This window comes from Bradyrhizobium sp. LMTR 3 (assembly GCF_001693485.1).
GTDB lineage: Bacteria > Pseudomonadota > Alphaproteobacteria > Rhizobiales > Xanthobacteraceae > Bradyrhizobium.
This window is the reverse complement of the sequence record NZ_MAXC01000009.1, coordinates 1-113,721: the sequence shown is the minus strand read 5'-3', so window position 1 is coordinate 113,721 and position 113,721 is coordinate 1. Positions and strand designations below refer to the sequence as shown.

The window sequence follows — 113,721 nt, the reverse complement described above, 5'->3', positions numbered from 1 at the left end:
ACCATCAAGCTCCGGCTGTTGGTCGCGTCGGTGGACAAGGCCAAGGCGATGGGGATCGACTGGTGGGAGCACGATCCGGCGCTTTCCCAGCCGCGGCCGCGGCAGCTCGCGGCCGAGAACGCGCGGTTGCGGAAGCAGATCAGGGCGCTGGAAACCGCCACTCTGGAGACACGGCGATGAGCACGGCGAGCTATACTTACGCGGTCGCGCGTCCGTTCAATCCAACCCAGGCGGCCGGTCTCGTCGGCGTCGACGGCGCCGCGATCCACCTGGTCCGCCACCAAGACCTGGTCGCCGTGGTCAGTCCGCTTGCACCTGCCGACGCCGACGAGACTGCGCTGCGAGCCAGGCTGGAGACGCTGGCGGAGCTGGAGGTGATCGCACGCGCGCACCACAGGGTCGTGGCGGCGGTTGCCGCGTGCACACCAACGTTGCCGTTCCGCCTCGCGACCGTTCACCGCACCGACGACCGCGTTGCTCAGTTGCTACGCCGGGAGTACCGGCGCTTCCGCGAGACACTGGATCGGCTCGCGGGCCGCGTGGAGGTGGGGGTGAAGATCTACGTGCAGCACGCGGGCGCATATGCCGGCGCCATGGCCGCGGCTGAGAAAACCGGCGGGTCCGGATCGGCGCGCGCGGGCAGGGACTACCTGCGCAACCGCCGCGAGCAGCGCGATCGGCGCCAGCACGCGTGGCGGCGCGCAACCACTGCGGCCGAGGAGATGGACGCCGTTCTCGCCGAGCTTGCCGTCGATCGCCGCCAACACCGAACGCAGAGCGCCGAGCTGTCCGCTGCTCCAGGCGAAAATGTATTCAACGCAGCCTACCTGGTGGATGCCGGGCGCGCCGAAGAACTCACCGCCCGTGCACAGCGGCTGGGCGCCGAAAACCCGCACGTGACGCTCGAGATCACGGGCCCCTGGCCGCCCTATTCGTTCGCCGGCAGCGAGGAGGGCACGTGAGCCCCGCCGCGTTCCCGGCTCGAGAGGTCGCACTAGTCGACCTGCTCGACCGGCTTCTGGCGGGTGGCATCGTGCTGGCCGGAGACATCACGCTGGCGATCGCCGACATCGACATGGTGCAGATCTCGCTTCGCGCTCTGATCACGTCGCTCGACCGGACCACGCGATCTGGCGCAGCGGAGCGAGACCAGTGAGCGCCGGCGTCGCTGGACATGAGCCGGAGCCGCGCCAGCGCATTTCGATGGCGCCTGACACGGTCGAACGAGATCTGGCCCGCCTGGTGCTCACCGTCGTGGAGTTGCTGCGTCAGCTCGTGGAGCGACAGGCGCTTCGTCGTGTCGACGAGGGCGGCTTGACCGCAGCGGAGGAGGAGCGCGTCGGCATGACGCTGATGCTTCTAGACAACCGCATATCGCGCCTGCGGCAGCACTTCGGGCTCGCCGCCGAGGACCTGAATATCGACCTGGGACCTCTCGGTCCGCTGCTTCCGCGTTGAGTTCCCTAAGTCTAACGTCGAGCACATCTGCTGCAAATTCCTAGACCTGAAGTGCACAGGGCGCCGTGAATCCAGGCAGGCTCAAGATCCAGATCGAACTAGCCTGTAATTCGCATAAGGTATATTATGGAATATAAATATCTAGAATTAGATCAAATATTTAGGCGGATATGCTGGCAAATCTAGTCAGCTCTGGCGTCGAAACGGCTCGCCTTTGTCGGCCATGACAGTCCTGATCTGCTGCGTCCCGGCCATTCCTATTGCCGACACTTGCTGACGCTGCAATAAGCGCGCGCGGTGATCGCTGATGATCCCGTGGACCGCAGGTTCGTGTCTCGGACCTCAAGAACAATAACTCTCAAGGGAGAACTGGAATGAGCTTTTCACGACGCACGCTTCTCAAGGCATCCGCTGCGTCAGCGGTTTTGGGCGGCATCGGCGCACCGTTGGTGGCGCGAGCCCAGAGCGCGGAATTCACCTACAAATACGCCAATAATCTTCCGGACGGCCATCCGATGAACGCTCGTGCCAAAGAAATGGCGGCAGCGATCAAGGCCGAGACCAAGGGCCGGTTCGACCTGCAGATTTTCCCGAACAACCAGCTCGGTTCCGATACCGACATGCTGAGCCAGATCAGGTCCGGCGGCGTGGAATTTTTCACGCTCTCGGGGCTGATTCTGGCGACGCTGGTGCCGGCGGCGTCGATCAGCGGGATCGGTTTCGCATTCCCGGATTACGACACGGTCTGGAAGGCCATGGACGGGGGCCTGGGTGCCTATATCCGCGGCGAGATCACCAAGGCCAATCTCGTGGTGATGGATAAGATCTGGGACAACGGCTTCCGCCAGACCACATCCTCGACCAAGCCCATTAGCGGCCCGGAGGACCTCAAGGGCTTCAAGATCCGGGTGCCGGTGTCGCCGCTCTGGACTTCAATGTTCAAGGCGTTCGATGCAGCGCCCGCCTCGATCAATTTCAGCGAGGTTTACTCGGCGCTGCAGACCAAGATCGTCGAGGGCCAGGAAAATCCGCTGGCGATCATCTCGACCGCCAAACTGTACGAAGTGCAGAAGTTCTGTTCGCTGACGAATCATATGTGGGACGGCTTCTGGTTCCTGGCGAACCGCCGCGCCTGGGAAAAGCTGCCTGAGGATGTCAGGACGATCGTCGCCAAGAATATCAATGCGGCGGCCACCAAGGAGCGCGAGGACGTCGCCAAGCTGAATGCCGGGCTGCAGCAGGAACTGGCGGGCAAGGGCCTCACGTTCAACCAGCCCAACGTGACACCGTTCCGCGACAAGCTGCGCTCCGCCGGCTTCTACGCGGAATGGAAAGGTAAATACGGCGACCAGGCCTGGGAGCTGCTCGAGAAATCCGTGGGTAAGCTGTCGTAACTGCATAGCGTTTTCGAGCGAAAAAGAAGCGGGCGGCCGTCGTGGCTCATGCCGAACTGAGTGAAGTGGTTGGCGGTGAGGTGGCTCAGCCCCCTCGCCGCCGTTCGTTGCTGGCTTCCATCGAGCAGGCCCTGGGAATGTTGGTCGAGCTTCCCGCAGCGCTGCTGGTCGTTGCCGAAATCGTCATCCTGTTTGCCGGCGTGGTGGCGCGCTACGCGCTGCACCGGCCGCTGATCTGGTCTGACGAACTGGCCTCAATCCTGTTCCTGTGGCTCGCCATGCTTGGCGCCGCGGTTGCGTTTCGGCGTGCCGAACACATGCGGATGACGGCGGTCGTCGCCAACGCGAAGCCCGCGATGCGCGCCTATCTCGATCTGGTGGCGACAGCAGCCGCCCTGGCGTTTCTCATCCTGATCGCCTGGCCGGCTTATGAATACGCCTACGAGGAAAGCTACATCACCACGCCTGCATTGCAGATCCTCAATAGTTGGCGTGCCGCGGCGCTGCCGGTCGGCATTGCCCTGATGGCGCTGTTTGCTTTGCTGCGGCTGGCCCGCGTCGGCAACGTTCGCACGGTGTTGGGCGCGGTCCTGTCGGTCGCACTCGTCATCGGAATATTCTGGCTGCTCAGGGGCTCGCTCAAGCCGCTCGGTAACCTCAATCTGATCATCTTCTTTGTCGGGGTGGCCGGCTTCTCCGTGTTTGCCGGCGTACCGATCGCGTTCGGCTTTGGCTTGGCGACCTATGGTTATCTAGCGCTGACCACGGGCACGCCGCTGATGGTGCTGGTCGGGCGCATGGACGAGGGCATGAGCCACCTCATCCTCTTGTCGGTGCCGCTGTTCGTGTTCCTGGGCCTGCTGATCGAGATGACCGGCATGGCGCGCGCCATGGTGGCGTTCCTCGCAAGCTTGCTCGGCCATGTCCGCGGTGGGCTGCATTACGTGCTGGTCGGCGCGATGTATCTGGTATCGGGTATCTCGGGCTCCAAGGCCGCCGATATGGCCGCCGTGGCGCCGGTGCTGTTTCCCGAGATGAAGGCGCGCGGCGCCAAGCCGGGCGATCTGGTCGCCCTCCTCTCAGCCACGGGCGCGCAGACCGAGACCATTCCGCCGAGCCTCGTGCTGATCACCATCGGCTCGGTGACCGGCGTCTCGATCGCGGCGCTGTTCACCGGCGGCCTTCTGCCGGGCCTCGTGCTGGCAATCACGCTGTCGGCGCTGGTATGGTGGCGTTACCGGAAGGAGGATCTGCGGCACGTCACGCGGGCGAGCGTCACCGAGATTGTCCGCGCGTTTGCCATCGCCCTGCCCGCGATCGCGCTGCCGTTCGTGATCCGCTACGCCGTGGTCGAGGGCATCGCGACCGCGACCGAGGTTTCCACCATCGGCATCGTCTATGCTTTTGTCGTCGGCTACCTGATTTACGGCCTCTTGATCTACCGCAACTTCGACTGGCGGCGGATCGTGCCAATGTTGGTCGAGACCGCGTGCCTGTCGGGCGCGATCTTGCTGATCATCGGCTGCGCCACCGGCATGGCCTGGGGCCTCACGCAGTCCGGCTTTTCGCGGACGCTGGCGGCCGCCATGACCGGCCTGCCCGGTGGCTCGTCGACGTTCATCGCCGTCTCGATCGTGGCCTTCGTGATCCTGGGCAGCGTGCTCGAGGGGATTCCGGCGATCGTGCTGTTTGGGCCGTTATTGTTTCCGATCGCCCGCGCCGTCGGCGTCCACGAGGTCCATTACGCGATGATCGTTATTCTCGCGATGGGTATCGGGCTATTCGCGCCGCCCTTCGGAGTGGGCTATTATGCGGCCTGCGCCATCGGGCGCGTCGACCCGGCCGAGGGTATCCGGCCGATCTGGGGTTACCTGTTGGCGCTGATGGTCGGCCTGATTATCGTGGCGATCTTCCCGTGGATTTCCATCGGGTTCTTGTAAGGTCAAACTTTTGTAGATGGGACACAGCCAATGAGCGCAGCCCAGAACCAGTATTCGATCGGATTGGACAAGACGCCGGCGAATTACGTACCGCTGACGCCGCTGAGTTTCCTCGCCCGCAGCGCCGCCGTTTATCCCGATAGCATCAGCACGGTCTATGAAGGCCGCAGCTTTACCTGGGCCGAGACCCATGAACGCTGCCGACGCTTTGCGTCCTGGCTCGGCGCGCGGGGTATTGGCGTCGGCGACACGGTCGCGGCGATGTTGCCCAACGTTCCCGCGATGAATGAGGTGCATTTCGCCGTGCCGATGGGGGGTGCGGTGCTGAACGCACTGAACATCCGGCTCGACGCGCCCTCGATTGCCTTCCAGCTCGACCATGGCGGCGCAAAAATCATCCTGGTCGATCCTGAATTTGCCGACGTGATTGCGGAAGCGCTGACGCTGATGAAGGGACCAAAACCCTTCGTCGTCGATGTCGATGACGCCTCGTTTGCAGGCGGCAAGCGGATTGGTGAGATCGAGTATGAGGCGGCGGTCGCGGCGGGCGATCCGGCCTTCGTCGCAAGGCTTCCCGGCGATGAATGGGACGCGATTGCGCTGAGCTACACCTCGGGCACAACGGGCAACCCGAAAGGCGTCGTTACTCATCACCGCGGCGCTTATCTCAATGCTGTCAGCAATATTCTGGCCGGCAATCTCGGCCAGCATCCGGTCTATCTCTGGACCCTGCCGATGTTCCACTGCAACGGCTGGTGTTTTCCGTGGACGGTCGCTGCCGCCGCCGGCATCAATGTCTGCCTGCGCAAGGTCGATCCGGCAAAAATCTTCGAACTGATCGCGAAGCACGGCGTCACCCACATGTGCGGTGCGCCGATCGTCTACAACACGCTGATCAACGCGCCCGGTGCGCCGAAGGGTGATAAAGCTCGCCTCGTGGTCGGATTGATCGCGGGCGCAGCACCTCCGGTCGCCGTGCTCGAGGGCGCCGAGAGCATCGGCATCAAGCTGACGCATGTCTACGGGCTGACCGAAGTCTACGGCCCTGCCTCCGTCTGCGCCGAGCAGCCGGGCTGGGACGAACTGCCGGCCGACCAGCGGGCACAGCTCAAGCGCCGGCAGGGCGTGCCCTACCCGCTAGAGGAAGCCGTCACCGTGCTCGACCCGCAGACCATGCAGGAGGTGCCGCGCGATGGCGAAACCATCGGCGAGGTCATGTTCCGCGGCAATATCGTGATGAAGGGCTATCTCAAGAACGAGAAGGCGACGCAGGAAGCCTTCGCCGGCGGCTGGTTTCACACCGGTGACCTCGGCGTGCTCGACGAGCATGGCTACGTTATCATTAAGGACCGCTCCAAGGACATCATCATCTCCGGTGGCGAGAACATCTCCTCCGTCGAGGTCGAGGACGTCCTCTACAAGCACCCTGCCGTGCTGTTCGCGGCCGTCGTAGCGAAACCCGACCCCAAATGGGGCGAGGTACCCTGCGCTTTCGTCGAGTTGAAGGAAGGCGCCAAGGCGACGGAAGCCGAGATCATCGCCTTCTGCCGCAGCCACATGTCGGGCTTCAAGACGCCCAAGGCAGTGTTGTTCGGCCCGATCCCGAAGACATCCACCGGCAAGATCCAGAAATTCATGCTGCGCAACCAGGTGGAATCGGCAAAGGCGATATCGGCGTAGATTCGTAGGGTGGGCAAAGCGAAGCGTGCCCACCATGCTTGGAAGTTCGGCAGACGATGGTGGGCACGGCGCCGCGCGCCTTTGCCCACCCTACGATCGTTCCACCGGCGGGTAATATTGCGGCGCCTCAGTGCGTTCGAACATGCTGTAGTCGCGCATGACCTCGAAAATACGGAAGTACTCGGTTGTCCGATCGGCGAACAGTCTAGCGCCGAATTCGATGCCGGCTTGATCATTTGGCAGATCGATCAAGTGCGCGAAACGCCCCTCACGATAGACGCTTGCGAAAACGTCACGGCGCCATCCGGTCTCTGCCGAAAGCGTGGCGTTCTTCGATTCCGCCGCCAGCACATAAGTCGGCTTGCGCCTTGCGGGATCGTTGTAAGGCGTGCGCCGCTCGGGTTGCCAGATCGGCTGGCCGGGCTTTGCTTCGTGGATCACCTGGGCGACCCGGATGCGATAGTCCGAAAAGACCTTCTCGCGGCCGATTGTCTGGACATCGTGATGATGAGCATGGGCCCGCCACGCCGTCAGGGCCCCCTCGTCCTGCCATATCTGATACGACAGCAGCAGGTTCTCCCGTGTCAAACTCCTGAAACGATCGATGAAGAGGCAGCCGCCCATCGCCTCAAGCTCGGGCTTCAGCGAGGCCGCAAGATCGAGATATTGATCTCGGTGCCCGGGCCTTGTCTGGACTTCAAAGAACAGGCCAATCATCGACGTCCCTCCGCGTCCGGCGCGCAGACTTGCCGCAGCAGACTCAGCCTGCGCTGTTCAGCGTCAGCCGCAAGCCATCATAGGCCGGGATCACGCCCGGCGGCAGGCTCTGGCGCAATACCTCGTAGTCGAGGTCGGAATGCATATTGGTGATGACAGCCTGCTTCGGCTTGAAGCGCTCGATCCAGGACAGCGCGTCGTTGACGCTGAAATGGCTGGGATGCCCGGCGTAGCGCAGCCCGTCGACGATCCAGAGATCGAGGTTTCGCAACGCAGGCCAGCTCTCCTCGGGAATGTCGTGGAGATCGGGGGTGTAGGCGGCAGCCCCGATGCGGAATCCGAGCGCGGGGATCTTGCCGTGCTGAACCAGGAACGCAGAGAGTTTCAGCGGGCCGCCCCTCCCCTCGGTGGTGTGGCTCTCGCCGGCTTCGATGGAATGACGCGTCAGTATCGGCGGATAATCGCTGCCCTCAGGCGCGATGAAGCAGTACGAAAACCGCGCCATCATGTCTTTGGCGGTCGACTGATTGAAGTAGACGGGAATGCGGCGGCGCTGGTGCAGCACGACCGATCGGAGATCGTCGATGCCATGGGTCTGGTCGGCGTGCTCATGCGTCAGGAACACCGCGTCGATGTGGTCGACCTCCGCATCGATCAGTTGCTCGCGCAGATCGGGCGAAGTGTCGATTACGATCCGCGTCGTGCCGTGGGCGCCCGTGCGCTCGACCAGCAGGGAGCAACGGCGGCGGCGGTTCTTGGGATTGTTGGGATCGCAGGCGCCCCAGCCGAGCGCCGGGCGCGGCACGCCGGCGGAAGAACCACAGCCGAGGATCGTCAGCGTCAGCATCATGCCGCAACCTTCGGCGCCGGCACCTTGGAGAACAGGCGGAAGAAGTTTTCGGTCGTCTGCCGCGAAATCTCTTCCAGCGAGACGCCGCGCGTTTCCGCCAGCACCTTGGCGACTTCGACCACGTAAGACGGCTCGTTGCGTTTGCCGCGAAACTTGCCGGGCGCCAGATAGGGCGAGTCGGTTTCGACCATAATGCGGTCGGCCGGGAGTTCGGCGGCGAGCTCGCGCAAGGCTTCCGACTTCTTGAATGTCAAAATGCCGGTGAACGAGATCGACAGGCCCAGACCAATTGCCTTCATCGCCAGCTCGCGTCCGCCGGTGTAGCAATGGAGGACGGCTTTAAAAGGTCCCCTTGCCATTTCGTCTTCGAGAATGCGGCCGCAGTCCTCGTCGGCTTCGCGGGTGTGAATGACCAGCGGCAGGCCCGTGGCGCGCGCGGCCGCGATATGTGCGCGAAAGCCGCGCTCCTGCGCTTCGCGGGAGCCGTGCTCATAAAAATAATCAAGCCCCGCTTCCCCCAACGCCACGATCTTCGGATGCGTCGTCAGCTCGATCAGCTCACTGGCCGGAATGCCGTCTTCCTCATCGGCCTGATGCGGATGGGTGCCGACCGAGCAATAGACGTTGGGGAACCGCTCGGCGATCGCGAGCAGTCCGCCGAGCCGCTTCACCCGGGTCGAAATCGTGACGATACGACCGATCCCCGCGGCCTCGGCGCGCGCGACGATGGCGTCGAGGTCCTCGGCAAAATCCGGGAAGTCGAGATGGCAGTGGCTGTCGACGAGCATGGCTTGCAAACGGCTCAACCCACCTTTGGTTCGACATAGCGCGGAAATACGCCGACCGGCGGCGGCAGCGTCGTTCCCGGCTTAATCCGCGTGGCAAGCGCCGCGAAATCGCGCGCTTGTTTCTCGTTGGGAATGCCGAGGCTGTCCAGCAACTTGGCCGACGCATCCGGCATCACCGGCTGCGTCAGAATGGCGACCTGCCGCACCACCTCCGCCGTCACGTACAGCACGGTTTTCTGTCTGTCAGGATCGGTCTTGGCCAGCGCCCAGGGTGCCTCGCCCGCGAAATAGCGGTTGGCCTCCGCCACCACGGCCCACACCGTGTTCAGCCATTGATGTATCTGTTGCGTCGCCATCGCGGTGCGCGAGATTTCCAGCATGGCGTCGGCCTGCGCCAGGATCGCCTTGTCGTTATCGGTGAACTCGCAGGGCTCCGGCAGCACGCCACCAAGCTGCTTTGCGATCATCGACAGCGAGCGTTGCGCCAGATTGCCGAGATCGTTGGCGAGGTCGGCGTTGATGCGCGCGACGATGGCTTCGTGGTTGTAGTTGCCGTCCTGTCCGAACGGCACTTCTCGCAGGAAGAAATAGCGCATCTGGTCGACGCCATACTGATCGGCCAGGTTGAAGGGATCGACGACGTTGCCGACCGACTTTGACATCTTCTCGCCCCTGCTGAACAGGAAGCCGTGCGCGTAAACCCGCTTCTGCACGGGAATGCCGGCCGACATCAGGAACGCCGGCCAGTACACCGCGTGGAAGCGAATAATGTCCTTGCCGATGACGTGGACGTCCGCCGGCCAGTAGCGCCAATTCGGATCGCTCTCGTCGGGAAAGCCGACGCCGGTGATGTAGTTGGTCAGCGCATCGACCCAGACATACATCACATGCTGGGGATCGTTCGGCACCTTGACGCCCCAGTCGAACGTCGTGCGCGAAATCGACAGATCCTTCAGACCGCTCCTTACGAAACTGACGACCTCGTTGCGGCGTGAATCCGGGCCGATGAAATCCGGCTGGCTTTCGTAGAGCTGTAGCAAGCGGTCCTGATAGGCGGATAGCTTGAAGAAGTAGCTCTTCTCCTCGACCCACTCGACCGGCGAGCCCTGCGGGCCACGGCGCACATTGTCCTCGCCGAGGACGGTTTCCTCCTCGGCGTAATAGGCTTCGTCGCGCACCGAATACCAGCCGGAATAGGTGTCGATATAGATATCGCCATTCTGCTGCATCCGGTCCCAGACCACCTGAACCGAGCGATGATGGTCAGGCTCCGTGGTGCGGATGAAGCGGTCGAACGAGACGTTGAGGCGCTCGTCCATCTCCTTGAACCGGCCGGCATTGCGCGCGGCCAGCTCAGCGACGCCCATTCCTTCGGCTTCAGCGGTTTGCACCATCTTGAGGCCGTGCTCGTCGGTGCCGGTAAGGAAAAAGACGTCCTTGCCATTGAGCCGCTGAAACCGCGCGAGCGCATCGGTCGCAATCGCCTCATAGGCGTGGCCGATATGCGGAATACCGTTCGGATAGGCGATCGCGGTCGTGATGAAGTAGGTGTCGCGTTCGGCGGCCGCTGCCGGCCTGGCGACGGGAGCCGGCTTTGCGCGCGGCGCGGCGGGCTTCGGAATTTCTGCGACCGGCACCGCTTGAACGGCAGGGCTCGCTTCCTGCGGCGTTACCGCGCGCTTCTTCGACGGAGTTTTCGTAACGGATTTCTTCGCCGATCTTTTAACGGCTTTCTTGGCAGCTTTTTTGGTCGACTTCTTCGCCGCTTTCTTCGAAGCCTTCTTTGCGGCCTTTTTCGAAGCCTTGCCGCCCTTCTTCACGACGCGCTTGCTCTTCGTCGCACTTTTCCTGGCTGCACGCTTTTTCGCCGCCTTCTTGCTGGCGCGGGCGGGCAGCGCTTTACGAGCCTTCTTCGTCTTGCGCTTTCTTGAAGCTTTTTTTCCAGCCTTCGCCACCACGAATTCCTTTAGTTCAACACAACGATTGTCGAGATTATTGTCAGGCGGGTTGTTACCGCGTCGCGTCCGCGAGCATCCCGAACACCGAGAAAACCAGCGGTTTTCGCTCCAGATTGTACGCTTCGGTGTCGCGCGCGGCGCGGATGATCTTTTCCCATACCTCCGCCAGCCGTGCAAGGCGGGGCAGATTTGCATTGGCATCGCCAGTGCGCAGCTTTTCGCCGATCCAGCGATCGATGCCGTCGATGAAGGCAGCTAGCGCAACCCGGTCGCTGGTGCCCAGCGCATCGCCAAGTGCATGCAGCTCGCGCGGATCGACCTGCGGCAGCGTCGCCAGCAGCGCCGCGGTTCGCTGCTGCAGCTTCAACGCGTCACCGCCGAGCAGCGTCAGTGCGCGGGACACGCTCCCCTCCGAGGCATCGGCAGCTTCCGATAACGCGGCATCATTGGGTGCGATGTCGGCGGCTCGCGCCGCCGCGCGTACGACGTCGCCGGTCGCAAGCGGCCGCAGCGGCAGCTTGCGGCAGCGGGACAGGATCGTGGGCAGAGCCCGCGCCGGCGAATGGCTGACGAGCAGAAACAGCGATCGGTGCGGCGGCTCCTCGAGAATCTTGAGCAGCGCGTTGGCGGCGTTTGGATTGAGCTCGTCGACGGTGTCGACAATACATACGCGCCAACCGTCGATCGCCGCGGTCGAGCCGAAAAACGAAATCGTCTCCCGCGTCTCATCCACGGTGATGACCGTCCGCATCACGCCGCGATCGTTGAGGCCGCGCTCCAGGACCAACAGGCCACCATGGGCGCCGGCGGTGATCTGACGCGCGACCGGATCGTGAGGGTCGAGCGCCAGCGTCTCGGCGCGCTGCACCGAAGGCAGTAATGGATTGGGATTGGCAAGCACGAAGCGGGCCATGCGGTAGGCCAGCGTCGCCTTGCCGATTCCGTGCGGGCCGCCGATCAGCCAGGCATGCGGAATGCGCCCACTGCGATAGGCATTCAGCAAGGCCGTCTCCGCCTCGCGGTGACCGAACAGATCGGCCGTTTCGCGGGGATGTTTGACCGCCGTCTCCTGCTCGACCTTGCGCGCGCTCATGCCGTCCCCGCCGGGCTCGGGACAGCGAACACATGGTCGCGCAGCGCCGTCCAGACGCGGGCAGCAACCGTGTCGGCATCGGCGTTGGCGTCGATCAGCACGCAGCGCTGCGGGTCTTCGGCGGCGATTTGCCTGTAGGCGTTGCGCAGGTCCTGATGGAATTGCAGGTCTTCCGACTCGAACCGGTCAGGTACGCCGCTGCCGCGGCGAGCGGCCGCGCGCTGCAAACCAACTTCAACCGGGATGTCCAGAATGATGGTGAGGTCCGGCTTCAGATCACCGATGGTGACACGCTGCATGGCGTTGAGCACGAGCGGAGAGACCTGTCCCAGGCTGCCCTGGTAGGCGCGCGTCGAATCCGAGAAGCGGTCGCACAGCACCCATGTTCCCTGGCTAAGCGCGGGCTGGATGACGGTGCGAACGTGATCGTCGCGGGCTGCCGCAAACAGCAACGTCTCGGCGTCCGGTCCGAGCAGCTTGCCCATTCCCGACAGCACGAGATGCCGCATGATTTCAGCGCCCGGCGAGCCGCCCGGCTCGCGGGTGACGATGGTACGCAGCTTTGCCGCGGCAAGACGCTCGGCGAGTTTCTTGATCTGCGTGGACTTGCCCGAGCCCTCGCCGCCTTCAAACGTAATGAACTTCCCGCGTCCGGAAGGCCGCTGCAGCGTTGCCTGGGTCATGCTCAGAGCTTCTCTGCGCTCGCGCGGAATACGCCGATGACGAGCTCGCTGACCCCGTCGATTGCGCGACGCACGGTCGAACCGGTTCCGATCGCTTCAGCGGCATAGACCGGCGCCTCCACGGCGACATTGGTGCCGCGCCACACCTTGACGACGCCGACCGGCTGGCCGGTTTGGATCGGCGCCTGGACCGGGCCCTTGTAAACGATCCGCGCGATCAGTTTCTCACTGCCGTTCTTCGGCACCATCACCTTGATCGGCTCGGGGCTGGCAAGCTTCACCGAGCGGCTTTCGCCGCCAAACACCTTGGCGTAGCCGACCTGCTGGTTGGCCGCAAACAGCGTGCGCGTCTCGAAGTTACGAAAGCCCCATTCCAGCATCTTCTTGGCCTCTGAGGCACGATCGTCGGGATCATCCAGTCCGTTGATCGCGACAATCAGCCTCGTGTCGTTCTGCACGGCGGAGCCGACCATGCCGTAGCCGCCCTCCTTGGTGTAGCCGGTCTTCAGCCCGTCGGCGCCATTTAGCGAGTTCAGCAGCGGATTGCGGTTCTGCTGCCGGATCTTGTTCCAGGTGAATTCTCTCTCTCCGAACAATTTGTACATGTCGGGATAGGTCAGGATCAGGTGGCGGGCGAGTTTGGCCAGTTCGCGAACCGTCATCTTGTTCGCAGGGTCCGGCAGCCCGCTGGAGTTTCCGAAGGTCGATTTCGTCAGGCCGAGTTCGCGCGCCCGTTTGGTCATGAAGTCGGCGGCAAAAATTCGCTCGTTGCCGGCCATGCCTTCGGCAAGCGCCATGCAGGAATCGTTGCCGCTCTGGATGATCGCGCCCTTCAGCAGGTCGTCCACCGATACCTTGCTGTTGAGAATGGCAAACATGGTCGAGCCGCCGGCCGGCGCGCCGCCCTTGCGCCAGGCGTTCTCGCTGATCCGATATTCGTCTGTCGGTTTGACCTTGCCCTGCTTGATGGCATCGAACACCACCTCGACCGTCATCAGCTTCATCATGCTGGACGGCGCCCGCAACTCGTCGGCGTTCTTCTCGAACAGCACGCTGCCGCTGGACGCCTCGACCAGGATCGCGGTCGGCGCATCGCCGTCAAAGCCGCCATCATCCTTCTTCGGTGCGCCCTGCACGCTATTGTTGGCGGCATACACGATGCCGCCCCAGCCGACCGCGAGCGCGAAGACGGCGGCCATCACGCCGCGCCACGGGATGATGGCCGCCGTGTCGGATTTGCGGGAAACGGAAGTCTCTGCTGCCATCGGCGATGTCCTGAATCTGTGCGTTCTAACAGTTGGAAGTATCGCAAACAACACAGGTTTTTGGACTTGTGGCCGTGTCGATCTGATTGCGGCGCCGAACGAAGGAACGTATCGTTGCGATGCTGCAATTTCCGGACAAGATACGAAAAACAGGGCGGAAACGCGATGCCAACCTCACGCACTATTTCCGTCAACGGGCTCGACTTCTTTGTTGTCGAAAAGGGCCAGGGGCCGCTGGTGCTGCTCTGCCACGGCTGGCCCGAATTATCCTACTCCTGGCGGCACCAGATCGGAGCCATCGCGGAAGCCGGATTCCATGTCGTAGCCCCCGACATGCGCGGATTCGGCCGGACCAGCGCGCCCGCGGACGTCGGCGCCTACACCATCTTCCACAATGTCGGCGACATGGTTGCGCTGGTGGCGGCACTTGGCGAAAAGCAGGCCGTCATTGTCGGCCATGACTGGGGCGCGCCGGTCGCCTGGCACGCGGCGATGTTCCGGCCCGATATCTTTACCAAGGTGGCGGGCCTCAGTGTTCCGCCCCCCTCTCGCGGACGCGGCCTGCCGCTGGAGACCTTGCGAAACAACGGCATCACCAATTTCTACTGGCAGTATTTTCAGGCGCCGGGCGTGGCAGAGGCCGAATTCGAGCGCGATGTCGCAGCGACGATGCGAATCGTGCTGGCCGGACGCGGGTTCTCTGATCCGGCCGCCCACCAATTTGTTCAGGAGGGCAAGGGGTTTCTCGCTGGCGCCGATCCGAATCGGCCATTACCGAGCTGGCTGACCGAGGCCGACCTCGCCTATTTCGCGGCCGTCTATCAGGAGTCCGGCTTTCGCGGCGGGCTGAATTGGTATCGCAATATCGACCGCAATTGGGAACTGACCGCACCCTGGCAGGGCGCGCAAATCCACCAGCCGTCGCTGTTCATCGCGGGATCGAAGGATGGCGTCATCACCGGGCTGATCGGCGCCAAGCTGGTCAACGAGATGGAGCGGGTGCTGCCGAACTTGCGGAAAAAACTCATACTCGACGGGGCCGGTCACTGGATTCAGCAGGAGCGGCCTGATGAGGTCAACGCCGCCCTGATCGCCTTCCTGAAGGAGTAGCTATGTTCGACCCGTTTTCTTGACGCGAACCGGGCGCCGTCCACGGATCAAGTCCGAGGGCATGCTTCGCTTGAAAGCGCTATCTAGTACAGCCCTCGCCCGCTGAGGACTTCGCTCGGACCACGTGGATCGACCGGCAGGTAAGCCTGGCGTGGTGCCACATAGCTGGCCTCGTTCTCGTAGGACACGGCGCGCGGATTTTCCGTGGCGCGGCCACGCGTGCGGCTGGAAGCCGACATTTCCGAGGTCGCGTTGATCGAGGCATGGTCCGCCGAGGTATTGCCGAGGCTATAGGGCCGTCCCTCCGGCATCGGCACCTCACCCCGGATTCGGCCAGCGGACGATGGCATCTCGGGAACAAACGGACGGGCCGAAGCGACCCGGACTGTGGCCGGGGATGGCGCGGGCTCGCCGGTCCGCAGCGTCGCCAGGAGCTGGCGGTCGTCGGAACCCTCAAGCGGGGCCCGGCCGACATATTCAACCCGCACCCGAGCGACGCCATTTGCTTTGAAATCAAGCAGTTCGGCGGCCTTGTTCGAGACGTCGATGAGGCGGTTGCCATGGTACGGGCCGCGGTCGTTGACGCGCACGATCAGCGACTTGCCGTTCCGGACATTGGTGACGCGGGCGTAGCTCGGGATCGGCAGGGTCGGATGGGCCGCCGTCAGCGAGGTCATATCGAAAACCTCGCCATTGGCGGTCAGCCGGCCGTGGAAATCGTCGCCATACCAGGAAGCCATTCCTTCGGCGCGATAGTTCGGGTCCTCTTCTGGCACGTAGACCCGGCCCGCGACGGTGTAGGGCTTGCCGATACGGTAAGTTCCCCCGCCCTTCGGCACGGGCTCTCCGAACGCCACCACGCGAGGGCTCGAGGAGACGCCATATTTGGGATCGATCCGCCTGGCGAATTTGTCCGACGAGGCGCAATTGGCAACGACAAGGCATGTTGCCATGGCAACAGTACCGCGAACTGCCAGAGCGATTGTTGTTGGCCGTCGAATCCCCATCACCCCAGGTACCATTTCTAGCGGCCGTCGAAGCGTTGCGGCCTTACCCCACGATGCGGCCCACCTCCGCATCACATGGTGAAGATATCGCAACCGGAACACGGCGGAAATGGGGTCTGGTCCCGCGTGGTGAATGAATGGTTGCTTCGCGCGTCCGTCGAACTACGGCGCAGCGCCTCGATTCACACTGTATGCGTCCTTCGTCATAGCCTTCCTGTGCCGCTTTCAGACAATCTGTTGCATCAAATCATCACTCACGACCGATATGCGATTCTGGCCCGTGAATCTTTTTGACTGTGCAACGATGCAGTCGTTTTGTGCGTTGCAGGGGCGCAAAGGATTTGTGCGATGATCGAGACAGTAACAGCGTTGATGGGCCTGGTGAGCGCAGGCATTTTCCTTGCTCATGCGTTCGAAGGCTATCGTTCCAGAGCGTGAGTTTTGAAGGCCGGCGGCGGTAGCCGCCCGGGCTCTTCAGAGAGAAATGGCTCGGTAGTTCCGATCGGGGATTCGGAAAAGGTTCAGTAAGTTCGGGCGAGCATCTGGTGTGGTAGGTATTTGATGCGCAACCACGACATTGTCTCCAACGGATTTCTTGCGCTGACGACTGCCAGCTTCGTGCTGCTGTGCTCCAGCCTGCTGGCCATTGTGTTCGGTTAAGCAGTACACGAACCAATTGCGGCAACGGTGCCGGGACGATGCGATCCCGGCAAGAATTGGCAAGCGGCTGTATTGCGGCTGATGCCGCCATCCCGCCCATGATTTCCTGGCGCGTGTGAAGTGCTCCATACAACGTGGGATGACTGTTGGTCTTGCCGAACGGGACGGCAAGCGCTTCGTCGCCCTTCCCGGCTTGGGCGTCGCCAAATCCAAATTTCTTCTCTTGTGTTTTCACCGTCGCATCGGCTAAGCGCTTGATCGTAAAGGCAAGGAAGGGTGGCCGAGTGGTTTAAGGCACCGGTCTTGAAAACCGGCGTGCCTGCAAGGGTACCGTGGGTTCGAATCCCACCCCTTCCGCCAATTTGGCGTTTGTCCGGCCCGGAGACATGGGTAACGGAACGTACCTAAGACATGGGTGACAACCTCGTGCCGAACGGGTTGTCGAGGGGCTGCAAGGTTTTCTGCTCCAGGTCGAAGTATCCCAAATCATGAAGCTGGCGAGCCAAATGCCCTCGTCGACCTCCTTGATGCCCAGTCTCTGACCTGCCAGCACGGTGGAGATGTTGATCCTTTTTCGGTGCAAGCAGAGGCGGCCGCAGGCGGTGACGAGCACGTCGCGATCGTGGAACGGATAAGACAGTTCGGGCAATCCGTCGTAGCGGCGTGGCACTTCATGTCGAGCGCCTCGTGCGGCCGTTCAGTGTTGAACTCACCCACGAAGGCATCGAAGCGATCCTGCTGCTGCAGGCTGTTGAAGCCCGGCGGCCGTGTTGCTTCTTTTTTGAGGGTGAGGTGCATGCGCTCGTGGCGGCCGTTCTGCTGCGGATGACCCGGCTTGATGCGTTCGATGGCGATGCCGAGCCGAAGCCACCAGACCGACAGCTTTGACAAATTGAACAGGGCATTGGGACTGGCAAAGGGCACGCCGTTGTCGGAGCGAATGGCCAAGGGCAAGCCGTGCTCGCAGAACAGCCGCTCAAAGGCGATGCAGGCCGTGTCCTCGCGGGTCGAACCGAGGGCTTCGCAGAGAAGCAGATAGCGGGACGCATGGTCTGTCACGGTCAGCGGGTAACAATACCGGCCATTGCCGAGCTTGAACTCGCTTTTGAAGTCGGCACACCACAGATCATTGGGCGCCACGCCCTTGGAGAGAGGCGTGCCGCGCGCGGTGGCGCGGCCCGCCGGCGCGCTTGACCAAGGCCGGCGTCGCCGCCGGCCCTCAGGGCTCGCCGAGTTGGCTCCCCAGCGAGGTGGGTTCGGGTTCGCGCCCGGATACACCTTCGGAGCTTGCCCCATCGTTGCCTGCCCGGCAACGGCAAGCCGTCATGTACAACTGTGGATCGCGGGCCAAGAACAAGCTACCCGTCGTGTCCTGGTCCTTGCGCTTTGAGGAGCCTATCCCTGTGTCGGGCGGCCGGCAGCTCGTCACGCTTCGAGACGCGATCAGGCACTTCAGCAAGACCGTCCCGACGACGGTCTGGATATATGTCGATACCAGCAAGGAAGTCGGCGACGTTGATCACCTCAAGGTCTTTGCGAGCCAAGATGTTGCCGAAGCCCGGTTTAAGGAGAACGATCCTGAGGGCGTGGCGTTCGAGTATGAGGTCCTCGAATGAAAGGGCCGCCACTGGGGCGGCCTTAGCTCTAGATAGGGGGCCTCAGCCCGGGGGATGAAAGCCACTCGTTGATGTGATTTGCTGTATCCATCAGACGCGCCCGGCGCATGAGGTCATCACGTTCTCGACCTGGCGGCAGCTTGTTCGCTCGTTCCTCTAGATCTTTCGCGACTTGCAAGACCCGCTCTTCAAGAGCGGGACGATTCGCGCGCTCTTCCTCCGAAAACCGATTCCTGCGTTTGATGGGGGTCGATTGGCCCATTCTGGTTCCTCCCGTTGATGGAGGGGTAACGACCGGGACCGATCTTTGATCCTAATCCACCCGGGTACTGGCCGAAATAGGCCACTGGAACTCTCAAATTGAGCCACCCGGAACAAACCCTGGTCGGGAAAATTAGGCAATGATTAGGAGGGACTTTACGGCCCCAGTGTGCACATCCCCCGAAGCATGGGGGCCGTTTCTTGCTGACTGCGCGCGCCTCTATCTATTGCCCGGGGCGCGCATTCAACGGCCCCAGTGTTTCCTCCCCGACGCGCTGGGGCCGTTCTTTGACACCTGCAGCAAGGCCCGAGAGCGGCATCAATGCAGCCCGAACACGACGTGTCGATCCCCGACCAGCGCAAGCACGGCGAAGGTGCCATTGACGTGCCTGAGGTACGCGAGGCTATCAAACGTATTATGAAGGGCGGAGAGGCTGCCTTCAGCCTGCGGAGAGAGAAGTATAGTTTCTACAACTAGCGACCGGCTCGCCGGTCGCATGGAGTCGTGCAGGTCCAAAAGAAGCAGCGTCTGCAATAGCGAATAGAGTCGCTTCTTGCTGGAAAGTCCCCGTGACTTCAGTGAGTTCTGGCCAGCGTTCAAGTTTCCATTTGGAGGGCTATAGCGTAAAGGTAGTTCTCCATTCCGTCGCTCTCCGCCCGCCAAAATATTATCCGACGGACTGATTTTGCTTGATCTTAAAATTCGCAGTCGAAGGCGCCGGCTCCTCCGAAACCGGCTCGTCATCGGCGATCGCGCGCCAGCCTGCCCCTTCGAGGTCGTCGTACTGGCCATTCTTGAGCGACCAGAGGAAACCCATCAGGCCGATGGCGCCGAGCGTGAGTGCCAGCGGCACGAGGAATACCAAAACTTCCATCAGCAAAACTCCCTGGCGCCGCGATGCGCGCGCAGCGCATTCAAGATCACCAGCAGCGACGAACCCGACATGGCGGCGGCAGCGACCAGCGGCGTGGCGAGGCCTGCGATTGCGAGCGGTACGGCAAACAGGTTGTAGCCTGCTGCCAGCCAAAGATTCTGCCGCATCAACCGCAGCGCTTTCCGCGCGAAGCCGATGGCCGCGACGACCGGTGCAAGGCGATCGCCGAGGAACACCAGATCGGCGGTCGACTGGCTCAGATGGGTCGCGCTGACCGGCGACATCGAGACGTGCGCGGCTGCGAGCGCCGGCGCGTCGTTCATGCCATCGCCGACCATCAGGACGTTGACGCCCTGCCGCTTCAATTCCTCGATGCGGGCAATCTTGTCCGCCGGCGTCACGCCCGAGCGCCATTCGTGAATGCCGAGCTGTTCGGCCGCATGGCGTACGGCTGGCTCGCGATCGCCGGACAGAATCTCGACTTCGATCCCGGTCCTGAGAAGCGTGGCAATGGCGGCAGCCGCATCGGGGCGCAGGCGCTGGCGCACGGCGAAGACGTGCCGCGTCTCGCCGTGACGGAAGGCTACGACGGATGCCTCGGGATCTCGGCACAGGATTTCGTTGGCGATCTGGTCCGCGCCGCAGAACGACGGCCGGCCCAGCCGGATTTCGAGTCCGTTGACGAAGCCGCGGACGCCTTGGCCTGCCACCTCCTCGATCCCGGCCAATGGCGTCCTCGCTCCGGACGCCCGGGCCACGGCGGCCGCGACCGGATGATGGCTGGCAAGCGCCAGACGCCCGGCGAGTTCGAACACGTCTTTCGGCACATCGACGGCATTGGTGACATCGAGCTCCGGCAAGGTCAGCGTTCCCGTCTTGTCGAACACCACACGATCGACTTCGGCCAGCCGCTCGATGGCATCGCCCGAATTGAGCAGCACGCCGGTTCGGAACATGGCGCCGGACACGACGGTCTGTACCGCCGGAATTGCCAACCCCAACGCACAGGGACAGGTGATGATGAGAACCGAGATCGCGGTGACGATGGCATCGTGCCAGGTGGCGCCCACCGCCGCCCAGCCGAGCATGGTGAGGAGCGCGGCGGCGTGCACGACCGGGGCATAGAGCCGAGACGCACGGTCGGCGAGTTGCACGTAGCGGGAGCGCGCCTGCACGGCATTGTCGAGCAGCCGGCTGATCTCCGCCAGCAACGTGCCTTCGGACGCCGCCGATACCCGAACCCGCAAGGCGCCGGACAGATTGAGCGTGCCCGCATAGACGGGAGTGCCCGGCCCCGCCTTCGCGGGCAAGGTTTCGCCCGTGATCAGGCTCTGGTCGATCTTGGACTGCCCCTCGATCACGGCGCCGTCGACGGCAGAGCGCTCGCCCGGACGCAACAGGACGACGTCGCCAGTCCGCACCGCCGCGATTGGCACGACGCTGATTTCGTCGGCGCTGACGAACTTGGTTGCCGTTTCCGCCTTCAGTGCGGCGAGGTTTCCGGCGACCGCCCGCGTCTTCCGGCGCATGCTTTGATCGAGGTAGCGGCCGGCTAGCAGGAAGGCGAGCAGCATCAGCGCGGCGTCGAAATAGGCATGTTCGGCGTGGTGGATCGTTTCCATCACCGACATGGCGAGCGCCAGCACGATGCCGATGCTGATCGGCACATCCATGTTGGTGCGTCGCGCGCGCAAAGCCTGCCAGGCGGAGCGGAAGAACGGCTGCCCCGAATAGGCCGCCGCGGGCAAGGCAATCAGCGCCGACAGCCAGTGGAAGAAATCGCGCTGTTCCGGGATCATGTCGCTGACATTGCCGGACCACACCGGAATCGACAGCATCATGATGTTCATCGCAGCAAAGGCGGCGACGCCGAGGCAGCGCAGCAGAAAGCTCGCCTGCTCCGTCTCGACGGCTTCGGCGCGCACCGGCTCGAACGGATAGGCCTTGTAGCCAAGCTCGGCCAACCTATCGATGAAGCGGGCCGGGTCGAGCGTACCCTCCTTCCATTCCAGCGCCACGCGACGGTCGGTCAAGTTGACACGCGCCAGCGTCACGTCCGGAAGCGCGGAAAGGCCGCGCTCGATTTTCGACATGCAGCCGGCGCAATTGACGCCTTCCACCGCCAGATCGATATGCGACAGCCCCGAGCCTAGATGCCGGACATAATGTGAAAAGTCTCGCGTCGCCTGCATGATGCGGTCTCTTTGTGCTCTAGTTCAACAACACGCGGTTCCTGGACAGAAACAGCCGCTGTCCCGATGCGACGCCCTCGAGCACCAGATCCCATTGGCCCGGCGCAATGGCTTCCGCGGTCCCGCGATAGATGCCGATTCCCACTTCCGCGAGCGCAACGAGCTGATCGGCCCGCCGGTCGGTCGGCCGCTCGAACCGGCCCTGGAATTTCACGCCGGACATCGGCCGGCCGAAATTGTCGCGCGCCTCGACCTGCAGCGTCGCGCCACCCTGCCCGCTGCGTTCGACATGGGCATCGACCTTCCAGTTGCGCGCGCTCTGCGCTTGGGCGGTGGCGATCTCCTTTTGATAAGCGAGGCTGGCGCTGTAGGCGCTGTCGACCTCGGTGCCGGGCAAGGTCTGGATGGCAAGCCGTATCATGACGACGTTCACGCCGATCACGACGCCGAAGAACGCCAGCATCATGAAGAACACCATCCGCCCGGTGATTGGCGTTTGCTGTTGCGCACGGCTCATGTCAATGCTCCTCAGGGACATCATGGCGACACGAAATGGTCGGTGGCGGAGGCGACCTCGCCGAGCCCGATATCGGTGACGCGGAAATGCACCGGCACGGATTTTTCGGGATTGTTCTCCGCAGGCGCCGTCACCAAGAGCCGCAGCTCGGTCGTCGTGTCGCGTGCCAGGATGATCATGGGCCGATCCTGCGTCACGGAATCGGCGCCGACGACGTGAAGCGTGGCGTTGACGGGACCATCCGCGTCGATCGCGATAACGCGGTCGAAGCCCCGCTTGTTCAGCAGCCGGACAGTGTAGGCATTGCGGATCGATCCATCGGAGAGTTTTACCGCGACCGGGTTGCGGTCATGCAGCACGTTGATGTCGAGCAGCGACCGCGTCAGCAGCGCGTAGAGCATCACCGCACCGACTGCAGCGATCATGGCGGCATAGGTAATGGTGCGCGGCCGTACGATCCGATAGATCGGCGGCTTGCCTTCCTGTCGCCGGTGAATGTTGATGTCATTGTCGTAGCCGATGAGGCGGGTGTCCCGGCCGATCCTGGTCATCACCGTGTCGCAGGCATCGATGCACAGGCCGCACTGGATGCAGTCGAGTTGTGGGCCGTTTCGGATATCGATGCCGGTTGGGCAGACGGCTACGCATTGATAGCAATCGATGCAATCGCCGACCGGCTGGCCGAGCGCGCGCAACTCGCTCGCCTTCTTCAGCGATGTGCGCGCTTCGCCGCGATCGTATTTGTAGGTGACGTTGAGCGCCCATTCGTCGGTGAGCGCGGCCTGAATGCGCGGCCACGGGCACATATAGACGCAGACCTGCTCGCGCATCCAACCGGCGAAGATGTAGGTCGTCGCCGTGAGGATGCCGATCCAGATATAGGCGATCATCGGCGCCTGGAACGTGAGAAGCTGCCACACCAGCGTCGGGGCATCAGTGAAATAGAGCACCCAGGCGCCGCCGGTCCACCAGGCGATCATCAGCCAGATCGAATGCTTCAGTGCGATTTCGCCGGCACGCCGGAATGTGACGGTGCCCTTGGCGGCATCCTTGCGCATTCGCTCACGCCGGTCGCCCTCGACCCACCGCTCAACGGCATAGAACAGGTCGGTCCAGACCGTCTGCGGGCAGAGATAGCCGCACCAGATGCGGCCGCCGACCGCGTTCATCAGAAACAGCGTTAGCGCCGCAACGATCAACAGGCCGGTGAAATAATAGACTTCCTGCGGCCAAAGCTCGATGAAGAAGAAATAGAATCGGCTGTTCGGCAGATCGACCAGCACCGCCTGGTCTGGCGCACCCAAACCGCGATTCCAGCGCGCGAACGGCAGCAGGTAATAGACCCCGAGGCAGAACGCCATCAGGCCCCATTTGGTCCGGCGGAATGTTCCGGAAACGCTCTGCGGATAGACTTTCTTGCGGGCCGCGTAAAGCGGCCCGTCGTCGTCAAACTGCAGGTCGGTGGGATTCACGGTTTTGTTCATCGCTGGGTTGATCTCGCCTCAGGAGTTCACTCTAGCCCCAGCCCCGCAGCCGCGTTTGATCCACCTCAAATGGAACGGCGACGCAGCATCGCCTGGCCGCTATTTGCCTCCGCCGAGCGAGTGGACGTAGACCGTCAGCGCCTTGATCGTGGATGGATCGAGACGGCCGACCCAGGCAGGCATGACGCCAGCACGGCCGTTGCTGATGGTCTCGATCAGCGTCGCCTCGTCCGATCCATAAAGCCAGATCTTGTCGGTCAGGTCGGGCGCACCGAGTTCCTGGTTCCCCTTGCCGTTTTCGCCGTGGCATGAGGCGCAATTGTCGGCGAAGATCGTCGCGCCGGCGGCTGCGTTGTAACCCGCGGCCGTCGGCAGTCCCGACAGCGACCTGACGTAATTGGCGACGGTGACGATCTCGTCCTTCTTGAGAACTCCATCCTTGCCGAACGCCAGCATAGCACCCTCATGCGCCTTCTGATGCCCGGAGCGGGCACCGAACTGGATCGTCTGCATGATCTGGTCGAGGCTCCCGCCCCACAGCCACTCATCGTCGTTCAGATTGGGATAGCCCTTCGCGCCGGCGCCGCCGCTGCCGTGGCAAGGCGCGCAATTGTCGCCGAATACCGTCTTGCCGCGCGCGCGAGCCAGTGCCAGCAAGGCGGGATTCTTCTCGATTTCCTCGAGCGAGGCGGCTCCGAGTGCCACCATCTTGTCGCCGCGGATCTTTTCCAGATTGGCGAGCTCGGTAGCGACCTCGGCGCGGGTGGAGTAATTCCAGATGCCGGTCGTGTGACTCCAGAGCAGCGGCCACGCGGGGTAGACGATCCAGTAGCCGATCGCCCAGACAATGGTCAGATAGAAGGTGATCACCCACCATCGCGGCAGCGGCGTGTTGAGCTCCTTGATGCCGTCCCACTCGTGGCCGGTGGTCGCCCTTCCGGAAACGTGATCGATGTCGCTATGTTCGGTCATGATCAGATCACTCCTCGCGCAAGGGCATTTTCGCCGCTTCGTCGAAGACGGCCTGGTTGCGCGGCCAAAGGGCGTAGGTCACGATGGCGATGAAGATTCCGACGAAGATCGGCGTCCAGACCGATGTAACGAGGTCCGACGCGATATTGTGGACAGTGAGAATTGCTTTCATCGTTGTGCCTTTTCAGCGCAGATTTGCTTTTTCGTTGTAAAGCTTGAAGTCGACCAGCGTGCCGAGCATCTGCAGGTACGCCACCAGCGCATCCATTTCGGTAGGCGCGCCGCCCTTGGCATCGAAGTTGCGGGTAACCGCCTTCGGATAGCGCTTGGCGAATGCATCGACGCCCGCATTGTCGGGATCGGCCTGGGCCTTCAGATCGGCGACGGCATTGGCAACCTGGTCGTCCGTATACGGCACCCCGACGGCGCGGTTGGCGCGCAGATGGTCCGCGACGCTGGCCTCATCGACTTCCGTCTGCGACAGGAAGGCATAACCGGGCATCACCGATTGCGGCACGATCGCGCGCGGATTGTTCAGATGCGTGACATGCCATTCGTCCGAATATTTGCCGCCGACACGAGCGAGATCGGGGCCCGTTCGCTTGGACCCCCACTGGAACGGGTGGTCGTACATGCTCTCGGCGGCGAGCGAATAGTGGCCGTAGCGCTCGATTTCATCGCGCAGCGGCCGGACCATCTGCGAGTGGCAGAGATAGCAGCCCTCGCGGACGTAGACGTTGCGACCGGCAAGCTCGAGCGGTGTGTACGGCCTGACGCCGTCGACCTTTTCGATCGTGCTCTTGAGGTAGAACAGCGGGGTGATCTCGACGAGGCCGCCGATCGCGATCACTACGAGGATCCCCGCGACGAGGATGATCGAGTTCTTTTCGAAGATTTGATGCCGTGACCAGAAAGACATTGCTGCGCTCCTCATTCCGCCGGCTGAAGAGCGACGGGCGACTGCACTTCCGCTTCGCCTGCACGCACCGTCATCCAGAGATTATAGGCCATGATCAACGACCCGATCAGGAATAGCGCTCCGCCTGCGGCACGGATGATGTAGAAGGGATGCATCGCTTCCACGGTTTCGATGAAGGAATATTCGAGGAAGCCGAGCGAGGTGTAGGCGCGCCACATCAGGCCCTGCAAAATTCCCGATACCCACATCGCCGAGATGTAGAGCACGATGCCGATGGTGGCGGTCCAGAAGTGCCAGTTGACCAGCTTCAGGCTGTAGAGCCCCTTGCGATCCCACAGCCAGGGAATCAGGCAATACAGCGCGCCGAAGGACACGAAGCCGACCCAACCCAGCGCACCGGAATGCACATGGCCGATGGTCCAGTCAGTATAGTGGCTGAGCGAGTTCACGACCTTGATCGACATCATCGGCCCTTCGAAGGTCGACATGCCGTAGAAGGCGACCGACACGACCAGCATGCGCAGCACGGGATCGGTGCGAAGCTTGTCCCAGGCACCCGACAGCGTCATCAGGCCGTTGATCATGCCGCCCCAGGATGGCATCCACAGCATGATCGAGAACGTCATGCCGAGCGTCTGCGCCCAGTCCGGCAGCGCCGTGTAGTGCAGATGGTGCGGGCCAGCCCAGATATAGAGGAAGATCAGCGCCCAGAAGTGGATGATCGACAGCCGATAGGAATAGACCGGCCGCTCGGCGCGCTTCGGAATGAAGTAGTACATAATGGCGAGGAAGCCGGCGGTCAGGAAGAAGCCGACCGCGTTGTGCCCGTACCACCACTGGAACATGGCGTCCTGCACGCCGCCCCAGGCGATATAGGACTTCGAGCCGAACACCGAAACCGGCAGCGCGGGATTGTTGCCGAGATGCAGAACAGCGATGGTGACGATGAAGGCGAGATAGAACCAGTTGGCGACGAAGATGTGCGGCTCTTTTCGCTTAATGATCGTCACCAGGAAGACCAGCAGATACACCACCCAGACGATCGTCAGCCACAGGTCGGCATACCACTCCGGCTCGGCATATTCCTTCGACTGGGTGACGCCGAGCAGATAGCCGGTGCCGGCAATCAGGATGAAGAAATTGTAGCCGATGACGACGAACCATGGGGCCAGATCCCCCGCTAGGCGCGCGCGGCAAGTCTTCTGCACGACGTAGAGCGAAGTTGCGATCAGCACGTTGCCGCCGAAGGCGAAGATCACCGCCGACGTATGCAGCGGCCGCAGGCGGCCAAAACTGGTCCAAGGCAGATCGAGATTCAGCGAAGGCCATGCGAGCTGGGACGCGATCAATACCCCGACTGCGAATCCTGCGATACCCCAGATCACCGACATGACGGCTGCGAACTTGATCGGGCCCATGTTGTAGTTGGGACGGCCATGGATTTCCTGCGGCGGCAGCGACGACGGACGGGCGAAATATCGATTGACGATCGCAATGACCGCCCAAAGGCTCGCGGCGGACGACAGCGCGGCGTGGAAGGCAAACGCCGTGTCCTGCGCCTTGGCCACGGCGAGCAGGCAAAAGAATGCGGTCAGCGAAAAGACCAGCACCAGACCGGCCTCGCCATGTGTCATCGATTTTGCGGTTGGAGATTGGGTCATGGGCTAGATTCTCTTCTGCGGATGGGTCTCACTGATCACAGCTACGCGACCGCGAGATTGATCGAAGTCAATTTCTTGCGGTTTTGCGCATTTCGTAACGATGCGGCTTGGTGCGAACTCAACAGCAGGACGGTCCAATCGGCAGATATGCCTGCGTAACCTTCGCTCGCTCCGGCGAAACTTCGAACTCGTTCAACTCTGCGCGGGTGATCCTTTTCGGTTCGGCCAAGCACCCGAACCCGGCGGCGATTGCCCGTAACAGGCGGCCGATGGCGGCAGTCAATCTTCCCGTAACGGCGGATATCATCGTCACAACGAGACCTCGCAGGATCACGCGCCACCAAAGTGCAAAGCGCGCCCGGCGCCTTGAGGTGAGTCAAGGGAGATCAGACGGCCCGCTCAATCGCGTCGTGTCGGAGCGGGTAGCGGTCAGAACGCGCGGCGCTTGGCGGCGGAGGATTTGGCCAATTGTTTCGGCCGGGTCTGCAGGTCACCCCAGAACAGCACCGCGGCAAAGACCGCGAACACCGCAACGACGCAGACGGCAACGAGCAACGAATCGGTAGGCATGCGGACGATCTCCTTTGATGGAGCCAGCATGCCGGCCGGCCTTACGCGGGGCTTTGACCTGGATCAAACGCACCATCATTTACGCGGGATTTCTCATGCCGCAGCCATGGCGGCAGCCCGGCTCGGGTCCAGCAGCCGGACGCCCCCGGCTACGATGATGAGCATCTTTTCGCGCTCGAACCGGGTCAGTGTCCGACTCACCGTTTCGATCGTCAGCCCCAGATAATCCGCGATATCCTGCCGGCTCATCGGCAGCGCAATGGTTTGCCGTTCATCGCCGATCTGAGCCAGACGCTGCCGCCAGCCCACGAGGAAGGACGCGACCTTCTCCTCGGCGGTCCGCCGGCCCAGCAGCAACATCTGCTCCTGCGCCAGCTTCAGTTCCCGTGCCGCGAACTCGTTGATTCGCATCAGGAAGTGTGACCGCTGTTCAATGAAATGCGTGAACGCCTCCCTGGAGAGACGGCATACAGTCACGGAATCGATTGCATCCGCCGAAAAGCTGTAGCGATCGGACGGCGCCACGCCGAGAAAATCGCCCGGCAGCGCAAAGCCGATCACCTGGCGCCGCCCATCCGGCAACAGCTTGTACAGACGTGCGACACCCGCAGTCAGGCTGTGGACGGAACGCGCGATCTGGCCCGCCGTGAACAGCGCCTCATTGGGAGCGAAATGAATGTGACGGGAGATCCGCTCGAACTCCGCAAGGTCGGCCTGGTCAAGCGCGTTGCAGATGCTGAGTGATCGAACAGTACAGGCCGAGCAGCGGCCGAAACTTGCCCGATTCGGAGAGATGGTTCGTATCATTGCTCCTGCCCGTTCGAGCGTCGGATTGACGCCCTATCCCCCGGCCAAGGCCCGCACTCCAGCATCAGGAGATATAGTTCATTGTAGCGGATCCCTCGCCCGCTGATTGATCCAGATCAAATTGGCCGACGATTTAACCTTCACAGTACGGCTCTGGGCTGGAAAACCGCGCTTTTCCACGGAGTCGAAGGTGCAATGATCCGACGAATTCTGATGTCGCTGGCGTTTGCGCTCACGACCCTGATGCCGGCCGCGGCGGCTTCACCCCAGGAGCAGCGTGGCAAGACCTTTGCGCTGAACAACTGCGCGAAGTGCCACTCGATCGACAAGGTTTCACCGAGTCCGCTCAAGATCGCGCCGCCATTCCGGACGCTGCACAAGCGTTACCCGGTCGAGACTCTCGGAGAGGCGCTGGCCGAGGGCATCTATACCGGCCATCCGACGATGCCGGCCTTTCAACTCGAGCCGGACCAGATCGGCGATCTGCTGGCGTATCTCAAGACGCTCGAGTAGCGCATTCCGCCGGTAGCGCTGTTGGTCTGGCTCCTCGCCGAGCCAGGCCACCTGCCTAATGCGCTTGGACCGTCCAGGCGATCACGTTCTTTGCAATCCGGCCGAATGCTTCGCTGAACGCGGCGACGGCCTCGGGCGGCGTGACGGTAGCGAATTTCTCGCGCTCCTCGAACAGGTGCGAGGCGACGATCTTGCCGTTCTTGTCGACGATCCTGGCCGACAATCCGATTTCGGCGACGGGGCCCGACTCGATGGCGATGCGGAACCGCCTGACATCGATCAGCAACTGGAATTCGGTCTGTCCGACATCGGCCATGCGCAGCGGCGCATGCACGATGTCGTAATTCTCGAAGCTCTCGATCAGCCGCGCCTGGATCAATTTCGGCAGCGCGTCGGCCCACATCGCCTCAGCGAACCCGGGGAATTCCTGCGCCGGCGAGAACAGGAAGCGCTGCGTCTCCAGCATCGCAACCGCCGTCGGCTCCGGAATCGCCCACTGCACATTGATGACCTTGCTTGCCGGGCCCGAGCTCGGCAGCGCGCGCAGATCATAGGTGATCTTCGGCGGCGGAGCGGTTGCCCCGGTCATGCGTTCGAGGCCGGCGACGATACCGTCAAGCTTGCCGGTGTTACGGGCCAAGCCCTCCGAAAACACCTTCAAGTTGGTGATCGTGTCCTTCAGCGCCCCCGAATTCTCCGACAGCACCGTATCCACCTTGCGTAGCGCGTCGCGCGCGGCTTGCGTCATGCCCTGCCCCGCGCCCGGCTCGGCGACCAGCGTCGGTATCGCGCCACTCTGCGCGACCTGCGTGCCGCCTTCGAGTGCAATCACGGGCACGCCGGTAAGGCCCTGGAACTCCAGGCCGACCTTGGTATCAGCGCGCACCGGCGTGGTCGAAGCAACCGAGATGGTCGCATTGACGCCGCGCGGGTTGCCGGGAGCGAGGCCGAGCTCCGTCACCTCGCCGACCCGAATGCCATTGAACAGCACCGCTGCGCCGACAAGCAGTCCGGGCACGGATCCCTCGAACTGCACGCGATAGCTGGTGCGCGGGCCGAGCCCGCCGGTGTTTTGCAGCCAGTAGACGAAGCCGAATACAGCCATGATGGCCGCCAGCACGAAGGCGCCGACAATGACGAATGGAGCGCGGGTTTCCATCTGGTTAGCTCGCTCTGGGTTGCAGCATTTGGGAACGCTTGCCGTGGAAATAGGCCCGCACCCAGGGATGCTCGGATTGAAGCAGTTCGTGCATCGGGCCGATGGCGACAATCTTGCCGTCGGCCAGCGCCGCGACACGGTCACAGACGGTATTGAGGCTGGCGAGATCATGGGTGACCATGAACACCGTCAAGCCAAGCGTTTGCTGCAATGTCTTGATCAGCGCATCGAAATCGCCGGCAGCGATCGGATCGAGTCCCGAGGTCGGCTCGTCGAGAAACACGATCGCGGGATCGAGCGCGAGCGCACGCGCCAGCGCCACGCGCTTGGTCATGCCGCCGGAGAGCTCGGAAGGAAACTTGTCGCCGTCCTCCGGCTTGAGCCCGACCATTTCGAGCTTGGCGGTCGCGATCTCGTCCATCAGCGCTTCGGAGAGCACGAGATTTTCGCGCAACGGAAACTGGATGTTCTGCCGTACGGTGAGCGAAGAAAACAGCGCCCCCTGCTGGAACAGGATGCCCCATCGCCCGGCCGCACCTCGTGTGGCGCGGTCGTGGTTGATCGGCGAGCCCATCACCTCGATCTCGCCACCCTGTCGAGGGATCAGGCCGATGATGGTTCGCATCAGCACCGACTTCCCGCCGCCGGAAGCGCCGACCAGGCCGAGGATCTCGCCCCGGCAGACGTCCAGCGCGAGGCGGTCGATCACGACGTGCCGGCGGAAGCCGACCACGAGATCGCGTACGCGAATGGCAAAGTGTTCGGCGCTCTCTTGCATGGCTACATTCCGATCGACGCAAAGAACACCGCAAACAGTCCGTCGAGCACGATCACCAGGAAGATCGATTTGACCACCGACGTGGTGGTCTGCTTGCCGAGCGACTCGGCACTGCCCTTCACGCGCAGGCCTTCGCTGCAGGCGACGATGCCGATCACCAGCGCCATGAACGGCGCCTTGATGATCCCGACCTCGAAATGGGTGACAGAGACGGCGTCATGCAGCCGCGCGAGGAAGATCGCCGGCCCCATGCCGCCGTAGAACCAGGCGACGAGGCCGCCGCCGTAGAGCGCCGCCATCGAGCCGATGAAGCTCAGGATCGGCAGCGCGCAAACCAGCGCCAGGATCCGCGGCAGCATCAGAACTTCGATCGGATCCAGCCCCATCGTCGACAGCGCGTCGATTTCCTCGCGCATCTTCATCGAGCCGAGTTCGGCGGTATAGGCGCTGCCCGAACGTCCCGCGACCATGATGGCGACGATCAGAACGCCGAGTTCGCGCAGCACGAGAATGCCGACCATGTCGACGACATAGGAATCCGCGCCAAACTTGCGGAAATGGAAAATGCCCTGCTGCGCAATGATGGCGCCGATCAGGAAGGTAATCAGCACGACGATAGGTATCGCCTGCCAGCCGACGCGATAGAGCTGGTAGGTCAGCGACGTCAGCCGCAGCGATCGCGGCCGACGCAGGACGCCCAGGATGGCGATGCACAGCGAGCCCAGCATCTGCAGGAATGCGGCGATATCTTCGCTCGAACCGATCGTGGCGCGACCGATATCGCCGAGCTTTGCCACGACGGGATTGCGCGCAGGTGCCGGCGCGGGCGTTCGCCGGTTGACCTGGCGAACCTCGTCGATCAGGCCGGCATAATTGTCGGCAATACCGATGATATCGGCGCGGCGACCGGCGGAAGCGACCCGCCGCGACATTTTCTCCAACAACCAGGCGCCGAGCGTGTCGAGTTCGCGGACCCCGGCCATATCGACCTTGACGGCAGCGGCCCGATCGAGCTGCGGCGCAATATCATTGGAAAGCTGTTCGAGCGTCGCCGCATTCGAAGCCGTCCAGGAGCCGCCCGGACGCAGTTCGAGCGCATCGCCCGATGGCGTCACCGTTAGCAGAGGTGCGGTCGCCAAGATGATATTTCCTCAATCAGATTGCTCTCATTCTCTAGGCCGCAGGCGCGGCTTCCATGTTGACCTGCCTCAAAGCACGGACGCGTCTATTACGGTTGACCCAAATCAAAGGGCATTCGTGCTGCCTCGCCTAGAATTCGAAAGACAAGGAAAACGGGCGAGCGCGATGTTCAAATCAGGCGGATTGGGCGAAGAGTTGCAGGCGCTCAAGAGCGAGGTGTCGCTCCTCTTGAACATGCCTGCCGACGATATTCTCGATGCCGCGAAGAACCGATCCGAGGCACTCGTCGAGTCGGTCAAGGCGGCTCTGTCCGACCTCGGCGAAATCTTGAGCGAGGAAGAGGAGCATGTCGAGAGGTTGATCGCAGAGCGGCCGATTGCGGCGCTGGCGTCCGCCTTCGCGGTCGGCGTCGCGATCGGTTTCATGCTGAGGAGGCACTAACGTGAACAGCGAGAACGTCGTCAAGCATTTGCGCGCACTCTGGCGCACCGATCGCATCATCGCGGAGATCCGGATGCGGCATATGCTGGTTGGGCTCGGCTTGCGGGCGTTTGCGGCGCTGATCGCGGCCTTCGGCCTGTTGATGCTGGAGCTCTCGGCCTATTTCGCACTCGTGCAGATCTGGAGCGCGATTTCCGCGGCGGCAATTCTCGGCACCGCCAATTTCGTGATCGCGGCCATCTTGTTCGTCGCTGGCGGAAGACCTCCCGCTGGCCGCGAGCTCGACCTGGCGACCGAAATTCACGGCTCCGCGGTCGAGGCCTTGCAAGGCGAGGCCCGCGCCCTGCAATCGCAATTCACCGGCATGGTGCAGCATCCTCTGAACAGCGTGCTGCCATTGGTGCTGGTGCCGCTGATTACCATCATCGTGAGGACCCTGAGGAAGTCCAGGGCAACCGCTCCTGCGCCTACGCCCGCCGCAGACCCGAGCTGACCACGGCGGAGGCAGCAGCCTCATGCCGGAAAACCAAGGAGCCATCCGAAATGTCCAAGACCAGAACCAAGACCCAGCCAAAGCCGATCCTGAATGTTTCCCTGCCGCCGCAATTCCGGCAATTCCGTCTTGCGCTAGCCCGCGAGCCCGGCCATCCAGAAGGCGACGCCGAGGTGGCCTATATCATCGTGGCGCCGCTCGATGCCGAGGACCGCATCGACCCAAAATTGTGGCGCGAGCATCGCGACGCCTGCCGGGTCGTGCGCCAGCGCCCAGACCAGCAGGACAAGCACGGTCACCTCGTTCACCGTCCCGGCGGCGGATGGGCTTTTCACTATGACGATGGCGAGATCAGCGTGCCTGACGACGTCGGCTATCATTTCGCGGACGAACGCTTCTTGGTCGGCGAATATGTTTCGCTCAACGAAGGCGGCGAGATGCACACCTATCGGGTGACCGCAGTATCGTATCTCTGAGAAATGAAACCGTTTTCGGGTCTCAGCGAAGCCGAGGCGGCGGCGCGGCTGCACGCCGAGGGGCACAACGAGTTGCCCCAACCGGATCGGCGCACGCCGTTCCACATAGCGATCGAGGTGTTGCGCGAGCCGATGCTGGCGCTGCTGCTGGTCGGCGGCATCGTCTACCTGGCGCTTGGCGACTTGAAAGAGGCGATCATCCTGGTTGCCTTCGCGACCATGTCGATCGTGATCACCGTGGTGCAGGAGACGCGAACTGAGCGCGTGCTGGAAGCGTTACGCGACCTCACCAGTCCCCGCGCGCTCGTCGTTCGCGACGGTGAGCGCAAGCGGATTGCAGGTCGAGACGTGGTGCGCGGGGACCTCGTCGTTCTATCCGAAGGCGACCGCGTGCCGGCCGACGCCATCCTTCTGCGCTGCAGCGACCTGCAGGCCGACGAGTCGATGTTGACCGGCGAATCCCTGCCCGTGCGCAAGGTCGCCTGGGATGATCGCACCACATCCGTACCGCAGCGTCCGGGAGGTGACGACCTACCGCAGGTGTTCTCCGGTTCGCTGGTAGTGCGAGGCTCGGGATTGGCGGAAGTGATCGCCGTCGGTGCGCAAAGCGAGATCGGCAAGATCGGTCAGTCGCTGGCCAATCTCGAAACCGAACCGCCGCGCCTGCAGGCGCAGACACGGCGCGTCGTCCGGCTGTTCGCCGTTTTCGGCGGCGGGGTGAGCGTGCTCGCGGTATTGCTCTACGGCATCATGCGCGGCGGATGGCTGGATGCGGTGCTGGCCGGCATTGCGCTGGGCATGTCGATGCTGCCCGAAGAGTTTCCGGTTGTCCTGACTGTCTTCATGGCAATGGGAGCGTGGCGAATTTCACTGGCGCGCGTGCTGACGCGCCGCGCGGCGGCGATCGAGACGCTAGGCTCTGCCACCATCCTGTGCACCGACAAGACCGGGACTCTCACGGAGAACCGGATGACGATCGTCGAGTTGCGGCTGAAGGATGGCAACGTCTTCCGCCCGCAAGACGGAGCGGAGATGCCACCGCAGTTCCATGACATCAGCGAGTGCGGCTTGCTCGCGAGCGCGCCTGAACCGTTCGACCCGATGGAGCGGGCGTTCCATACTCTGGCGCGGGAGCGGTTGACCGAGGCGTCCTATCGGCATCCGCACTGGAAGCTCGTTCATGCCTATGGTCTTCGACCCGATCTCCTCGCCGTAACCCACATCTGGCAAACAGATGGCGACAGGCGGGAATACCTCGTCGCCACCAAGGGCGCCCCCGAAGCGATCGCAGGTCTGTGCCGGCTGAGCGTGGCCGACCGCACCATGCTGACGCAATCCATCGACGCGATGGCCTCCGCTGGCCTGCGTGTGCTGGGCGTTGCGCGCGCCACTCACGCCGGACCGCACTGGCCCGCGTCGCCGCGCGAACTGGGCTTTGAGTTCCTGGGACTTGTCGGCCTTGCCGATCCGCTGCGTGCCAGCGTCGTCGAGGCGGTCCACGAATGCCGGTCCGCCGGGATCAAAGCCGTCATGATCACCGGTGACTATCCGGCGACCGCGAACGCGATCGCCTACCAGGCCGGGCTCGCGCGTGGCGAACTCGTGACTGGCGAACAGCTCGACGAGTTGAGCGAGGCCGAACTGGCCGGCCGGATGCGGACAGCGAGTGTCTTTGCGCGGATCTCGCCGAACCAGAAACTGCGTATCGTAAACGCCTACAAGGGCCACGGCGAGGTCGTCGCAATGACCGGCGATGGCGTCAATGATGCACCTTCGCTGAAGGCTGCCCATATCGGCATCGCCATGGGTGGACGCGGAACGGATGTGGCGCGCGAAGCTTCCGCAATCGTGCTGCTCGACGACGATTTTGGCTCCATCATCAAGGCGATCCGTCTCGGGCGCCGCATCTACGACAATTTGCGCAAGGCGATGGGCTTCATCTTTGCCGTCCACATCCCCATCGCGGGCCTGGCACTGCTGCCGCTGGTGTTCGGCCTGCCTCTCCTGTTCGGACCGATCCACATTGCCTTCCTCGAAATGGTGATCGATCCCGTCTGCTCGCTGGTGTTCGAGGCCGAAACGGAAGAGGACGATGTCATGCGGCGACCGCCGCGCTCCCCCGACGAGCCGCTGTTCTCGCGGAGGCTGGTTGCCTGGAGCCTGCTGCAAGGACTGCTGGCGTTTGTGGTTGTGGGGGCCATTTTCGTCGCGGCGCTGCGATGGGGAATGCCGGTACCCGAAGTGCGGGCGTTGACGTTCTTTTCGCTGATCGTCGTGATCGTCAGCCTCATCCTGGTCAACCGTTCCTTCAGCGCTTCGCTGCTTACCGCGCGCCGGCGGCCGAATCGGAGCTTGGCCGCGGTGCTCGCCGCCGTCGCCGTCATCTTGGCCCTCACCTTGCTTTGGCCATTTGCCAACCAGCTCTTCAGCTTCGGCCCTCTTCACGCCGACGACCTGGCCTTGACGCTCGGTGCCGGCCTCGTCGCGCTGCTGGTGCTGGAAATGCTCAAGCCGCTGCTGCGCCCGCGGCTGCAGTCGCGGTCCCGGCCGACGGAGCCACTTGCGATGGATCAAACGGCTAAACCGACGGCACGGTAACGTGGTTCCAGAAGAAGGAGAGCCCCATGGCGTTCAAGGACATTCTGCTGACACTGACGAGTTATCCCGATCCTACCCCGGCGTCGGTCGCCGAGGATGCGGTTGCGATCGCCGCAGCGCTCGGCGCTCACCTTGCCGCGTTAGCTTGCGAGGTGCATGTCGAAGTGCCCGGGCACTTCCTTTCCGGATCGACGGCCAATATTCCCGGGATCATTGCGGGCGAAATGGAGAAGAGCCGGAAGAGCGCCAGGGACATGCTGGCCGCATTCGATGTCGCCGCAAACAAAGCCGGCATTTTGCACGAAAACATTCTCGAGAGATGCGCGACCTTCGCCGTGCCGGATCTGCTGGTGGACTACGCGCGGCTTCGCGACCTCACCATTGTGCCGGTGCCGGAAAGCTACGATCAGTGGTACGCAGAAGCCGTGATATTCGGATCGGGCCGTCCTACTCTCGTCCTCCCCGAAAGTCCGAGGCCCCGTCCTTTCGAATTGGGCACGGTCGCTATCGCCTGGGATTTCAGTCGTGCTGCGGCCCGGGCGATTTCTGATGCGATGCCGATGCTCGAAAAGGCCAGTAAGGTGCGGATCGTTACCGTCACCAACGAAAAGAAGTTGGATAGCAAGCATTCCGCCGAAGCGCTGGCCAAAAACCTGGCACGCCATGGTATCGATGTGGTGCTCGACAAGGTCGACGCCGACGGCAGACGGATCGGCGAGGTGCTCGAATCCTATACAGTTTCGCATCGAGTCGACGTTCTCGTGATGGGCGCCTATGGGCATTCGCGATTGCGCGAATTTATCCTCGGCGGCGCCACCAAGAGCCTACTGTCGAAGCCGCCGCTCCCGATCCTGTTTTCGCATTGACGGCCAACCGCGGTCGTCGATCCCGCACACGGCGGCGTAAAGGCATGCCGTGCGCTGACGACAACTAAAGCTTCAGCCTGACGTTGCAGATATCGTGCTCCTGCGGGTCCGACTTCACCTCGAAGCCGAGGCTGCGGCACATCGCGAGCATCACCGTGTTTTCGGTCAGCACGTCGCCGGAAATCGTCTTCAATCCTTCGGACTTTGCGTACTCGATGATCATCTGCATCAGGGTCCAGCCGAGCCCCCTGCCCTTGAGATCGGATCGGAGCAGGATCGCGTATTCGCCAGTCTCATAGATCGAGTCCGAATGGATCCTGACCACCCCGACCAGTTCGTTGGTCGCCTCGTCGAAGGCGACAAAGGCCATCGCCCGGGCGTAGTCGAGTTGGGTCAGGCGGGCGATGAATTCATGGGAAAATTCCTTCATCGGTGCAAAGAACCGGAGCCGCAGATCCTGCATCGTAACGTGTTTCAACATCTCGTGGATCGCCGGTTCGTCCTCAGGCCGGATCGGACGGACGAACACGCGCCAGCCGTCCTTGACCTCGATGTGACGCTGCCATTGCGAGGGATAAGGCCGCACGGCGAAATTCGTAGGGCCCGAGCCACGAAACTTTCGTTCCACCCGCCCGATCACAACCCGCGCGTCGACGGCCAGCACGCCCGCCTCATCCGCCAGCAGCGGATTGATGTCGAGCCCACGAATATCGGGAACGTCGGCGGCCATTTGCGCCAGCTTGACCAGAACCATAGCGACTGCGTCCTGCTTTACCGCGGGCACGTCGCGATAGGCGCGCAATAGCCGCGAGACACGGGTACGTTCGATCAGACTGCGCGCCAGTTGCAGGTCGAGCGGCGGCAGCGCCAGCGCCTTGTCATTGATGATCTCGACTGCCGTTCCGCCACGGCCGAACACGACGACAGTACCAAAGGTCGGATCGTCGGCGAGGCCGAGAATGAGCTCGCGCGCCTTCGCCCGCACCACCATCGCCTGCACCATCACGCCCGATATGCGCGCCTCCGGCCGCAGCGATCTTGCCCGCGCGAGAATCTCGCCGGTCGCCTTGCGCACCGCATCGGCGCTGGTGAGATTGAGTACCACGCCGCCGACGTCGGATTTGTGAACGATGTCGCGCGACATGATCTTGAGCACGACGGTCGCCCCCTGCGCAAAGATCGCATTCGCATGCACGACCGCCTCTTCGGCATCGGCGGCGGCAAAGGTAGGCACGGCCGCGATATCGTAGGCGTCAAGGAGCCGCTTGACCTCGATCGGATCGAGCCATGAACGGCCGTCGGCCAGCGCCGCGGCAACGATCTGCCGCGCTGCATTGATATCGGGAGCGAATTCGCTCGGCATAGCGGGCGGCACCTGCGCTAGCGCCTCCACGACCTCGCGATGGCGGACCAGATGCATGAAGCCGCGCACGGCGTCGTCTTCGGTCGGATGGTTCGGAATGCCGGCACCGCTCAAAAGATCGCCGATCGACGGCTCCGCGCCGACCCAGACCGCGAGAACGGGCTTCGGCGTCATGCGCTGCCCGGCGCGATATTTCTGCACCACGCCGGTCACGGCCACGGCGATTTCGTCGGCGCGCGCAATCGCCGTTTGCACGTTCATGACAAGCACGGCGTCGTTTTCGGGATCGGCCAGCAGCGCTTCGAGCGCTGCGGCATAGCGCGCGGGATCGGCATCGCCGACGATATCGACCGGATTCGATTTCGACCATGTCGGCGGCAGAACGGCGTCCAGCTTCTCGCGGATCGCCGGCGAGAGAGCCGCAGGAATCCCGCCGAGCTCGACCAGCCGGTCAACCGCCAGCACGCCGATGCCGCCGCCATTGGTCAGAATCGCAAGCCGCTTTCCGGGCGGCGATTTTACCCGCCCGAGCGTCTCGGCGCAGTCGAACAATTCGCGCAGATCCGATACGCGCAGGATGCCGGCGCGCTGGAACGCCGCGTCATAGACGGCATCAGCTCCGGCCAGCGCTCCGGTATGGGTTGCAGCGGCCCGCGCGCCTTGCGCCATGCGGCCCGACTTGACGACCACGACCGGCTTTATTCTGGCGGCGGCGCGTGCGGCCGACATGAACTTGCGGGCATCCTTGATCGCCTCGATGTACAGCAGGATGGCGTGGGTCTTTTCATCCAATGCGAAGTAATCGAGCAGATCGGCGATATCGACATCGAGCTGGTCGCCAATCGAAACAATGCCGGAAAACCCGACGGCCCGCTGTGCCGCCCAATCCACCATGCCGGCGGCAATGGCGCCGGACTGCGAGATGAGCGCCAAATGCCCCGCGGCCGGCATATGTGCGGAAAAGCTTGCATTGAGACTGACGCCCGGCATCATGATGCCAAGGCAGTTCGGGCCGATCAGCCGCATGCCGTATTTTTGCGCTGCACGCTCTGTTGCTTCCGCCAGCGAGCCCGGACCGTGGCCGAGTCCAGCACTGACAATGACGGCACCAGCCGCGCCGCGCCGACCCGCCTCATCTATCAGGCCGGCGATGGTGTGAGCAGGCGCCGTGAGGACAACGAGTTCCGGCGCAAAAGATAATTTTGCGATGCTGTCTGAAGCCGCGACGCCGTCGATCTCGTGATAGCGCGGATTGACGAGGCCGAATTCGCCCTTGAACTGGGCGCTGCGAATATTGTTGAGAATGGCACGGCCTACCGAGCCGTGGCGCGGGCTCGCCCCTACCAATGCGACCGAATGCGGCGAAAGCAAATTTTTCAGACGATAGGTGGACATCGTTTTCCAGTACCGGCAGGTCGTGCCTGCTGTGAGCCCAGACAGATGTTCAGCGCAATGTGACGTTTGCGCGACAAATCGGCCAGGAACTGTCTAGCTGCGATGACAAATCGCATTCGGTTAGGTGGTTGGTCCTGGGGATCAGTGATGAACGTAATCTCCGGGCGCCGCAGGCATATCCTTGGCTTGCGCAGTTCCAGTGCCCATGTGCGGCGGCTCCGACAGCTCGCCGGATCGCGCGCAGAGCCACTTCGTCCGTTCAGGCCACTACGATCCTGCGGTTGACGGCACCGTGCTCAGCCATTCATCGGGACCGACACAAGTTGCGTCCGCCGTCCGCTTCATTGAGACGAAGCGGCAAGACGGTAACTTCCGCCGTCGGCAGGGGCGATTTCAGGTGCATGCTACTGGCCAGTCAGTTCGGGAAGCGGCCGCTGATCAAGTTCGACGTGGCCGCGATCATCCGCTCGCCATGCCTGAACAGCCGTTCGGAGTCGCGGCGAAGGAAGTCGAGCTGATGCTGGCCGCATTCCTGGCACATCGTCCTTATGTCCCGCACCGAATGTGCGCTCGCCATCTTCGCGACGAACTCCGTGTACAAGTGCATCTCGGTCCGTGTTCGCTCCAGCATCTCGTCGCCGAGGAACACCCATTCCTCGAACATCATCTTCTGGACACCGAGCATGAACTCCAGCGCGCCCTGGTTTAGCTTGGTGGCTTCCGCTTCTGCATTTGCGGCTGCTGGAAAGGAACCGGAAGCGGCCCGCTCAGACAACTCTGACATGACAATCTCCGATCTCTTGAGTTTCCGCCGAAACGATACTGACCGGATTCGGATCGAACATTGAGGTCCATCAAACTGGCGTTATTGCGACCGCAGCGCCGCCGCAAGGAGATGAGACAAGGAACTCATGGAGACGAAAGGTCACATCCCTTGCCCGCCTGAAATCAGTGCGACATCAGCACCGGCACGGTCATGCACTTGAACATGCTGCGCGTAACACCGCCCAGAATTCGCTCCTGCAGCCGCGAATGGCCGTAGCCGCCCATCGCCAGGAGGCCAATGTTGCTTTCGGCGGCGACCGACAGAATGGCGCCCTGAACGTCGCTGTGATCCGTGGTCAACCGCTGCACCCGGGCCGCAATGCCGCGCCGCCCCAGATGCGCAACGAGTTGGCTCGAGGAGGCCTCACCCGCCTCCTCATTGACCGCAATCACGGTCACGGCCTTCGCGCCCATCAGAAATGGCATAGAATCGCGCAACGCGCGGGCTGCAGGACGGCTGCCGTCCCAAGCGATCCCGATGTGGTGGGCATTAAGTGGCCCCTTGTGGATGTAGGGAACCATTAGCATCGGCCCGCCGGAATTGAACAGGATCTGCTGCGGAATCTCGTTGTCGTAGCTGGCCTTCACGGGGTCCGGCTGCAGCACGATCGTCATGTCGTAAAGCCGGCTAAGCGCCCCGATGGTCTGGCCGGCTTCGGCGGGAATCGCCGTGAACGTCCTGATGCCGTAGGCGATGTTGGCGAGCTTCGCCTCGATCTCGAACACGCCGATTGCGGCATTCGCCCGCTCCTGGGCACGCTCCTGTTCAGCCCCCATCACGGCGGCAACGGCGGCGCCGCCGCCTTCCGCGATCATCCCGGCGGCGCCCATCGATTCATAGCCGATGGCTACCGCATCGAGATGCGACCGCCGCGCAATGGTCAGGGAGACAGCGACGTCAATCACCGGCCTGACCGGGCGCTCGGAGGGAATATGAACCAGAATATTCCTGAACATCGCCATTCTCCCACGCGTTGGCGAGGGCTTACGGCCCACGTCCCGGGTTGCTGCTGGAAGGGTAGCTGGCTGACGGACGATGGAAGTTGACGCACGTCAAACTCGGGCAATGTCCGGCCGGGAGCGCCGCGAACGATGACGTCAGCAGGCTCGGGCGTGTTTCAACTCACGATAAGACGCGATGGCGGCGCCGAGCAGCTCTTCCCTTCGATGGCGATAGCCCGGCGGGGACACCTTACTCCGTTTACCGTTTTCGGCCCGCGGCGATCGGCTGGCAAGGCCGGCGAAACGCTTGAGATCGCGGAGGTCGCCCAATGCGCGTTGCATTCGCTTTGCCGGCCGGTGGAGGTGATGCAATTCGCCGCGGCTCTGCAGCGCGACGGTTTCCGTGAGCGCTTCCAGCATGTAGCGGAAGCGTTTGACCCTGATCCGCAGCCGGTGACGGCGCGATTCACCCAGCGCCTTCAGGTGGCGTCCCCTGCGGATCAACCGTTCGTGCCAACGGTTGAGTTCGCGAGCGCAATAGACTTGCAGAGCCTCCGCCTCCTTATTCCGCTTGCACCGCGCCAGCCACCCTCCCTGTCTGATCCAGTCAGCGATTGCCGAGATCAGGCGGCGCGTCCGAACGGTGCGCAGACAACGAACCAGGCGGCGGTGATCCCGCGTCTGGCGCTGATCGACTTGCTTGATGTTGTGCGCCGCCCAACCGCGGTAACGCTTGCGGCGCGCATATTCGACGAGGACGTCGCTGTCGCGTGTGGCGCCGAGCGAACCATTCAGCCAGGCGATTTCCTTTTTCAGGCGCAGCCATTCCGCATCGACCACGATCGGTGCGAAGAACGCCACCGCGGCGCGCAACCGTGTAATCGCGACGCGGATCTGATGCACCGCCTCGGCATCACCGGCGCATGCGCTGCTGTGCTGGGCCTTGATAGAAGCGATGCAGTCGAGCGCGATCATCTGGAATGCGGTTGCACAGTCGAGACTCACCGCAGAGGTGTCGTGCAGGCCGGATGTACTGGTTGGGCGGCCGCGCATCGTCAAGGCTCGTCCGGCACCAAAGGCAGGACCGCCCGGGCGTTGCGCAGCGACTGTTCCGGCGTCCCAGATGCATCTATCATATGCCATTGTACCGCACCGAGCGCGAAAGTCTCCTGCTTCAGGGCGACACTTCGTGTCGCATCGGACACATCGCCCTTGCGCTGCTCGATACGCGCCAGCCGCGTCGCGAGATCGGTCGTCAGAAAAAGGCCGACGAACCGCGCATTGTGCGTGGCCGCGAGATTCTCGATTTCCTTCCGTTCCGCTTCCTGCAGATAGGCGGCATCGAGCACCACCGAACAGCCCTGGGCGAGCACACGCAGCGCGGTGATCGAGAGCCCGGCATATACCCGCTCCGTCGTTTCGGATCGATAGGCAGATTCCGGCAGGGCGGTAGTTTCGCTGGCACCGAACAGGCGCTTGCGGATGACATCCGAGCGCACGATGACCGCGCCGGGTGGCGGCTCGATCAGACCTGCGAGTCCGCGAGCAAGCACCGACTTCCCCGTGCCCGACAGCCCGCCGATTGCCACCAGCAACGGCGGCTTGGGCGCAACGAGGCGTCCGGCCAGGTCGAAGTAGCGTTTGGCCTCCTGCCACACTGCATCGCTCCCTCCCGCATGCTCGCTCTTCACGAACAGCACATTCGCGCGGATCGCTGCCCGCATCGACAAGAACAGCGTCAGCAGGCGTAGCCCATCGAAGTCTTCGTCCGCAGCAGCGGTAACGTAGCGATTGAATACTGCGTTTGCCGCCGCCGCCTGATTGAAGTGGATCAGATCCATCAGCGTAAACGCGAGATCGTAGAGAATGTCCGTCGTGGCAATGACCGGATCGAACTCGATGGCATCGAACAGCAGCGGCCGGCCGTCGACCAATGCAATATTCGCAAGATGCAGGTCGCCGTGGCAACGGCGCACGAACCCTTGTTCGGCGCGCCGTCTGAGCAGCGGCAGCAATGTCGTTGCAGAGGCGCGACTGGCGGCATCGAGTTGACCGATCGCAGCGGAATCAAGTCCGTGCACGGTTTCAAACTTTGCGGTATTGCGATCGATGATGGGTAGAACGGAGGCAAGCCAGCTTTCGCCGTTGTGGCGCGCTGCCCTGTCGTGGGATCGCAGAACCGCATCGGCCACGGCCGTCGCAAGCGACGGATCGATCGTCTTCGATGCAGCGATACGGTCCAGCGACTGCTTCTCGTCGAACCGCGTCATTTCGACCGCCCATTCGACCGCGGTGCCCGAGCCGCCGATTTCGAGGACGCCATCGGAATTGCGCGTGATGGGAACAACACGCCGGTAGAGCTCGGGAGCGTTGCCGGCGTTGACCTTCAGTTCCTCCTCGCAGGCATTCTTGCGCTTCTCCAACGTCGAATAATCGAGGAACGGCAAGCGCACGGCACGCTTGATCTTCAGTACGCGATCGGCTCCGAGAAAAACCATGGAGGCATGGGTATCGATCCGCTTGCCGCCCCCGGCCGCACCGAAGCTGGAGCCATCGAGGAAATCGAGCACGTGCTGCTGATTGTCAGCGTCGGCTGCGGCAGCATCTGGGGGTGGCGGCATAGTCATGGCTGCAACACAGCGGCGCCCGTGATCTGCCCGGCGCGCAGCTTCGAGAGGACTTCATTCGCTTCCTGCAACGAAAACACGCTGGTATGCGTCTTGATGCCAGCTTGCGCCGCGACCTTGAAAAACTCGATCCCGTCGCCCCGCGTCAGGTTGGCAACCGAAAGCAGCCGCCGCTCCTCCCAGAGCATGCGGTAAGGGAACGAGGGAATGTCCGACATGTGAATGCCGGCGCAGACCACGCACCCGCCTTTGCGCACTGCTTGCAATGCCAATGGCACCAGGGAGCCGACCGGCGCGTAGATGATAGCTGCGTCGAGCGGCACCGGAGGCTGCTCCTCCGACCCGCCGGCCCAAGCTGCGCCGAGCGATAGTGCAAGGCGCTGCGCCACGACGTCGCCCGCACGAGTGAACGCGTAGACCGATCGGCCCTGCCAGCGAGCCACCTGCGCGATGATGTGGCCGGCTGCACCAAAGCCGAAAATGCCGAGATGTTCTCCATCGCCCGCCATCACCAGCGAGCGCCAGCCGATCAGGCCCGCGCACAGCAAGGGAGCGACAGCGACGTCGTCGTCAGCCTCGCCGAGTGGAAAGCAATAGCGCGCGTCCGCGACGAGATGCGTGGCAAATCCGCCGTCGCGCGTGTAGCCGGTGAAGCGCGGGCGGTCGCAAAGGTTTTCACGGCCGCTCCGGCAATAGGGACAGTCGCCGCAGGTATGACCGAGCCAGGGAACGCCGACCCTTTCGCCGATCGTGAGAGACGTCACGCCGGGACCAAGAGCTTCCACCCGACCGACCACCTCGTGGCCGGGAACGATCGGGTAGGCAATATCAGGCAGTTCTCCATCGACGACGTGCAGGTCGGTTCGGCATACGCCGCACGCGCCGACCTTGACACGCACTTCGCCGGGACCGGGCACCGGGTCCTCGCGCGGCTCAAACCGCAGTGGCGCGCCGGGCGTTTGCAGGACCATAGCGTGCATTTCGTCCGCTATCCTCACGCAAGCATGTGCGGTCTATCCGCAGCGAGCGGGTCATGCCTGATACCCGTCAATCGAGCCCGCCCCAACTGTCTCTAACATGGCTACGTCGGCAGCGCAGCGCCAGCCACGGCGTTCTGTCATTTCTTGAGCGCATGGAACACAAAGGCGGGCTAGGCAGGCCGACACCTCCTGCTGAAGGAACGAACTACCCGCGCGCGCTCTCGGCCAACGCGCGCATGATGTCCTCCCGCGCGATGATCCCGACCAACCGCTGTTCGGCATCAAGCACGGGCAGACTCTTCATCCGGTGGTCCACCATTAGCTGCAGAACGCGAGTCAGTTTCGTTGCCGGATCGACATAGATGAATTCCGGCGTCATCACATCCGCCACCATCCGCGACAACAGGTCATCATAGGCCGGAACCATGCGGCCGGGGTTGAACGCAAAGCATTTCAGGAAATCGAAGTTGCTCACGACGCCGATAATGTCACCATTGTCGCGCACCGGATAGCAGTTGAAGTCGTCGGCCTCGAACATCCTGTGCAGCTCGCGCATGGTGGTGTCGCGCGTAACCGTCTTTACCTCGCGCGTCATGTATTGCCCGGCAGTCGCTTCGAGAAATCTATGCACGGGAAGCCCTCGCCATTGTAGATCCTTAACGGGATAGGAACGCGCATCGGCGTGATTCAGTTGCAAGGTGGCGCGTGACGCCGCCGAGCATCCATTCGCGGAATCGCGAGTGACCGTAGGCGCCGGCGATCACGGCACCCGCCCCGACATTGGCCGCGATCCTGTCGAGCTGTTCGGTCACGCCGCTGGCCGTCTCCGGAACGACCTTGTGCGCCGCGACGCCGTGACCGCGCAACCACGCCGCCACGTCGGCAACATGCAGGAGCGCATCCTCACGACGGCCATCCCGCTCGGGAATTTCCGCAATCGTGACTTCCGTTGCGGCAGCCAGGATCGGCAGTGCGTCGAATACGGCCCGGCGCGCTTCCCGCACGTCCTTCCAGGCGATGAGAACGCTTCTTAGATCGAGCCATTGCACTGTGGGCGGCACCACGATGAGCGGTCGACCGGCCTGCATCACCAGATCGCTGGGATCGGGAGCGACGCTCGGGTCCACCGGGGTCTCCGAGAGGGCGCCAATCACGATGATATCGGCGGCTCTCGCCTGCTCCAACAAGTAGGGCACCGGCAACGTCCGCGCGGAGCGCCACTCCACCGACGTTGCCCGCCTCTCGACCGACGCGCGAAACTCGACTTCGAGTTCGGACAGGCGGTTCTCAATGGCGACGGCCTCCTCATCAAGGAGCTTTTGCGCAAAGTTCCCATCGGCGAAATAGATTGGCGGTCTGATGTCCGAGGCGGCAACGCCGATGATCCGCGCCCCGAATCGCTCGGCGAAATCGCCCGCCACCCTGAGGCAGGCATCGTTGGGCCGGCCCTGCGCCAGACCGACCATGACGGTTTTGTAGTCCATGACCTGCTCCACGCCGTCGGGCGAAACGCCGTATCAGCCCTGCCCACACAGCGACATCCTAGAGGTCCGCCCAGGTTCGAAGCTGACCTAGATCAAGAATCGCCCGCGGCTAGTCCCTGCATCTGCCTCTCGCAGCAGAGTACGGAGGCCGGCGAACAAAAAATGCTGAATTACTTTTTGATATCAAATAGATGCAGGCGATTTATAATTTCATCTCACCGCTGTTTCCCACGTTCGGTTTAATGCGGTATCTGATAAGCAAGAGCAGCCCAGAAGGCGAAACATGTTCTACGCCGACCAGCCCTTTCGAGATCAAGAGCTACTCGACCACCATGCGCGCAGCGGTGCCGAAGGATCGGGCGTCGGCGCCTGGGATCTCGAGTTGTCGACCCGGAAGTTGAACTGGTCCAGCGCTACGCGGAAGCTGTTCGGCGTCGAGCCGGATGCGCCGGTCGACTACGATCTCTTTCTTTCCCTGCTCGATGTGCAGGATCGCGATCGTACGGCAAAGGCCGTGCAACAGTCGATCGATACCGGCTGCAGTTTCGACATTCAGTACCGGGTGAACCGAAATTCGGACGAGGGCCACTGGGTGCGCGCGCTTGGCACGACGATCCGTGGCGCCGATGGCGCTCCTGCACGGCTCAGCGGCATTATGCTCGACATCAACCGAGAGAAGCGCCTCGAGGATACGGTAAGAATGCGCGAGAGGCACTTTCGCTCGATTCTGGACACGATTCCCGATGCGATGATCGTGATCGACGAGCATGGAATCATGCAGTTTTTCTCCAGCGCCGCCGAGCGTCAGTTCGGTTATCCCGAACCCGAGGCGATCGGAAAAAACATCAGCGAGCTGATGCCGGAACCGGACCGCAGCCGTCACGACGCCTATATCGCGCGCTACCTGAAGACGGGCGAACGGCGCATCATCGGCATCGGGCGTATCGTCACCGGGATGCGCAAGGACGGCACGACATTCCCGATGCATCTCACCATCGGCGAGATGCATTCGGGTGGGAAGCCCTTCTTTACGGGCTTCGTTCGCGATCTCACCGAACAGCAACAAACCCAGGCGCGGTTGCAGGAGTTGCAATCCGAACTGGTCCATGTCTCCCGTCTGAGCGCGATGGGCGAAATGGCTTCCGCGCTGGCCCACGAACTCAATCAGCCGCTGTCGGCTATCAGCAACTACATGAAAGGGTCGCGCCGCCTGCTGGCGGCCAGCAACGACGCCAACGCGCCGAAGATCGAAGCGGCGCTCGATCGCGCCGCTGAGCAGGCGATCCGCGCCGGCGACATCATCCGACGATTGCGCGACTTCGTCGCCCGCGATGCTTCCGAGAAGCGCGTCGAGAGTCTTTCAAAGATGATCGAGGAGGCCGGCGCGCTCGGGCTCACCGGCGCCCGCGAACAAGGCGTGTTTTTGCGCTTCAACCTGGACCCGACCTGCGACCTGGTGCTTGCCGACAGGGTCCAGATTCAGCAGGTCCTGGTCAACCTGTTTCGCAATGCGCTGGAAGCGATGGGCACCTCGACGCACCGTGAGCTGATTGCCTCAAACACCAAGGCTGCAGATGATATGATCGAAATTTCCGTTTCCGACACGGGAACAGGGTTCGCCGGCGACGCGCATACGCACCTGTTCCAGCCATTTTTCACGACCAAGGAGACCGGCATGGGCGTCGGCCTTTCCATCAGTCGCACCATCATCGAAACCCACGGCGGCCGGATGTGGGCCGAAACCAACAGATCCGGTGGCGCGACCTTTCGCTTCACGCTGCCCGCTGCGCACGCCAAGGATATGACCGATGCCGCCGAGCGCTAAAGTTTATGTCATCGACGACGATCCAGCGATGCGCGACTCGCTGGATTTCCTGCTGGGCTCGGCCGGCTTCAGCGTGCGTCTTTTCGAGTCTGCGCAGGCTTTCCTGAACGAGGTTGCGAACCTGGAGGTCGGCTGTGTGGTTACCGACGTGCGCATGCCCGGTATCGACGGCATGGAATTGCTGCGCCAACTGAATTGGGGCCCGCGAAAACTCCCCGTGATCGTCATGACCGGCCATGGCGATGTGCCCCTCGCCGTCGAAGCGATGAAGCTTGGCGCACTCGATTTTCTCGAAAAACCGTTCGAGGACGACCGGCTGATCAGTATGGTCGAGACCGCGCTCGCGGAGAGCGAAAGCGGTTCGAAAAGCGAGGCGTTGTCGGCCGACATGGCTGCCCGCGTTGCCAGCCTTACCCAGCGCGAACGCCAGGTGATGCAGGGACTCGTGACGGGGCAATCGAACAAGGCAATCGCCCGGGAATACGATATCAGCCCACGCACGGTGGAGGTTTATCGGGCGAACGTGATGACCAAGATGCAGGCCGGTAACCTTTCCGAGCTGGTGCGCTTTGCAATCCGCGCCGGGATCGTCGACGATTGAGGCAAGTCAATTCGGGCACTGGGAAAACGCCTATTTTGTCGGCATGACAGACACCCAAACCAGCGCCGCCAGTGAAACCGAAGTCGGCATTCTGCCCCGAAAATCGATGATTTATATCGTCGATGACGATTACGATGTTCGGACATCGCTGCGATTTCTGCTCGAGACCGAGGGTTTTGACGTCCGCACGTTCCGCAGCGGGATCGCTTTACTCGGATCTCCCACCCGAAACCGCGCGGATTGTCTTGTCGTGGACTACAAGATGGCGCAACTCGACGGTCTGGAACTGGCTATCCGGCTGCGACGGCTTCACGTTTCCACCCCGATCATTCTGATCACAGGCTATCCGGACGAAAACATCCTGGCCAAGGCCAGTTCGGCCGGAGTGCGTCAGGTGCTTCTGAAACCTAACCTGGAGGACAGTCTGATCGACTGCGTTCGAAACGCGATCGATACGCCGAATGCAACGGGCCAGCCCTGAAAGCACCGGCAGGCTCACCTCCGTAAAAGCCCGTAAGGGCTCCTCCCTAGGATATCGACCCAAATATCGGGCAGCCGAACTTCCGGATACATCAAGGCCATCCCGCATCGAGGAGATGGCAAATGCTCACCCAGACGATCACCGCTCCGGCAGTCCCGACAACCACGGTCTTCCCCGTCCCCCAAGGTGTTCCGGCCGTCGACCAGTTCAACGCGATCGCGACTTGCGCGGGTGTGATCGCCAGCGAATTTTCCTACCGGAAGGACGAGGAAATCTACGGTGAGGGCGAGCCATCCGAATATGTCTACCAGGTAATCCGAGGGGCGGTTCGCACCTACAAGCTTCTCAACGACGGACGGCGCCAGATCGGCGCGTTCCATCTGCCCGGCGACGTGTTCGGCCTCGATGCCGGTTCGACCCACCGCCTGACGGCTGAAGCGATCGCCGATACCACGGTCCGCCTGGTGAAGCGCCGCAGCCTGGAAGCCGCCGCGGGATCGAACGTCCAGGTCGCTCGTAGCCTCTGGATCATGACGGCAAGCGACCTCCGGCACGCCGAAGATCACATGCTGCTTCTGGGCCGCAAGACCGCAATGGAAAAAGTTGCTACCTTCCTCCTGGAAATGGACCGTCGGCTCACCAGGACCGGCATGATGGCCTTGCCAATGTGCCGCCGCGACATCGGCGACTATCTCGGCCTGACGCTGGAAACCGTTTCGCGGGCGCTTTCGCAGCTCAGCGACCAGGGCCTCCTGGTGTTTTCGAGCGCACGTCAAATCGTGCTGCGCAACCGCCAGCGGCTGGCGGACATGGACGCCTGAGAGTGAGCTACACGACAGGATAGCGGAAGAACGGGAGTGCAAGATGAAAAATTATCGCGTCTCCTTCTACAAATATCTCTGTAACTCCGACGGCCACAGCTTCAAATGTCTGCAGCGTCAGGTCGACGTCCAGTCGGATGGATCATCCCAGGCGCTGGTGTTGGCAGAGCGGTTGGTCGATAACGAGCGCCTCGATGCCGATTGCGTCGAGGTCATGCACCTCGCCAGTCATCACGAGTTCGAACATTCGGCGGGCCATTCGCCCGTTCCTGCCGACACACATGGAATCGCGCCGCGGAATGAAATGACCTCGACTTGAATTGGCCGCGCGGTCGGCTTCCGGCGTATCGGCAATTTGATCCAGGTCTAATTTGATCCAGGTCAATGCGAAGGCACCCAGCGAGTGGAATATGCCTCTACATGATGCCCGACAATGATGTCCGCATCATGCGGCGATCTCGCCGTTTTCTCCTAAGACTGCCCCCGCCGGTCGTAAAGGCCGGATTGCGGGGCATTTTTATTGATGCCCGCAAATCGATCTATCGATTGGATCTCGCCTCCAATTTTCGCACGGCCTTGAAGCCGTGCGAGGCCGCCTGCAGCGCCTCGTCGATGTCGGATGCGCGATGCGCCGAGGACAGGAACATGTTGTGCTGGGGATGAAAGAACGCGCCGTGGCGGAGCGCGACCGAACAGAACACCCTACCCTTGCGTACTTCCGGGTCAGCCTCGAACAGCATCAGCGGCATTTGCGGCGGGCCGCTTTGGCGGATCGCGATGCCGTACTCGTTCGCCAACGATGCCAATCCCTCGCGCAGCCTCATGCCCATCGCACGAATATGCGAGGGCACATCCGCCTCGCGCGCGATCCGTAGCGTCGTTCGCGCTGCCGCCATCGCCACCGTGCCGCACCAGAACGACCCGGTAACGAATACCTTGGTGGCGGCTTCGCGGAAGCGGTCGTTGCCGGTAACGGCGGCCAGCGCGTAGCCGTTGGCGATCGCCTTGCTCCAGGCGCACAGGTCCGGACGCACGCCGAACGCTTCCCAGCTTCCCCTGGTATCGAGACGCAGGCCGGCCCGCACTTCGTCGATGATCAAAGCGGCGTCGGCCGCGTCGCATGCCGCCCGCGTGGCCGCCGCGAATTCCTTCGTCGGCAGTTCGAGATCGCGCCCCATGTCGTGGCGGAAAGCCGTCACCAGAACCGCAGCGAGGTCCTTGCCCGCTTCCTCGACCGCCGCTCGCAGGCTCTGCACGTCATTGTACTCGAAGTGCACCAGATGCGCGCGGTCCTCGGCGGTCACGCCGGCAACGCTCGGCGAGCACCATGGCAGCGCGCCATGATAGCTGCCACGCGCGACGAGTACCTTGCGGCGTCCGGTACCGGCACGGGCGATCGTCACGCAGCATGTGGTCGCATCGCCGCCGTTCTTCTGAAACATCGCCCAATCAGCATGCGGCAGCATGGCGACGAGATCCTCGGCAAGCTCCACCATGACCTCGCCCGGGCCGTTCAAACAGTCGCCTTTGGCGGCCTGCGCCTCAGCCGCCGCCTGAACTTCGGGATGCCGGTGGCCAAGCAGAATGGGGCCCCAACTGCACATGAAGTCGATGTATTCGCGCCCGTCGACGTCGCGCACGCGGCAGCCCTCCGCGGAGGCGAAGAATTGCGGATAGCCTTCCGGGAGCCGCGCGGCATTCAGGTGGCCCCACATGCCGCCGGGAACGACCCGCTTGGCCCGCGCCCGCAACATGGCATCCGCTGTCTGCGTTTCGCTCGACAGCATCGTGTGCTCGGTCATGACATTCTCGTCGTCTGCAGAGTTCGCCTTGTGCTTCCTGCCGCCTATGATTGGATCGCGATCAATTCACGGTCAACTGCGATCCAGTTGGATGGCCTTTGGCGGGCGAAACCGTTAGAATGGGCGATAGGCCGCGAGCCTTGCTCGCTCGCCGTTCGTCAATCCGTTTCGGAGTAACCGTTGAACGTTCGCTACCGCATTGCCGTCGCCGTCCTCCTCGCGTTTGCGTCGCCGGCGGTCCCGGGCGCCGCCATCGCACAAAGCGCAATTGCCGCAGCAGTTGGCAAACCGGGGTCGCTGCCGGACATTGCAATCGGATCTGAGAAAGCACCAATCACCATCACCGAATATTCGTCGATGAGCTGCCCGCATTGCGCAGCCTTCGGCCAGAATGTGTTCCCGATGCTGCGGTCGAAATATATCGATACCGGCAAGGTACGTTTCGTGTTCCGCGAATTTCCGCTCGACATCAAGGCCGCTGCAGCTTCGATACTCGCGCGCTGCATTGGCAAAGGCGATTCCGAAAAATACCTCGGCGCCGTCGAAATGTTGTTCAAGCTGCAGGATCGCCTGATGGCGCAGACCAAGGATACGCTGATCTATGTCGGGAAGCAGCACGGTATGAGCGAGCAGGACGTCAAGACCTGCGAGGAAGATCAGACACAGTTCGACAAGCTGAACGCCGACCAGCAGTACGCCCATCGAGAACTGAAGGTCACATCAACACCGACGTTCTTCCTCAACGGCGTGCGGCTGCAGGGCTCGATGTCGTTCGAGGAGCTGGAAGAACGGCTCAAGCCGCTGCTGAAGAAGTAACGCTCGCCGGCCATCGCAATAACCCCTTGTCCGGCGTCGTGGCCTCGCCGATGATGACCCCAACAAACATATTGGGGAGAGCGCCATGGCCACGGTTTTGCGGGTCTTGTTGGCAACCGCGTGGTTGCTGTCCGGCGTCCTGGCGTCCTCGGCGCAAAACTATCCAAGCAAGCCGGTGCGCGTCGTGGTTGGCTTCCCAGCGGGCGGACCAACCGATGCCATCGCCCGCATCGTGGCGCAGAAGCTCACCGACCATCTCGGCCAGCAGTTCTTTGTCGAGAACATCGGCGGCGCCGGTGGCAATACCGCAGCCGGCCAGGTCGCGCGCGTGACGCCGGACGGCTACACCATCATGGTGGTCAGCACCGGATTCGTCGTCAACCCTAGCCTCTACGCCAAGGTGCCATACGATCCGGTGAAGGATTTCGCGCCGGTGACGCTGGTCGCGGTTTCGCCGAATGTCGTCGTGGTCAACCCGCAAGTGCCGGCCAAAACGTTGCCGGAACTGGTGCAGCTCGTCAGGGACAATCCCGGCAAATACAGCTTTGCCGGCCCCGGCGTCGGATCGACACCGCATCTGGGTGGCGAGCTGTTCCGGTTGGCTTTCAAGCTTGACCTCGTCCACGTCCCGTTCACGGGCGCTGCCCCGGCCATTCAGGCGACCATCGGGGGGCACACGCCGATCGCCTTTACCGCGCTGCCGCCTGCCCTCTCGGCGGTGCAGAGCGGACAATTGCGCGCGGTTGGTGTGGCTTCGACCGAACGGGCCCCGGGCCTGCCTGACGTACCGACCTTCGCCGAGCAGGGCATCAAGGATCAGGAGGCCGACACACTCACCGGGATCGTCGCCCCCGCAGGGACGCCGAAAGAAATCGTCGATCTGCTTCATCGCGAGATCGCCAGGATTGTCGCACAGCCGGACGTGAAGGAACGCCTCACGACGCTCGGCTTCAAGGCGATCGCGAATACACCAGATCAGTTCGGCGCGCGCATCATGCTGGAGATGGATAAGTGGGGCAAGGTGGTACGCGATGCAAAGCTGCGGATCGAGTAATCTGCTCAGCGCGTCCCGTTCGGCGTCGGCCGATCCATGACCGCGTCCACCATCCTGATGAAGGTCAAGCCGATACGGTTCTTCTGGATCCATGCTACCCGGCACTCGTGCACGATCGATGGATCCTTTGCCATCACCAGGCGAAAGCGCTGCGGGACGAAGGCCGGATTGTCGACATCGATCGCGGCGCCCTCGGGTGAGATGTTCCGAACTACGCAGCGCATCACGGAGCCACCCGACGAAACATAGGCAGACTCCTCCGTCTCCGTTCGCGGAAATTTTCGTCGCTCTTCCATCCCGTCCGTCCCATCCCGGATCGATTCCGGCCAAACCGAAAGGCTAGCGCAAAACCTTAAACAAGTCGGACGCGTTCCACTCGATTGTTGGCCCCATTGTGCAGAGCGGCACGAAATCCCAATCGCCTATGCGCAGGTGTGCTCCGCGTCGCTATGGACTTGCCGATCGCGGCGATGGCGCGATAGCCTTATCTACTGATCACTATCTACTGGTCACTGGCACGCGAACGCGACGAACCGGCAGGCTGGCCTTGAATACACCGATCGCAAACTCTGCCGATCTTGCGGGCGACCGGGCGGTGATCGCCCGGGCCGAGGCCATACGGTCTGATGTCGCTGCGGCTTCCGACGACATCGAGGCCGCGCGGCGGCTGCCGCCCACGCTGCTCGACAAGCTGCACGACGCGCAACTGTTCCGTCTGTTGCTGCCCCGCTCGACCAATGGGATCGAAACCGATCCCGTGACTTTCTTCCACGTCATCGAAGCCATTGCCAAGGCCGATGCTTCCACCGCCTGGTGTCTCAGCCAGGCCGGCGGTTGCGCGATGTCGGCGGCCTATCTCGATCTGCCGGTGGCGCAGGCGATCTTCGGCGATCCGCGCGCCGTATTGGCGTGGGGCCCCGGCCCCAGGGTTCGCGCGGTCGAATGCGACGGCGGCTACCGGGTGACCGGCGTCTGGTCCTTTGCATCCGGCGGCCGGCATGCGACCTGGCTCGGCGCGCACTGCCCGATCTATGCGGCCGACGGTTCGCCCAGATACGACTCCAATGGAGGCCCGCTCGAGCGCACCATGCTGGTACGCGCCGAAGACGTCGAGTGGACCGACATCTGGAACACCGTGGGCCTGCGCGGCACCGCCAGCGACCAGTTCGCGCTCAACGACTTCTTCGTGCGCGCCGACCATTCGATTACGCGTGAGTTCGACCGGGAATGCCGCGAGCGCGGCCCGCTCTACCGCATGAGCAACCACACCTGCTATCAGGTCGGCTTTGCCGGTGTCGCCTGCGGCATCGCCCGCACTGCCCTCGACAACTTCGTCGATACGATGCGCAACAAGGTGCCGCGTGGCGCGAGGACCTCGTTGCGGGATAACGCCGTGGTCCAGTGCAACCTCGCCCAGGCGGAAGTCAACCTCCGCGCCGCGCGGGGCTACGTGCTGCAATCGATGGCCGACACCTGGAAGGATCTCACCGCGGGCGCCACCATCACGGTCGCGCAGCGCATGAACATCCGCATGGCCTCGACCCATGCCATCCACAAGGCGCGCGAGGCGGTCGACTTTGCCTACAACGCCGCTGGCGCCACCGCGATCTTCGAAAACCATCCGCTGGAGCGGCGGTTCCGCGACATCCATACCGTGACCCAGCAGTTGCAAGGCCAGCTCAGGCATTTTGAAACCGTCGGCGCCTGGATGATGGGCGTCGATACGGACCTTAGCTTTGTTTAGGGAGAGCGACCATGGGACTTGGCGGACTGCAGCATTACACCATCGAACCCGCCGATCTCGAGCGCACCAAGGATTTCTATTGCGATGTACTCGGGTTGGAAAACGGCGATCGCCCGCCGCTCGATTTCCCCGGCTATTGGCTCTATTCCGGCGGCACGGCCACGGTGCATCTGATGGGCACGCGCAAGCCGCGTGAGGGCATCGTCGTCCGTGGTACCGAGAAGAAGTACGAAGATACCGGCCGGCTTGACCATATCGCCTTTGCCGCCACCGATGTCGAGGGCATGCGCAAGCGGCTGCAGTCGAAAGGCGTCAAATTCCGCGAGAGCGTCGTGCCGCGCACCGGCGACATCCAGTTCTTTCTCTACGATCCCGATGGCGTCGGCGTGGAGCTGAACTTTCCGAAAACCTAAGGCGTGCGCCCACTTGGGTCCGGGTCCAATTGGCTGAGTGTGCCTATCGAACGAGCAAAACACAGCAGCGCCAAAGCGGCACGTGATGTTGGGGTGCAACACTACCGATGAAAGACTGAAGTTCCCGACAACGCCGCAAGTCAGCCACGACTAAGGCGCGAGTTGGTCCGGTTTTCTTCATCATTGCAATGAAATTGGAGGAGCCGCGCCGCTGCGGCAGAATAGCCGGGTGCCGCGCCTTTCAACCTACCCCAGGGCTCGCGTACCCGGCTGTTCGTCCGGCGAAGCCGGCTAGTCGAGCCCGCGCTCGTGGCTCAGGTTGACCATTTCCTGAATGAAGATCGCCTTTTGCTTATCGTTCAGGGTGGCAAATAGCGGCTCGGCGGCATCGGCCACGTTGCGCTGATCGACGGCGCGATCATTGAGAAATTGAGCCTCGTTGCGCATCTGCTCGATGATGTCGTCGGGGGGATCGCGTTTGGCGCGTGCAACGCGCAGGTTGAGCCGGTCGGCGCCGTTATGACCGAGATAGTGCATCGCACTGTTGAACGCGGCCCAATGCTTCTCCTGCTCCGGCGTGAGGTCCAGCTCCTTCTTGATCCGCTCGATATTGGCGTCGCTGTTGGCGACGATCTGTTCGGCCGTCAATTGCGGTGCGCCGGTCTGGGTGAGGACGGCCGGCTGCTGCGGTGGTTGCTGCTTTGCGGTCTTCGTCGCCTTGGACCCCTTCGAAGGCTTCGCGGTATCACCTTGCTTGGCGGTATCACCTTGCTTGGAAGGCTCGCCCTGCTTGGAATCCTTCGCCGTCGGTGCCTGCCCGCCCTTGTTGTTATTGTTGCCTCCGGTCAGGACGCCGGTGACACCGGTGACCACGCCGACGACGCCGCCGATCGCGCCGCCCAGCACGCCTCCGACCGGACCGGCAGCCTTGTTGCCCTCGCGCGCCCCTTGTTGCACGCCCTGCACCAGCCCCTGCGCGTTCGCGGTCGCACACGTGCCAAGAGCCAGCGCGACGATGGCGCCAAGTACAAAACACCAGCGCGACGGCGTCGGCGCAAACTGCTGAGGACGTGTCATTGTCGGGTCTCCATGGTCCGATCGAGAAATGTGCCACGCGCAATCGCCAAGGCGCGCGAGAATCTCTCTTTGCCTAAACTATCGTTTCCGCCCCAAACTCGTCCACCGCTGCGCCGGACGGTTCCCCGGCAGGAGACAGCTTCCGGGCAGGGAGTTACACGCACCGTCAATTGACTGCAGCGCAATTGCGCCCCTGCCCGGACGCAAAGTGTGCGGCGCAATATTGCCGTGTCGATTATTGACGATGCCGACGACACAACATCGTCTCTCCCGCGGCCCGGAATTTCCACGCAACGTTAGTTCAATGACGGCCGCCGCTGTGTTTTCTCGACAGATGCAAACAATTCTGGTCTGATCCGATTACAAAATCTCCGCTGGCGGCCGCCTCGATGCGACTCCCCTCCAGACGGGGAAGAATAATAAGAAGCAAAATCTGGCTCAGCAAAGAGGAAACGCTATGTCACGCAGGAAGCTTTCTCGCCGACAATTCGTTGCTGCGACAGCGCTATCATCCGCAGCGCTCATCACCGCGCCCTATGTGCGCGGCGCCTATGCCGCCGGTAAGCTATCGATCGGTTTCTGGGACCACTGGGTTCCCGGCGCCAACAAGGCCTCAACAGATATCGTCAATGCCTGGGCGGAAAAGGAGAAGGTCGAGGTTCAGATCGACTACATCCCGAGCCAGGGCAACAAGCTCCTGCTCACCATCGCGGCCGAAGCGCAGGCGAAATCCGGTCACGACATTCTCGCGATGCCGACTTGGTGGCCGCATGCGCAGGCCGAACTGCTGGAGCCCATGAATGACGTCATGGAAGGCCTCATCAAGCAGAACGGCGAACCCAACGGCACCGTAAAATATCTTGGCCAATCCAAGGGCAAGTGGCTTGCGGTACCCGGGAGCATCGGCAGCCAGATCAAGGGCCCCTGCTCGCGCATCGACCTGATGAAACAGCATGCCGGCATCGACATTCAGGCATTGTATCCGGCAGGCAGCCCGCCGAAGGCCGACAGTTGGACCCTGGACACCTTCCTGAAGGCTGCGGAAGCTTGCCAGAAGGGCGGCGTTCCCTTCGGCATCGGCCTCGGCGAGACCAGCGACAATGTCGATACGGCAGGCGCTATCTTCCAGTCGTTCGGCGCAGCCCTTGTCGACGAGAAGGGCAACCTCACCGTCAAGACCGACGCGGTGCGCCAGGCACTCGAGTTCTACAAGAAGCTGATCTCCTTCCTGCCGCCGGACGTCGGAGCTTGGGATGATGCCTCCAACAACAAATGGTTGGTCTCCGGCAGGGGTGCTTTGATCATGAACCCTCCGAGCGCCTGGGCAGTCGCCAAGCGCGACGCGCCGCAGGTCGCCGAGCAGTGCTGGACCCACGGCTTTCCGGCGGGGCCGAAGGGCCGCTTCGCACCTTATTTGCCCTATTTCTGGGGCACCTGGTCGTTCTCCAAGAACAAGGAAGCGGCCAAGAAAGTGCTCAACGCGCTTTCGCAGCCGGATGCGATCGAGAAAATGTGCGTGGCGAGCGGCGGTTACGACCTGCCCTGCTACGAGAAGCTCACCACGCTGAAGGTCTGGCAGGAGGAAGTGCCGCCGAAGGGCACGCTCTACCACTACCCGAACCCGCATAACCATCAGACGCTCTCGATCGCTGCGGCACCCGCCCCGCCGAAGATCGCCCAGCAGATCTATGTGCAGGCGACCCTGACCAAGATGTGCCTGCGCTATCACAAGGGCGAGCCGATGGAGAAGGTGCTCGCCTGGGCCGAAGGCGAGTGCGAAGGCTTCATGCGAAGCTGACGGACGGGGATACCCTGGCGGCCTGCCTGATCGCAGGCTGCCATTCCCTATCTTCAATCGTACGCCCGGCGAAGCCGACAGAAACGTTATAGGGATGAAAACGCACCATGGCTGACGTCGTATTGCAGCCGAACCGGGCTGCCGCGCAAGCCGCGCGCAAACGCTCCAGCTTGCACAATGCGCTCAGGCGCAAGTCGACTGTAGCATTCTTGATGACTCTGCCGCTGCTTCTGCTGATCGCCACTCTCGTCATCTATCCGGCCTTCTATGCGCTGCACCTGGCGACGTTGAATAAGTCGATGCAACGTTTCGTCGGGCTCAGCAATTTCGAATTCCTGTTCAGGCGCGAGACGTTCTGGCTCGTCGTGAAGCAGTCCTGCATCTTCGCGATCACGGCCGTCATCTTCAAGGCGGTGCTCGGCTTCATCATTGCGCATTTCGTTCACAACATACCGGCCAAGGGCCAGCGCAAATGGCGCGGCATGCTGCTGGTGCCGTGGGTGATCCCCCCGGCGATGAGCACACTGGCCTGGCTCTGGTTATTTGACCCCTCCTACAGCGCGTTCAACTACACGCTCTCCTTCTTCGGCATCGGGCCGATCCCGTGGACCGGCGATCCGATGTGGGCGCGCTTCTCGGTCATTCTCGTCAACATCTGGGTTGGCGCGCCGTTCTTCATGATCATGTATCTGGCGGCGCTGAAATCCGTGCCGGAACAGCTCTACGAAGCCGCCGCCATCGACGGCGCCAATTGGTGGCAGCGCATCTGGTACGTCACGCTGCCGATGATGCGAAACATCATCGCGATTACGACGCTGTTCTCGCTGATCGTGACGTTCGCCAATTTCGATATCGTGCGCATCCTGACCGCGGGCGGCCCGCTCGATCACACCCATATCTTCGCGACTTGGGCGTTCCGTGTCGGGATCGAGGGCAGCGATATACCGCTGGGCGCCAGCGTATCCCTCTTCATGGTGCCGATCCTGGCGATCGCGGCGATCTTCATCCTGCGCGACGTCAACAAACGCGGGAATGAAGCCTGATGACAACGGTGACAGTCGACAAGGCAGCGCCGACCCGCAAGGTCAAGTACGGCAGCATGAGCCGCGACCGCGCCTGGGCGCTGCGCTGGTCCTATTTCTTCCTGGTGATCTTCGCGATCTTCTTCCTGACGCCGCCGATCTACATGTTCATCACCTCGCTGAAGAGCAGCGCGGAGATTTCGGCTGCGACCAATCCGTGGTGGGTGTTCCATCCGACTCCGGAGAACTACATCGCGCTGCTGACATCGAACCAGTTTCTGCGCTTCTTCTGGAACTCGGCGATCGTATCGATCTTCGTCGTCACCATCACCATGCTGATATCGGTACCTGCGGCCTTTGCGCTGTCGAGGATGCGGTTCTGGGGTTCGGCGACGCTCGCGACCGGCGTGTTCCTGACCTATCTCATTCCCGAGACACTGCTGTTCATTCCGCTGTTCAAGATGTTCGCGGTGATCGGCGATTGGACCGGCATCCAGCTCATCAACAGATGGTACGTGCTGCTTATTCTCTATCCGACGCTCACGGTGCCGTTCTGCACGTGGATCATGATCGGCTACTTCGCCTCGATCCCGAAGGAGCTGGATGAAGCCGCCGTCATCGACGGCGCGTCCTGGATCCAGACGCTGACGCGGATATTCATTCCGGTTGCCTTTCCCGGCATCATTGCGGCGACCATCTTCGCCTTCACGGTGTCATGGGCGCAATTCCTCTATCCACTGGTGTTCACGACGTCGACCGACCAACTCGTCATGCCGGTCGGCATCATCACCTCGCTGATCAGGGGCGACGTGTTCAACTGGGGGCAGATCATGACCGGCGCCCTGCTCGGCGCGGCGCCGCCGCTCATCATCTACGCGTTCCTGATGGACTATTACATTGCCGGCCTGACCGCCGGTGCGACAAAGGGTTGATCTCATGGCTGACGTAACGCTGCGTAAGGTTGTGAAGCGCTATGACGAGGTCGAGGCGGTGCGCGGCATCGACCTCGACATTGCGGACCATGAGTTCGTGGTGCTGGTCGGACCATCGGGCTGCGGAAAGTCGACAACGCTGCGGATGATCGCCGGCCTGGAAGATATCTCCGACGGAGACATCATGATCGGCGGCGACATCGTCAACGACGTGCCGCCGAAGGATCGCGATATCGCGATGGTGTTCCAGAACTACGCGCTCTATCCGCACATGACGGTCGCGGAGAACATGTCGTTCGGATTGCGGCTGAAGCGTTACCCGAAGGCCGAGATCAAGAGCCGCATCGACGAGGCTGCGCGCATGCTCGACATCGTCGAACTGGTCGACCGCAAGCCGAAGCAATTGTCCGGCGGCCAGCGCCAGCGCGTCGCCATGGGCCGCGCTATCGTGCGTAACCCAAAGGTGTTTCTGTTCGACGAGCCGTTGTCCAACCTCGACGCCAAGCTGCGCGTGCAGATGCGGATCGAGATCAAGAAGGTGCACCAGAAGGTCCGCACCACGACGGTCTACGTGACCCACGACCAGGTGGAGGCGATGACGCTGGCCGACCGCGTGGTGGTGATGAACCATGGCCGGATCGAGCAGATCGGCACGCCGAACGAGCTCTATCACAAGCCGGCGACGAAATTCGTCGCCAGCTTCATCGGCTCCCCGGCGATGAATTTCATTCCGTGCCGGCTGGAGGATCTCGCCGGCAAGTTGCACATCCGGTTGACCGACCGCATCGCCTTCCCGCTGCCGCCGGCCCGCGCCGCCCGCTATCAGGGCATTCCGCGCACTGACAAATTGCTGCTGGGGCTGCGGCCCGAGCATATCACAGAGGCTCGGCCGCATCTTTCACCCGGCGTGGAGGCCTTCGACACCGTGCTCGACGTCACCGAGCCGATGGGAATGGAGACGCTGATCTATTTTACGCTGGAGGGCTCGCAGGTCTGCGGCCGGGTCAACCCCAATGCCGGCGCGCAGGATGGCGCCCCCCTCCGATTGGCTGTGGACCTCAACAATATGCACCTGCTAAACGAGGTGACTGGCGTCGTCCTTTGACGGCGCAATTGCGTGACCTAAGGGCAGGAAATGACTACCAACAAGAAGAAAATCTTCATTACGGAATCGATGTCGCAGCAGGGAAGAGCGCTGCTTCACGCGCGAGAAGACATCGAACTCGTCGAATTTCCCAACATGATTTCGCAGAAGGATTTCGAAGCCAAGCTGAAGGAGCATGCGCCGGTGCACGGTGTCGCCCTTGGCGCTACCCGCTTCGGCGAGCCCGAGTTGGAAGCCTCGAAAGACATGCTGGTCGTCACCCGGATCGGTGTCGGATTCGACGCCGTCGACGTCCCCGCGCTGAGCCGCCGCAAGGTGCCGCTGATGGTGGCGGGGACCGCCAATTCGCCGTCGGTTGCCGAACACGCGCTGTTCATGATGCTCACGCTCGCCAAGCGCGCAACGGAAATGCATTCGCTGGTCAGGGACGACAGATGGGCTGATAGGCTCGGGATGCTGCCCTACGACCTCTTCGGCAAGACCGTCCTGATCGTCGGTTTCGGACGCATCGGCACGCGCACCGCCAAGCGCTGCCTTGCGATGGAAATGAACGTCCTGGTTTTCGATCCCTATAAGCTCCCCGCCGACATTAAGGCCGCCGGTTGCGAAGCGGTCGCCGACCTCAACGCGGCGCTGCCGCGCGCCGACTTCGTCAGCATCCATTGCCCCAAGAACCCGGAGACCGTCGGCATGTTCGATGCCGACAGGCTGAAGCGGATGCAGCCGACCGCCTATCTGATCAACACGGCGCGCGGCGGAATCGTCGACGAGGCCGCGCTGCACGCCGCCCTGGTGTCCGGCAAGCTTGCCGGCGCTGGCCTCGACGTTTTCGAGCAGGAGCCGCCGCCGGCCGGTCAGGCGTTGCTCGCCCTGCCGAACGTCATCATGGCGCCGCATGTCGCCGGCGTCACGGTGGAAGCCGTGGACCGAATGAGCGAGCAGACCGCCCGCAACATTCTGAGCGTATTGGACGGCGATCCCTTGCGCCAGAACGTGATCAATCAGGACGTGCTCGGCTAGATCGTCCGCAGCGAATGGCCCCAGGCATGGCCGGTGGTCTATCGGCCGGCCAGCAAGCGAGGTGTGTGCATGGCCTTCAAGGAATACGGCGATTACGACGCGGTCGGCCTTGCCGAACTGGTTCGGAAGAAGGAGGTCTCGGCCAAGGAATTGCTCGACGAGGCCATCGCTCGCACGGCAAAGGTCGACCCGCAGATCAATGCGGTGGTCGTCAAGCATTACGAGTATGCCGAGCGTCAGATCGAACACGGCCTGCCCGACGGTCCCTTTACCGGCGTGCCATTTCTGCTGAAGGACCTCGACCTCCTGGAGGGCACGCGCACGACCTCAGGGGCCACGATCCTGAAGGATTTCGTGGCTGACCACACCGGGACGCTGGCGCGGCGTTTCCTCGATACCGGCGTATCCATCTTCGGCAAGAGCTCCAGTCCCGAATTCGGCCTGATGCCGACGACGGAGTCGCGCCTGTTCGGGCCGACCCGCAATCCCTGGAATCTGGAACATTCTTCCGGCGGGTCGTCCGGCGGCGCCGCGGCGGCGGTTGCCGCTCGCATCCTTCCCGTCGCGCACGCCAGCGATGGCGGCGGCTCGATCCGCATCCCCGCCTCCGCTTCCGGCGTGTTCGGCCTGAAGCCGACCCGGGCGCGCAATCCGCTCGGTCCTGATCGCGGCGAAGGCTGGGGCGGATTCTCCTGTGGCCATGTCGTGAGCATCAGCGTGCGCGACAGCGCGGTGATGATGGACGCGATTCACGGGCCGGAGTCGTCGAGCCCCTATTTCGCGCCGCCGCCGGAGCGGCCGTTTTCGCAAGAAGTCGGCCGCGACCCGGGCAAGCTTCGTATCGCGTTCACCGATAAATCGCCGTATGGCGATACCATCGATCCGGAAATCGCGGCAGCCGTGCGTGAGATCGCAAGCCTTCTGGCGGGGCTCGGCCATCACGTCGAGGAACAGGCGCCAGCGCTTGCCGCCGATCCGGCCGCGGTCATGACCACTATCGTCGGCGGCAACACCGCACTGACGGTTCGTCTGATCGAGCAGCGGCTCGGGCGAGAGATGACGGATAATGATCTCGAGATATTGACGCTGGCGCATTCGCGCAACGCGAAAAGGACCTCGGCGACCGACTATGTGGCCGCCCAGCTCGCCGCCTTCCAGATTTCCCGCTCACTGGCGACCTTCTTCGAGAGCTGCGACGTCTTCCTGTGCCCGACCTTGTGCGCACCGCCGCTGCGCATCGGCGAACTCAACACCATGTCAAACGATCTGTCGCACGTTGCCCCGATCCTGCGCCGCTATATGCCCGGCACCTCCATGTTCAACATGTCCGGACAGCCGGCCATGTCGGTGCCGCTGGCCTGGAACAAGGCCGGGTTGCCGCTTGGCATGATGTTTTCGGCCAGGTTCGGCGACGAGGCCACTCTGTTCCGGCTAGCCGGTCAGCTCGAACAGGTCCGGCCCTGGAAGAACAAATTACCGCCGGTGCGCGCCTAGCTACGCCCCAAAAAAGCCACGGATTGACAAAGCCTGGCTTTATTCGGAAGCAAGGAAAGGGCCGTGGGCGGCGACGGACACTGATTCCGCAAACGGGCTCGATCCGGAGGCTGAATCGTGACCCAAAGCGACCCGACCGACAACGCCCTGGCGACCATCGCCAGCATCCTCGACCCGCCGGAAAGTCGTCGCCAACCCGCAAAGCCCGCGGGCGCAGAGCAGATGCTGGTGGCCCCTCCGCCCATCCCCACGCCTCCTCCGCCCATCGAGGCTCACGGCTATTGCAAGTTCGGGCCCGGCCCGATGACCGCTATCCGCTTCAAATGGACGGTCCGCCTCGACAATGGCGATTACTATGTCGACGAAACCATCGGGGAGAATTCCACACCGGTTGTCGCCGGGCCGATGTCGAGGGAAGCCGCGATCCAGATGGTCGACGATCGCGAAAGCGACGCGCGCCGGCGGTTCGAGCAATTGAAGGGCGAGATGACCGGGCGCAGCACCGCCAATCTGGCCCGCAAGGACAACGGCGAGGCGTAACTTCCGTCGTTGAGCGGGGCAAGCTGCGCATCGGCTGATGATGACGGACGCGTCGGGGACTCACTACCAACAGTAGCTATCCAGGATGGAAGCTTCAGAAAAAAGTTTATTCCGTCTGGTTCGATTGATGCTCGGTTGGACGAACGTGTTTTCCGAGGAAATTGACCGTCCATTGCGCGCAATTTAGACTGCCGCGGTCGAATTGAACCAAAGCCGCTAGTATACGACTTATAATTTTGAAAGTGATCTGGATCACGTTGAATGAAGCTGCCGCTGCGTAGTAGCTGCGGGAATCCGGATTCCCTGTTCAGGAGGTCGTCATAATGAAGAAGTGCCTCGCTATCGCCGCGCTCTTGCTGGCTGGCACCGTCACCGCTGCACAGGCGCAGTACACTTTCGAGTATGGCGGCCGCACCATTACGATCGATCCCGATCGCGGCACCGTTTCTATTCCGGGCGTCTACGACAATACCGGCAAGAAGACCAAACGCGCGCGTGGCGAGGAAGGCGATCTTGATCGTCCGACCAGGAAGGCTCCGCAGCAGGCAAAGACCGCGCCGCAGGCCGCCCCCGAGACTGCGCCAGCGCCGACCGCGCCGGCACCAGCGGAAGCCGCTGCCCCTGCGACCGCGCCGGCACCTGCGGCCCCTGCTCCGGCCGCTCCCGCCGCGGCAGCGGCAGCGCCGTCGAGCACGACAGCAGCCATTGCACCGGCTGACGCCCCCGCGCCTGCGTCGGCAGCGCCCGCTGCTCCCCCAGTGCAACAGAACGCCGCGCCGGCAGTCCCGTCAGCACCAGTTGCCGCGCCGGCGCCACCGCCGCCGCAACAGAAACAGGCCGCGGCTCCTGCAGCTTCGGCGGCGCCGCCTGCGAACTCACCGCTTGGCGTTTGGCTGACGGAGGAGAAGGAAGGCAAGGTGCGGATCGAACCATGCGGCCCCAATCTCTGCGGCTACTCCGTCGACAAAAAGTCGAACCAGAACGGCGAGCAGGTCCTGATCAACATGAAGCCCGGCAAGGACAAGTGGAGCGGCCGGATTTTCGATCCGAACACCGGCAGCACCTACGATTCCACGATCGCGCTCAAGGGCACCGACAGTCTGCGCGTTCAGGGCTGCGCCTTCGGCGGCATGTTCTGCGGCGGCCAGACCTGGACCCGCGTCAACTGACTCGTCGCGCATTTTGACGACCGTGACGCTGTTGGACAGAGCCCTTCTTTGAGGTCTTGTCCCACGTCCCGCGCGTGATGACAGTCACGGTCGCCTTGGAACGGCTGTGGAACTATGGACGTGTCCAAACAACAGGGGCACGCCATGGGAAGTCTTAAATCTGCCGTCGCCGTTCCGCTGCTTGCCGTGTTGGCCACCACGACGCCATCCGCAGCCGCAACATTCGACGGCGACTGGAATGTGCAGATCACCTCGTCGAATGCCGCCTGCAGCAGCGGCGCGTCGGTCTCGATCGGCATCAACAATGGCCAGATCGCCTCCCACAACGCGGCTGTCACGGCTTCCGGCCGCGTAGCGGAGGCCGGCGCCATCCGCGTGACGCTTGCGAGCGGCATGAAGCGAGCCGTCGGCTCCGGCGTTCTCACGGGCACGTCAGGATCAGGCACATGGCGCGCAGCCCTGTGCTCCGGCACATGGACCGCGCAGCGGATGTGAAGCGGCAGGAACTCAGCCGACCTTTTGGGAATACTCCGCGTCGGTCACGTGCTCCATCCAGGTGACGTAGCTTCCGTCGAACGTTTCCTGCATGGCAATGTGCGTCATGCCGTTGGTTGGCGAAGCGCCGTGCCAATGCTTCTCGCCCGGCGGAATCCAGACGACGTCGCCGGGCCGGATTTCGCGGATCGGTCCGCCCTTGGCCTGCACGCGGCCAACGCCTGAAATCACGTACAGCGTCTGCCCCAGCGGATGCGTATGCCACGCGGTGCGTGCGCCCGGCTCGAACGAGACGCATGTCGAGACCAACCGCGCCGGCTGCTCCGTTGCGATGATCGGATCCTGCAGCACCGTGCCGGTGAAATAGTCCGGCGGCGCCCGGCGCGTCGGCCGGGAGCCAGCGAGATGGATTTCCATGGGGTTACCTCTACTGGTTGATGTTATTTCTTCGTAGCAGCGTAGCGCGCCTTGGTCTCGGCGTTCATCGGATAGAGGCCGGGCAATGCCGCGCCGTTGTTCACCTCGTTGACGATCCAGGCTTCCATTCGTTCCTGTTCCGGCCCTTCGGCCAGCACGTGGTCGAGCAGGGCCTGCGGGATCAGCACGGCGCCATCCTGGTCGGCGACGACGATATCGTTCGGGAATACCGCGACCCCGCCGCAGCCGATCGGTTCGCCCCAGCCCACGAAGGTAAGCCCCGCCACGGAAGGCGGCGCGGCGAAGCCGTCGCACCAGACCGGGAGGTTGGTGCCGAGCACGCCTTCGACATCGCGCACCACGCCGTCGGTGATCAGCGCCGCAACGCCGCGCTTGACCATGCGGGCGCAGAGGATGTCGCCGAAGATGCCGGCATCGGAGACGCCCATGGCATCGACCACCGCGATGCAGCCTTTCGGCATGGCTTCAATCGCGGTGCGGGTCGAAATCGGCGACGACCAGGATTCTGGTGTGGCGAGATCTTCGCGCGCGGGCACGAAGCGCAGCGTAAAGGCCGGTCCGACCAACCGGGGCTGCCCCGGCCGCAGCGGCTTGGTGCCGCGCATCCAGACGTTTCGCAGGCCCTTCTTGAGCAGCACGGTGGTGATGGTGGCGGTCGAGACGCCGGACAGGGTTGCGATGGCTTCGGGGGACAGGGACATCTGGAATGCAGGCTCCGGAGGATGGGTGAAAGGTAGCGCATCTTGCGAAGCGCAGACATCGCGTCAAGGGTCGGTGGAAAGAAGCGCGATCATAACATCTTATCGTCGGACTGCAGATTAATTTATTGAACTTACTGGCGGATTTCGCGCGATGCGAATTCCACTCGCGGCCAAAACACGCTACAGGTTGAGCCCAGCACAAGAGCTTGATCCGGAAAAGTGGGTACCGCTTTTTCCGAAGAGATCATGCTCAAAACCAAAGCCAAAGCTGCGAGACCGTTTAGAGGCCATGGCCGCAACGCTACCCCCGCCCCGCCTGTTGCCGAGCGGCGACAGCGCCATCACGGTGGAATTCAGCCGCAACATTGACGATGCCGCCAACCGGCGGGTGTTGGCGCTCGACCGTGCGCTGGCTGCTGAGCCGATCGCAGGCGTCACCGAGACGGTGCCGACCTATCGTTCGCTGCTGGTCCACTACGATCCGGTCCAGATCGGTTTCGACACGCTTGGTGAAGGGATTCTCGCGCTCGCGCAGCTCCCTGCACCGGCGACGACAAAAGCCCGGCATTGGCGCATTCCGGTGGTCTATGGCGGCGAGCACGGCATCGACCTCGAGGACGTTGCCAAAACCCTCAACACGACGCCTGAGGAGATCGTGGCGCGGCACGTCGCCGGCGACTACCGTGTTGCGATGATCGGCTTTACGCCCGGCTGGTCCTATCTCAGCGGGCTTGCGGATAGCCTGCATATGCCGCGGCGGCAAAATCCGCGTTTGCTGACACCGGCCGGCACCATCTCGATCGGCGGGGTGCAAACCGGCGTGCAGTGTCTCGCCGGCCCAAGCGGCTGGCACCTTCTGGGGCGGACAGCGGTCCGCACCTACCAGCTTCACCGCGACCCGATTTTTTTGCTGGAGCCTGGCGACAACGTCACCTTCACGCCCGTCGATGCCAAGACGTTTGCGGAGCAGGATCGCGCCGCCGAAGCCGGCGAATTCATTGCCGAGCAGATCGCCACATGAGCAAGCTCGTCATTGCATCGATCGGCCCGGCGAGTTCGGTACAGGACGGCGGACGTACCGGCGCCCAGCGCTACGGGCTGGTGCCGAGTGGCGCAATGGATCGGCTGGCGCTGGCGGCCGCCAACACGCTGGTTGGCAATGAGCCGTTCACGGCAGCCGTCGAAGTCGGCCCGTTCGGGGCGAAATTTACCGCGCGCGGCGGCGCGGTGCGCGTCGCGCTGACGGGAGCCCCGCGCAATGCCGATATCGCCGGCCGCGCCATGGCATCGGATACATCCGCAACCATCGCCGATGGCGAGGCGCTGACGCTCGGCTTCGCCCGCGGCGGCGCGTTCAGCTATCTCGCGATTGAAGGCGGCATTTCCGGCGAGCCGATGTTCGGCAGCCTGGCCGTCAATGCCCGCGCAGGCCTCGGCAGCCCCTATCCTCGCCCACTGCAGGCCGGCGACGAGCTACCGGCGAAGGCCGCAAGCGGCGCGGCGGAACGGCGGATCGAATTGCCGGCGGCGACCGACGCGCCGATCCACATAGTCTGGGGTCCACAGGACGACGAATTCACTGATGAGACCAAAAAGCTGTTTGTCGACAGCGAATGGAAGATATCGGCAACCAGCGACCGCATGGGTTACCGGCTCGAAGGCCCCACCCTCAAGCACCTTCACGGCCATAACATCGTCTCCGACGGAACCGTCAACGGCAGCCTGCAGGTGCCCGGTAACGGCCAGCCGATCGTGCTGATGCCGGATCGCGGCACCAGCGGCGGCTATCCCAAGATCGCGACGGTGATTTCGGCCGACCTCGGGCGATTGGCACAGATCCCCGCCGGGCACGCCTTTCGCTTTCGCGCTGTCAGCATGGCGGAAGCGCAGGCGGAGGCGCGCAAATTTGCGGAACTGTTGCGCACCCTGCCCGAGCGGCTTCGCGCAATCGAAAGCGTTGATCTCAACATCGACGCGCTGCACGATGCCAATGTCGCGGGCCACGCCGTCAGCGCGGTCGATGCCGGAACCTGGCACGCAGTATCTCTGGCCGACGTAGCGGGCCCGGACTGACCACCAATCCACTCAAGAGAAGCGGACGGACAACATGACAACCATCGACCTCAATTGCGATCTCGGCGAAGGATTTGGCGCGTGGGAAATGGGCAATGACGCCGCGATGATCGAGCTTGCGACGTCGGTGAACGTCGCCTGCGGCTTTCATGCCGGCGATCCCGACATCATGCGCCGCACGGTTGAACTGGCGAAAGCGCGCGGCGTCAGCGTCGGTGCGCACCCTGGATATCGCGACCTGCACGGCTTCGGTCGGCGGCCGATCCCGGGCCTGAAGTCTTCGGAGATCGAGAACCTCATCGCCTACCAGATCGGCGCGCTGCAGGCGATTGCGACCGCGGCCGGCTACAAGGTCACCCACGTCAAGGCGCATGGCGCGCTCTCCAACGTCGCCTGCGAGGACGACATGACGGCGAAAGCGATCGCCAACGGCATCAAAGCCGTCGATCCCAATCTGATCTTCGTGGTGCTCGCCAATTCCAAGCTGGTGCAGGCAGGCGAGGCCGCCAATTTGCCGATGGTGCACGAGGTGTTTGCCGACCGCGCCTATGAAGACAATGGCTCACTGGTGTCGCGCAAGAAGCCCGGCGCCGTGCTGCATGATGCGAAAGAGATCGCCGATCGCGTGGTGCGGATGGTGCAGGACGGCGCGGTGGTGTCAGTGACCGGCAAGGTGATCAAGATGCGCACCGACACCGTGTGCATTCATGGCGACACGCCGGGCGCGGTCGAGATTGGACGTGGGGTCAGGCAGGCATTGGAGAATGCCGGGATCGACGTCGCGCCGTTCAACGTGAACCAACGCGTGAATACATAAGTCGAGGGGCACGGTCGGAAGTCCGCTTCGGCGCCTTACGGACCCATTTTGGAATCGCGCAAGATGCGAAAAGTCGCCGATAAGCGACATGTCGTGGCGCATTAAGCCCTCCAATAACGTGTTGGCTCAACCAAAGGGGGAAGATATCATTATCTGCTCCCTTGGACTGGCCGGCTTCCTTGGAGGGTCAAATGGACTCCATGTATCTCCGTCGATTGGTATCGGCGACACCGGTCTGTGCACTAATTTTTTCAACAAGTGCGGCGCAAGCTCAGCAAACCAGCGGCGCGATAACGCTGTTCAACAATGTCAGGGTATTCGACGGCAGGGGAACATCGTTGTCCGAACCAACCAATGTATCGGTTCGAGGCAATCTGATCGAAACAATTTCCCGGACGCCGGTTCCGGTCGATCGAAGCGCGACCACCACGATCGTCGATGGTGGCGGCCGTACGCTGATGCCCGGCCTGATCGACAATCATTGGCACGCCATGCTGGCGCGCACGACCCCGGCACAGGCGTTCGGCGACGTCGGCTTCAACAATCTCATGGCTGGCGACGAGGCAACGGACACTCTGATGCGTGGCTTCACCACCGTTCGCGACGTGGGCGGGCCGGTGTTCGGTCTCAAGCGCGCCATTGATGAGGGCATCGTCAAGGGCCCGCGGATTTATCCGTCGGGCGCCATGCTCACTGTCACGAGCGGGCACGGGGATTTCCGCCAGTTAACCGATTTGCCGCGGACGATCGGCGGCATGCTGACCCGCATGGAGCAGCTCGGTGGCGCCATGGTTGTGGACAGTCCTGACGAGGTGCGCGTGCGCGCGCGCGAACAGCTCATGCAGGGCGCCTCCCAAGTCAAGTTGACGGCGGGCGGCGGAGTGTCGTCCCCCTTCAGTCCGATCGACGTGACCACCTTCACCGAGGCCGAACTGCGCGCCGCGGTTGAAGCGGCCGAGAATTGGGGCACGTACGTCGTCGCGCATGCCTTTACGCCGGCTGCGATCCGGGGGGCTATTGCGGCTGGCGTGAAGTGTATCGAACACGGCTTCCTGATGGACGAAGCAACCGCCAAACTGATCGCCGAGAAGGGCGTTTGGCTGAGCATGCAGCCGCTCCCCGAGGACTTGAGGCTGGGCTTTCCGATGGGGTCCGTCCAGCGAGCCAAGGCGGATGAGGTCTGGCCCGGAATAGCCAGGTCCTACGAGTTGGCGAAGAAGTACAAGATCAAGACGGCGTGGGGCACCGATGTGCTGTTCTCCCGCGATCTGGCGCAACAACAAGGGGCAATTCTGGCCTCGCTTGCCCGCTGGTACACTCCCGCCGAAGCGCTGGTCATGGCGACATCGACAAACGCCGAACTGCTGGCGCTGTCCGGAAAGCGTAATCCCTATCCGGGAAAACTCGGCGTGGTGGAACAGGGCGCGCTCGCGGATTTGCTGCTAGTCGAGGGAAATCCGTTGGACAACATCAACCTGATTGCCGATCCCGCCAACAACTTCAAGATCATCATGAAAGACGGCAAAATCTACAAAAACACTCTCGCTAAGTGAGAGCCTGTCGAGTCGAGCCTCCGTGCCTGAGGTGAAATCTCAGAATGGATGGACCGACAGCGTGCCGAACACGATGGCGGCAATGAGCGCGAACGCGCTGTAGAGCGCGGCGGTGTGAAAGCCCGTGCCGGAACGGCGGGACACCGAGCGTGCGTAAAGGTGCAGGCGGGCTTCCGCCGATAGTTCGCGCATGATCGATCTCCAACGCAGCATGGAGCGTATATGGAATATCGATCGCGTCCGGATGCAAGATATCCGCCGAAAATAGCGATAGGGGCGCTCCGGCGCGCTCCATTTCGAGGGGAAATTTCCTTTCGTTCCGACCAGAGCGAGAATTTTATTCGGGCCGATTTGAGTGGAATTGGAACCCGAATTAGTAAACGTCCTGCTGGAACCGGCCCTTTTTCTTGAGTTCCCCGACGAAGCTGACAGCCTCGTCGGTGGTTCGGGCGCCGAATTGGGCGACGATGTCGACCAGCGCGCGCTCGACGTCCTTGGCCATCCGCTTGGCATCGCCGCAGATGTAGACATGGGCGCCTTCGGCAAGCCACGTCCATACCTCGCGGCCAACCTCGCGCATGCGGTCCTGCACGTAGAACTTCTTGTCGCCATCGCGCGACCACGCCAGCGACAACCGCGTCAAGAGGCCCGAGGTCTTCATCGCGTTGAGTTCGTCGGCATAGAAGAAGTCGCAATCGCTGCGCTGATGGCCGAAGAACAGCCAGTTCTTGCCGGGTGCGCCGGTGGCGCGGCGATCGAGCAGGAAGGCGCGGAACGGCGCGATACCCGTCCCAGGGCCGACCATGATGATTGGGGTCTTCGGGTCTTGCGGCAGCGCGAAACCATGGGCCTTCTGTACATAGACCTTGACTTCGTCGCCGGGATTGATGCGCTCGGCAAGGAATGTCGAGGCCAGTCCCAACCGTCGTCGCTTGTTGACCACATAGCGCACGCAGTCGACCGTCAGCGACAGCTTTCCAGGCGTCGCACTGTGCGACGACGAGATCGAGTAAAGCCGTGGCTGCAAGGGCTCCAGCGCCTCGACAAAGGCCTCGGGATGCGGACGGATGCGGGAGAATTTCTGCAATACCGCCATGACGTCGAGCGTTGCCGCGTCGCCGTCGGGATCCTCGCCCTGCGCCAGCGCACGCGCCTTTTCGCGGAGCGCGCCGCCGGTCAGATACGAGATCAACTCGAACAGTGAATCCGGCGCAGGCGACAGTGAGACGTCGTCGCGCAATACTTCACGCAGCGTCTTTCCCCTCACCTCCGTCGTATGCGATGCGCCCAAAAGCGCGATGATCTGGTCGACGAGGCCAATGTCGTTGCGCGCAAAGATGCCGAACGAATCGCCCACGACATAATCGAGGCCACATCCGGAGAGATCGAACTCGACATGCCAGGTCTCCTTCTCCGAGCCCTTGCCGTTGAGCAGTCGCCGCGACCGGAATTTTGCGTTTGCGGGATTGTCGCGCGAGCGGCCGGGCTCGCCTGGAGCCGTCGGTGTAACCGCAGCCGCCGCAGGCGCCGATGACGGTGCGGGTGCCTTGTCGATCTCCTCATAAAGCGACTTCAGCATCCGCGCGGTTTCCTTGCCGCCGGGGACGCAGAGGTTGAGCCGCGCTTCGCTCTTGTTCGCGATCGCTTCGGAATAGTTGTGGCAGTCATAGCCGCACTGACCGCAATCCTGCTGTGCCATTGCCGCCATCATCCGCCGCCGCAACGGCCGGCCCTCGGCAAGCTTCATGCGATCGGCGATCGGCATGGTCTGGTCGTGCCACGGCGCTTCGCCGTCATCGCCATCGCCGGCCGCGCCCGGCATGACTTCAGCGCCTTGTTCGGCCGATAACGGCGTCGCATCGGACAGGAGCCCGGCAAAGAACCCGTTCAGCCAGGAGCGCTGCGCTTCCGAGAATGGCGCGTTCGAGGGAATGATCTCGACCTTGGCTGGAGGCGTGATCTGATTCATGAGGACACCTGAGCGTCAGTGACTTGGGCATCGGCCAGCTTGCGCAGCGTCTCGCCGTCATGGCGGCGCGCAAAGGTCAGGAACGTTTCATCGGGCGATGCGCGATGCGTGAGATAGGCCTTCAGCAGTTTCTCGATCGTCCTCGGCGCATCCTCGGCCTTGACGTCGCGATAGACCTCCTGCCCGACATCGGCGTCGGGTCCGAAGCCGCCGCCGGTGAAGAGATGATAGCCTTCGACGGGATCGACATCCTCGCCAACATCCACTTTCGCGGCGATCAGGCCGATATCGCTGATGTAATGCTGCGCGCAGGAATGATGGCAGCCGGTGACGTGGATGTTGATCGGCGTCTCGATGTTGACGCGCGGCTCGCACCAGTCGCCGATTTCGGCGGCATGGCGCTTGGTATTCGCCGCCGCAAATCGGCAGCCGGCATTGCCGGTGCAGGCGATCAGGCCGGCGCGGATTTGCGACGCCTCGACCGCAAGCCCGATCGCCTTGATCGCGGCGACCGCAAGCTCGACGTTTTCGTCGCGCACGCCTGGGATCAGCAGGTTCTGCCACACCGTCAGGCGGATGTCGCCGTCGCCAAGATCGTGCGCGATTTTGGCTAGCCCTCGCATCTGCTCGCACGTGATCTTGCCGAGCGGAAGCGACACGCCGATCCAGTTCAGCCCCACCTGCTTCTGCCTGTGCACGCCGATATGCGCCGTGCGGTCCGAGGCCGGCCGCGGCGCGAGCGCTTCGGGCGGCACGCGGGTGAAGGGCTTGCCGAGCCGCTCCTCGACCAGCGCGTGGAATTTTTCGTGCCCCATCCCATCGAGCACATATTTCAGTCGCGCCTTGTTGCGGTTGGTGCGATCGCCGAGTTCGATGAAGATGCGCACGATGGCATCCGCCACCCTGGTGGCATCGGCCGGCTTCACGATGATGTCGCTATACTTGGCAAAATCCTTGTGACCCGTGATGCCGCCGATCCCCAAGCGAAACCAGATGCCGGACTCGGCCCCAAAACCGTCCTTCACCTCGACCGCGGTGAACGCGATGTCGTTGGTGTCTTCCAGCACGGCGATCTTGCCGGCGCCGTCGAAGGCGACATTGAACTTGCGCGGCAAGCCATACAGTGAGCGATCGTTGAGGATGTGGTAGTGCCACTCGCGGGCATATTCGCGGGTGTCGATCAGTTCCTGCGGGTCGATCCCCGCCGTCGGCGTGCCCGTGACGTTGCGGATGTTGTCCGCGCCGGTGCCGCGCGAACAGAGACCCAGATCCTGAATGCCCTCGATCAGGGCCACCGCATGCTTGGGCGGAATTTCGCGCACCTGCAAGTTAGCGCGCGTGGTGACGTGGCAGAACGGCCCGCACAGCCGCTCGGCGAGATCGCCAAGTCCCGAAAACTGCCAGTGCTTCAGGATGCCGTTCGGAATCCTTAAGCGGCACATGTAGGAATCCTGCGCCGGCGCGACGTAGAACAGGCCATAGTAGCGCCAGCGGAAATTATCTGCGGGGTTCGGCGGCGCGTTGTCGAGCGCCTGCTGCTTCAGTCGGGGATAGGCATCGAACGGATGCTCCTCGCGCTTGAACTTCTCCTGGTCGGCGAGCTTCTTGCCGGAGGCGGTGACCTTGTCCTGCGCCTTGATATGGGCGGCATCCGGCCCCGTCGGTTCGGCACTCGCCCTTCCCGCGCTACTGAGGCCGCGCCCGACCCGGCTGATCTGCAAGCCTGCCGTGAAGCCTTCCAGGTAACGCTTCTGCTCGTCAGTGAAGTCGACTGTAATCGGTTCGATTTTCATGCGCGACGAAACTCCTGCGGCCACGATTGGTGGCGTCAACGAATGGGATGGACCGCCCAGGAGATCGGCCAGGCGTGGTGCCGGGCTGCGATTCTGGTATGCGGTCCGACCAGCTTCGTTGCTGCGGAAATCCATCTTGGACGTAGGTCAGCAGGCATCTGCGACGAGCCGACCGCACTGCACCATACAAGTTGCGTGCCAGATGGAGTCGCGACGAATAGCTTGAAATTTCAATCTGTTCCGATGAGGAGCTCGAAACTATGAAGCAAGCTTCATAGTTGCTTTCTGAGCATTCAGCCTAAGAACTAGGCAGATCGGATAGTTGCCCGATATTGCTTCAATCGATTGGCTTTACGGCTTCCAGTGCCCAATTTTGAAAGCCGCCAGATGCCCGGCGATATCAGCAGGATCGAACGCGGGGCCGGCAAAGGCGCCGATGGCACCAGGCGCGCCGGGAGCCGTCCCCGGACGTCCCATGGCGGCGTCGTAGAGTTCGGGCCTGAAGACCGCCATGGCGGTCTTCAGCGCGTCGGGCCGCATCTGTGTCTGTCCCCAGCGCACCATCTGGGCGTAAAGCCAGGCGGCCTGCGCCGGATCGGGCCGGCCCGCCCCTTCGCGCCCGACCAGCAGATAGCGGCCGCTCTCGCGCCGCTGGCCGTCCGGTGAAATCTTCAGTCGGCCGTCGAGGGTGCGTTGGATCACCTCGGCGCCGACGCCGAGCCGGTCGGGCCGCGCCAGGACATCGGCGGTCTCGGCGCGGTTTCCGGGCTCCTCGATGTATTCGGCGGCATGGGCAGCCGCCCGGATCAGCGCAGCCAGCGCGTTCGGATTCTTTTCCGACCAGCTTTGCCTGACCGCGAGAACCTTTTCGGCCGCGCGCACCAAAATATCGGAGACGAAATGCAGGATGTGGCCGACGCCGAGATCGACCGCAACCGAGTTCCAGGGCGCGCCGACGCAGAACGCATCGACATGGCCATTGGCGAGGCTGTCCACCATGTAGGGCGGCGGCAGCACCACGAGGCGAACATCCTCGTCGGGATCGACCCCGCCCGCCGCCATCCAGAACCGGAGCTGGTAGTTATGGGTGGAGAACGGGAACGTCATGCCGAATGTCAGCGGTTCCGCGCCGCTCTTGCGCCTGGCGGCAACGACGCGGGCGAGCGCCAGTGCCGTGGCCATGGGATCGAGCGGGTCGCCGTCGATCTCGCTCATGATCGCGGCGTGCAGCGCCGGCGATACCGTGATCGCGTTGCCATTGAGGCCCAGATTGAATGGCGCAACGATCGGCACTTTGACGTGGCCCAAGCCCAGGCTCGAGGCGATCGCCACCGGCGCCAGCAGATGCGCCGCGTCGAACATGCCGATATTGAGCTTGTCGCGGACGTTGGACCACGACACTTCACGCACCAGCTTGACGTCGAGCCCTTCGGCGGCCGTAAAGCCCTTGTCGACGGCGATGATCAGCGCGGCCGCGTCGACCAGGGGAATGAAGCCGATATGCAGTGGTGTCGTCATTTCAGCAGCTCCGACGCGGTCAGGATCGACTGCGCGATCTCGCCGATTTTCTTCTTCTCGCGCATCGCGGTGGAGCGCATCAGCACATAGGCCTCCTCTTCGGTGAGGCCCTTCACCTTCATCAGGATTCCCTTGGCGCGGTCGATCACCTTGCGCTCCTCGAGCGCCGACTTGGTGCGGTCGAGTTCGTCCTGCAGCTTGGAGAAGGCGTTGAAGCGGGAAATGCAGAGGTCGAGGATCGGCTTGATCCGTTCTTTCTTCAGGCCGTCCACGATGTAGGCGGAAACGCCGGCATCGACGGAGGCCTGGATCGAGGCCGCATCGCTCTGGTCGACGAACATGGCGATCGGCCGCCGCACCGCGCGGCTGACCTGGAACATCTGTTCCAGAACGTCGCGGCTGGGGTTTTCCAGGTCGATCAGGATGACGTCGGGGTCGAGCGCATAGATCCGCGCCAGCAGGCTCTGCATTTCGCTGATATGCACAACGCCGGTAAAGCCCGCCTCCCGCAACCCCTCTTCCAGGATTGCGGCCCGGATCGGACTTTCGTCGACAATGACGATTTTCGGCGACGACTCAGCGCTCATCGATCGACTCATACCCCGGCCGGCCATCCATAGCACGTCAGAAGCTGGCGCAAAGCCTTGTAATTATGGGCAATTGGGACTAGCTCGTGCCGATCAATCAGGCAGATGAAATATGCAACAGGCCGCTGCGCCCAAAGTCAGCTTTGTTTCCCTTGGGTGCCCCAAAGCGCTGGTGGATTCCGAGCGCATTATCACCCGGCTACGCGCCGAAGGCTATGAGCTGGCCCGCAAGCATGACGGCGCCGACATCGTGATCGTCAACACCTGCGGCTTCCTCGACAGCGCCAAGCAGGAATCGCTTGGCGCCATCGGCGAGGCGATGGCGGAGAACGGCAAGGTCATCGTCACCGGCTGCATGGGCGCGGAACCCGAGCAGATCGAGGCGGCCTATCCGGGCGTGCTCTCGATATCGGGCCCGCAGCAATATGAGAGCGTGCTGGAGGCCGTGCACCGGGCCCTGCCGCCGGTCCATAATCCACACCTCGATCTGGTGCCGCCGCAGGGCGTCAAGCTGACGCCGCGGCACTATGCCTATTTGAAGATTTCCGAAGGCTGCAACAACCGCTGCAGTTTTTGCATCATCCCAAAATTGCGCGGCGACCTGGTGTCGCGTTCGGCCAATGACGTGCTGCGCGAGGCGGAGCGGCTCGTCGCAGCCGGCGTCAAGGAATTGCTCGTCATCTCGCAGGACACGTCGGCCTATGGCGTCGACGTGAAGTACGCGGAAAGTCCATGGAAGGACCGCCAGGTCCGCGCTAAATTCTTCGACCTCGCCAAGGAACTCGGCGATCTCGGCGCCTGGGTGCGGCTGCAATATGTCTACCCCTACCCGCATGTCGACGAAGTCATCGGCCTGATGACCGAGGGCAAGATCCTGCCCTATCTCGACATCCCATTTCAGCATGCAAGCCCGGACGTCCTCAAAGCCATGAAGCGTCCTGCCGCGCAGGAAAAGACGCTGGCGCGGATCAAGAAGTGGCGCGCGGAATGTCCTGACCTGACGTTGCGTTCGACATTCATCGTCGGTTTCCCCGGCGAGACCGATTCCGACTTCGCCTATCTGCTCGACTGGCTGGAAGAAGCCGAGATCGATCGTCTCGGCTGCTTCAAATACGAGCCGGTGGCGGGCGCAGCCTCCAACGCGATCGGCAATGCGGTGCCCGACGAAATCAAGCAGGAACGCTGGAACGCGCTGATGGCGCGGCAGCAGAAAATCTCCGCGCGCCGTCTGAAGCGCAAGGTCGGCACCAGACAGCAGATCATCGTCGACGAGGTCGGACCGACGGTCGCAAAGGGCCGTTCAAAAGCCGACGCGCCGCAGATCGACGGCGCAGTCTATCTCTGCAGCCGCCGCCCGCTAAAGGTCGGCGAGATCGTGACCGCCAAGATCGAACGGTCCGATCAGTATGACCTGCACGGCAGCGTCGCGGGGTTCTGAAGCATCTGCGAACCCGCACGCACCTAAAACCATGATGAAATTGGATTTGATTGCGACCACGCAGAAGGTGCGCTCCCTCTCCCGCCTGCGGGGGAGGGCTGGGGTGGGGGTGTCTCCGCGGGTGACACTGCCCGAGTGGAGAGGGCCCCCACCCGGCGCTTCGCGCCGACCTCCCCGCAAGCGGGAGAGGTGGAGCGCGTCTGCAGCTAAAGCAAACAGTGAATGGCGGGCTTACGGAGTTCGACGCGACAAGCCTGCCGCCCATTGGCAGCGACCGCAGCATCTTGACATTGCCGCCCGTTCGGCTGTATGGGCCATCGCCATGAAACTGAACCGGACCAACCGCCGCGCCTGCCTGCGTCGTCGCTCCCGCGACGATGATGGGGCGCGCCATGTCCGACGACAACGCTGATTAGCTAGTTTCAGCCAAGTTTTCGAGAAGGCCGCACCCTCAAAAGTGCGGCCTTCTTGCGTTTCGGCCTGCCCCTTCCCCCAAACCCCTGAGGAGATCGACATGACCCATGCTGCCCATCCGTTCGACGCGCTGATGAACATCACCGCCCGCCCGCAGGCCGTGTTCGTTCGCGGTGAAGGCGCGTATCTGTGGGATGACGCCGGCAAGCGGTACCTCGACTTCATGCAGGGTTGGGCCGTCAACTGCCTCGGCCATTCGCCGCCGGTCGTTGCCGAAGCACTCGCCGCGCAGGCAAAACTGCTGCTGACGCCAAGCCCCGCCTTCTACAACGGCCCCAGCCTGAAGCTCGCGCAAGCACTTCGCGAGAAGAGCTGCTTCGATCAGGTGTTCTTCGCCAATTCGGGCGCGGAGGCCAACGAAGGCGCCATCAAGCTCGCGCGCAAATACGGCACGAAATACAAGAACGGCGCGTTCGAAATCATCACGTTCGAAGGCGGCTTTCACGGCCGCACACTCGCGACCATGTCGGCATCGGGCAAGAAGGCGTTCGAGCCACTGTTCGAGCCGAAAGTGTCCGGCTTCCGCAAGGCCAAGCTCAACGATCTCGATTCGGTGAGGGCGCTGATATCGGACAACACGGTCGCGGTGATGCTGGAGCCGATCCAGGGCGAAGCCGGCGTCTGGCCTGCAACCGATCAATTCCTGAAGGAGTTGCGCGCGCTGACCAAGGAGCACGGGCTGCTGCTGATCGTCGACGAAATCCAGACGGGGATGGGCCGGACGGGAAAGCTGTTTCACTACGAACACGCCGGCATCGAGCCCGACATCATGACGCTCGGCAAGGGTATCGGCGGCGGCGTGCCGCTGGCCGCCTTGCTCGCGACTGAACATGCCGCCTGCTTCGAGCACGGCGACCAGGGCGGCACGTTCAACGGCAATCCCTTGATGTGCGCCGCGGGGCTTGCGGTGCTTGAGGAGGTTTCGAAGCCGGAATTTCTGAAAGCGGCTGCGGATGCCGGCCTGTTTTTGGAAAGCGAGCTGCGGAAACTGTCCGCGCGTCACGGACTTGGCGAGGTGCGCGGCCGGGGCTTATTGCTGGCGCTCGATCTGAAGCTGCCGATCGGTGCCGCGATCGTGGCCGAGGCGCTTGCGGACGGCGTCCTCATCAACTCGCCGCAGCCCGATGCGCTCCGCTTCATGCCAGCGCTCAACGTCACGCGCGAGGAGATATCGCTGATGATCGATTGCCTTGATGCGATTTTGGTGAAGGCTGGGGCTGCGCGGCGGGTGGCCTGATTTCGTAGACTGTCGTTCCGGGGCACGCGAAGCGTGAACCCGGAACCTCGAGATTCCGGGTCTGGTGCTAACGCACCATCCCGGAATGACGGCGGGGCTTACGGCCGCAGAATCGCCGCTCCCGTCGTCGCCCTGCTCTCCAGCTCGGTATGCGCCTTCCCGGCATCCTTCAGCGCATAGGCATGGTTGATCGGCACGTGGAGCTTGCCGTTGATGACGGCGGCGAACAGCGTGTCGGCGCCTTCGAGCAGCTCCTTGCGGGTGCTGACATAGTCATTGAGCTTGGGCCGGGTGGCAAACAGTGAGCCGTGATTGTTGAGTTCGGCGAGCGGGAACGGCGGCACCGGACCGGAGGCGTTGCCGAAGCTCACGAACAGGCCGCGTGGCCGCAGGCACGACAGCGAGCCCGGGAAGGTGGTCTTGCCGACACCGTCGTAGACGACGTCGCAGAGCTCGTTGCGGCTGATCTGTTTCACGCGTGCGACGAAGTCCTCCTCGTTATAGAGGATAACGTGATCGCAGCCATTGGCGAGCGCAAGGTCGGCCTTGGCCTTGGAGCCGACGGTACCGATCACATGCGCGCCGAGCGCCTTGGCCCACTGGCAGGCCAGAAGGCCGATGCCGCCCGCGGCGGCATGGATCAGCACGCGATGGCCGGGTTCGACCTTGAAGGTCTTGTGCAGGAGGTACCAGACCGTCAGCCCCTTCAGCATCAGGACGGCGCCCTGCTCATAGGTGATGTGGTCGGGCAGCTTGACCAGCTTGTCGGCCGGGATCACCCGCTCTGAGGCGTAGCCGCCGAGCGTGAAATAATAGGCCACGCGGTCGCCGGGATGAAAATTGGTAACGCCCGGGCCCACGGCCAGGACCTCGCCCGCGGCCTCATTGCCGGCAATGAACGGCAGCCCCGGCGCCTTGTAGAGGCCGGTGCGGAAATAGACGTCGATGAAGTTCAGCCCGACGGCATGCTGACGGATGCGAACCTCACCCGGTCCCGGTGCCGGGACCTCGACGTCCTCATACACCAGGGCTTCCGGTCCCCCCACCTTGTGCACACGCACGGCCTTGGTCATGACAATCTCTCCCTCGGTATTTGCTCAAGCGCCCGACCTGAGCGCGCAACGAAAGCCATCGCCGCCGCCTTGTCAACTGACCGGTGGTCTGGCGGCCTTCCTGCGATTGCGCCTGGCGAGCACATTGAACATTTCGACCGCGGCCGCGAACAACATGGCAAAATAGATGTAGCCGCGCGGGATATGGAATTTGAATCCGTCCGCCACCAGCGCCACGCCGATCAGCACCAGGAATGCCAATGCCAGCATCTTGGTGGTCGGATGATTGGCCACGAACCGGGCCACCGGACCCGACGAGACGTACATGACGACGCATGCGATCACGACGGCGGCGATCATGATCTCCAGATCCTGCGCCATACCGATCGCGGTGATGATCGAGTCCAGGGAGAACACGATGTCGATGATGATGATCTGCACGATCACCCAGAAGAATGCGCTGGCTCTGGGTTCGGCATCGACCTCGCCCTCGCTCGCCTCGACCTCGCCATGAATTTCATGCGTCGCCTTCGCGATCAGGAAGGCTCCGCCGGCAATCAGGATGATGTCCCGCCAGGACAGTTCGACATCCCTTATCGCGATGACCGGCTCCGTCAGGCCGATCAGCCACACCAGCACGCTGAGCAGCACGATGCGGAACACCAGCGCCAGCAACAGGCCGATCTGGCGCGCGCGTTTGGCCTGCGCCGGCGGGATGCGCGAGACGATCACGGAGATGAAAATGACGTTGTCGATGCCGAGCACGATTTCCAGCGCCGTCAATGTCAACAGCGCCGCCCAGGCTTCCGGGCTCGTCAATAATTCCATCATGCCTTGAACGACTTGATTTGCCGGATCACGGCGTCACTTCCTATTACGTAAGCCGCAATGGCGCACAGCGCGGCGACGATGGGAGCACCCACGTTGAAATCGCAGATGAGCGTATAGATCGCCAGCACGGCCCCAATGGCCATCAGCCACAGGGTCAGCCAGCGCAGCCGCACCACCCGGATCGGATGCAGCACATGAAACGGGGCGAATGTCAGCGCGATCAGGATGGCAATTCCGAGAGTGGAGAGTACCGGCGGCAGGTGCAGCAAGAACAAATAAAACGCTGCTGCGTTCCACAGCGCCGGAAAGCCGCGGAAGTGGTTGTCGGATGCCTTCATGCGCCGGTCCGCGAAATAGAGCGCACCGGAAACCATAATGCCGATGCCGAGCAGCGGCGCCGCGACCGGCAGCAGCATCCCGCTCGCGGTGATGGCATAGGCCGGAACGAAGACGTAGGTCACGAAATCGACGACGAGATCGAGCACGTCGCCCGACCAGTTCGGCTGCAGCCGCACGACATCCAGCTTTCGCGCCAGCGGCCCGTCGATGGCATCGATGATCAGGGCGACGCCAAGCCAGCCGAACATATTGGCCCAATGTTCGCGGACGGCCTCGAGCATCGCCAACAGCGCGACGCCCGCGCCCAGTGCCGTGAAAATGTGTACAGCGAATGCGGCGGTTCGCATTCGGCTGGTCGCCGGGACGGATTCTGGCTCTGTTGTCTGGTCCATTGCTTCGGCAGTGCTATCAGGAATCGCTGCTATTTGCATATCGGCGCTTTGCGGCGTTCCGCCGCGCGATTGAGCGGAAACATTTCGGCCGGCTGATGGCTTGAAAATGCCGGGCCGAGCGTCAATTGTCCCTATATGAATGATGCATCGCAAGTTTATGACGCTGCCGTGATCGGCGGCGGGCCGGCGGGCCTGACGGCTGCCGTAGCCCTAGCCGCTACCGGCGTGAAAACCGCCCTGCTCGCCCGCCGCGCCCCCTATGCCGACAACCGCACCACGGCGTTGCTGGGAGCTTCCACCGAGCTGCTCGAACGTCTCGAGGTCTGGCCGCGCTGCCGGGACAAGGCTGCCGCCTTGCGGATCATGCGGCTCGTCGACGACACCGACCGGCTGATCCGCGCGCCCGAAGTGCGGTTTTCCTCGGACGAGATCGGTCTCGAACAGTTCGGCTACAACATCGACAACCGATCGTTAGTGGTTGCGCTCGAAGAGCGCGCCGCCGAACTTTCCAATTTGACTCGATTTGACGATGAGGCCGCCGCGATCGATCCGGAGGATGCGATCGTCGCCATCCGTACCGGCAAGGGCGAGCAGCTTTTCGCGCGGCTCGTGGTCGGCGCAGACGGGCGGCAATCACCGTCCCGCGAGGCGGCCGGCATCAAGACCAGCCGCCGCGACCTTCATCAGTCGGCGCTGACCTTCAACATTTCGCATTCTCGACCGCACAACGGCATCTCCACCGAGTTTCACACCGCGCAAGGTCCATGCGTATTCGTGCCCCTGCCCGGCAACCGCTGCAGCGTGGTGTGGGTTTCGGAAACCAGGGAAGCCGAGCGGCTGATCTCGCTTGGCGACGAGGAATTGTCGGAAGCCACCGAAAGACAGTCGCACTCCATTCTCGGCCGCGTCCAGGTCGAAGCCGGGCGCAACCTGTTTCCGCTGACGATCGAGCGTCCCGAGCAATTCGCCAGCCATCGTGTCGCGCTGGTCGGTGAATCCGCCCACGTGGTGCCGCCGATCGGCGCCCAAGGCCTCAACATGGGATTGCGCGATGCAGCCGATATCGCCGATATCACCGGCAATGCGATCTCGCGCGGCGAGGATCCGGGGTCGCCGGCCGTGCTGGCGCGCTATCAATCCGCCCGCCGTGCCGACGTCGCAAGCCGGCTGATCGCGATCGATGTCGCCAACCGCTCCCTGCTCAGCGATTTCCTGCCCATGCAATCGCTGCGCGCGGCCGGCATGCACCTCCTCGGCTCGTTCGGCCCGCTGCGGCGGCTTGCCATGCGCGAGGGGCTGGCCCCGACCTGGAAGCGCGTGAGCTAGCTCCCGACGCCAGCGTGAAGGCTGCGACCTGGCCCATTTCTACTTTGCATGGGGTTGTTTTCGCGATTTTGTATCTCCGCCCCACGAACCCTCACGGAAACACCAGCCGCCCGCTCTGGATGAACCACATCACGCTGGTCAGCGTGACCACGGACGCGAAGGTCCCGATCAGGACTGCGACGGACGCCGGCTCGATCCAGGTATTGTTCTGCCGGGCGATCACGAACACGTTCAGCGCCGGCGGCAGCGCGGCCATCAGAACGGCAGTCGCAGCCCAGGGCTGCGCGAACGGGCCGAATAGCAGCATCAGCCCGAACACGATAAGCGGATGGATCAGGAGCTTGATCGCGATCACGCCGGGCACTTCCCAGGGCACGCGATCGAACGGGCGCAGCGCCACGGTAACGCCCAGCACGAACAGCGCCGTCGGTGCCGCCGCGTTCTGGAGAAACAGCAAGGTCCTGTCGACGGCGACCGGCACTTGAACGTGCAACGCCGCGACAAGCGCTCCCGCGGCGGCCGACATGATCAGCGGGTTGAGCACGATCTGTCGCGCGGCGATGCCAATGGCGTACAGGAACGACGGATGCTTGCGATCGCTCAGCGCCATCAGCAGCGGCACGATCGTGAACAGGAAAATGCTGTCGCAGCAGAAGATCAACGCTGTCGGCGCCGCTGCCTTGGCTCCGAGCACCGCCAGCGCCAGCCCGGGGCCCATATAGCCGATATTGCCGTAAGCGCCGGCAAGGCCCGCCATCGTCGCCTTGCGCAGCGACAGTTCGCCGATGATGCGGCCTGCCACCATGGCAAGCACGAAGGCGCTCACGGTCGCCAGCGTGGTCGCGATCAGAAATGGCGGGTTGTTCAGTTCGGAAAATGGCGTCTCCGACATGATGCGGAATAGCAAGGCCGGGAGCGAGACGTAGAGCAGAAAGAAGTTCATCCAGGCGAGGCCCGATTCCGGCAGCCCCTTGGCCTTGCCGCAGGCAAAGCCGATGAAGATCAGGCCAAAATAGGGAAGCGCGAGGTTGAGGATATCGACCATCTCGTAAAGCGTCTTTTCGTCAGTGATTTTGGGGAGATGGCACCGGATATGGCCACCACGCGTAAAGGTTAATTCGTCCTATTGCCCCTAGCATCGGCCACAATCATGGTCTATTCGACGGGACATGATCAAAGCGCGCACCGCCAAATTTCAGATCGGGCAGATCGTCCGCCACCGGGTGTTTTCATTCCGTGGCGTGATTTTCGATATCGATCCGGAATTCAACAATACCGAGGAATGGTGGTTGTCGATCCCCGAGGAGGTTCGGCCTGACAAGGATCAGCCGTTCTATCACCTGCTCGCGGAAAACTCGGAGTCCGAATACGTCGCCTACGTCTCCGAGCAAAATCTGCTGCCGGACGATTCCGGGGAGCCGATCCGGCACTCGCAGGTGGCCGAGATCTTCGTGAAGGACAAGTCCGGCGGCTACCGCCCGCGCAACCCGTCGCTCAACTAGCATTCTTCTTCCGGCAATGAAAAAGGCGCCCTGGTCGGGCGCCTTTTGTTTTGTCGAATGGCGCGGCTGTTACTTCGCCGCCGGATTTGCAGTGGCGCCCGGCTGGGTGCCCTCCAGCTTCTTGCGCTGCTCCTCGGCACGCTTCTGCAGCTCTTCCTGCAGTTTCTTCTGGTTTTCCTCGAACTGCTTCGGATCGGTCGGCGGACCGTCAAAGGCCTTGGCGAATTCACCGGCGAGCGGCAGCGGCAGCGTCAGCGGCGCGCCGTTGGAATTGATCGCCTGAACAACCAGATTCTGGCCCTTCTTCAAGTTGGCGATCAGCTCGGGCGTTGCTTCGTAGTCCGACATGCAGCCGTTCTGGAAGCAGATCACATAGGGGCCCTGCTGCGGCGGATTGTTATCAACGATGATCCGGGTTCCGTGCACGAGCTGCATGCCAAGCGGCAAGGTCACGCGCAGGAGCTTCTTCGGCTCGCCTTCCGGCTCGATGATCACGGCGGCGATGACGGGTTGGCCCGACTCGATGCGGCCGTCCTTGCCGGTGAAGCAAACCTGCTTGGCGCCGGCTTCCTGACCCTTGAGGCAGAACTTGGTCCAGGGCGCGTAGATTAGCTGGACCTGCTGCTCCTGGGGCGGGGCGGCGCCGGGAGCGCCAGCCGGAGGGGCTTGTGCCGCGGGAGCGCCGGCGGGACCCTTGGGAGCAGCCTTCGGAGGCGCTTTCGGAGCGGCAGGTGCCGGGGCAGCCTTTGGGGCCCCTGGCGCTGGCGCGGGCTGCTGAGCTTGCGCGCCCGACGCAATCAACGTTGCCGACAATGCCGAGGCCGCCAACAGGGCCAAGACCTGCCCACGCGGCCGAATCGACGCGGCGAAGATACGGAAATTCATTGCGGAAAACCCTTTCTGAACCGGAGCGCCCGAAACCGCTACAGGCACCGACACCAAGCCGCGCTGGGGCGGCTGTCTCGTTGGCAATTGAGGCGGTTACGTGACAGGCGTTCCCGCGGTCATCAACTGCCCGCCTTCAATACAGCGGCAGACGAAAAGATCAATGCCGACAAGCATCTTTGGCGTTCCCCGCAGGCCGAGGCCGAAGCCTATGGTAAAGCTCTCTTCGTGCGCATTTTCGAATCAGATACCTGCCCGTCTATGACCCGCTTCGGTCGTATCCGCCTGCGTGTGCTCGCGGGCATTGCCCTGGCGCTGGCTGTGACGCCTCTCGCGCCGGTCCACGAAGCCAGGGCGGCCGAAAGCCACGCGCTGGCGATGCACGGCGCGCCTGCTCTTCCCGCCGGTTTCACGCATATGCCCTACGCCAATCCCGAAGCGCCGAAGGGCGGGCGGCTGGTCTGGGGCGCCCTGGGAACCTTCGACAGCCTCAACCCCTTCATCGTCCGTGGCCTCGCGGTTCAGCAGATCAGGGGCTTTGTGGTCGAGAGCCTGATGGCGCGCGGCAATGACGAGGCTTTCACGCTCTATGGCTTGCTGGCCAAAACCGTCGAGACTGACGACGCGCGCAGCTACGTCTCGTTCCACCTCGACCCGAGGGCGCGCTTCGCCGACGGTAAGCCGGTCACGGCAGAAGACGTCCTGTTTTCGTGGGTCTTGCTGCGCGACAAGGGGCGCCCCAATCACCGCCAGTATTATTCCAAAGTCGTAAAGGCCGAAGCACCCGATCCGCTCACCGTGCGGTTCGATTTCGGCGGCGGCAACGACCGCGAGCTGCCGCTGATCCTCGGGCTGATGCCTGTCTTGCCGAAGCATGCGGTCGATCCGGCAACGTTCGAGGAAACCACGATGACCGGACCGGTCGGTTCCGGCCCCTATCGCGTCACCGCCGTCAAGCCGGGCGCCAGCGTCACGCTGACCCGCAATCCCGATTATTGGGGCCGCGACCTGCCGGTGAATCGGGGATTGTGGAACTTCGACGAGATCAGGCTCGATTTCTATCGCGAGGCCAACGGCCAGTTCGAGGCATTCAAGCGCGGCCTCTATGACTTTCGCGCCGAGCACGAGCCGCTGCGCTGGCATGACGGTTACGATTTTCCGGCCGCCCGCAACGGCGAAGTGATCCGCGATACCATCAAGACCGGAATGCCGCAGCCCTCGGAATTCCTGGTGTTCAACACGCGGCGTCCGATGTTTTCAGACATCCGCGTACGGCAGGCCCTGACGCTGCTGTTCGATTTCGAGTGGATCAATCGCAATTACTTTTTCGGACTCTATGCGCGCGCGGCAGGCTTCTTCGCAGGCTCCGAACTATCCGCCTATGCCCGTCCGGCTGACGAGCACGAGCGCGAACTCTTGAAGCCGTTCGCGGCACGGATCCGGCCGGACATCCTCGATGGCACGTACCGCCTGCCCGCCACCGACGGATCGGGCCGCGATCGAACAACGCTGCGCAGCGCGCTCAAATTGCTGTCGGAAGCCGGCTACGATCTCGATGGAGCCGTGCTGCGGCAACGTTCGTCCAGGACGCCGCTCACCTTCGAAATCCTGGTGACGACGCGCGACCAGGAGCGGATTGCGCTTTCCTATCAGCGCGACCTCAAGCGCGCCGGGATCGAGGCCAGCGTCCGCGCGGTCGACCCCGTGCAGTTCGACCAGCGCCGGCTGGGCTACGAGTTCGATATGCTGCAGAACCGCTGGGACCAGTCGCTATCCCCCGGCAACGAGCAGTCCTTCTACTGGGGCAGCCAGGCCGCCGACATTCCCGGCACCCGGAATTACATGGGGGCCAAGGAGCCCGCCATCGACGCCATGATCGCTGCCCTGCTCGAGGCGCGCGAACGGCCGCCTTTCGTCTCCGCGGTGCGCGCCCTCGATCGCGTCCTGATGTCGGGCTTCTACGCAATTCCAGTGTTTAACGTGCAGGAGCAATGGATTGCGCGGTGGAATCGGATAGAACAACCTACAGCGACCGCGTTGACGGGCTATCTGCCGGAAACCTGGTGGCAGAAGCCGGAAATGAAGTGAACTCGCCAAACGATCCAACCTCCGTGACAGAGCCGAAGTAACGCCGTGACCCAGCCCACCGCTTCGCCAACGCTCGATACGTTGTTCAAACGGAACCTGGCACGGCAGCCGGACGCGCTGGCGCTGGTCGATCCCCCCAACAAGCAGCGCATCACCGGCCAGCCGCCGAAGCGTCTCACCTTCGTGCAGGCCGACCGTATGATCTCGTCGCTGGCCGCGCACTTCATCGAATCCGGCTTGCCGTCCAATTCCGTGATCGCGGTTCAATTGCCGAACACCATCGAATTCGCGCTCACCGTGCTCGCCGCCTTCCGCGCCGGCCTCGTCGTCGCGGTGCTGCCGCTGCTCTGGCGGCAGTCGGAATTGACCATGGCGCTCAACCGCACCGCCGCGCGGGCGATCGTGACCTCGGGCAAGGTCGACGGCGTGATCTACTCGGATATCGCCATGAACGCTGCCGCCGAAGCGTTCTCGATTCGCCATGTCTGCGGCTTCGGCGGCGACCTGCCCGAAGGCATGGCCTCGCTCGACAACGCCATCTTCCGGGAATCCCCGACCACGCGCGCCGTGATTCAGGACGGCCGCAAGGCGGCGCTGATTTCATTCGACGTCACCTCGGACGGCTTCCGGCCGGTCCCACGCGCCCATCTCGGCCTGATTGCGGGCGGCCTTGCGATGTCGCTCGAAAGCGACGTGCCGCAGGCCGCAACCATCCTGTCGGCCTTCTCGCCGATGTCTTTTGCCGGCCTCGCCTCGTCGCTGGCGATCTGGCTGCTGTCGGGCGGAACATTGGTATTGCACCATCCCTTCGACGACGAGGTGCTGGAACAGCAGATCAACGAGCAGGCCTGCGACACGCTGATCGCACCTGCCCAACTGGCGCTGCGGCTGGACGAACTGGACCTCGGCGCGCGGATGCCGAGCCTGCGCAATGTCATCGGCCTGTGGCGGACCCCGGAGCAGGTCGGCTCCAGCGCGTGCTGGGCCGCGCAACAGGCGACGCTGACGGATGTCTATCTGTTCGGCGAGGCCGGATTGTTCGGTGCGCGCCGGATCGCGGAAGACGGCTCGCCGGCCCTGATCAAGCCGGGTCCCCACGGGGCGCCGCGCGATCTGCCGGGATCGTCGATCGCGGGCGAAATTCTGCTGACGCCGCGCGGCACGTTGGGACTGCGCGGACCGATGGTGCCGGTCGCGGCCTATGCGCCGCCTCCACCGCCGAGCGATTCCCTGATCGCGTCGCCGCCGCGCGATTACGTCGATACGGATTACGCGGCGCGGCTCGACCGTGTCACCGGCGCGGTCAATATCACCGCGCCGCCGTCCGGCGTGATGGCTGTCGGCGGCTACCGATTCCTGGCGCAGGACCTCCAGGAGTGGGCGCGCCGGCTCGGTCAGGGCGCGCTGCTGACCGCGCTGCCGGACCGCCTCAGCGGCCACCGGCTTGCCGGCCGTGCGCTCGACAACGCCCGCGCCCGAGACGCGCTGACAGAACTCGGTCTTAACCCCTTGATGGTGGAAGCATTTCGGGATCGGAGCAACGCCGCCTGAGAGGCCGCAGGCGGGCGCCCGTTGACGCCGCATTAAGCGCGGCAAACTAGGATCGTGGCATCCTATTGTGCGCTTGGTCCGAGTTCTCAGATGTCCCAGCAAGGTCCGATCCTCGTCGTATCGACCGCGAAACGGCCGTCCTTTGCCGCCACGCTCGATGTCGCGAGACTGTTTCCGGTCGTCGAGACCGGTTGGGCGGATGCGGCGCGCGCGGTCGAGCAGGTGCAACCGGCGGCCGTGCTGGCCGAAACCTCCGGTGCCGATGCAGCCGGACTGGCGGAACTGGCCGTGCGGGTCGCCGCCCGACAGCCCTATCTGCCACTGATCGCGATCGACTCGCAGAACCCTGTTCCGGACAACGTCATTCCCTTTTTTCAGAGCAAAGTGCTTCAGAGCCAAATCCTTCAGAGCCAAGTCCCAAACGCCCAACAAGGCGGCTCTGACCGACTGGCGGCTCGCCTGCGTGCCGCGCTGCGCGTGCGGTCATTGCATGCGACTGTGATGCGCCGGCTGGTGCCGGCAGCGCCAATGGCGTTGTCGCATATCGATCCGGCGCGCGACGCTACCGTGCTGCTGATCGGCCGCGGCGGCGCCTATCCCGCGCTGTCGGTCGCGCTTGGCGAGCGCACCGGCGTGGTCGGCGCGCTTTCGATCGAGGCGGCTGCGAAGCACCTCAACGTCAGGGACATCGACGGCATCGTGCTCGGCGAAGGATTCAGCCTGCGCGTGGTCGATGCCTTCCTCACCGTGCTGACGGAGGACGCCCGTTTCCGCAATCTTCCCGTCGTCGTGACGGCAGGCGATCTGGCGCCGGCCTATGATTTGCCGAACCTCGAGATCGTCTCCGGCGACGCCGTCCAGGTGGCAGCGATTGGGCTACCGCTGATCCGCCAGCACGCCTTTGAAGCGCATCTGAGCCGCACGCTGAAGGCCATCGACGCCGATGGACTGATCGACGCGCGGACCGGTCTGCTCACCCCGGAAGCCTTCGAGCGCGACTTTGCCAGCGCCATCTACCAGACGCAGCAACGCGGCGGCGGATTGTCGGTGGCGCGCTTTGCGTTCGATCCCGACCATCCCCGCGCGCAATTCGACGGCGCGCGGATCATCAGCCGCTTGATGCGGCAAATGGATTTCGGCACCGCCCAGGACGACGGCTCGGTCGTCGTGGTGTTTGCCGAGGCCGACCTGAAGTCGGCTCACGCCATCGCGCGGCGGCTGTCGAGCGTGATGCGCCATACCAGCCACGGCCAGCGCGACGCACGGTCGGAGCCGACCGTGACGGTCGCAACGCTGCTGCCGAACGATTCCGCGAAATCGCTGCGGTCACGGCTGCAGGAAGACGCGCAACGGGCAGCGTCGTAGGGTGGGCAAAGGCGCGCTTCGCGCCGTGCCCACCATCTATCCACAATGCTGTTGCGGATGGTGGGCACGCTTCGCTTTTGCCCACCCTACGGTTCCTCGCAATAACGGGGAGAAGCCGCGCCGAATCTCCTACGCCGCCTTCTTGCTCTCCGCGAGACTGGCGAGCCGCCGCAAGATCTCGGTCGTACCCATCAGCCGCTCCTCAGGCGTCTTCCATTGCTGCAGGAACACTACCTTCATATCCGGCCGCACCTTCGCGGCCTGACCGTGCTGACGGATAAAAGCGACGAGGCGATCCGGCTGGGCAAAGCTGTTGTCGCGGAACGAGATCACCGCGCCCTTCGGGCCGGCGTCGACTTTCTCGACATTGGCGCGGCGGCAATAGGCCTTGATGGCCGCGACCTTGAAGAGATAGCGGACTTCGTCCGGCAGCACGCCGAAACGGTCGCGCATCTCGGCGGCGAAATTGTCGATCTCCTCGTCGGTATCGAGATCGGCGAGCCGACGGTAGAGCGACAGCCGCACCGAAAGATCGTTGACGTAATCCTCGGGGATCAAGACCGGCATGCCGATGGTGATCTGCGGCGACCAACGATCGGCGGCGGGTTCAGCCACGCCGGCCTTGAGGTTGAGGATCGCCTCCTCCAGCATCGATTGATAGAGCTCGAAGCCGACTTCCTTGATGTGGCCGGACTGTTCTTCGCCGAGCAGATTGCCGGCGCCGCGGATATCGAGATCGTGCGAGGCCAACTGGAAGCCCGCGCCCAGCGTTTCCAGCGACTGCAGCACCTTCAACCGTCGCTCGGCCTGCGCGGTGATCTTCTGCTGCGCCGGCAACGTGAACAGCGCGTAGGCGCGGAGCTTCGAGCGCCCTACCCGCCCGCGCAACTGATAGAGCTGCGCAAGGCCGAACATGTCGGCGCGATGCACGATCAGCGTATTGGCGTTCGGAATGTCGAGGCCGGACTCGATGATCGTGGTCGAAAGCAGGATGTCGTATTTGCCGTCATAGAAGGCCGATATGATGTCCTCGATCACGGTCGGCGGCATCTGGCCGTGCGCAACCGCGACCTTCATTTCCGGCACGTTCTTGTCGAGGAAGTCCTTGACGCCGGCAAGGTCCTCGATGCGCGGCACCACGTAGAACGCCTGCCCGCCGCGGTAGCGTTCGCGTAGCAGCGCCTCGCGGATCATCAGGGGATCGTGCGGCGCCACGAAGGTGCGCACCGCGAGGCGATCGACCGGGGGCGAGGCGATAATCGAAAGGTCGCGCACGCCGGTCAGCGCAAGCTGCAGCGTCCGCGGGATTGGCGTCGCGCTCAGCGTCAAGACATGCACCTGCGCCCGCAACTGCTTCAGCTTTTCCTTGTGGCTGACGCCAAAGTGCTGCTCCTCGTCGACAATCAAAAGGCCCAGATCCCTGAACTTGATCGACTTGCCGAGCAGCGCGTGGGTGCCGACCACGATGTCGACATTGCCCTCGGCTAGCCCCTTCTTGACCTGCGTCAGCTCCTTGGCCGGGATCAGGCGGGAGGCCTGCGCGACGTTGACTGGAAAACCTCTGAAGCGTTCGGCAAAATTCTTGCTGTGCTGGCGGGCAAGCAGCGTGGTCGGCACGACGACGGCGACCTGCTTGCCTTCGAGCGCGACCGCGAACGCCGCGCGCAACGCCACCTCCGTCTTGCCGAAGCCGACGTCGCCGCAGATCAGCCGGTCCATGGGACGGCCGGTTTCAAGGTCTTTCAGCGTGGATGTGATGGCGCCAAGCTGATCCTCGGTTTCCTCATAGGGGAAGCGCGCACAGAATTCGTCATAGACATGCGGCTGCACCGGCATTTTCGGCGCTTCGTGCAGTTGCCGCTCGGCTGCGATCTTGATCAGTTCGCCGGCGATCTCGCGGATCCGGTTCTTCAGCTTGGCCTTGCGCGCCTGCCAGCCGCCGCCACCCAGCCGGTCCAATTCGACATTGGCGTGGTCGGAGCCGTAGCGCGACAGCAGCTCGATGTTCTCGACCGGCAGGAACAGCTTTGTTTCGGCGGCGTAATGCAGTTCGAGACAATCATGCGGCGCGCCGCCGACCTCGATCGTCTGCAAGCCGACAAAGCGCCCGATGCCGTGCTCGACATGCACAACGAGATCGCCGGTCGAAAGGCTCGTGACTTCCGAGATGAAATTGTCGAGCTTGCGGCTCGATTTGCGCTGGCGCACCAGGCGGTCGCCGAGGATGTCCTGCTCGCTGATGACGGCGAATTCGTCGGTCTCGAAACCGCTCTCCATGCCGACCACCGCCAGCATGGCCTCGTTGCGTGGCGTCGCCTGCACGGTACGCCAGGCGTTGACGGTGGTGATATTGGCGAGCTTGTGGTCCCGCAGCATGCTGCCCATGCGGTCGCGCGAGCCTTCGCTCCACAGCGCGATCACCACCTTCTTGCGCTGCGCCTGCAAGGCCAGCACATGCGCCACGACAGCTTCGAACACGTTGACGGAAGTGTCGGCCCGCTCGGGCGTGAAATTGCGGCCCTGCCTTGCGCCGGCGTCGAACACGTCCCCGGCCCCTTCCGGCACCGCAAACGGCGTCAGCCGCGCCAAGGCGGCGTCGCTCAGCCGCGTCGTCCACTCCGCTTCCGTCAGATAGAGCCGATCCGGAGGTAACGGCTTGTAGATCGCACTCGATCCGGGATGTTCCAGCGCCTCGCGCCTGGCCTCGTAATAGTCCGCGATCTGCTTGAAGCGTTCGCGCGCGGCGTCCTCGCCTTGCGGTTCGATCGCGATCGGCGCACCATCGAGATAATCGAACAGCGTATCCATCCGCTCCTGGAACAACGGCAGCCAATGCTCCATGCCCGGATGGCGGCGGCCTTCGCTGACGGCCTCATAGAGCGGATCGTCGCGCTCGGGTGCGCCGAAGGCTGCGACATAGCCCATGCGAAAGCGGCGGATGGTTTCGGTGACGAGCTGGAATTCCGAGATCGGCACCAGGTCGAGCGCGCGCATGTCGAGTAGCGTGCGCTGGGTTTCCGCATCGAACGTGCGGATCGATTCGAGGGAATCGCCGAAGAAGTCGAACCGTACCGGCTGGTCGAGCCCGGCCGGAAACAGATCGAGGATGCCGCCGCGCACGGCGTACTCGCCGGGCTCGCGCACGGTCGAGGAGCGGTTGTAGCCATTGTGCTCCAGCCAGGCGACGATCGAATCCATCGGCACGACATGACCGGGCGCGACCGACAGCGCCTGCGCCGCTACCACCTCGCGCGCGGGCACGCGCTGCACGACGGCGTTGACGGTCGTCAGCACGATCAGCGGCTTGTCGCTGCCCTGCAGGCGCGATAGCCGCGCCAGCGTCGTCAGCCGCTGCGCCAGGATGCCGCCATGCGGCGACACCCGATCATAGGGCTGGCAGTCCCAGGCTGGAAATTGCATCACCGGCAGATCGGGCGCAAAGAATTCCAGCGCCCGCGCCAGTTGCTGCATGCGCGGACCATCGCGGCAGACCACGGCAAGGCTGACCGCCGGCGGTTTCGGCTTGGCCGCGACCGCACGGGCGAGGTCGGAGACGACAAGCCCCTCCGCGCCCTCGGCGACATTGGCAAACGTCAGGGCGCGGCCGGGAGCCAGCAGCGCGGCGGGCGATTTGACGGGCGCTTTCATGCGTCGTGATCCACGGCGCGAAACGCCTTGATACGGTCGAACAGCGCGGTCGCGTACTCCGGATCGAGCGGCTTGTCGCCGGTCAGCGCGGCATAGAGGTCGGGATCGGGCACCTCGATCAGGCGTTCCAGCTCGGTCAACTCGTCATCGCGCATGCCCGATATCTCGGCATCCGCAAAGCGCCCGAGGATGAGGTCCATCTCACGGGTGCCGCGATGCCAGCAGCGAAATAAAAGCCGCTTGCGGCGGTCATCGAGGCCACCGCTCGATCGTGTCGTACCCGTCATTTCCCTGATCCCATCCGAACGCCAAAAGCCCGGACGTGCCGGGCCGGGTTGATATAGCGGTCGAGATGACCAATGTCAGCCCCAACAGTTCCGTGAATTACCGCTACGGTGTCGTTGCCGGGCTTGACCCGGCAATCCATCATCTTTTCAAGAGTGATGGATGCGCGGGTCCCGTCTCCGCCAAGGCTTCGCCGGACCACGAGCGCGCTCGGCCGCCGAACCCTTGGCAAAGGCAGCAAGCCCGCACATGACGCACTATGCGCGACGAGAGACCTGATGCGCCCCACCCTGCTCAATCCCTTGTTTGCGCCGGTTACGAGCCTGCCTGGCGTCGGGCCGAAGCAGGACAAGCTGTTGCGCTATCTGCTCGACCGCGATGAGACCCCGCGGCTGGTCGACCTCTTGCTGCATCTCCCGGCCAGCGTGATCGACCGCCGCGCGCGGCCGAAAATCCGCGAGGCGGTACCGGGAACCGTGGTGACGCTGGAAGTCACCATCGACCGCCACCGGCCGCCCCCGCCGCGCAATGCTCGGGCGCCCTACCTCGTCTATGCCTCTGATGATACCGGCGACGTGGTGCTGACGTTTTTCCGCGCCAAGCCCGGCTATGTCGAAAAGCTGCTGCCTGTCGGCGAGAAGCGCTACGTTTCGGGCACGCTGCAGATGTATGACGGCATCCCGCAGATCGTGCATCCCGACCGCGTCGTCGACGAGGCGGGATTTGCAAAACTCAGCGGTATCGACCCGGTCTATCCTCTCACTGAAGGTCTCGCGCTGGGTTCGCTGCGCCGGGCGATCGCGCAGGCGCTGCAGAAGCTACCTGAACTGCCCGAGTGGATCAGCCCGGAAGTCTTGCGCCGCTGCAGCTTCCCCCCAGTTCGGGAAGCGCTGAATCGCGTGCATGTGCCGGTCGAGCTCACGGACATTTTGCCTGATGGCCCGTTCTGGTCGCGGCTCGCCTTCGACGAGCTGCTCGCCGGCCAACTGGCGCTGGCGGTGGTGCGCGCGCAATTGCGGCGTCCGGCCGGCGACCGCAACGCCGGCGACGGTCACCTCCGACACAAGATCATCGATGCGCTGCCCTATGCGCTCACAACCTCGCAACGCGCGGCGGTGGCCGCCATCACCGAGGATTTGCTCCAGCCGGTGCGGATGTTGCGGCTGCTGCAGGGCGACGTCGGGTCCGGCAAGACGGTGGTGGCGCTGCTCGCCGCGACTGCTGTTACCGAGGCCGGCAAGCAGGCGGCGCTGATGGCGCCGACCGAAATCCTCGCACGCCAGCATATCAAGACCATCGCGCCGCTGGCCGAGCGCGCAGGTCTTCGTGTGGCGATCCTGACCGGCCGCGAAAAGGGCAAGGAGCGGCGCGAGATTTTAGCGCAGCTCGAAGCCGGCGAAATCGATTTTCTGGTCGGCACCCACGCGCTGATCCAGGACGATGTGACCTTCAAGGCGCTGGCACTGGCGGTGGTCGACGAACAGCATCGCTTCGGCGTACGCGAACGTCTCGCGCTCACCAACAAGGGCGAGGCCGTCGACGTGCTGGTTTTGAGCGCAACGCCGATCCCCCGCACGCTGGTACTCACCTATTTCGGCGACATGGACGTCTCCGAGTTGCGGGAAAAACCGGCCGGCCGCCAGCCGATCGACACCCGCGCGGTTCCGACGAGCCGCCTCGATGAAGTCGTCGATGCCGTCGGCCGCGCGCTGAAATCAGGCAAGCTGGTTTACTGGATCTGTCCGCTGGTCGAGGAATCCGAGGCCGAGGGCACGGAACATCTCACCAACGCCACCGAGCGTTTCGAACGGCTGCAGAAGCGCTTTGGCGACCGCGTCGGGCTGGTGCATGGTCAAATGAAGGGCCCGGACAAGGATCGCGTGATGGCGCAGTTTGCCGCCCACGAGATCGGGCTCCTGGTCGCCACCACCGTGGTCGAGGTCGGCGTCGACGTCCCCGCGGCTACCATCATGGTGATCGAAAACGCCGAGCGCTTCGGGCTCGCGCAGTTGCACCAGCTCCGCGGCCGGATCGGCCGCGGGTCGGAGTCCTCGACCTGCCTGTTGCTCTACAAGGAGCCGCTCGGTGAGATGTCGGCGGCGCGGCTGAAGGTGATCCGGGAGACCACCGACGGCTTCAGGATCGCGGAGGAGGATCTCAAACTGCGCGGCGAAGGCGACGTGCTCGGCATCCGCCAGAGCGGCCTGCCCGGCTATCGCATCGCCCGCTCCGACGTGCACGGCCAGCTCATCACGCAGGCGCGCGACGAGGCGCTGCGCATCATGAAGGACGATCCGAAGCTCAAGGGCGAGCGCGGCGAAGCGCTGCGCTGTCTGCTCTATCTGTATGAGCGCGATGAAGCGGTGCCGCTGATCGGCGCGGGATGACGTGCAACCGTGGCAATACGAAGCCGGTAGTGCTCGGCGCCATCGACGATCTTGTCGAGCAGCGCATCCAGCGCCCAGAATTTGTCGCGGATATCGAAGGTGACGGCGCGGCTGTCGGTGCAGGAGAACGTGCCGAGACGCTGGTGGTAGAGCTTGGCAAGCTTCGGGTAGCCCATCGGTTCGGCCATGGCCGACAGCGCGAGGTAGACGGAAAGTTCGTCCGCCAGCGCCGGATGATAGGCATGTTCGGTCATCAGCCACTTGTAGAGATCGGGATGAAAGTTCGTGAATACGCCGGTGAAGCCGCGTGAACCGGCTTTCAATGCATCAAAGGCAATCGCCGCATTGGCATTGACGATGGCAAGCGGCGTGCCCCTGGTCAGCGTCACGCGGCGCTTCACCGTTTCGAGGTCGCAGGACACGTCCTTGAGGATGACGAAGCGGCCGGTATTGGCGCAGAACGTCAGCTCGTCGTCGGTGAGCAGACGGCGATAGGGCGCCGGGCATTCGTACAAACCAAGGGGAATTTGCTTCGGCAGCCGATCGAGCAGCCAGCTCAAGTCGTCGATGAACTTAGCTCCACCTTCCTGCCTGGCATCGAGACGGTTGGTGACGAGCACCATGCCGTCGACACCGGTCGCAGCAATCGCGGTCAGCTCGGCAAGCTGGTCGTCCAGGCTTTCGCTGATGTGACCGGACGCGATCACCGGGACACGGCCGGCTGCGGCGTTCTTGACGAAAGCAGCGAGCGCAACCCGTTCGTCGAGCGTGAGAAACTGCATTTCGCTGGACTGGCAGACCGCAAACAGCGCGTCCGAGCCATTGTCGATGTACCATTCCACCAGCCGGCCTAGGCCGGGATAATCGATCTGGCCGCTTTCGGTAAACGGCGTGATCATCACCGGAATGATGCCTTCGATCTTCTTGGTCATGATGTCGGCCTGTCTATCCGTCATTGCGAGCGCAGCGAAGCAATCCATTCTTTATGCCGCGAGATGGATTGCGTCGCTGCGCTCGCAATGACGGCGGAGGAACGTCGCGCGCCCTACTCCACCTTCACCTTTGCGGGAGCCGGCTTCATCCCGGTCGCCGAATTCGCCACGCGCGCCGCGTTCGCCATGCCGGCCAGCGCGGCGTTGCGCTTCTGCGGATCGGAGCCGGGCTGCACCACGCCGGCCGACATGATCAGCGTCGCGGCGTCCTCGGTCGTCATGTCGACTTCGATGATCTTGCTCTTCGGGACGTAGAAAAAGAAACCCGTGGTCGGGTTCGGCGCGCAGGGCAGGAACACCGAGATGTGCTCTTCCTGGCCGGGAAGCTGGCTCGCCACATTCGCACTCGGCGGCTGCGAGATCAAAACGATCGACCACATGCCGGGCGAGGGAAATTCGACCAGGCCGACCTTGCGAAAGCTCGACCCCTTGCCCGAGAACAGCGTCTCGAACACCTGCTTCAGGCCGCGATAGATCGCGCGCACCACGGGCATGCGGCCGAGCAGCCGCTCGCCGAGGTCGACCAGCGTCCGCCCAATCAGGTTGGCGGTGAGGAAGCCCAGCATCGTCAGCGCGAACACCGCGACGATCAGCCCGGAACCGGGCAAGCCGAACGGCAGATAGGTTTCGGGCCGGTAGATCGTCGGCACGAAGGGGCGAACCAGGTTGTCGACCCAGTTCACGAACCACCAGGTCAAATAGAGCGTGATGGCGACCGGCCCTGCGACAATCAGTCCGGTCAGAAAATAGTTCCGGAAACGGGCCATTAGCCCGGCGTGGTGCGCCTCCGGCAGGGGTTCCTCCGGGGACGCGGTCGGGGGTAGTTCTTCGCGGTTCATCGTGGTTCCAGGTCAGGGCGGCCGAACTCGACATTCGGGCGCGATCGGACGCAAAACCGGGGTCCACTTTTGCTGATCGCGCCTATGCCAGCTAAGCCATCCTAGCAGGTTTTTGAAGGGCCAGCGTGACAGCCGATGGTCTTGACTATTCGACGGTTACCGATTTCGCGAGATTTCGCGGCTGATCCACGTCGGTGCCCATCACCACGGCGGTGTGATAGGCCAGGAGCTGCACCGGGATGGCATAGACCATCGGGGTGAATGCCGACGCCATGTCGGGCAGCACGATCGTGACCAGAGAATCGACGGTGGCTTCCGCCGCCCCCTTGGCGTCGGTCATCAGGATGATGTTGCCGCCGCGGGCCGCGACTTCCTGCATATTGGAGACCGTCTTCTCGAACACCCGGTCGAACGGCGCGATCACCACCACCGGCATGTTCTCGTCGATCAGCGCGATCGGCCCGTGCTTGAGCTCGCCGGCGGCATAGCCCTCGGCGTGGATGTAGGAAATTTCCTTCAGCTTCAGCGCGCCCTCCAGCGCCAGCGGATAGCTGGTGCCGCGGCCGAGATAGAGCACGTCCTTCGATTTCGAGATGTCGCGCGCCAGCTTTTCGATCTGGGGTTCAATGGTCAGCGCCGCCGCCATCAGGCGCGGAATCTCGACGAGGCCGTGGACCAGCTTGGTCTCGTCTTCGTCAGATAATTCGCCGCGCGCCTTGCCGGCGGCAACCGCGAGCGAGGCTAGCACCATCAACTGACAGGTGAAGGCCTTGGTCGAGGCGACGCCGATTTCGGGACCGGCGAGCGTCTGCAGCACGGTTTCGCTTTCGCGCGCAATCGTCGAGGTCGGCACGTTCACCACCGACAGGGTGTGGGCGCCCTCGGCCTTGGCATAGCGCAGCGCGGCCAGCGTGTCCGCGGTCTCGCCGGACTGCGAGATGAAGATCGCGAGATCGCCCTTGCGCAACGGCGCCTCGCGGTAGCGGAATTCGGAGGCGATATCGATTTCGACCGGAATACGCGCCAGCCGTTCGAACCAGTATTTGGCGATATAGCCGGCAAGGTTCGCGGTGCCGCAGGCCGTGATCGAAATGCGCTGGATGTCCTTGAAGCCGAACGGCAGCTTGACCGGCAGCATCACGCGCTCGCTCGCCATGTCGACGTAGCGCGCCAGCGTGTGGCCCACCACTTCCGGCTGCTCGTGGATTTCCTTGGCCATGAAGTGGCGGTAGTTCGCCTTGTCGACCAGCGAGATCGAGGCGCTGTGCTTGACCGCATCCCGATGAACGATTGCGTTGGTCTTGTCGTAGACGGTCGCGCCCTTGCGCGTCAGCACCACCCAGTCGCCGTCTTCGAGATAGCTGATCGTATCGGTGAACGGTCCGAGCGCGATCGCATCCGACCCCAGATACATTTCGCCGTCGCCGTGACCGATCGCCAGCGGCGGGCCGTTGCGGGCGCCGATCATCAGATCGTCGTCGCCAGCGAAGATGAACCCGAGCGCGAACGCGCCGCGCAGTTCCGATAGCGCCGCCCTCACCGCCTCGACCGGCTTGATGCCCTTTTGCAGGAAGCTGTCGACGAGGTGGAGAACGATTTCGGTATCGGTTTCGGTCTTGAAGACCGCCCCCTTCTTCTCGAGCGCCTCGCGCAACTCGCGGAAATTTTCGATGATGCCGTTGTGAACCACGGCGACGCGATCGGTCGCGTGCGGGTGTGCATTGTTCTCGGTCGGCTTGCCGTGGGTCGCCCAGCGGGTGTGCCCGATTCCGGTGTGCCCCTTGAGCGGTTCGGCATCCAGCCGCTTTTCGAGGTTCTTCAGCTTGCCCTCGGCGCGGCGGCGCGCGAGGTGATCGCCTTCCAGCGTGGCAACGCCAGCGGAATCATAGCCGCGATATTCAAGGCGTTTGAGTGAATCTACCAACAGCTCCGCGACCGGAGCGCGTCCGAGAATGCCGACAATGCCGCACATGCGGTTCAATTTCCCCAAATCGACGAGTAGCGTCGCAACCCGCTAGTCTCTTAGCGGCAATGGCGGGCCGGCAGATACTCAATAATTGTTGCGTATTGAGACAGTCTTAGGCGGAAAGCTTAACGGACCGCCTAACCAGGGATTAGTCTTACCCCTCATGGTGAGGAGTGCAAAGCGCGTCTCGAACCATGAGGCCCCGACTGTGGCCCACATCCTTCGAGACGCCCGCTGCGCGGGCTCCTCAGGATGAGGGTTTGACGGTTATGACGCCGCAAGATTAGCCCTCCATCCGCCGGACCTGCAGAATACGGATCCGCGATCTCGCGGCATGATCTGCCCGAGTTTGTATCGTTTGCCCCCATCGAAATCTGAGGGCGCAGGGAAGACCGGGTGCGCGCCGCACCCGCGGTCTCGTGTGCAATTATGCGCAAAAAGCACGCACACGAGCATACAGGTTCGGCGGGAGCATCCCGGCCTTCCCCTGCGCAATGGCTTTACGGCTTATAACGTGCTCTCCCCGGCGAACGGCTCTTTTGCCACCGTCGCCCCTGAGAAGCTTGGCTTGAAGCTTGGCTTCTCCTGGGAACTTAATGCCAGCACCGCGACATCAGGACCACACGACTTCGCCGTACGCTTCCGGCGCGTAACGTCTTGCGCGCCATCGGCGTCCATCGCATCCCACCGCGCGTTCGTGACGTTCGCGAGCGCCCCTCATCTTGCGGTGAGACGAGCGGAGTTATGCCGCTGATTTGGCTCGGAACGAAAGCAGAATATTTTTGATTCTGGGGCTTGACGTGATTTCGGAAAATCAGAAGTGATTTGCCGTCGTACCAATTGGTCGCAGCCATACGCGGCAATCTTTTCTTGCTCTGTCAGGCAAATCAGCCGGCAGTCGCGCTATGCCAGATGGAGCCATTGCGAGAGTCTGGCCCGGCGCCTGGTCTTTTAGCCATAGTATCTCACCGAGATACGAAAACATTGCAATACGTATCTCCATGAGATACGTATTGCCCATGATCAGGAGCTTCAAGGGGAAGTTTGCCGAGCCGATCCTTCAGGGCCGTATCATCCCGAAGGGTTTCCCGGCAAATCTCGCCAAGGTAGCTCGCCGCAAGTTGATCATGGTGGACGCCGCCGATTTTCTCGAGGCGCTGAAATCGCCGCCGGGCAACCGTCTTGAGCGGCTCAAGGGCGACTTGGCCGCCAAGTACTCGATCCGCATCAACGATCAATGGCGGATCGTATTCCGATGGACTGATTCAGGTCCCGAAGACGTGGAGATAGTCGACTATCATTAGGAGCTTGCAGATGGCAAAGAAACTTCCGCCGATTCACCCCGGCGAAATCCTGCGGGAAGAATTTCTCGTTCCGCTTAAGCTGACGCCCTACGCCGTCGCAGCGGCGCTGCACGTGCCGCGCACCCGGATCGAACGCATCGCGCGCGAAGAAAAGCCCATTACGGCCGACACCGCGCTGCGGCTCGGCAAGTTCTTCAAGACCGGCGCCGCGTTCTGGATGAACATTCAGGCGCGCTACGATCTCGAAACCGCCGAAGACGTGCTAGCGCCACAGATCAAAAAGATTGCGTCCTACGAGGCAGCGTGAGGGCAACGGCTAGTGCACTTAACTAAACGACAATGTTTAGTGCACTGTCACCGTACTTCGGGGGAGAGTGAGGCCCTCATCTCGGCATCCGCGCATCGCCGGCACATCCTATCGAACGAAGCGCTGCCCGCGGTCGACTGGCTGAGCGTGCAATGAGGCCAGGTGAGACAACCTAGCTGGCCCTTGATATGTTCATGGCTCGCTCAACTTCGTCCGCAAGCTGGTCTAAGCGGCGGTGCAGTCAGTCGAACATTTCTTGCTTCGCTTTGTCCGTAGCAAGGTCACGGACCAGCGCGGCCTCGGCCGCGTTCTTCCGTAGCCCCTCTAGGGACGCTCGATAATCCCGCATCTTGCCCTGGCTTACTTCTTTTGACAGCCCGCGAGATCCTCCAACTCCTTTGGAGGCTGAAGACCCGGAGAAGTCAGCCATTTATTGATATGTGCAGCCCTCTCTGCTTGTTGGGCTCGCCGCAATAGCAGTTCTCGGGCCGTGCCAGGAGGAAGTTCTCTTGCCGCTTCGCTAAGGCGTTGGGCCTCCTCGGCCAATCGTTCTTCGAAGGTTTTCTCGTGCTTAAAACGGCGACGCTTCTGCATGCACTGCTCCATTCCGTAAGAGGGGGCGGCAACGGGCGTTCTAATCACCGATAGACACCAAAAGCCGTGCGATGACCGGTCAACGTTATCCCGTCATGCAGGTTCAGTCTGTTAAGCAAAATCTTAATGTGTCCAATGAGTTACCGGAGATTTAGAGGGATTTGGCGGCTGAACGCTGTAAGACCCCTAATTAGTCAGGAACGTTTTTGCTGCTTTGTATTTCTAATGAGTAAGTTTTCGCACCACGCGGAGGAGGACGATGGGTGTACTCAACCGTCCAGAACGCCTTCAGGTCATGTTGAAGCCGTCCGAATTGAAACTGATCGACAATTGGCGGTTCTTGAAGCGTATGCCGAGCCGCGCATCAGCGGTGCGAGAATTACTCAGGCGCGGATTGGTGGCCGAGGGTTTCGAAGTGGCGGAAGACGGTTCTCACTCAAAAGATTTCGGCTTGATCACGGCTGAGCAGCCAAGTGCAAAAATACACATCGTTAGCCCGAAACGTTCGCCGTCACGCGAATAACTGAGCGCCTTCATGCGTGAAGGTCACGCGGCGAGATGGAGTCTGGAGTGCATTGCGCGCCTGCCCCCTGCTGGGTTGCCGTCAGTCCATCTTGTGATTTTCCCAGGAGGAGCCTCCACGATGACCATCACCATCACCGCCTTTGAACGTTCGCCCGACGGCGGTAAGGGACTGGCGCGTGACACGCGCGTTCGCTGGGCGCTTGAAGAAGTGCGCCAACCTTACGAGGTTCGCCTTGTTTCGTTCCGTGCGATGAAGGAGCCGGCGCATCTGGCGCTGCATCCCTTCGGCCAGATTCCGACTTATGAGGAAGGCGATCTCGCCCTGTTCGAGACAGGAGCGATCGTCTTCCATATCGCCCAACGCCATGCGGGCCTGCTGCCGGATGATGCCAATGCCCGGGCGCGCGCGATCACCTGGATGTTCGCCGCGGTCAACACAGTGGAGCAGCCGATCCTTGAACGCGAGACCGCCAGGCTCCTTGAGGGCGACAAGCCTTGGAACAAGGAGCGCATGCCTCTGGTCGAGGATCGTGTGCGCAGCCGGCTGAACCAACTTTCCGCTCGCTTGGGCGATGCCGACTGGCTCGACGGCGCGTTCAGCGCGGGCGACCTGATGATGGTGTCGGTGCTGCTCAGGCTGAAATCATCGGGCATTCTGGACGAATACCCAAACCTGGCAGCCTATCTCACCCGCGGCGAAACGCGGCCTGCCTACAAACGGGCTTTCGCCGCTCAATTGGCGGTCAACAAGCCGTCGACCGGCTAGTGAGGTCCGGTCTGGGCTCGAAGTCGTCATCCGAGTTTTCGTTCAGTGTATGGGTGCTGACCTTGGCTCGCACAGCGAGAACGACAGGTTAAATGCACTGTCAACGTAACCCCGATGAGGCGGCCTCATTCATTTCGGGTCCCCTTGCCCTCGCCTTCCGGTTGCGATTGGATGAACCCAGCCGGCTGAAGGAAACGGAGGAAGGATTGAGTGAGCCGATAAACGATCTCGCGAAAGCACGCTCAGCATGAGCAGTGACGTCATATTTCTCTATGACCAGGTCATCGAATGCATCAGCAGACTTCACGCATTCTGCTCGGTGAAGGAGCGAGATCTTGGGGCTGACGCCGATGTCGAAAGCGACATCGATGCTGTAACGGAGCTTTTGGCGAGGCGAGATTTGCTAACTTTTGCCGCATCGACCCGCAATTTCGCAGAAGCCTGCAAAGCAGTTAGCGATATGCGCTCCATTGAAGTTCCTACCTGCAAACTTCTCCCGCCACCCGTCAGGCCCCCGTTCTTCATCGAGACGGAAGAAACAATCACGTTGTATCAGACGCTGAGCAGAATACTCCACTCAACCGCAGTAACGATATGCCGGTCCGTACACGACTACGAACATCTGCTTGTGAGTTCAAACGAGGAACTCTTGGAATTGATCGGCCAGCGTCGCGGAAAGACTCTCGAGCGATCTGAGCCTCTTATCCTCTTAGAGAGCGGCAAGAACGACCCCTTCACATTACTTCGCGTGCGTTCGATCGTGCTGAGGTCGTGTGCGTTCCTGAACAATCTATCGGATAGGCTTTCAAAGGACCGAATATTCCTTCAGCGCGATTATAGGGACCTCTGAAACGGCTGAGGATGCCGCGCCCTACGAAAAGGCAATCGCAAGACGAAAAGCTTAGCACAATCCGCCGCCCTATCGATCGGATTGAAAGCTAAAGGGAAATGCCAATGGCGAGACACTCGATAACATGCCGCGCTGCGAGCGAAGAACACCACACCGGAATTTTGGCGGTCCTTGAAGAAGCAGCACCAGAAATCCCTGTTGATCTCAATAGCGCCGACAAACAAGAGATTATCAAGGCAATTATTTTTCAGTGCTGCGGAAGCGGAAATTCGTTGGTCGCTGTAGACGCAAAAGGTGCAGTTGTGGGCTTTGTGCTAGCAAAACCTGGTTTTCACGAGTTTCAATGCTATTTCAATGCGATACATCGGTGTGAGCAAGGCGTCGCGTAATTCTGGCATTTTCGCCGAACTCATCAGGCTAATGATGGCCAAGGGCGTAACGCTGACCGCCAGCGTGTTGCAAGGCAATCAATCGCATATGGCTAAGCGACTCATTAATCTCAAGTTCGCGGAGAATGGTTCCGATAACGCCGAAACCCAATTAAAATGGACACCGCCAAATCCTCGGCCGGATTAGTAAGTTGTTACTGTAATCAAAGCCTTAGCCCCAGAGGTGAGTATACTGGAGAAGAAATGAGCGAACGCCGCTTCACCACCGCGCACTATGCTGCGATCATATCGACGCTCGCATTCGCAATTTCTGCCGGCAGCCTGATCTATGCGAAGCGCTCCTACGATCTCAGTGTTGCTAGAGATCAGCGCGAATTGATGGACAAGAAACCAGCCATCGACGTTCAAATGCGTCCCGCCGGTGTCAGCACCTTGTTCGTGACAATCTCAATAACAAACCGGGCGGATGTCAACATATCGCCGTTGGATATCGTGGCGGTGCCGTCCGTTGAGGCAGGCGAACTGTATTTCGCAAACGATCGTCAAAGTATCGATAAGTTGAACTCGTCGCTGAGTTTGACACCCATGGGCACCATCGCTCCAAAAAATACCGGCACGATGAAGGCGACATTGTCCGGAGTGACTGACGGGAAGACCGAACAGTTCCGGCCAGGGCTCGAGCTGGAATTCTCAGTCCGAACGCGCTTGGCAGATCAACAAGATACTGTTGAGCATTTCAGTGTCGTACGGCGAATTTTGGCCGCGGCGGACAGTCCGCCACTTCGGCCAACGCCGGAGATGTTCGTCACCGCAGTCGTCGAGGCACAAAATGCTCATAGAAACCGGCAGATGTTGTTTTACGGTCTAATAATATTGGGCTTGGCAGCTTTTCTCATGCTGATTTTCTACCTTTGGCGTCGTCTCAGACCAAGGATTGCTCTCAAGCTTGGAAGACATTTGCCTGCCCCCAATTCGGAAGGCGCGAAGGACAGCGTACCTTTGTGCTAGAGCGACTGAATACTCCTTGCCCACCCCAACTCCTAGACAGACAACAAACGTGAGCGACGAAGAGACAGTCTTAAGCGGAAAGCTTAACAAGTCCTGCGCTTAACCCTCCTTCATCTTCGTTTCGTGGTAGTCGCTTCGCCGTCGCAGGTATCAAGATCAATCTATATCTACGTACCGCCGGGCTCGAACGGACCCGGTTCGGAGAAGCCCTCGATCGATTCCACCTTTGCGTAGTTCTCGGCGATGCTCTCGGGTGTCAGATGTGGATCGTAGAAGCCAGGTCCCATGACGATAGCGATTCGTTGGATTGCTCCGGCTGCGACGTTGTAGATGCGGTTCGTCTCCGAACAAATATCGCTTGCCAGCCAGACGATCGCTGGCGCAACAGCCTCAACCGGCATGGTGGCTTTTCCATCCGCTTCAGCCAAGCGGGATCCCGCGGCCGGGTGCATCCTCGTGTACCCGACTGGCGAAATGGTGTTCACGAGAATGCCATGCTCAGCACCTTCCATTGCAAGAATGCGCATCAATCCGACTACTGCGCACTTGGCCGCCGCATAGGTGGCTTGGCCACGTAATCCGAACAGGCCGCTGACGGACGTCGTGAGGATAATCTTCCCGTAGCGCTGTGCGACCATATGCGGCCAGGCAGCCTTCACCGTGTTAACCGGCCCACCGAGATGCACGCGCCAATAGTGATCGAAATCCTCAAGCGTGGCGTCCTCGAATAGCTGGCTTCCGCAGATGCCAGCGTTGTTCACGAGAAGGTCTATTCTTCCGAAATGCTCGATGGTCGTCGCGATCAGGTCACTGCCACCTTCAGGGGTGGAAACATCGCTGTCATTCGCGATTGCCTCGCCTCCACGTGACCGGATGAGGTCGGCCACCTGTTCCGCTATCGTGGAGTCCTTCCCGAACCCCGATACGTCGCTCCCCAGGTCGTTCACCACGACCCGGGCACCGCGTTCGGCGAGAAGTTCGACGTATGCCCGCCCCAGCCCGCGGCCTGCCCCGGTCACAACCGCGACCTTCCCCTCCAACGAAATTCGCTCAGTCATCTCGCTATCAAAGCACTCCGCCCCCCACACAGGTGCGAGAGTGCGGTTCCAACGGCACGACAGTGCGCGCCCGTACTCTTCCGGATAGACGGTTCCGAAATCCGCATCAGAATAGCCGCATTGCAGCGGCGCGGCATAATTCACCTAGTATTTGCGTATCGCCCGGCAGTCCGAAATGGCTGCCGGGCTTTTGCTTGACTACTTGTCAGGCTGCTCCAGGGCCGCTTCCAATTCTGTGACGATGTCGTGTAGGAGCCCAATTGCGAGCGGGTCAGTGACCTCGCGCTCCATTGCGCGGAAGCGCATCACCCGCTCTTGAAGCTCACGCTGTTCCCTCTCGTCGTCCATGACGCGCTCCGCACTTGAAGCATGACGCCGAACGAGACCGATGGTTGCGGGGAACTTGAATAAATATTCATCAAGGTTAAGGCGCTTCCTTCGGCGTCAACCGAGGTGGCCTGTAGCTTGATTACTCTTGGTTAGATCGATTTGGCCGCAGACTTGCCTCACCCTCTCCCGCTTGCGGGGAGGTCGGCGCGGAGCGCCGGGCGGGGGCTCTCTCCACATGGGGAGTGTCGAATGTGGAGACGCCCCCACCCCAGCCCTCCCCCGCAAGCGGGAGAGGGGACGCCAGCCGGGTTGCAGGTCAAATACCGAACGAGTGCCTCATCTGCCTCAGCATCGATATGGAGGCGTCGGTATACCGACCATGGGTGAGATACTGGTCTAGCTGCGACGCACAAAGCAGCATCAAGGCTGCCATCACAAAGCCTTTGAACATAGTGGGCCTCTCCAAGGGAAAGAGACCGCCAACCGGGCCGGTCGGGTTAGAGCCTTTCGGAATTCGCTGTCGCCGATCGCGACCTATCCGCAATGGCGGAATGCTGGCACCAATTGGTAGCCAAATTGCTAAACCGTATTGCTAAACCGCGCTGCATTGCCGTTGCGGAGGGTTTCGCTGATGTCCGCAACGTGCCGGGCTATTCAAGGCACCGAGAAGCCGCGGCGTACTGGATCCCCGCCGGAGCCTGTCATCGGGCTTCGCCGAAGGCGAGACCCGGTGGCGGGGATGACAGTCGAGTGTGCGCTGCTATCTCTCGCCTTAACAACCCCTCGCGCTCATCCCTCTTTCGGCTTCTTCGCCCGCAACTTCATCTCGCGGTAGCGCGCTGCCCCGCCCTCGCGGTTGCTCTGCGGGCTGCGCTCCACGGCCATCGCATCGTCGGGGACGTCCTTGGTGATGACCGAGCCCGAGCCGATATAGGCGCCGTTGCCGATTTTCACGGGCGCCACCAGCGATGTGTTGGTGCCGACGAAAGCGCCCTCGCCGATCAGCGTCTTGTGCTTGAAGAAGCCATCATAGTTGCAGGTGATGGTGCCCGCTCCGAGATTGGCCTTGGCGCCGACATGGGCGTCGCCGACATAGGAGAGGTGATTGACCTTGGCGCCCGCTTCGATCGTCGCGGCCTTGGTCTCGACGAAATTGCCGATCCGAACGCCGTCGCCGAGCGAGGTTCCCGGGCGCAAGCGGGCATAGGGGCCGATGGACGCCTTCTTGCCGATTGAGGTCTGCACGATGTGCGAGAACGAATGGATCACCGCGCCGTCGGCGACGGTGACGCCTGGGCCGATCACCACAAACGGTTCGATCGTGACGTCGTTGCCGAATGTCGTGTCGGCGGCGAGATAAACGGTCTCCGGCGCGATCAGCGTCACGCCGGCGTCGAGCGCCGCCTGGCGCAGCCGCGCCTGCAGCACTGCTTCGGCCTCCGCAAGCTGGGCCTTGTTGTTGATGCCGCGCACTTCGTCCTCGCTGGTTTCGATCACGACGGCCTCCAATCCCATTTCCCTGACGATGGCGACGGCATCGACCAGATAATACTCGCCCTTGCTGTTGGCGTTGCCGATCCGGTCGAGAATTTCCAGCGCGCGGCGGCCGTCGAACGCCATCACGCCGGCATTGCACAGCGTGACCTTGCGCTCTTCATCTGTCGCGTCGGCATGTTCGCGGATCGCTACCAAGCGGTCGCCGTCGAGCAGCAACCGGCCGTAACCGGTCGGATCGGCGGCGCGGAAGCCGAGCACCGCAAGCGCCGCGCCTTTCTGCAGCGGCGCGCGCAGCCGGGCGAAGGTCTCAGCCGAGATCAGCGGCGTATCGCCGAACGCCACCAGCAAATCATCGGCGCCGCGGGCGATCGCCTCGCGGGCGGCCAGCACGGCGTGCGCGGTGCCGAGCCGCTCGGCCTGAACGAAGGTCGCAGCATCCGCGCGGACGCGCTTGACCTCCTCGGCGACCGCCGTGTGGTCCGGCCCGATCACGACCGCGAGCGAGGCGCCCGTGCCGTGCGGGGCCGCATCCAGCACATGCGCCAGCAGCGACTGGCCGGCGACCTGGTGCAGTACCTTCGGCAGCGCGGATCGCATGCGCGTGCCCTCGCCGGCCGCAAGCACGACAGTCAGGCTGGATCGAGCGGTCATTCTGGTCCTCAGGGACAACAAGGTTGCGCCGGCCGTCTTTAATTGTTTTCCACTGGAGATCAAACCGATTCGCTGCCCCGAAAATGTCCGGATTCAAGTGGGCAGCGCATTTCCTGTTAATGTTTACTCCGTGATTCGGCGGGCCTTGAGGAGGGCCGAGGGCGTTTGGCCAAAAAACCCGACCATCTCGCAGACTTCGAGGCGGATGACAGCGGCGGTGTGCTGAGCAACCTGCTGGCCGACGAAGATGAACTCGACCGCCGCGCGCTGTGGCGTCTCGGATCTTGGGGCGTCGGCGCCACGGCTGCCGTGATTCTGGCCGTAATGGCCAACCAGTCGTCCCTTGGATTGAAGCGCGAGCAGGTCGCCGCCGCTGATATCACCCGGCAGGCGCAGCAAATTCAGCTCGTGGCCAAGGAAACCCAGAAGGAAACCCAGAATGAGGCGCGGCGGCTCGCCGCCGCCATCGATACGCTGAACGGCGATCGCGACCGGCTGTATTCCCGTATCACCAGCCTGGAGCAGGGGCTCGAATCCGTCACCGGGGCCATCGCCCGCCAGGGTTCCGCGCAGGCGTTGCCGCCTGCTGCAAATGCGGAACCGCAAGCCGCCGCCCAGAAGCCGGCATCGCCAAGCGTCGCGCCGGTAGCGACCGCCCCGGCCGCAGCGCCCGTCGCCGACAAGCCCGCTGCGACCGCCGAGGCAGGCCCGGCTCCGGTTTCGCCTGCGGCAAAGACCGACGCAGCCAAAGCAGAGAGCGCCAAGCCGGAAACGGCCAAGGAAGCGGCAAAGGCTGAGATGGCAAAGGCCGACGCGGTTACGCTGGAGCCCGCCACGCCACCAGTGGCCGCACAGTCGATGATGGACACCGCCGCCGGCAAACTGATCGAGCTGGGCAAAGGGCCGAACCCGGTGATCGCAAGCCCGATCCCGGATGTCGTCGCGTCGGCGCCGACCGATGCGGAGGCGGATGAAGCCGCCGGACCAAAAGTATCGCTGCAGCGGACCGAGTTCGGGGTCGATCTCGGCAGCGCCAATTCGGTGAACGGCCTGCGCGCGTTGTGGCGCGGGCTTTTGAAATCGAGATCGAACGCGCCGCTGACGGCACTGCGCCCGATCATCGTCGTGAAAGAAGGCACCAACGGCCTCGGCATGCAGCTTCGCCTCGTCGCCGGTCCGCTGAACGACGCCGGCGCCGCCGCCAGGATCTGCGCAATTCTTGCCGAAAACAGCCGTCCTTGCGAGACCGCGATCTTCGATGGACAGCGGCTGTCGTTGAACGATCCGCCGCCTACTGCCGCCAAGCCTGCTCCGCGCCGGCGCGGCGTCGCCAAGCAGTCGGCGGCGACAGTCGTTGAGGAGGTGGCGAAGAAGCCGGAGCCGCCACCGGAGCCAACGCAGACGACATTTTCGTCCATCTTCGGCAGGAAGAACCAACAATAGAGCATGATGATTCTTGGTTAGATGAGTTGGCCGCAGACGCGCTTTACCTCTCCCGCTTGCGCTACGGGATCCCCGAAAGTGATTCCCCGGATTTTGTGAATGTGATTCAAGGCCTTTCGACCTATTTTGGCGGGAGGCATGCGATGTCTTTTGGCGATATTCGGGTTGCTGAGCGTGCTGATTGGCT

106 protein-coding genes, 1 tRNA gene and 1 pseudogene (1 of these 108 only partly in view) are annotated in these 113,721 nt (G+C 62.7%); 55 read left to right on the top strand and 53 right to left on the bottom strand.

Translation table 11 applies throughout. The features are described 5' to 3' along the window. The 7 genes from LMTR3_RS08095 to LMTR3_RS08065 form a co-directional block, all read left to right on the top strand. Window positions 1-180, top strand: partial view of a gas vesicle protein gene (locus LMTR3_RS08095; RefSeq protein WP_065744560.1) — the 3' portion only. The gene continues 135 nt to the left of window position 1, outside the view; only the last 180 of its 315 coding nucleotides appear in the window; the start codon falls outside the window, past its left edge; it ends in the stop codon at window positions 178-180. Continuing rightward, on the top strand, window positions 177-962 hold the full coding sequence (locus LMTR3_RS08090) for a GvpL/GvpF family gas vesicle protein (protein ID WP_065744559.1): 786 nt from the start codon (window positions 177-179) through the stop codon (window positions 960-962). The genes LMTR3_RS08095 and LMTR3_RS08090 overlap by 4 nt, the downstream gene beginning before the upstream one ends. After that, window positions 959-1,156 carry a gas vesicle protein gene (locus LMTR3_RS08085; protein WP_141686515.1) on the top strand — a complete coding sequence of 66 codons (198 nt, stop codon included), beginning with the start codon at window positions 959-961 and terminating at the stop codon, window positions 1,154-1,156. The genes LMTR3_RS08090 and LMTR3_RS08085 overlap by 4 nt, the downstream gene beginning before the upstream one ends. Beyond that, complete coding sequence (locus tag LMTR3_RS08080) at window positions 1,153-1,458, top strand: gas vesicle protein K (protein ID WP_245319806.1); 306 nt, start codon at window positions 1,153-1,155, stop codon at window positions 1,456-1,458. Before LMTR3_RS08085 ends, LMTR3_RS08080 begins: the two co-directional genes overlap by 4 nt. Before the next feature lie 374 nt (window positions 1,459-1,832). Beyond that, a complete protein-coding gene (locus LMTR3_RS08075) occupies window positions 1,833-2,852 on the top strand; it encodes a TRAP transporter substrate-binding protein (protein ID WP_065744558.1) in 1,020 nt (339 codons plus the stop codon). Between the two features lie 41 nt (window positions 2,853-2,893). Then, window positions 2,894-4,792: a TRAP transporter large permease gene (locus tag LMTR3_RS08070; protein WP_065744557.1), complete on the top strand. Its 1,899-nt coding sequence runs from the start codon at window positions 2,894-2,896 to the stop codon at window positions 4,790-4,792. Between the two features lie 30 nt (window positions 4,793-4,822). Continuing rightward, entirely contained in the window at window positions 4,823-6,472 is a 1,650-nt protein-coding gene (locus LMTR3_RS08065; RefSeq protein ID WP_065744556.1) for an acyl-CoA synthetase, read from the top strand. Between the two features lie 90 nt (window positions 6,473-6,562). On the opposite strand, the gene LMTR3_RS08060 is transcribed toward LMTR3_RS08065, so the two are convergent. Genes LMTR3_RS08060 through LMTR3_RS08030 form a run of 7 tightly spaced genes read right to left on the bottom strand, consistent with a single transcriptional unit; the run spans window position 6,563 to window position 13,760 of the window. After that, window positions 6,563-7,189: an antibiotic biosynthesis monooxygenase family protein gene (locus LMTR3_RS08060; RefSeq protein ID WP_065744555.1), complete on the bottom strand. Its 627-nt coding sequence runs from the start codon at window positions 7,187-7,189 to the stop codon at window positions 6,563-6,565. A gap of 43 nt (window positions 7,190-7,232) precedes the next feature. Next, window positions 7,233-8,039: an MBL fold metallo-hydrolase gene (locus LMTR3_RS08055; RefSeq protein WP_065744554.1), complete on the bottom strand. Its 807-nt coding sequence runs from the start codon at window positions 8,037-8,039 to the stop codon at window positions 7,233-7,235. Further along, window positions 8,036-8,827 carry a TatD family hydrolase gene (locus LMTR3_RS08050; RefSeq protein WP_065744553.1) on the bottom strand — a complete coding sequence of 264 codons (792 nt, stop codon included), beginning with the start codon at window positions 8,825-8,827 and terminating at the stop codon, window positions 8,036-8,038. Before LMTR3_RS08050 ends, LMTR3_RS08055 begins: the two co-directional genes overlap by 4 nt. A 14-nt stretch (window positions 8,828-8,841) precedes the next feature. Beyond that, on the bottom strand, window positions 8,842-10,785 hold the full coding sequence (gene metG / locus LMTR3_RS08045) for a methionine--tRNA ligase (RefSeq protein WP_084029479.1): 1,944 nt from the start codon (window positions 10,783-10,785) through the stop codon (window positions 8,842-8,844). Between the two features lie 52 nt (window positions 10,786-10,837). Beyond that, window positions 10,838-11,878: a DNA polymerase III subunit delta' gene (locus LMTR3_RS08040; RefSeq protein ID WP_065744552.1), complete on the bottom strand. Its 1,041-nt coding sequence runs from the start codon at window positions 11,876-11,878 to the stop codon at window positions 10,838-10,840. Continuing rightward, window positions 11,875-12,561 carry a dTMP kinase gene (gene tmk / locus LMTR3_RS08035; RefSeq protein WP_057847628.1) on the bottom strand — a complete coding sequence of 229 codons (687 nt, stop codon included), beginning with the start codon at window positions 12,559-12,561 and terminating at the stop codon, window positions 11,875-11,877. The genes LMTR3_RS08040 and tmk overlap by 4 nt, the downstream gene beginning before the upstream one ends. Before the next feature lie 2 nt (window positions 12,562-12,563). Next, window positions 12,564-13,760 (bottom strand): D-alanyl-D-alanine carboxypeptidase family protein, encoded by a 1,197-nt coding sequence (locus LMTR3_RS08030; protein WP_349643793.1) that lies wholly within the window; start codon window positions 13,758-13,760, stop codon window positions 12,564-12,566. 231 nt (window positions 13,761-13,991) lie between these two features. Here LMTR3_RS08030 and LMTR3_RS08025 point away from each other — a divergent pair, with 231 nt between their 5' ends. Beyond that, window positions 13,992-14,936, top strand: a complete 945-nt coding sequence (locus tag LMTR3_RS08025; RefSeq protein ID WP_065744550.1) for an alpha/beta fold hydrolase — start codon at window positions 13,992-13,994, stop codon at window positions 14,934-14,936. A gap of 83 nt (window positions 14,937-15,019) precedes the next feature. Here the strand turns inward: LMTR3_RS08025 and LMTR3_RS08020 are convergent, their stop codons facing one another. Beyond that, the gene (locus tag LMTR3_RS08020) at window positions 15,020-15,943 is read right to left on the bottom strand and encodes a septal ring lytic transglycosylase RlpA family protein (protein ID WP_084029478.1); all 924 of its coding nucleotides are present in this window, start codon (window positions 15,941-15,943) and stop codon (window positions 15,020-15,022) included. Window positions 15,944-16,873: 930 nt separating this feature from the next. Between LMTR3_RS08020 and LMTR3_RS08015 the strand changes: the two genes are divergently transcribed. Continuing rightward, a tRNA-Ser gene (locus LMTR3_RS08015) sits at window positions 16,874-16,963 on the top strand. Between the two features lie 44 nt (window positions 16,964-17,007). Here the strand turns inward: LMTR3_RS08015 and LMTR3_RS39070 are convergent. Then, window positions 17,008-17,779: pseudogene (locus tag LMTR3_RS39070) on the bottom strand (integrase core domain-containing protein); the annotation flags it as partial. A gap of 149 nt (window positions 17,780-17,928) precedes the next feature. On the opposite strand from LMTR3_RS39070, the gene LMTR3_RS08005 reads away from it, so the two are divergent. Then, window positions 17,929-18,219, top strand: coding sequence for a hypothetical protein (locus LMTR3_RS08005; RefSeq protein ID WP_084029477.1), 291 nt, complete (start codon window positions 17,929-17,931; stop codon window positions 18,217-18,219). Window positions 18,220-18,802: 583 nt separating this feature from the next. Next, window positions 18,803-18,958: a hypothetical protein gene (locus LMTR3_RS38355; RefSeq protein WP_176721837.1), complete on the top strand. Its 156-nt coding sequence runs from the start codon at window positions 18,803-18,805 to the stop codon at window positions 18,956-18,958. Window positions 18,959-19,148: 190 nt separating this feature from the next. Here LMTR3_RS38355 and ccoS read toward each other — a convergent pair whose 3' ends face one another. The 10 genes from ccoS to LMTR3_RS07960 all read right to left on the bottom strand — a co-directional run bounded on the left by ccoS (window position 19,149) and on the right by LMTR3_RS07960 (window position 28,477). Then, the gene (gene ccoS / locus LMTR3_RS08000; protein WP_065744547.1) at window positions 19,149-19,355 is read right to left on the bottom strand and encodes a cbb3-type cytochrome oxidase assembly protein CcoS; all 207 of its coding nucleotides are present in this window, start codon (window positions 19,353-19,355) and stop codon (window positions 19,149-19,151) included. Next, the gene (locus tag LMTR3_RS07995; RefSeq protein WP_065744546.1) at window positions 19,355-21,547 is read right to left on the bottom strand and encodes a heavy metal translocating P-type ATPase; all 2,193 of its coding nucleotides are present in this window, start codon (window positions 21,545-21,547) and stop codon (window positions 19,355-19,357) included. Before LMTR3_RS07995 ends, ccoS begins: the two co-directional genes overlap by 1 nt. A 19-nt stretch (window positions 21,548-21,566) precedes the next feature. Then, window positions 21,567-22,064: a FixH family protein gene (locus LMTR3_RS07990; RefSeq protein WP_084029475.1), complete on the bottom strand. Its 498-nt coding sequence runs from the start codon at window positions 22,062-22,064 to the stop codon at window positions 21,567-21,569. A gap of 20 nt (window positions 22,065-22,084) precedes the next feature. Further along, a complete protein-coding gene (gene ccoG / locus LMTR3_RS07985; protein ID WP_065744545.1) occupies window positions 22,085-23,548 on the bottom strand; it encodes a cytochrome c oxidase accessory protein CcoG in 1,464 nt (487 codons plus the stop codon). A 99-nt stretch (window positions 23,549-23,647) separates the two neighbouring features. Then, complete coding sequence (gene ccoP / locus LMTR3_RS07980) at window positions 23,648-24,520, bottom strand: cytochrome-c oxidase, cbb3-type subunit III (protein WP_065744544.1); 873 nt, start codon at window positions 24,518-24,520, stop codon at window positions 23,648-23,650. 7 nt (window positions 24,521-24,527) lie between these two features. Beyond that, the gene (locus LMTR3_RS07975) at window positions 24,528-24,692 is read right to left on the bottom strand and encodes a cbb3-type cytochrome c oxidase subunit 3 (RefSeq protein WP_065744543.1); all 165 of its coding nucleotides are present in this window, start codon (window positions 24,690-24,692) and stop codon (window positions 24,528-24,530) included. 12 nt (window positions 24,693-24,704) lie between these two features. After that, window positions 24,705-25,439, bottom strand: coding sequence for a cytochrome-c oxidase, cbb3-type subunit II (ccoO, locus tag LMTR3_RS07970; protein ID WP_065744542.1), 735 nt, complete (start codon window positions 25,437-25,439; stop codon window positions 24,705-24,707). 11 nt (window positions 25,440-25,450) lie between these two features. After that, complete coding sequence (ccoN, locus tag LMTR3_RS07965) at window positions 25,451-27,073, bottom strand: cytochrome-c oxidase, cbb3-type subunit I (RefSeq protein WP_502686610.1); 1,623 nt, start codon at window positions 27,071-27,073, stop codon at window positions 25,451-25,453. A 456-nt stretch (window positions 27,074-27,529) separates the two neighbouring features. Beyond that, complete coding sequence (locus LMTR3_RS38350) at window positions 27,530-27,670, bottom strand: hypothetical protein (RefSeq protein WP_176721836.1); 141 nt, start codon at window positions 27,668-27,670, stop codon at window positions 27,530-27,532. Between the two features lie 93 nt (window positions 27,671-27,763). Next, window positions 27,764-28,477: a Crp/Fnr family transcriptional regulator gene (locus LMTR3_RS07960; protein WP_065744540.1), complete on the bottom strand. Its 714-nt coding sequence runs from the start codon at window positions 28,475-28,477 to the stop codon at window positions 27,764-27,766. A gap of 195 nt (window positions 28,478-28,672) precedes the next feature. On the opposite strand from LMTR3_RS07960, the gene LMTR3_RS07955 reads away from it, so the two are divergent. Next, window positions 28,673-28,990 carry a c-type cytochrome gene (locus LMTR3_RS07955; RefSeq protein WP_065744539.1) on the top strand — a complete coding sequence of 106 codons (318 nt, stop codon included), beginning with the start codon at window positions 28,673-28,675 and terminating at the stop codon, window positions 28,988-28,990. 55 nt (window positions 28,991-29,045) lie between these two features. Here the strand turns inward: LMTR3_RS07955 and LMTR3_RS07950 are convergent, their stop codons facing one another. From LMTR3_RS07950 to LMTR3_RS07940, 3 genes are read right to left on the bottom strand one after another with little or no spacing between them, the layout of a single operon-like run. Further along, a complete protein-coding gene (locus tag LMTR3_RS07950) occupies window positions 29,046-30,149 on the bottom strand; it encodes an ABC-type transport auxiliary lipoprotein family protein (RefSeq protein ID WP_065744538.1) in 1,104 nt (367 codons plus the stop codon). A gap of 4 nt (window positions 30,150-30,153) precedes the next feature. After that, window positions 30,154-30,927, bottom strand: a complete 774-nt coding sequence (locus tag LMTR3_RS07945) for an ABC transporter ATP-binding protein (protein WP_065744537.1) — start codon at window positions 30,925-30,927, stop codon at window positions 30,154-30,156. Window positions 30,928-30,929: 2 nt separating this feature from the next. Beyond that, on the bottom strand, window positions 30,930-32,066 hold the full coding sequence (locus LMTR3_RS07940; protein WP_065744536.1) for an ABC transporter permease: 1,137 nt from the start codon (window positions 32,064-32,066) through the stop codon (window positions 30,930-30,932). Between the two features lie 166 nt (window positions 32,067-32,232). Between LMTR3_RS07940 and LMTR3_RS07935 the strand changes: the two genes are divergently transcribed. From LMTR3_RS07935 to LMTR3_RS07915, 5 genes are read left to right on the top strand one after another with little or no spacing between them, the layout of a single operon-like run. Next, entirely contained in the window at window positions 32,233-32,508 is a 276-nt protein-coding gene (locus LMTR3_RS07935) for a hypothetical protein (RefSeq protein ID WP_065744535.1), read from the top strand. Between the two features lies 1 nt (window position 32,509). Continuing rightward, a complete protein-coding gene (locus LMTR3_RS07930) occupies window positions 32,510-33,001 on the top strand; it encodes a phage holin family protein (protein ID WP_065744534.1) in 492 nt (163 codons plus the stop codon). Window positions 33,002-33,051: 50 nt separating this feature from the next. Then, window positions 33,052-33,477, top strand: a complete 426-nt coding sequence (locus LMTR3_RS07925) for a hypothetical protein (RefSeq protein ID WP_065744533.1) — start codon at window positions 33,052-33,054, stop codon at window positions 33,475-33,477. 3 nt (window positions 33,478-33,480) lie between these two features. After that, on the top strand, window positions 33,481-36,075 hold the full coding sequence (locus LMTR3_RS07920) for a cation-translocating P-type ATPase (RefSeq protein WP_065744532.1): 2,595 nt from the start codon (window positions 33,481-33,483) through the stop codon (window positions 36,073-36,075). Window positions 36,076-36,101: 26 nt separating this feature from the next. Continuing rightward, complete coding sequence (locus LMTR3_RS07915; protein ID WP_065744531.1) at window positions 36,102-36,941, top strand: universal stress protein; 840 nt, start codon at window positions 36,102-36,104, stop codon at window positions 36,939-36,941. Between the two features lie 64 nt (window positions 36,942-37,005). Here LMTR3_RS07915 and LMTR3_RS07910 read toward each other — a convergent pair whose 3' ends face one another. The 8 genes from LMTR3_RS07910 to LMTR3_RS07875 all read right to left on the bottom strand — a co-directional run bounded on the left by LMTR3_RS07910 (window position 37,006) and on the right by LMTR3_RS07875 (window position 46,557). Beyond that, the gene (locus LMTR3_RS07910) at window positions 37,006-39,699 is read right to left on the bottom strand and encodes a bifunctional acetate--CoA ligase family protein/GNAT family N-acetyltransferase (RefSeq protein ID WP_065744530.1); all 2,694 of its coding nucleotides are present in this window, start codon (window positions 39,697-39,699) and stop codon (window positions 37,006-37,008) included. 415 nt (window positions 39,700-40,114) lie between these two features. Then, on the bottom strand, window positions 40,115-40,483 hold the full coding sequence (locus LMTR3_RS07905) for a hypothetical protein (RefSeq protein WP_065744529.1): 369 nt from the start codon (window positions 40,481-40,483) through the stop codon (window positions 40,115-40,117). A 164-nt stretch (window positions 40,484-40,647) separates the two neighbouring features. Next, window positions 40,648-41,481 carry a universal stress protein gene (locus tag LMTR3_RS07900; RefSeq protein WP_065744528.1) on the bottom strand — a complete coding sequence of 278 codons (834 nt, stop codon included), beginning with the start codon at window positions 41,479-41,481 and terminating at the stop codon, window positions 40,648-40,650. Window positions 41,482-41,622: 141 nt separating this feature from the next. Continuing rightward, a complete protein-coding gene (locus tag LMTR3_RS07895) occupies window positions 41,623-42,519 on the bottom strand; it encodes a CHAD domain-containing protein (RefSeq protein WP_065744527.1) in 897 nt (298 codons plus the stop codon). Window positions 42,520-42,521: 2 nt separating this feature from the next. Further along, window positions 42,522-44,087 (bottom strand): bifunctional aminoglycoside phosphotransferase/ATP-binding protein, encoded by a 1,566-nt coding sequence (locus LMTR3_RS07890; RefSeq protein WP_084029473.1) that lies wholly within the window; start codon window positions 44,085-44,087, stop codon window positions 42,522-42,524. A 2-nt stretch (window positions 44,088-44,089) separates the two neighbouring features. Continuing rightward, window positions 44,090-45,073: a zinc-dependent alcohol dehydrogenase family protein gene (locus tag LMTR3_RS07885; RefSeq protein ID WP_065744526.1), complete on the bottom strand. Its 984-nt coding sequence runs from the start codon at window positions 45,071-45,073 to the stop codon at window positions 44,090-44,092. A gap of 205 nt (window positions 45,074-45,278) precedes the next feature. Further along, window positions 45,279-45,704 (bottom strand): CBS domain-containing protein, encoded by a 426-nt coding sequence (locus tag LMTR3_RS07880; protein WP_065744525.1) that lies wholly within the window; start codon window positions 45,702-45,704, stop codon window positions 45,279-45,281. Window positions 45,705-45,729: 25 nt separating this feature from the next. After that, window positions 45,730-46,557, bottom strand: coding sequence for a putative universal stress family protein (locus LMTR3_RS07875; protein ID WP_065744524.1), 828 nt, complete (start codon window positions 46,555-46,557; stop codon window positions 45,730-45,732). A 283-nt stretch (window positions 46,558-46,840) separates the two neighbouring features. On the opposite strand from LMTR3_RS07875, the gene fixL reads away from it, so the two are divergent. The 5 genes from fixL (at window position 46,841) to LMTR3_RS07850 (ending at window position 50,604) form a co-directional block, all read left to right on the top strand. After that, window positions 46,841-48,382 (top strand): sensor protein FixL, encoded by a 1,542-nt coding sequence (fixL, locus tag LMTR3_RS07870; RefSeq protein ID WP_065744523.1) that lies wholly within the window; start codon window positions 46,841-46,843, stop codon window positions 48,380-48,382. Further along, complete coding sequence (gene fixJ, locus LMTR3_RS07865) at window positions 48,366-48,983, top strand: response regulator FixJ (RefSeq protein WP_065744522.1); 618 nt, start codon at window positions 48,366-48,368, stop codon at window positions 48,981-48,983. Before fixL ends, fixJ begins: the two co-directional genes overlap by 17 nt. After that, entirely contained in the window at window positions 48,952-49,464 is a 513-nt protein-coding gene (locus tag LMTR3_RS07860; RefSeq protein ID WP_349643792.1) for a response regulator transcription factor, read from the top strand. The genes fixJ and LMTR3_RS07860 overlap by 32 nt, the downstream gene beginning before the upstream one ends. A 122-nt stretch (window positions 49,465-49,586) precedes the next feature. After that, a complete protein-coding gene (locus tag LMTR3_RS07855) occupies window positions 49,587-50,285 on the top strand; it encodes a helix-turn-helix domain-containing protein (RefSeq protein ID WP_065744521.1) in 699 nt (232 codons plus the stop codon). 43 nt (window positions 50,286-50,328) lie between these two features. Beyond that, window positions 50,329-50,604: a hypothetical protein gene (locus LMTR3_RS07850; RefSeq protein WP_065744520.1), complete on the top strand. Its 276-nt coding sequence runs from the start codon at window positions 50,329-50,331 to the stop codon at window positions 50,602-50,604. Between the two features lie 220 nt (window positions 50,605-50,824). Here the strand turns inward: LMTR3_RS07850 and LMTR3_RS07845 are convergent, their stop codons facing one another. Beyond that, entirely contained in the window at window positions 50,825-52,087 is a 1,263-nt protein-coding gene (locus tag LMTR3_RS07845) for an aminotransferase class III-fold pyridoxal phosphate-dependent enzyme (protein ID WP_084029471.1), read from the bottom strand. A gap of 180 nt (window positions 52,088-52,267) precedes the next feature. Between LMTR3_RS07845 and LMTR3_RS07840 the strand changes: the two genes are divergently transcribed. Both LMTR3_RS07840 and LMTR3_RS07835 read left to right on the top strand, forming a co-directional pair. Next, window positions 52,268-52,903: a DsbA family protein gene (locus LMTR3_RS07840; RefSeq protein WP_065744519.1), complete on the top strand. Its 636-nt coding sequence runs from the start codon at window positions 52,268-52,270 to the stop codon at window positions 52,901-52,903. A gap of 85 nt (window positions 52,904-52,988) precedes the next feature. Next, on the top strand, window positions 52,989-53,957 hold the full coding sequence (locus tag LMTR3_RS07835) for a Bug family tripartite tricarboxylate transporter substrate binding protein (RefSeq protein ID WP_065744518.1): 969 nt from the start codon (window positions 52,989-52,991) through the stop codon (window positions 53,955-53,957). A gap of 5 nt (window positions 53,958-53,962) precedes the next feature. Here LMTR3_RS07835 and LMTR3_RS07830 read toward each other — a convergent pair whose 3' ends face one another. Then, a complete protein-coding gene (locus LMTR3_RS07830) occupies window positions 53,963-54,253 on the bottom strand; it encodes a PilZ domain-containing protein (RefSeq protein WP_065744517.1) in 291 nt (96 codons plus the stop codon). Between the two features lie 251 nt (window positions 54,254-54,504). Here LMTR3_RS07830 and LMTR3_RS07825 point away from each other — a divergent pair, with 251 nt between their 5' ends. Then, window positions 54,505-55,701, top strand: coding sequence for an acyl-CoA dehydrogenase family protein (locus LMTR3_RS07825; protein WP_141686512.1), 1,197 nt, complete (start codon window positions 54,505-54,507; stop codon window positions 55,699-55,701). An 11-nt stretch (window positions 55,702-55,712) separates the two neighbouring features. After that, the gene (locus LMTR3_RS07820; RefSeq protein WP_028346045.1) at window positions 55,713-56,114 is read left to right on the top strand and encodes a VOC family protein; all 402 of its coding nucleotides are present in this window, start codon (window positions 55,713-55,715) and stop codon (window positions 56,112-56,114) included. Window positions 56,115-56,405: 291 nt separating this feature from the next. Here LMTR3_RS07820 and LMTR3_RS07815 read toward each other — a convergent pair whose 3' ends face one another. Further along, on the bottom strand, window positions 56,406-57,191 hold the full coding sequence (locus LMTR3_RS07815) for a Spy/CpxP family protein refolding chaperone (RefSeq protein WP_065744516.1): 786 nt from the start codon (window positions 57,189-57,191) through the stop codon (window positions 56,406-56,408). Between the two features lie 457 nt (window positions 57,192-57,648). Here LMTR3_RS07815 and LMTR3_RS07810 point away from each other — a divergent pair, with 457 nt between their 5' ends. The 9 genes from LMTR3_RS07810 (at window position 57,649) to LMTR3_RS07770 (ending at window position 66,766) form a co-directional block, all read left to right on the top strand. Further along, window positions 57,649-58,989 carry an ABC transporter substrate-binding protein gene (locus LMTR3_RS07810; protein WP_065744515.1) on the top strand — a complete coding sequence of 447 codons (1,341 nt, stop codon included), beginning with the start codon at window positions 57,649-57,651 and terminating at the stop codon, window positions 58,987-58,989. A 107-nt stretch (window positions 58,990-59,096) separates the two neighbouring features. Next, window positions 59,097-60,032 carry a carbohydrate ABC transporter permease gene (locus LMTR3_RS07805; protein ID WP_065744514.1) on the top strand — a complete coding sequence of 312 codons (936 nt, stop codon included), beginning with the start codon at window positions 59,097-59,099 and terminating at the stop codon, window positions 60,030-60,032. Continuing rightward, a complete protein-coding gene (locus LMTR3_RS07800; RefSeq protein ID WP_065744513.1) occupies window positions 60,032-60,943 on the top strand; it encodes a carbohydrate ABC transporter permease in 912 nt (303 codons plus the stop codon). The genes LMTR3_RS07805 and LMTR3_RS07800 overlap by 1 nt, the downstream gene beginning before the upstream one ends. A gap of 4 nt (window positions 60,944-60,947) precedes the next feature. After that, window positions 60,948-62,048: an ABC transporter ATP-binding protein gene (locus tag LMTR3_RS07795; protein ID WP_065744512.1), complete on the top strand. Its 1,101-nt coding sequence runs from the start codon at window positions 60,948-60,950 to the stop codon at window positions 62,046-62,048. 30 nt (window positions 62,049-62,078) lie between these two features. Beyond that, on the top strand, window positions 62,079-63,068 hold the full coding sequence (locus LMTR3_RS07790; RefSeq protein ID WP_065744511.1) for a hydroxyacid dehydrogenase: 990 nt from the start codon (window positions 62,079-62,081) through the stop codon (window positions 63,066-63,068). A gap of 69 nt (window positions 63,069-63,137) precedes the next feature. After that, window positions 63,138-64,562: an amidase gene (locus LMTR3_RS07785; protein WP_065744510.1), complete on the top strand. Its 1,425-nt coding sequence runs from the start codon at window positions 63,138-63,140 to the stop codon at window positions 64,560-64,562. Between the two features lie 117 nt (window positions 64,563-64,679). Next, window positions 64,680-65,102, top strand: a complete 423-nt coding sequence (locus tag LMTR3_RS07780) for a hypothetical protein (RefSeq protein WP_065744509.1) — start codon at window positions 64,680-64,682, stop codon at window positions 65,100-65,102. 323 nt (window positions 65,103-65,425) lie between these two features. Beyond that, window positions 65,426-66,271: a DUF2147 domain-containing protein gene (locus LMTR3_RS07775; protein WP_065744508.1), complete on the top strand. Its 846-nt coding sequence runs from the start codon at window positions 65,426-65,428 to the stop codon at window positions 66,269-66,271. 144 nt (window positions 66,272-66,415) lie between these two features. After that, window positions 66,416-66,766, top strand: a complete 351-nt coding sequence (locus LMTR3_RS07770) for a hypothetical protein (RefSeq protein ID WP_065744507.1) — start codon at window positions 66,416-66,418, stop codon at window positions 66,764-66,766. Between the two features lie 12 nt (window positions 66,767-66,778). Here LMTR3_RS07770 and LMTR3_RS07765 read toward each other — a convergent pair whose 3' ends face one another. Both LMTR3_RS07765 and LMTR3_RS07760 read right to left on the bottom strand, forming a co-directional pair. Continuing rightward, entirely contained in the window at window positions 66,779-67,183 is a 405-nt protein-coding gene (locus tag LMTR3_RS07765; RefSeq protein WP_065744506.1) for a (R)-mandelonitrile lyase, read from the bottom strand. A gap of 23 nt (window positions 67,184-67,206) precedes the next feature. After that, window positions 67,207-67,905 carry a ribonuclease activity regulator RraA gene (locus LMTR3_RS07760; RefSeq protein ID WP_028346033.1) on the bottom strand — a complete coding sequence of 233 codons (699 nt, stop codon included), beginning with the start codon at window positions 67,903-67,905 and terminating at the stop codon, window positions 67,207-67,209. Window positions 67,906-68,194: 289 nt separating this feature from the next. On the opposite strand from LMTR3_RS07760, the gene pxpB reads away from it, so the two are divergent. The 4 genes from pxpB to LMTR3_RS07740 all read left to right on the top strand — a co-directional run bounded on the left by pxpB (window position 68,195) and on the right by LMTR3_RS07740 (window position 72,348). Further along, window positions 68,195-68,926 (top strand): 5-oxoprolinase subunit PxpB, encoded by a 732-nt coding sequence (pxpB, locus tag LMTR3_RS07755; protein WP_065744505.1) that lies wholly within the window; start codon window positions 68,195-68,197, stop codon window positions 68,924-68,926. Then, complete coding sequence (locus LMTR3_RS07750) at window positions 68,923-69,978, top strand: 5-oxoprolinase subunit C family protein (protein WP_065744504.1); 1,056 nt, start codon at window positions 68,923-68,925, stop codon at window positions 69,976-69,978. The genes pxpB and LMTR3_RS07750 overlap by 4 nt, the downstream gene beginning before the upstream one ends. A 34-nt stretch (window positions 69,979-70,012) precedes the next feature. Continuing rightward, a complete protein-coding gene (locus tag LMTR3_RS07745; protein WP_065744503.1) occupies window positions 70,013-70,795 on the top strand; it encodes a LamB/YcsF family protein in 783 nt (260 codons plus the stop codon). A 200-nt stretch (window positions 70,796-70,995) separates the two neighbouring features. Next, a complete protein-coding gene (locus tag LMTR3_RS07740) occupies window positions 70,996-72,348 on the top strand; it encodes a metal-dependent hydrolase family protein (RefSeq protein ID WP_502686609.1) in 1,353 nt (450 codons plus the stop codon). A gap of 39 nt (window positions 72,349-72,387) precedes the next feature. Here the strand turns inward: LMTR3_RS07740 and LMTR3_RS37355 are convergent, their stop codons facing one another. From LMTR3_RS37355 to LMTR3_RS07720, 5 genes are all read right to left on the bottom strand, one after another. After that, window positions 72,388-72,540: a hypothetical protein gene (locus LMTR3_RS37355; RefSeq protein ID WP_176721835.1), complete on the bottom strand. Its 153-nt coding sequence runs from the start codon at window positions 72,538-72,540 to the stop codon at window positions 72,388-72,390. Window positions 72,541-72,721: 181 nt separating this feature from the next. After that, window positions 72,722-74,317 carry a sulfite reductase subunit alpha gene (locus LMTR3_RS07735; protein WP_065744502.1) on the bottom strand — a complete coding sequence of 532 codons (1,596 nt, stop codon included), beginning with the start codon at window positions 74,315-74,317 and terminating at the stop codon, window positions 72,722-72,724. After that, a complete protein-coding gene (locus LMTR3_RS07730; protein ID WP_065744501.1) occupies window positions 74,314-76,110 on the bottom strand; it encodes a NirA family protein in 1,797 nt (598 codons plus the stop codon). The genes LMTR3_RS07735 and LMTR3_RS07730 overlap by 4 nt, the downstream gene beginning before the upstream one ends. A 351-nt stretch (window positions 76,111-76,461) precedes the next feature. Continuing rightward, window positions 76,462-77,628, bottom strand: coding sequence for a CmpA/NrtA family ABC transporter substrate-binding protein (locus tag LMTR3_RS07725; RefSeq protein WP_065744500.1), 1,167 nt, complete (start codon window positions 77,626-77,628; stop codon window positions 76,462-76,464). Next, window positions 77,625-78,215: an ANTAR domain-containing response regulator gene (locus LMTR3_RS07720; protein WP_028346026.1), complete on the bottom strand. Its 591-nt coding sequence runs from the start codon at window positions 78,213-78,215 to the stop codon at window positions 77,625-77,627. Before LMTR3_RS07720 ends, LMTR3_RS07725 begins: the two co-directional genes overlap by 4 nt. Before the next feature lie 112 nt (window positions 78,216-78,327). Between LMTR3_RS07720 and rimO the strand changes: the two genes are divergently transcribed. Together rimO and LMTR3_RS07710 are read left to right on the top strand one after the other, a co-directional pair. Further along, the gene (gene rimO, locus LMTR3_RS07715; RefSeq protein WP_065744499.1) at window positions 78,328-79,653 is read left to right on the top strand and encodes a 30S ribosomal protein S12 methylthiotransferase RimO; all 1,326 of its coding nucleotides are present in this window, start codon (window positions 78,328-78,330) and stop codon (window positions 79,651-79,653) included. Between the two features lie 514 nt (window positions 79,654-80,167). Next, on the top strand, window positions 80,168-81,364 hold the full coding sequence (locus LMTR3_RS07710) for an acetylornithine transaminase (RefSeq protein ID WP_065744498.1): 1,197 nt from the start codon (window positions 80,168-80,170) through the stop codon (window positions 81,362-81,364). A gap of 98 nt (window positions 81,365-81,462) precedes the next feature. Here LMTR3_RS07710 and LMTR3_RS07705 read toward each other — a convergent pair whose 3' ends face one another. The 3 genes from LMTR3_RS07705 to pcsA all read right to left on the bottom strand — a co-directional run bounded on the left by LMTR3_RS07705 (window position 81,463) and on the right by pcsA (window position 83,978). Then, entirely contained in the window at window positions 81,463-82,437 is a 975-nt protein-coding gene (locus LMTR3_RS07705) for a quinone oxidoreductase family protein (protein ID WP_065744497.1), read from the bottom strand. 72 nt (window positions 82,438-82,509) lie between these two features. Continuing rightward, window positions 82,510-83,247 (bottom strand): TerC family protein, encoded by a 738-nt coding sequence (locus LMTR3_RS07700; RefSeq protein ID WP_065744496.1) that lies wholly within the window; start codon window positions 83,245-83,247, stop codon window positions 82,510-82,512. Further along, window positions 83,244-83,978 (bottom strand): phosphatidylcholine synthase, encoded by a 735-nt coding sequence (gene pcsA / locus LMTR3_RS07695; protein ID WP_084029468.1) that lies wholly within the window; start codon window positions 83,976-83,978, stop codon window positions 83,244-83,246. The genes LMTR3_RS07700 and pcsA overlap by 4 nt, the downstream gene beginning before the upstream one ends. A 135-nt stretch (window positions 83,979-84,113) precedes the next feature. On the opposite strand from pcsA, the gene LMTR3_RS07690 reads away from it, so the two are divergent. Then, window positions 84,114-85,304, top strand: coding sequence for a UbiH/UbiF family hydroxylase (locus tag LMTR3_RS07690; RefSeq protein WP_065744494.1), 1,191 nt, complete (start codon window positions 84,114-84,116; stop codon window positions 85,302-85,304). A 91-nt stretch (window positions 85,305-85,395) separates the two neighbouring features. Here LMTR3_RS07690 and LMTR3_RS07685 read toward each other — a convergent pair whose 3' ends face one another. Continuing rightward, complete coding sequence (locus tag LMTR3_RS07685) at window positions 85,396-86,349, bottom strand: AEC family transporter (RefSeq protein ID WP_065744493.1); 954 nt, start codon at window positions 86,347-86,349, stop codon at window positions 85,396-85,398. Window positions 86,350-86,473: 124 nt separating this feature from the next. Between LMTR3_RS07685 and hspQ the strand changes: the two genes are divergently transcribed. Then, window positions 86,474-86,806, top strand: coding sequence for a heat shock protein HspQ (hspQ, locus tag LMTR3_RS07680; RefSeq protein ID WP_028346018.1), 333 nt, complete (start codon window positions 86,474-86,476; stop codon window positions 86,804-86,806). 69 nt (window positions 86,807-86,875) lie between these two features. Here hspQ and LMTR3_RS07675 read toward each other — a convergent pair whose 3' ends face one another. Continuing rightward, window positions 86,876-87,691 (bottom strand): invasion associated locus B family protein, encoded by an 816-nt coding sequence (locus LMTR3_RS07675; protein ID WP_065744492.1) that lies wholly within the window; start codon window positions 87,689-87,691, stop codon window positions 86,876-86,878. A 261-nt stretch (window positions 87,692-87,952) separates the two neighbouring features. On the opposite strand from LMTR3_RS07675, the gene LMTR3_RS07670 reads away from it, so the two are divergent. The 3 genes from LMTR3_RS07670 to LMTR3_RS07660 all read left to right on the top strand — a co-directional run bounded on the left by LMTR3_RS07670 (window position 87,953) and on the right by LMTR3_RS07660 (window position 92,695). Next, entirely contained in the window at window positions 87,953-89,779 is a 1,827-nt protein-coding gene (locus tag LMTR3_RS07670; protein WP_065744491.1) for an extracellular solute-binding protein, read from the top strand. Between the two features lie 45 nt (window positions 89,780-89,824). After that, window positions 89,825-91,330, top strand: a complete 1,506-nt coding sequence (locus LMTR3_RS07665) for an AMP-binding protein (protein WP_065744490.1) — start codon at window positions 89,825-89,827, stop codon at window positions 91,328-91,330. A 90-nt stretch (window positions 91,331-91,420) separates the two neighbouring features. After that, complete coding sequence (locus tag LMTR3_RS07660; protein ID WP_065744489.1) at window positions 91,421-92,695, top strand: hypothetical protein; 1,275 nt, start codon at window positions 91,421-91,423, stop codon at window positions 92,693-92,695. A 129-nt stretch (window positions 92,696-92,824) separates the two neighbouring features. On the opposite strand, the gene mfd is transcribed toward LMTR3_RS07660, so the two are convergent. Next, on the bottom strand, window positions 92,825-96,343 hold the full coding sequence (gene mfd / locus LMTR3_RS07655; protein WP_065744488.1) for a transcription-repair coupling factor: 3,519 nt from the start codon (window positions 96,341-96,343) through the stop codon (window positions 92,825-92,827). Next, window positions 96,340-96,630 (bottom strand): FAD assembly factor SdhE, encoded by a 291-nt coding sequence (locus LMTR3_RS07650; protein ID WP_065744487.1) that lies wholly within the window; start codon window positions 96,628-96,630, stop codon window positions 96,340-96,342. The genes mfd and LMTR3_RS07650 overlap by 4 nt, the downstream gene beginning before the upstream one ends. A 276-nt stretch (window positions 96,631-96,906) precedes the next feature. On the opposite strand from LMTR3_RS07650, the gene recG reads away from it, so the two are divergent. After that, window positions 96,907-99,015 (top strand): ATP-dependent DNA helicase RecG, encoded by a 2,109-nt coding sequence (recG, locus tag LMTR3_RS07645; protein WP_065744486.1) that lies wholly within the window; start codon window positions 96,907-96,909, stop codon window positions 99,013-99,015. Here the strand turns inward: recG and LMTR3_RS07640 are convergent. The 3 genes from LMTR3_RS07640 to glmS all read right to left on the bottom strand — a co-directional run bounded on the left by LMTR3_RS07640 (window position 98,967) and on the right by glmS (window position 102,818). Beyond that, window positions 98,967-99,947, bottom strand: coding sequence for a dihydrodipicolinate synthase family protein (locus LMTR3_RS07640; protein WP_065744595.1), 981 nt, complete (start codon window positions 99,945-99,947; stop codon window positions 98,967-98,969). The genes recG and LMTR3_RS07640 overlap by 49 nt on opposite strands. 113 nt (window positions 99,948-100,060) lie before the next feature. Continuing rightward, the gene (locus tag LMTR3_RS07635) at window positions 100,061-100,846 is read right to left on the bottom strand and encodes a DUF502 domain-containing protein (protein ID WP_065744485.1); all 786 of its coding nucleotides are present in this window, start codon (window positions 100,844-100,846) and stop codon (window positions 100,061-100,063) included. A gap of 145 nt (window positions 100,847-100,991) precedes the next feature. Beyond that, window positions 100,992-102,818 carry a glutamine--fructose-6-phosphate transaminase (isomerizing) gene (glmS, locus tag LMTR3_RS07630; RefSeq protein ID WP_065744484.1) on the bottom strand — a complete coding sequence of 609 codons (1,827 nt, stop codon included), beginning with the start codon at window positions 102,816-102,818 and terminating at the stop codon, window positions 100,992-100,994. A gap of 1,013 nt (window positions 102,819-103,831) precedes the next feature. On the opposite strand from glmS, the gene LMTR3_RS07625 reads away from it, so the two are divergent. The 7 genes from LMTR3_RS07625 to LMTR3_RS07595 all read left to right on the top strand — a co-directional run bounded on the left by LMTR3_RS07625 (window position 103,832) and on the right by LMTR3_RS07595 (window position 108,555). Further along, window positions 103,832-104,116, top strand: a complete 285-nt coding sequence (locus tag LMTR3_RS07625) for a type II toxin-antitoxin system RelE/ParE family toxin (protein WP_065744483.1) — start codon at window positions 103,832-103,834, stop codon at window positions 104,114-104,116. Between the two features lie 10 nt (window positions 104,117-104,126). Then, the gene (locus LMTR3_RS07620) at window positions 104,127-104,423 is read left to right on the top strand and encodes a HigA family addiction module antitoxin (protein ID WP_065744482.1); all 297 of its coding nucleotides are present in this window, start codon (window positions 104,127-104,129) and stop codon (window positions 104,421-104,423) included. Between the two features lie 853 nt (window positions 104,424-105,276). Then, window positions 105,277-105,540: a hypothetical protein gene (locus LMTR3_RS36100; RefSeq protein WP_084029467.1), complete on the top strand. Its 264-nt coding sequence runs from the start codon at window positions 105,277-105,279 to the stop codon at window positions 105,538-105,540. Between the two features lie 120 nt (window positions 105,541-105,660). After that, complete coding sequence (locus tag LMTR3_RS07610) at window positions 105,661-106,308, top strand: glutathione S-transferase family protein (RefSeq protein WP_065744481.1); 648 nt, start codon at window positions 105,661-105,663, stop codon at window positions 106,306-106,308. Window positions 106,309-106,555: 247 nt separating this feature from the next. Then, entirely contained in the window at window positions 106,556-107,158 is a 603-nt protein-coding gene (locus LMTR3_RS07605; RefSeq protein WP_065744480.1) for a hypothetical protein, read from the top strand. Window positions 107,159-107,262: 104 nt separating this feature from the next. Next, complete coding sequence (locus LMTR3_RS37350) at window positions 107,263-107,547, top strand: hypothetical protein (RefSeq protein ID WP_141686510.1); 285 nt, start codon at window positions 107,263-107,265, stop codon at window positions 107,545-107,547. A 243-nt stretch (window positions 107,548-107,790) separates the two neighbouring features. Continuing rightward, window positions 107,791-108,555, top strand: coding sequence for a hypothetical protein (locus tag LMTR3_RS07595; protein WP_065744478.1), 765 nt, complete (start codon window positions 107,791-107,793; stop codon window positions 108,553-108,555). Between the two features lie 167 nt (window positions 108,556-108,722). Here the strand turns inward: LMTR3_RS07595 and LMTR3_RS07590 are convergent, their stop codons facing one another. The 3 genes from LMTR3_RS07590 to glmU form a co-directional block, all read right to left on the bottom strand. Then, window positions 108,723-109,757 (bottom strand): SDR family NAD(P)-dependent oxidoreductase, encoded by a 1,035-nt coding sequence (locus LMTR3_RS07590; RefSeq protein ID WP_084029466.1) that lies wholly within the window; start codon window positions 109,755-109,757, stop codon window positions 108,723-108,725. 54 nt (window positions 109,758-109,811) lie between these two features. Further along, a complete protein-coding gene (locus tag LMTR3_RS38345) occupies window positions 109,812-109,961 on the bottom strand; it encodes a hypothetical protein (RefSeq protein WP_176721834.1) in 150 nt (49 codons plus the stop codon). A 771-nt stretch (window positions 109,962-110,732) separates the two neighbouring features. Next, entirely contained in the window at window positions 110,733-112,091 is a 1,359-nt protein-coding gene (glmU, locus tag LMTR3_RS07580; protein ID WP_065744476.1) for a bifunctional UDP-N-acetylglucosamine diphosphorylase/glucosamine-1-phosphate N-acetyltransferase GlmU, read from the bottom strand. Between the two features lie 165 nt (window positions 112,092-112,256). On the opposite strand from glmU, the gene LMTR3_RS07575 reads away from it, so the two are divergent. Beyond that, window positions 112,257-113,534, top strand: a complete 1,278-nt coding sequence (locus LMTR3_RS07575; protein ID WP_065744475.1) for a hypothetical protein — start codon at window positions 112,257-112,259, stop codon at window positions 113,532-113,534. Window positions 113,535-113,721: the final 187 nt, after the last annotated feature.

Coding starts and splice junctions, on each gene's coding strand:
- LMTR3_RS07805 (WP_065744514.1), top strand. CDS start 59,097: ATGGCTGACGTCGTATTGCAGCCGAACCGGGCTGCCGCGCAAGCCGCG.
- ccoS (WP_065744547.1), bottom strand. CDS start 19,355: ATGGAAGTTTTGGTATTCCTCGTGCCGCTGGCACTCACGCTCGGCGCC.
- LMTR3_RS07610 (WP_065744481.1), top strand. CDS start 105,661: ATGACCATCACCATCACCGCCTTTGAACGTTCGCCCGACGGCGGTAAG.
- LMTR3_RS07875 (WP_065744524.1), bottom strand. CDS start 46,557: ATGGACTACAAAACCGTCATGGTCGGTCTGGCGCAGGGCCGGCCCAAC.
- LMTR3_RS07620 (WP_065744482.1), top strand. CDS start 104,127: ATGGCAAAGAAACTTCCGCCGATTCACCCCGGCGAAATCCTGCGGGAA.
- LMTR3_RS38355 (WP_176721837.1), top strand. CDS start 18,803: ATGCAGCCCGAACACGACGTGTCGATCCCCGACCAGCGCAAGCACGGC.
- ccoN (WP_502686610.1), bottom strand. CDS start 27,073: ATGACACATGGCGAGGCCGGTCTGGTGCTGGTCTTTTCGCTGACCGCA.
- LMTR3_RS07775 (WP_065744508.1), top strand. CDS start 65,426: ATGAAGAAGTGCCTCGCTATCGCCGCGCTCTTGCTGGCTGGCACCGTC.
- LMTR3_RS07955 (WP_065744539.1), top strand. CDS start 28,673: ATGATCCGACGAATTCTGATGTCGCTGGCGTTTGCGCTCACGACCCTG.
- LMTR3_RS07640 (WP_065744595.1), bottom strand. CDS start 99,947: ATGACCAAGAAGATCGAAGGCATCATTCCGGTGATGATCACGCCGTTT.
- LMTR3_RS07850 (WP_065744520.1), top strand. CDS start 50,329: ATGAAAAATTATCGCGTCTCCTTCTACAAATATCTCTGTAACTCCGAC.
- LMTR3_RS07705 (WP_065744497.1), bottom strand. CDS start 82,437: ATGACCAAGGCCGTGCGTGTGCACAAGGTGGGGGGACCGGAAGCCCTG.
- LMTR3_RS08020 (WP_084029478.1), bottom strand. CDS start 15,943: ATGGGGATTCGACGGCCAACAACAATCGCTCTGGCAGTTCGCGGTACT.
- rimO (WP_065744499.1), top strand. CDS start 78,328: ATGCAACAGGCCGCTGCGCCCAAAGTCAGCTTTGTTTCCCTTGGGTGC.
- fixJ (WP_065744522.1), top strand. CDS start 48,366: ATGCCGCCGAGCGCTAAAGTTTATGTCATCGACGACGATCCAGCGATG.
- LMTR3_RS07925 (WP_065744533.1), top strand. CDS start 33,052: ATGTCCAAGACCAGAACCAAGACCCAGCCAAAGCCGATCCTGAATGTT.
- LMTR3_RS07800 (WP_065744513.1), top strand. CDS start 60,032: ATGACAACGGTGACAGTCGACAAGGCAGCGCCGACCCGCAAGGTCAAG.
- LMTR3_RS07960 (WP_065744540.1), bottom strand. CDS start 28,477: ATGATACGAACCATCTCTCCGAATCGGGCAAGTTTCGGCCGCTGCTCG.
- LMTR3_RS07770 (WP_065744507.1), top strand. CDS start 66,416: ATGGGAAGTCTTAAATCTGCCGTCGCCGTTCCGCTGCTTGCCGTGTTG.
- LMTR3_RS07750 (WP_065744504.1), top strand. CDS start 68,923: ATGAGCAAGCTCGTCATTGCATCGATCGGCCCGGCGAGTTCGGTACAG.
- recG (WP_065744486.1), top strand. CDS start 96,907: ATGCGCCCCACCCTGCTCAATCCCTTGTTTGCGCCGGTTACGAGCCTG.
- LMTR3_RS07790 (WP_065744511.1), top strand. CDS start 62,079: ATGACTACCAACAAGAAGAAAATCTTCATTACGGAATCGATGTCGCAG.
- fixL (WP_065744523.1), top strand. CDS start 46,841: ATGTTCTACGCCGACCAGCCCTTTCGAGATCAAGAGCTACTCGACCAC.
- ccoG (WP_065744545.1), bottom strand. CDS start 23,548: ATGAACAAAACCGTGAATCCCACCGACCTGCAGTTTGACGACGACGGG.
- LMTR3_RS08075 (WP_065744558.1), top strand. CDS start 1,833: ATGAGCTTTTCACGACGCACGCTTCTCAAGGCATCCGCTGCGTCAGCG.
- LMTR3_RS07760 (WP_028346033.1), bottom strand. CDS start 67,905: ATGTCCCTGTCCCCCGAAGCCATCGCAACCCTGTCCGGCGTCTCGACC.
- LMTR3_RS07820 (WP_028346045.1), top strand. CDS start 55,713: ATGGGACTTGGCGGACTGCAGCATTACACCATCGAACCCGCCGATCTC.
- LMTR3_RS07895 (WP_065744527.1), bottom strand. CDS start 42,519: ATGCGCGGCCGCCCAACCAGTACATCCGGCCTGCACGACACCTCTGCG.
- LMTR3_RS07975 (WP_065744543.1), bottom strand. CDS start 24,692: ATGAAAGCAATTCTCACTGTCCACAATATCGCGTCGGACCTCGTTACA.
- LMTR3_RS07720 (WP_028346026.1), bottom strand. CDS start 78,215: ATGAGCGCTGAGTCGTCGCCGAAAATCGTCATTGTCGACGAAAGTCCG.
- LMTR3_RS07660 (WP_065744489.1), top strand. CDS start 91,421: ATGTCCCAGCAAGGTCCGATCCTCGTCGTATCGACCGCGAAACGGCCG.
- LMTR3_RS08050 (WP_065744553.1), bottom strand. CDS start 8,827: ATGCTCGTCGACAGCCACTGCCATCTCGACTTCCCGGATTTTGCCGAG.
- ccoO (WP_065744542.1), bottom strand. CDS start 25,439: ATGTCTTTCTGGTCACGGCATCAAATCTTCGAAAAGAACTCGATCATC.
- LMTR3_RS07950 (WP_065744538.1), bottom strand. CDS start 30,149: ATGGAAACCCGCGCTCCATTCGTCATTGTCGGCGCCTTCGTGCTGGCG.
- LMTR3_RS07935 (WP_065744535.1), top strand. CDS start 32,233: ATGTTCAAATCAGGCGGATTGGGCGAAGAGTTGCAGGCGCTCAAGAGC.
- mfd (WP_065744488.1), bottom strand. CDS start 96,343: ATGAAAGCGCCCGTCAAATCGCCCGCCGCGCTGCTGGCTCCCGGCCGC.
- LMTR3_RS07885 (WP_065744526.1), bottom strand. CDS start 45,073: ATGCACGCTATGGTCCTGCAAACGCCCGGCGCGCCACTGCGGTTTGAG.
- LMTR3_RS08060 (WP_065744555.1), bottom strand. CDS start 7,189: ATGATTGGCCTGTTCTTTGAAGTCCAGACAAGGCCCGGGCACCGAGAT.
- LMTR3_RS07920 (WP_065744532.1), top strand. CDS start 33,481: ATGAAACCGTTTTCGGGTCTCAGCGAAGCCGAGGCGGCGGCGCGGCTG.
- LMTR3_RS08090 (WP_065744559.1), top strand. CDS start 177: ATGAGCACGGCGAGCTATACTTACGCGGTCGCGCGTCCGTTCAATCCA.
- LMTR3_RS07810 (WP_065744515.1), top strand. CDS start 57,649: ATGTCACGCAGGAAGCTTTCTCGCCGACAATTCGTTGCTGCGACAGCG.
- LMTR3_RS07725 (WP_065744500.1), bottom strand. CDS start 77,628: ATGACGACACCACTGCATATCGGCTTCATTCCCCTGGTCGACGCGGCC.
- LMTR3_RS07730 (WP_065744501.1), bottom strand. CDS start 76,110: ATGAAAATCGAACCGATTACAGTCGACTTCACTGACGAGCAGAAGCGT.
- LMTR3_RS07670 (WP_065744491.1), top strand. CDS start 87,953: ATGACCCGCTTCGGTCGTATCCGCCTGCGTGTGCTCGCGGGCATTGCC.
- LMTR3_RS08065 (WP_065744556.1), top strand. CDS start 4,823: ATGAGCGCAGCCCAGAACCAGTATTCGATCGGATTGGACAAGACGCCG.
- LMTR3_RS07905 (WP_065744529.1), bottom strand. CDS start 40,483: ATGTCAGAGTTGTCTGAGCGGGCCGCTTCCGGTTCCTTTCCAGCAGCC.
- ccoP (WP_065744544.1), bottom strand. CDS start 24,520: ATGACCGAACATAGCGACATCGATCACGTTTCCGGAAGGGCGACCACC.
- LMTR3_RS07915 (WP_065744531.1), top strand. CDS start 36,102: ATGGCGTTCAAGGACATTCTGCTGACACTGACGAGTTATCCCGATCCT.
- LMTR3_RS07650 (WP_065744487.1), bottom strand. CDS start 96,630: ATGACGGGTACGACACGATCGAGCGGTGGCCTCGATGACCGCCGCAAG.
- hspQ (WP_028346018.1), top strand. CDS start 86,474: ATGATCAAAGCGCGCACCGCCAAATTTCAGATCGGGCAGATCGTCCGC.
- LMTR3_RS07690 (WP_065744494.1), top strand. CDS start 84,114: ATGAATGATGCATCGCAAGTTTATGACGCTGCCGTGATCGGCGGCGGG.
- tmk (WP_057847628.1), bottom strand. CDS start 12,561: ATGACCCAGGCAACGCTGCAGCGGCCTTCCGGACGCGGGAAGTTCATT.
- LMTR3_RS08025 (WP_065744550.1), top strand. CDS start 13,992: ATGCCAACCTCACGCACTATTTCCGTCAACGGGCTCGACTTCTTTGTT.
- LMTR3_RS07625 (WP_065744483.1), top strand. CDS start 103,832: ATGATCAGGAGCTTCAAGGGGAAGTTTGCCGAGCCGATCCTTCAGGGC.
- glmU (WP_065744476.1), bottom strand. CDS start 112,091: ATGACCGCTCGATCCAGCCTGACTGTCGTGCTTGCGGCCGGCGAGGGC.
- LMTR3_RS07685 (WP_065744493.1), bottom strand. CDS start 86,349: ATGGTCGATATCCTCAACCTCGCGCTTCCCTATTTTGGCCTGATCTTC.
- LMTR3_RS07890 (WP_084029473.1), bottom strand. CDS start 44,087: ATGCCGCCACCCCCAGATGCTGCCGCAGCCGACGCTGACAATCAGCAG.
- LMTR3_RS07855 (WP_065744521.1), top strand. CDS start 49,587: ATGCTCACCCAGACGATCACCGCTCCGGCAGTCCCGACAACCACGGTC.
- LMTR3_RS07990 (WP_084029475.1), bottom strand. CDS start 22,064: ATGAGCCGTGCGCAACAGCAAACGCCAATCACCGGGCGGATGGTGTTC.
- LMTR3_RS07900 (WP_065744528.1), bottom strand. CDS start 41,481: ATGTTCAGGAATATTCTGGTTCATATTCCCTCCGAGCGCCCGGTCAGG.
- pcsA (WP_084029468.1), bottom strand. CDS start 83,978: ATGGACCAGACAACAGAGCCAGAATCCGTCCCGGCGACCAGCCGAATG.
- LMTR3_RS38350 (WP_176721836.1), bottom strand. CDS start 27,670: ATGCCTACCGATTCGTTGCTCGTTGCCGTCTGCGTCGTTGCGGTGTTC.
- LMTR3_RS08040 (WP_065744552.1), bottom strand. CDS start 11,878: ATGAGCGCGCGCAAGGTCGAGCAGGAGACGGCGGTCAAACATCCCCGC.
- LMTR3_RS07635 (WP_065744485.1), bottom strand. CDS start 100,846: ATGAACCGCGAAGAACTACCCCCGACCGCGTCCCCGGAGGAACCCCTG.
- LMTR3_RS08005 (WP_084029477.1), top strand. CDS start 17,929: ATGTACAACTGTGGATCGCGGGCCAAGAACAAGCTACCCGTCGTGTCC.
- LMTR3_RS07995 (WP_065744546.1), bottom strand. CDS start 21,547: ATGCAGGCGACGCGAGACTTTTCACATTATGTCCGGCATCTAGGCTCG.
- LMTR3_RS07830 (WP_065744517.1), bottom strand. CDS start 54,253: ATGGAAGAGCGACGAAAATTTCCGCGAACGGAGACGGAGGAGTCTGCC.
- LMTR3_RS07785 (WP_065744510.1), top strand. CDS start 63,138: ATGGCCTTCAAGGAATACGGCGATTACGACGCGGTCGGCCTTGCCGAA.
- glmS (WP_065744484.1), bottom strand. CDS start 102,818: ATGTGCGGCATTGTCGGCATTCTCGGACGCGCTCCGGTCGCGGAGCTG.
- LMTR3_RS38345 (WP_176721834.1), bottom strand. CDS start 109,961: ATGGACGACGAGAGGGAACAGCGTGAGCTTCAAGAGCGGGTGATGCGC.
- LMTR3_RS07710 (WP_065744498.1), top strand. CDS start 80,168: ATGACCCATGCTGCCCATCCGTTCGACGCGCTGATGAACATCACCGCC.
- LMTR3_RS07745 (WP_065744503.1), top strand. CDS start 70,013: ATGACAACCATCGACCTCAATTGCGATCTCGGCGAAGGATTTGGCGCG.
- LMTR3_RS37355 (WP_176721835.1), bottom strand. CDS start 72,540: ATGCGCGAACTATCGGCGGAAGCCCGCCTGCACCTTTACGCACGCTCG.
- LMTR3_RS07700 (WP_065744496.1), bottom strand. CDS start 83,247: ATGATGGAATTATTGACGAGCCCGGAAGCCTGGGCGGCGCTGTTGACA.
- LMTR3_RS07815 (WP_065744516.1), bottom strand. CDS start 57,191: ATGACACGTCCTCAGCAGTTTGCGCCGACGCCGTCGCGCTGGTGTTTT.
- pxpB (WP_065744505.1), top strand. CDS start 68,195: ATGGCCGCAACGCTACCCCCGCCCCGCCTGTTGCCGAGCGGCGACAGC.
- LMTR3_RS07835 (WP_065744518.1), top strand. CDS start 52,989: ATGGCCACGGTTTTGCGGGTCTTGTTGGCAACCGCGTGGTTGCTGTCC.
- LMTR3_RS07735 (WP_065744502.1), bottom strand. CDS start 74,317: ATGAATCAGATCACGCCTCCAGCCAAGGTCGAGATCATTCCCTCGAAC.
- LMTR3_RS07795 (WP_065744512.1), top strand. CDS start 60,948: ATGGCTGACGTAACGCTGCGTAAGGTTGTGAAGCGCTATGACGAGGTC.
- LMTR3_RS07740 (WP_502686609.1), top strand. CDS start 70,996: ATGTATCTCCGTCGATTGGTATCGGCGACACCGGTCTGTGCACTAATT.
- LMTR3_RS08055 (WP_065744554.1), bottom strand. CDS start 8,039: ATGATGCTGACGCTGACGATCCTCGGCTGTGGTTCTTCCGCCGGCGTG.
- LMTR3_RS07675 (WP_065744492.1), bottom strand. CDS start 87,691: ATGAATTTCCGTATCTTCGCCGCGTCGATTCGGCCGCGTGGGCAGGTC.
- LMTR3_RS08030 (WP_349643793.1), bottom strand. CDS start 13,760: ATGGCCGCCGTCTTCGCGCTCGCGGTCGGCTGGGGCGGCATCGTGTAT.
- LMTR3_RS07945 (WP_065744537.1), bottom strand. CDS start 30,927: ATGCAAGAGAGCGCCGAACACTTTGCCATTCGCGTACGCGATCTCGTG.
- LMTR3_RS07595 (WP_065744478.1), top strand. CDS start 107,791: ATGAGCGAACGCCGCTTCACCACCGCGCACTATGCTGCGATCATATCG.
- LMTR3_RS37350 (WP_141686510.1), top strand. CDS start 107,263: ATGGCGAGACACTCGATAACATGCCGCGCTGCGAGCGAAGAACACCAC.
- LMTR3_RS07765 (WP_065744506.1), bottom strand. CDS start 67,183: ATGGAAATCCATCTCGCTGGCTCCCGGCCGACGCGCCGGGCGCCGCCG.
- LMTR3_RS07910 (WP_065744530.1), bottom strand. CDS start 39,699: ATGTCCACCTATCGTCTGAAAAATTTGCTTTCGCCGCATTCGGTCGCA.
- LMTR3_RS07605 (WP_065744480.1), top strand. CDS start 106,556: ATGAGCAGTGACGTCATATTTCTCTATGACCAGGTCATCGAATGCATC.
- LMTR3_RS07845 (WP_084029471.1), bottom strand. CDS start 52,087: ATGACCGAGCACACGATGCTGTCGAGCGAAACGCAGACAGCGGATGCC.
- LMTR3_RS36100 (WP_084029467.1), top strand. CDS start 105,277: ATGGGTGTACTCAACCGTCCAGAACGCCTTCAGGTCATGTTGAAGCCG.